88 protein-coding genes, 1 tRNA gene and 3 pseudogenes are annotated in these 92,791 nt (G+C 59.7%); 50 read left to right on the top strand and 42 right to left on the bottom strand.

The window, feature by feature from the left end; genetic code table 11:
- The coding region (locus tag ACTG36_RS11415; protein WP_439142393.1) for a gamma-glutamyl kinase at positions 1-546 on the bottom strand (546 nt) is incomplete at its 3' end.
- A gap of 182 nt (positions 547-728) precedes the next feature.
- On the opposite strand from ACTG36_RS11415, the gene recA reads away from it, so the two are divergent.
- The 3 genes from recA to ACTG36_RS11400 all read left to right on the top strand — a co-directional run bounded on the left by recA (position 729) and on the right by ACTG36_RS11400 (position 5,167).
- On the top strand, positions 729-1,808 hold the full coding sequence (gene recA, locus ACTG36_RS11410; RefSeq protein WP_375282221.1) for a recombinase RecA: 1,080 nt from the start codon (positions 729-731) through the stop codon (positions 1,806-1,808).
- 240 nt (positions 1,809-2,048) lie between these two features.
- Positions 2,049-4,700, top strand: coding sequence for an alanine--tRNA ligase (gene alaS / locus ACTG36_RS11405; protein ID WP_439142391.1), 2,652 nt, complete (start codon positions 2,049-2,051; stop codon positions 4,698-4,700).
- 14 nt (positions 4,701-4,714) lie between these two features.
- The gene (locus tag ACTG36_RS11400; protein ID WP_375282226.1) at positions 4,715-5,167 is read left to right on the top strand and encodes an MOSC domain-containing protein; all 453 of its coding nucleotides are present in this window, start codon (positions 4,715-4,717) and stop codon (positions 5,165-5,167) included.
- A gap of 259 nt (positions 5,168-5,426) precedes the next feature.
- Here the strand turns inward: ACTG36_RS11400 and typA are convergent, their stop codons facing one another.
- From typA to ACTG36_RS11375, 5 genes are all read right to left on the bottom strand, one after another.
- Entirely contained in the window at positions 5,427-7,241 is a 1,815-nt protein-coding gene (typA, locus tag ACTG36_RS11395) for a translational GTPase TypA (protein WP_439142389.1), read from the bottom strand.
- 229 nt (positions 7,242-7,470) lie between these two features.
- Positions 7,471-7,806, bottom strand: a complete 336-nt coding sequence (locus ACTG36_RS11390) for a DMT family transporter (RefSeq protein WP_375282281.1) — start codon at positions 7,804-7,806, stop codon at positions 7,471-7,473.
- Positions 7,807-7,814: 8 nt separating this feature from the next.
- The gene (locus ACTG36_RS11385; RefSeq protein ID WP_375282282.1) at positions 7,815-8,444 is read right to left on the bottom strand and encodes a YitT family protein; all 630 of its coding nucleotides are present in this window, start codon (positions 8,442-8,444) and stop codon (positions 7,815-7,817) included.
- A gap of 47 nt (positions 8,445-8,491) precedes the next feature.
- Complete coding sequence (locus ACTG36_RS11380) at positions 8,492-9,703, bottom strand: NADP-dependent isocitrate dehydrogenase (protein WP_375282283.1); 1,212 nt, start codon at positions 9,701-9,703, stop codon at positions 8,492-8,494.
- A 105-nt stretch (positions 9,704-9,808) separates the two neighbouring features.
- Positions 9,809-10,888, bottom strand: a complete 1,080-nt coding sequence (locus ACTG36_RS11375; RefSeq protein WP_439142386.1) for a sodium-dependent bicarbonate transport family permease — start codon at positions 10,886-10,888, stop codon at positions 9,809-9,811.
- Positions 10,889-10,984: 96 nt separating this feature from the next.
- Between ACTG36_RS11375 and ACTG36_RS11370 the strand changes: the two genes are divergently transcribed.
- The gene (locus ACTG36_RS11370; RefSeq protein ID WP_439142384.1) at positions 10,985-11,851 is read left to right on the top strand and encodes a LysR family transcriptional regulator; all 867 of its coding nucleotides are present in this window, start codon (positions 10,985-10,987) and stop codon (positions 11,849-11,851) included.
- Here the strand turns inward: ACTG36_RS11370 and ACTG36_RS11365 are convergent.
- The 4 genes from ACTG36_RS11365 to ACTG36_RS11350 all read right to left on the bottom strand — a co-directional run bounded on the left by ACTG36_RS11365 (position 11,848) and on the right by ACTG36_RS11350 (position 14,404).
- The gene (locus ACTG36_RS11365; RefSeq protein WP_375282286.1) at positions 11,848-13,014 is read right to left on the bottom strand and encodes an HD domain-containing protein; all 1,167 of its coding nucleotides are present in this window, start codon (positions 13,012-13,014) and stop codon (positions 11,848-11,850) included. The genes ACTG36_RS11370 and ACTG36_RS11365 overlap by 4 nt on opposite strands.
- A gap of 86 nt (positions 13,015-13,100) precedes the next feature.
- Positions 13,101-13,505, bottom strand: a complete 405-nt coding sequence (locus ACTG36_RS11360; RefSeq protein ID WP_375281611.1) for a hypothetical protein — start codon at positions 13,503-13,505, stop codon at positions 13,101-13,103.
- Positions 13,506-13,751 carry a hypothetical protein gene (locus ACTG36_RS11355; RefSeq protein WP_375281612.1) on the bottom strand — a complete coding sequence of 82 codons (246 nt, stop codon included), beginning with the start codon at positions 13,749-13,751 and terminating at the stop codon, positions 13,506-13,508.
- Positions 13,751-14,404 carry an alpha/beta hydrolase gene (locus ACTG36_RS11350; RefSeq protein WP_439142381.1) on the bottom strand — a complete coding sequence of 218 codons (654 nt, stop codon included), beginning with the start codon at positions 14,402-14,404 and terminating at the stop codon, positions 13,751-13,753. The genes ACTG36_RS11355 and ACTG36_RS11350 overlap by 1 nt, the downstream gene beginning before the upstream one ends.
- Positions 14,405-14,569: 165 nt before the next feature.
- Here ACTG36_RS11350 and ACTG36_RS11345 point away from each other — a divergent pair, with 165 nt between their 5' ends.
- The 14 genes from ACTG36_RS11345 to ACTG36_RS11280 all read left to right on the top strand — a co-directional run bounded on the left by ACTG36_RS11345 (position 14,570) and on the right by ACTG36_RS11280 (position 26,421).
- The gene (locus ACTG36_RS11345) at positions 14,570-15,028 is read left to right on the top strand and encodes an Rrf2 family transcriptional regulator (RefSeq protein WP_375281613.1); all 459 of its coding nucleotides are present in this window, start codon (positions 14,570-14,572) and stop codon (positions 15,026-15,028) included.
- 151 nt (positions 15,029-15,179) lie between these two features.
- Positions 15,180-16,187, top strand: a complete 1,008-nt coding sequence (locus ACTG36_RS11340) for a cysteine desulfurase family protein (protein ID WP_375281614.1) — start codon at positions 15,180-15,182, stop codon at positions 16,185-16,187.
- A gap of 30 nt (positions 16,188-16,217) precedes the next feature.
- A complete protein-coding gene (sufB, locus tag ACTG36_RS11335) occupies positions 16,218-17,741 on the top strand; it encodes a Fe-S cluster assembly protein SufB (protein WP_375281615.1) in 1,524 nt (507 codons plus the stop codon).
- A 25-nt stretch (positions 17,742-17,766) separates the two neighbouring features.
- Complete coding sequence (locus ACTG36_RS11330) at positions 17,767-18,675, top strand: FkbM family methyltransferase (protein WP_375281616.1); 909 nt, start codon at positions 17,767-17,769, stop codon at positions 18,673-18,675.
- Positions 18,672-19,553, top strand: coding sequence for an FkbM family methyltransferase (locus ACTG36_RS11325; protein ID WP_439142378.1), 882 nt, complete (start codon positions 18,672-18,674; stop codon positions 19,551-19,553). The genes ACTG36_RS11330 and ACTG36_RS11325 overlap by 4 nt, the downstream gene beginning before the upstream one ends.
- The gene (locus tag ACTG36_RS11320) at positions 19,550-20,392 is read left to right on the top strand and encodes a polysaccharide pyruvyl transferase family protein (protein ID WP_375281618.1); all 843 of its coding nucleotides are present in this window, start codon (positions 19,550-19,552) and stop codon (positions 20,390-20,392) included. The genes ACTG36_RS11325 and ACTG36_RS11320 overlap by 4 nt, the downstream gene beginning before the upstream one ends.
- Positions 20,393-20,533: 141 nt before the next feature.
- The gene (locus ACTG36_RS11315; protein ID WP_375281619.1) at positions 20,534-21,058 is read left to right on the top strand and encodes a hypothetical protein; all 525 of its coding nucleotides are present in this window, start codon (positions 20,534-20,536) and stop codon (positions 21,056-21,058) included.
- Between the two features lie 78 nt (positions 21,059-21,136).
- Positions 21,137-21,892, top strand: a complete 756-nt coding sequence (gene sufC / locus ACTG36_RS11310) for a Fe-S cluster assembly ATPase SufC (RefSeq protein ID WP_375281620.1) — start codon at positions 21,137-21,139, stop codon at positions 21,890-21,892.
- Entirely contained in the window at positions 21,892-23,181 is a 1,290-nt protein-coding gene (gene sufD / locus ACTG36_RS11305) for a Fe-S cluster assembly protein SufD (protein ID WP_375281621.1), read from the top strand. Before sufC ends, sufD begins: the two co-directional genes overlap by 1 nt.
- A complete protein-coding gene (locus ACTG36_RS11300) occupies positions 23,181-23,666 on the top strand; it encodes a hypothetical protein (protein WP_375281622.1) in 486 nt (161 codons plus the stop codon). Before sufD ends, ACTG36_RS11300 begins: the two co-directional genes overlap by 1 nt.
- Before the next feature lie 29 nt (positions 23,667-23,695).
- Complete coding sequence (locus tag ACTG36_RS11295) at positions 23,696-24,304, top strand: YIP1 family protein (protein WP_375281623.1); 609 nt, start codon at positions 23,696-23,698, stop codon at positions 24,302-24,304.
- On the top strand, positions 24,294-25,517 hold the full coding sequence (locus ACTG36_RS11290; protein ID WP_375281624.1) for a cysteine desulfurase: 1,224 nt from the start codon (positions 24,294-24,296) through the stop codon (positions 25,515-25,517). The genes ACTG36_RS11295 and ACTG36_RS11290 overlap by 11 nt, the downstream gene beginning before the upstream one ends.
- A 97-nt stretch (positions 25,518-25,614) precedes the next feature.
- A complete protein-coding gene (locus ACTG36_RS11285) occupies positions 25,615-26,292 on the top strand; it encodes a DUF4760 domain-containing protein (RefSeq protein ID WP_375281625.1) in 678 nt (225 codons plus the stop codon).
- A gap of 52 nt (positions 26,293-26,344) precedes the next feature.
- Positions 26,345-26,421: transfer RNA gene (locus ACTG36_RS11280), tRNA-Arg, on the top strand.
- 65 nt (positions 26,422-26,486) lie between these two features.
- Here the strand turns inward: ACTG36_RS11280 and otnC are convergent.
- The 7 genes from otnC to ACTG36_RS11245 form a co-directional block, all read right to left on the bottom strand.
- Positions 26,487-27,125, bottom strand: a complete 639-nt coding sequence (otnC, locus tag ACTG36_RS11275) for a 3-oxo-tetronate 4-phosphate decarboxylase (protein WP_375281626.1) — start codon at positions 27,123-27,125, stop codon at positions 26,487-26,489.
- Positions 27,122-28,351, bottom strand: a complete 1,230-nt coding sequence (otnK, locus tag ACTG36_RS11270; protein WP_375281627.1) for a 3-oxo-tetronate kinase — start codon at positions 28,349-28,351, stop codon at positions 27,122-27,124. Before otnK ends, otnC begins: the two co-directional genes overlap by 4 nt.
- The gene (locus ACTG36_RS11265; RefSeq protein ID WP_375281628.1) at positions 28,348-29,145 is read right to left on the bottom strand and encodes an N-acyl homoserine lactonase family protein; all 798 of its coding nucleotides are present in this window, start codon (positions 29,143-29,145) and stop codon (positions 28,348-28,350) included. Before ACTG36_RS11265 ends, otnK begins: the two co-directional genes overlap by 4 nt.
- Positions 29,142-29,438, bottom strand: coding sequence for a putative quinol monooxygenase (locus tag ACTG36_RS11260; protein WP_375281629.1), 297 nt, complete (start codon positions 29,436-29,438; stop codon positions 29,142-29,144). The genes ACTG36_RS11265 and ACTG36_RS11260 overlap by 4 nt, the downstream gene beginning before the upstream one ends.
- Positions 29,435-30,946: a tripartite tricarboxylate transporter permease gene (locus ACTG36_RS11255; RefSeq protein WP_375281630.1), complete on the bottom strand. Its 1,512-nt coding sequence runs from the start codon at positions 30,944-30,946 to the stop codon at positions 29,435-29,437. Before ACTG36_RS11255 ends, ACTG36_RS11260 begins: the two co-directional genes overlap by 4 nt.
- Positions 30,946-31,695, bottom strand: coding sequence for a hypothetical protein (locus ACTG36_RS11250; RefSeq protein WP_375281631.1), 750 nt, complete (start codon positions 31,693-31,695; stop codon positions 30,946-30,948). The genes ACTG36_RS11255 and ACTG36_RS11250 overlap by 1 nt, the downstream gene beginning before the upstream one ends.
- Positions 31,696-31,770: 75 nt before the next feature.
- On the bottom strand, positions 31,771-32,778 hold the full coding sequence (locus ACTG36_RS11245; protein ID WP_375281632.1) for a Bug family tripartite tricarboxylate transporter substrate binding protein: 1,008 nt from the start codon (positions 32,776-32,778) through the stop codon (positions 31,771-31,773).
- Between the two features lie 137 nt (positions 32,779-32,915).
- Here ACTG36_RS11245 and ACTG36_RS11240 point away from each other — a divergent pair, with 137 nt between their 5' ends.
- The 4 genes from ACTG36_RS11240 to ACTG36_RS11225 all read left to right on the top strand — a co-directional run bounded on the left by ACTG36_RS11240 (position 32,916) and on the right by ACTG36_RS11225 (position 38,286).
- Positions 32,916-34,001, top strand: a complete 1,086-nt coding sequence (locus tag ACTG36_RS11240; RefSeq protein ID WP_439142371.1) for an isocitrate/isopropylmalate dehydrogenase family protein — start codon at positions 32,916-32,918, stop codon at positions 33,999-34,001.
- Entirely contained in the window at positions 33,998-35,008 is a 1,011-nt protein-coding gene (locus tag ACTG36_RS11235; protein WP_375281635.1) for a Gfo/Idh/MocA family protein, read from the top strand. Before ACTG36_RS11240 ends, ACTG36_RS11235 begins: the two co-directional genes overlap by 4 nt.
- 3 nt (positions 35,009-35,011) lie before the next feature.
- Positions 35,012-35,692, top strand: coding sequence for a GntR family transcriptional regulator (locus tag ACTG36_RS11230; protein ID WP_439142368.1), 681 nt, complete (start codon positions 35,012-35,014; stop codon positions 35,690-35,692).
- Positions 35,693-35,838: 146 nt separating this feature from the next.
- Positions 35,839-38,286, top strand: a complete 2,448-nt coding sequence (locus ACTG36_RS11225; protein WP_375281636.1) for a putative bifunctional diguanylate cyclase/phosphodiesterase — start codon at positions 35,839-35,841, stop codon at positions 38,284-38,286.
- Here the strand turns inward: ACTG36_RS11225 and ACTG36_RS11220 are convergent.
- Positions 38,283-38,624, bottom strand: coding sequence for a hypothetical protein (locus ACTG36_RS11220; RefSeq protein WP_375281647.1), 342 nt, complete (start codon positions 38,622-38,624; stop codon positions 38,283-38,285). The genes ACTG36_RS11225 and ACTG36_RS11220 overlap by 4 nt on opposite strands.
- A gap of 77 nt (positions 38,625-38,701) precedes the next feature.
- Positions 38,702-38,848: pseudogene (locus ACTG36_RS11215) on the bottom strand (helix-turn-helix domain-containing protein); the annotation flags it as partial.
- Positions 38,849-38,911: 63 nt separating this feature from the next.
- Between ACTG36_RS11215 and ACTG36_RS11210 the strand changes: the two are divergent.
- The 3 genes and pseudogenes from ACTG36_RS11210 (at position 38,912) to ACTG36_RS11200 (ending at position 40,732) form a co-directional block, all read left to right on the top strand.
- Positions 38,912-39,356, top strand: a pseudogene (locus ACTG36_RS11210) ((2Fe-2S)-binding protein).
- Between the two features lie 2 nt (positions 39,357-39,358).
- Positions 39,359-39,955 (top strand): hypothetical protein, encoded by a 597-nt coding sequence (locus ACTG36_RS11205; protein WP_375281637.1) that lies wholly within the window; start codon positions 39,359-39,361, stop codon positions 39,953-39,955.
- Between the two features lie 36 nt (positions 39,956-39,991).
- A complete protein-coding gene (locus ACTG36_RS11200) occupies positions 39,992-40,732 on the top strand; it encodes a molybdopterin cofactor-binding domain-containing protein (RefSeq protein WP_375281638.1) in 741 nt (246 codons plus the stop codon).
- Positions 40,733-40,734: 2 nt separating this feature from the next.
- On the opposite strand, the gene ACTG36_RS11195 is transcribed toward ACTG36_RS11200, so the two are convergent.
- Positions 40,735-43,446 (bottom strand): peroxidase family protein, encoded by a 2,712-nt coding sequence (locus ACTG36_RS11195; protein WP_375281639.1) that lies wholly within the window; start codon positions 43,444-43,446, stop codon positions 40,735-40,737.
- 146 nt (positions 43,447-43,592) lie between these two features.
- Positions 43,593-44,162 (bottom strand): YcbK family protein, encoded by a 570-nt coding sequence (locus tag ACTG36_RS11190; RefSeq protein WP_439142365.1) that lies wholly within the window; start codon positions 44,160-44,162, stop codon positions 43,593-43,595.
- Positions 44,163-44,614: 452 nt separating this feature from the next.
- Here ACTG36_RS11190 and ACTG36_RS11185 point away from each other — a divergent pair, with 452 nt between their 5' ends.
- The 4 genes from ACTG36_RS11185 (at position 44,615) to ACTG36_RS11170 (ending at position 48,541) form a co-directional block, all read left to right on the top strand.
- Positions 44,615-45,931, top strand: coding sequence for a L,D-transpeptidase family protein (locus tag ACTG36_RS11185; RefSeq protein ID WP_375281641.1), 1,317 nt, complete (start codon positions 44,615-44,617; stop codon positions 45,929-45,931).
- A gap of 25 nt (positions 45,932-45,956) precedes the next feature.
- Positions 45,957-47,003, top strand: a complete 1,047-nt coding sequence (locus tag ACTG36_RS11180; RefSeq protein WP_375281642.1) for a UDP-3-O-(3-hydroxymyristoyl)glucosamine N-acyltransferase — start codon at positions 45,957-45,959, stop codon at positions 47,001-47,003.
- Between the two features lie 75 nt (positions 47,004-47,078).
- The gene (locus ACTG36_RS11175; RefSeq protein ID WP_375281643.1) at positions 47,079-47,336 is read left to right on the top strand and encodes an acyl carrier protein; all 258 of its coding nucleotides are present in this window, start codon (positions 47,079-47,081) and stop codon (positions 47,334-47,336) included.
- The gene (locus ACTG36_RS11170; RefSeq protein ID WP_375281644.1) at positions 47,333-48,541 is read left to right on the top strand and encodes a beta-ketoacyl-[acyl-carrier-protein] synthase family protein; all 1,209 of its coding nucleotides are present in this window, start codon (positions 47,333-47,335) and stop codon (positions 48,539-48,541) included. The genes ACTG36_RS11175 and ACTG36_RS11170 overlap by 4 nt, the downstream gene beginning before the upstream one ends.
- Positions 48,542-48,629: 88 nt before the next feature.
- Here the strand turns inward: ACTG36_RS11170 and ACTG36_RS11165 are convergent, their stop codons facing one another.
- Positions 48,630-49,268 (bottom strand): invasion associated locus B family protein, encoded by a 639-nt coding sequence (locus tag ACTG36_RS11165; protein ID WP_375281645.1) that lies wholly within the window; start codon positions 49,266-49,268, stop codon positions 48,630-48,632.
- 471 nt (positions 49,269-49,739) lie between these two features.
- Here ACTG36_RS11165 and ACTG36_RS11160 point away from each other — a divergent pair, with 471 nt between their 5' ends.
- Positions 49,740-51,281, top strand: a complete 1,542-nt coding sequence (locus tag ACTG36_RS11160; protein ID WP_375282246.1) for a helicase HerA-like domain-containing protein — start codon at positions 49,740-49,742, stop codon at positions 51,279-51,281.
- A 54-nt stretch (positions 51,282-51,335) separates the two neighbouring features.
- Here ACTG36_RS11160 and ACTG36_RS11155 read toward each other — a convergent pair whose 3' ends face one another.
- The 5 genes from ACTG36_RS11155 to ACTG36_RS11135 form a co-directional block, all read right to left on the bottom strand.
- The gene (locus tag ACTG36_RS11155) at positions 51,336-51,473 is read right to left on the bottom strand and encodes a hypothetical protein (RefSeq protein WP_439142361.1); all 138 of its coding nucleotides are present in this window, start codon (positions 51,471-51,473) and stop codon (positions 51,336-51,338) included.
- A 104-nt stretch (positions 51,474-51,577) separates the two neighbouring features.
- Positions 51,578-52,873 (bottom strand): HlyC/CorC family transporter, encoded by a 1,296-nt coding sequence (locus tag ACTG36_RS11150; RefSeq protein WP_375282243.1) that lies wholly within the window; start codon positions 52,871-52,873, stop codon positions 51,578-51,580.
- A 53-nt stretch (positions 52,874-52,926) separates the two neighbouring features.
- Positions 52,927-53,868: a tyrosine recombinase gene (locus ACTG36_RS11145; protein ID WP_375282242.1), complete on the bottom strand. Its 942-nt coding sequence runs from the start codon at positions 53,866-53,868 to the stop codon at positions 52,927-52,929.
- Entirely contained in the window at positions 53,865-55,445 is a 1,581-nt protein-coding gene (locus ACTG36_RS11140; RefSeq protein ID WP_375282241.1) for a hypothetical protein, read from the bottom strand. The genes ACTG36_RS11145 and ACTG36_RS11140 overlap by 4 nt, the downstream gene beginning before the upstream one ends.
- Positions 55,442-55,597, bottom strand: a complete 156-nt coding sequence (locus tag ACTG36_RS11135; RefSeq protein WP_375282240.1) for a hypothetical protein — start codon at positions 55,595-55,597, stop codon at positions 55,442-55,444. Before ACTG36_RS11135 ends, ACTG36_RS11140 begins: the two co-directional genes overlap by 4 nt.
- 177 nt (positions 55,598-55,774) lie before the next feature.
- On the opposite strand from ACTG36_RS11135, the gene ACTG36_RS11130 reads away from it, so the two are divergent.
- On the top strand, positions 55,775-56,356 hold the full coding sequence (locus ACTG36_RS11130) for a shikimate kinase (protein ID WP_439142358.1): 582 nt from the start codon (positions 55,775-55,777) through the stop codon (positions 56,354-56,356).
- Positions 56,353-57,471 carry a 3-dehydroquinate synthase gene (gene aroB, locus ACTG36_RS11125; protein WP_439142356.1) on the top strand — a complete coding sequence of 373 codons (1,119 nt, stop codon included), beginning with the start codon at positions 56,353-56,355 and terminating at the stop codon, positions 57,469-57,471. The genes ACTG36_RS11130 and aroB overlap by 4 nt, the downstream gene beginning before the upstream one ends.
- A gap of 77 nt (positions 57,472-57,548) precedes the next feature.
- Here the strand turns inward: aroB and ssb are convergent, their stop codons facing one another.
- Positions 57,549-58,073, bottom strand: a complete 525-nt coding sequence (gene ssb / locus ACTG36_RS11120; RefSeq protein WP_296419277.1) for a single-stranded DNA-binding protein — start codon at positions 58,071-58,073, stop codon at positions 57,549-57,551.
- 167 nt (positions 58,074-58,240) lie between these two features.
- Between ssb and ACTG36_RS11115 the strand changes: the two genes are divergently transcribed.
- On the top strand, positions 58,241-58,819 hold the full coding sequence (locus ACTG36_RS11115) for a lytic transglycosylase domain-containing protein (RefSeq protein ID WP_375282384.1): 579 nt from the start codon (positions 58,241-58,243) through the stop codon (positions 58,817-58,819).
- A gap of 75 nt (positions 58,820-58,894) precedes the next feature.
- On the opposite strand, the gene ACTG36_RS11110 is transcribed toward ACTG36_RS11115, so the two are convergent.
- From ACTG36_RS11110 to miaA, 6 genes are all read right to left on the bottom strand, one after another.
- A complete protein-coding gene (locus ACTG36_RS11110; protein WP_439142354.1) occupies positions 58,895-60,991 on the bottom strand; it encodes a dipeptide ABC transporter ATP-binding protein in 2,097 nt (698 codons plus the stop codon).
- Positions 60,992-61,066: 75 nt separating this feature from the next.
- Positions 61,067-62,521, bottom strand: coding sequence for an ABC transporter permease (locus ACTG36_RS11105; protein WP_439142352.1), 1,455 nt, complete (start codon positions 62,519-62,521; stop codon positions 61,067-61,069).
- A gap of 13 nt (positions 62,522-62,534) precedes the next feature.
- The gene (locus tag ACTG36_RS11100; protein WP_439142350.1) at positions 62,535-63,581 is read right to left on the bottom strand and encodes an ABC transporter permease; all 1,047 of its coding nucleotides are present in this window, start codon (positions 63,579-63,581) and stop codon (positions 62,535-62,537) included.
- 105 nt (positions 63,582-63,686) lie between these two features.
- Complete coding sequence (locus tag ACTG36_RS11095; protein WP_375281768.1) at positions 63,687-65,354, bottom strand: ABC transporter substrate-binding protein; 1,668 nt, start codon at positions 65,352-65,354, stop codon at positions 63,687-63,689.
- 235 nt (positions 65,355-65,589) lie between these two features.
- Complete coding sequence (locus ACTG36_RS11090) at positions 65,590-66,408, bottom strand: helix-turn-helix transcriptional regulator (protein ID WP_375281767.1); 819 nt, start codon at positions 66,406-66,408, stop codon at positions 65,590-65,592.
- A 71-nt stretch (positions 66,409-66,479) separates the two neighbouring features.
- Entirely contained in the window at positions 66,480-67,382 is a 903-nt protein-coding gene (gene miaA / locus ACTG36_RS11085; protein ID WP_375281766.1) for a tRNA (adenosine(37)-N6)-dimethylallyltransferase MiaA, read from the bottom strand.
- Positions 67,383-67,455: 73 nt separating this feature from the next.
- Between miaA and pyrH the strand changes: the two genes are divergently transcribed.
- The 14 genes from pyrH to ACTG36_RS11015 all read left to right on the top strand — a co-directional run bounded on the left by pyrH (position 67,456) and on the right by ACTG36_RS11015 (position 81,178).
- Positions 67,456-68,205, top strand: a complete 750-nt coding sequence (gene pyrH, locus ACTG36_RS11080) for a UMP kinase (RefSeq protein ID WP_375281765.1) — start codon at positions 67,456-67,458, stop codon at positions 68,203-68,205.
- A complete protein-coding gene (locus ACTG36_RS11075) occupies positions 68,205-69,041 on the top strand; it encodes a hypothetical protein (RefSeq protein WP_375281764.1) in 837 nt (278 codons plus the stop codon). Before pyrH ends, ACTG36_RS11075 begins: the two co-directional genes overlap by 1 nt.
- Before the next feature lie 110 nt (positions 69,042-69,151).
- Entirely contained in the window at positions 69,152-69,715 is a 564-nt protein-coding gene (frr, locus tag ACTG36_RS11070) for a ribosome recycling factor (RefSeq protein ID WP_375281763.1), read from the top strand.
- 68 nt (positions 69,716-69,783) lie between these two features.
- Entirely contained in the window at positions 69,784-70,500 is a 717-nt protein-coding gene (gene uppS / locus ACTG36_RS11065) for a polyprenyl diphosphate synthase (protein WP_439142346.1), read from the top strand.
- Between the two features lies 1 nt (position 70,501).
- The gene (locus ACTG36_RS11060; RefSeq protein WP_375281761.1) at positions 70,502-71,293 is read left to right on the top strand and encodes a phosphatidate cytidylyltransferase; all 792 of its coding nucleotides are present in this window, start codon (positions 70,502-70,504) and stop codon (positions 71,291-71,293) included.
- A complete protein-coding gene (dxr, locus tag ACTG36_RS11055; protein WP_375281760.1) occupies positions 71,290-72,462 on the top strand; it encodes a 1-deoxy-D-xylulose-5-phosphate reductoisomerase in 1,173 nt (390 codons plus the stop codon). Before ACTG36_RS11060 ends, dxr begins: the two co-directional genes overlap by 4 nt.
- Positions 72,463-72,465: 3 nt before the next feature.
- Positions 72,466-73,806, top strand: a complete 1,341-nt coding sequence (rseP, locus tag ACTG36_RS11050; protein ID WP_375281759.1) for an RIP metalloprotease RseP — start codon at positions 72,466-72,468, stop codon at positions 73,804-73,806.
- A gap of 341 nt (positions 73,807-74,147) precedes the next feature.
- Positions 74,148-76,463 (top strand): outer membrane protein assembly factor BamA, encoded by a 2,316-nt coding sequence (gene bamA, locus ACTG36_RS11045; protein WP_375281758.1) that lies wholly within the window; start codon positions 74,148-74,150, stop codon positions 76,461-76,463.
- Complete coding sequence (locus ACTG36_RS11040) at positions 76,463-77,035, top strand: OmpH family outer membrane protein (protein WP_375281757.1); 573 nt, start codon at positions 76,463-76,465, stop codon at positions 77,033-77,035. The genes bamA and ACTG36_RS11040 overlap by 1 nt, the downstream gene beginning before the upstream one ends.
- An 89-nt stretch (positions 77,036-77,124) precedes the next feature.
- Positions 77,125-77,586 (top strand): 3-hydroxyacyl-ACP dehydratase FabZ, encoded by a 462-nt coding sequence (gene fabZ / locus ACTG36_RS11035; RefSeq protein WP_375281756.1) that lies wholly within the window; start codon positions 77,125-77,127, stop codon positions 77,584-77,586.
- A complete protein-coding gene (gene lpxA, locus ACTG36_RS11030) occupies positions 77,587-78,369 on the top strand; it encodes an acyl-ACP--UDP-N-acetylglucosamine O-acyltransferase (RefSeq protein WP_439142395.1) in 783 nt (260 codons plus the stop codon).
- The gene (locus tag ACTG36_RS11025; RefSeq protein ID WP_375281755.1) at positions 78,366-79,283 is read left to right on the top strand and encodes an LpxI family protein; all 918 of its coding nucleotides are present in this window, start codon (positions 78,366-78,368) and stop codon (positions 79,281-79,283) included. Before lpxA ends, ACTG36_RS11025 begins: the two co-directional genes overlap by 4 nt.
- The gene (lpxB, locus tag ACTG36_RS11020) at positions 79,280-80,401 is read left to right on the top strand and encodes a lipid-A-disaccharide synthase (protein ID WP_375281754.1); all 1,122 of its coding nucleotides are present in this window, start codon (positions 79,280-79,282) and stop codon (positions 80,399-80,401) included. The genes ACTG36_RS11025 and lpxB overlap by 4 nt, the downstream gene beginning before the upstream one ends.
- Before the next feature lie 12 nt (positions 80,402-80,413).
- Positions 80,414-81,178, top strand: coding sequence for an HpcH/HpaI aldolase family protein (locus ACTG36_RS11015; RefSeq protein ID WP_375281753.1), 765 nt, complete (start codon positions 80,414-80,416; stop codon positions 81,176-81,178).
- Between the two features lie 62 nt (positions 81,179-81,240).
- On the opposite strand, the gene ACTG36_RS11010 is transcribed toward ACTG36_RS11015, so the two are convergent.
- Positions 81,241-82,353: a Ppx/GppA phosphatase family protein gene (locus tag ACTG36_RS11010; protein ID WP_375281752.1), complete on the bottom strand. Its 1,113-nt coding sequence runs from the start codon at positions 82,351-82,353 to the stop codon at positions 81,241-81,243.
- A gap of 216 nt (positions 82,354-82,569) precedes the next feature.
- Between ACTG36_RS11010 and ACTG36_RS11005 the strand changes: the two genes are divergently transcribed.
- On the top strand, positions 82,570-82,866 hold the full coding sequence (locus ACTG36_RS11005) for a virulence factor (protein ID WP_375281751.1): 297 nt from the start codon (positions 82,570-82,572) through the stop codon (positions 82,864-82,866).
- 32 nt (positions 82,867-82,898) lie between these two features.
- Complete coding sequence (locus ACTG36_RS11000) at positions 82,899-83,825, top strand: methylenetetrahydrofolate reductase (protein WP_439142341.1); 927 nt, start codon at positions 82,899-82,901, stop codon at positions 83,823-83,825.
- A 113-nt stretch (positions 83,826-83,938) separates the two neighbouring features.
- Here ACTG36_RS11000 and ACTG36_RS10995 read toward each other — a convergent pair whose 3' ends face one another.
- Positions 83,939-85,324, bottom strand: coding sequence for an IS1182 family transposase (locus ACTG36_RS10995; RefSeq protein ID WP_375281749.1), 1,386 nt, complete (start codon positions 85,322-85,324; stop codon positions 83,939-83,941).
- 258 nt (positions 85,325-85,582) lie between these two features.
- On the opposite strand from ACTG36_RS10995, the pseudogene ACTG36_RS10990 reads away from it, so the two are divergent.
- Positions 85,583-85,666, top strand: a pseudogene (locus ACTG36_RS10990) (integrase); the annotation flags it as partial.
- Between the two features lie 75 nt (positions 85,667-85,741).
- On the opposite strand, the gene ACTG36_RS10985 reads toward ACTG36_RS10990, so the two are convergent.
- From ACTG36_RS10985 to ACTG36_RS10960, 6 genes are all read right to left on the bottom strand, one after another.
- The gene (locus tag ACTG36_RS10985; protein WP_375281748.1) at positions 85,742-87,019 is read right to left on the bottom strand and encodes an aspartate aminotransferase family protein; all 1,278 of its coding nucleotides are present in this window, start codon (positions 87,017-87,019) and stop codon (positions 85,742-85,744) included.
- A complete protein-coding gene (locus tag ACTG36_RS10980) occupies positions 87,019-88,122 on the bottom strand; it encodes a mandelate racemase/muconate lactonizing enzyme family protein (protein ID WP_375281747.1) in 1,104 nt (367 codons plus the stop codon). The genes ACTG36_RS10985 and ACTG36_RS10980 overlap by 1 nt, the downstream gene beginning before the upstream one ends.
- On the bottom strand, positions 88,119-89,225 hold the full coding sequence (locus tag ACTG36_RS10975) for a mandelate racemase/muconate lactonizing enzyme family protein (protein WP_439142338.1): 1,107 nt from the start codon (positions 89,223-89,225) through the stop codon (positions 88,119-88,121). Before ACTG36_RS10975 ends, ACTG36_RS10980 begins: the two co-directional genes overlap by 4 nt.
- A complete protein-coding gene (locus tag ACTG36_RS10970) occupies positions 89,222-90,043 on the bottom strand; it encodes an enolase C-terminal domain-like protein (protein WP_439142336.1) in 822 nt (273 codons plus the stop codon). Before ACTG36_RS10970 ends, ACTG36_RS10975 begins: the two co-directional genes overlap by 4 nt.
- The gene (locus tag ACTG36_RS10965; RefSeq protein WP_375281744.1) at positions 90,040-91,146 is read right to left on the bottom strand and encodes an alcohol dehydrogenase family protein; all 1,107 of its coding nucleotides are present in this window, start codon (positions 91,144-91,146) and stop codon (positions 90,040-90,042) included. The genes ACTG36_RS10970 and ACTG36_RS10965 overlap by 4 nt, the downstream gene beginning before the upstream one ends.
- Positions 91,143-92,791 (bottom strand): glycine cleavage T C-terminal barrel domain-containing protein (locus ACTG36_RS10960; RefSeq protein ID WP_439142334.1); only part of this gene is annotated, 1,649 nt, incomplete at its 5' end. The genes ACTG36_RS10965 and ACTG36_RS10960, both read right to left, overlap by 4 nt.

Below are 92,791 nucleotides of genomic sequence, written 5' to 3'. Positions count from 1 at the left end.
GAGTTTGGCGACCGTCTTTTCCGACAGGGTCAGATCACCGGGGGGGGAGACATTGCGTTGCCCCAACGCAAGTGACACACCGAGCCGGTCCTCAAAGAACGTCACCGCCTTGTCGATCTGTTCGTATTGAAACAGGTGATCGATGATCATGTCTCCGCTGCGGCGGCGGATGAATTTCGGCGGGTAGCCAAGGTCCGCGAAGGGGGCTGGTGTTCCCTTGCAATATTCATCCACGAAGTGATCAAAAGCGATGCCCTTGGTGCTGTTGCGCGCGCCATCTTTGTCGGCGCGTCCGCGGTATCTATACCAGCTGCCCAGCCAGCTGACCGGTTCGCGCAGGATGCACACCAGTTCAAGATTTTTCAGGCCGGAGCCTTCGAAATAGGGCCGCAGTTGATGATGATACCGGTAGGCCGGCGTGTGTTTAAGATTCGGTGGATTACGCAGAACGACATCCGCATGGGGGGCCAACGCGGCCTCAAGGGCTGTGGTGCCGGTCTTGGGGACGGCCAGAAAGACCAGCTTTTCTTTCGCAAAAACAAGCATTTGGGCACGTCCCTCTTGGCCTCTCTCTTTGTAAACTACTCCTTAACCAATCATCGCGAAAGGTAAGATATGAACGATTTTAGTTGCAATGTTCTCTTTTTGATCTCATACGAGTGAGAACAAGAGGTGAACGAAGCAATCAATTGCAGCCCCCTCAGGGGCATGGGATAAGGACCGAAATCATGGCAACGGCAGAGCTTTTTAAGATGGCAGACAAGAAGTCTTCGGACAAACAAAAGGCGCTGGATTCCGCGCTGGCCCAGATCGAACGTCAGTTCGGTAAGGGATCAATCATGACCCTGGGCGGAAATGCCGTCCAAGAGATTGAAAGCACATCCACGGGCTCTCTCGGGCTTGATATCGCCCTTGGCATTGGTGGCATCCCGAAAGGCCGGATCGTTGAGATTTACGGCCCTGAATCCTCCGGTAAGACAACGCTGACGCTGCATTGCGTTGCCGAAGAGCAGAAAAAAGGCGGCGTCTGTGCCTTTGTGGACGCGGAACACGCGCTGGATCCGACCTACGCCAAAAAGCTGGGCGTGAACCTTGATGAGCTTCTGATCTCCCAGCCGGACACAGGTGAACAGGCGTTGGAGATTGTGGACACCCTGGTGCGGTCTGGGGCGGTGTCGATGATTGTGGTCGACAGCGTGGCCGCATTGACACCCAAGTCCGAACTTGAGGGCGACATGGGCGACAGCTCTGTGGGTGTGCATGCGCGCCTGATGTCCCAAGCGATGCGTAAGCTGACCGGATCGATCAACCGAACCAATTGCACGGTGATTTTCATCAACCAGATCCGCATGAAAATCGGTGTGATGTTCGGTTCACCCGAGACGACGACCGGTGGCAACGCGCTGAAATTTTACTCCTCCGTCCGGTTGGACATCCGCCGTATCGGCGCGCTGAAGGACCGTGATGAGGTCGTGGGCAACGCGACACGCGTCAAGGTCGTCAAGAACAAGGTGGCCCCGCCGTTCAAGCAGGTGGAATTCGACATCATGTATGGCGAAGGCATCTCAAAGATGGGGGAACTGCTGGACCTTGGTGTGAAGGCCGGTGTGGTTGAAAAATCCGGGTCGTGGTTCTCATACGGGGATGAACGGATCGGGCAGGGACGTGAAAACGCCAAGACCTACCTCAAGGAAAACACCAACACCGCGTTGGAGATTGAGGACAAGATTCGTGCCGCCCATGGTTTGGATTTCGATTTCCAGCCCGGTGCGGAAGAAAAAGATGACGGCGCGCTTTTGGAAGATTGATCCGCGCTGACATGTGATCCGAAGGTCGGCCCCCTTGGGGCCGGCTTTTTTGTTTAGGGGGCGCTGCCACTGTTTCGATTTGGGGGCGCTGCCCTGTTAGGTTTTGGGGGGCGCTGCCCCCGCGCGTTCCGCGCTCCCCCGGGATATTTATGAGACAAAGACAAGGGGCGCGCTGCGGCTGTGGACAGTGCGTGGCCGCAGGGCTATTTGAGGCGGGACAGTTTGTAAGGACCAACCCCCATGACCAGCCTCAGCGATATTCGTTCGACGTTTCTTGATTATTTCAAACGGCAAGGCCATGAGGTCGTGGCCTCAAGCCCGCTGGTGCCGCGCAACGATCCGACGTTGATGTTTACCAATTCGGGCATGGTGCAGTTTAAGAACCGTTTTACTGGGGTGGAAAGCGGTGCCTATCAACGCGCGACAACAAGCCAGAAATGTGTGCGGGCCGGTGGCAAACACAATGACCTTGATAACGTGGGCTATACCGCACGACATCATACGTTCTTCGAGATGCTGGGGAATTTCTCCTTTGGGGATTACTTCAAGACCGAGGCTATTCCCTTTGCGTGGGAATTGCTGACCAAGGATTTCGGGATCGACAAATCCAAGCTTCTGACCACGGTCTATCACACCGACGACGAAGCGTTTGATATGTGGCGCAAGATTGGCGTGCCGGAAGACCGGATCATCCGCATCGCCACGGACGATAATTTCTGGCGCATGGGGCCAACGGGGCCCTGTGGTCCGTGTACGGAAATTTTCTACGATCACGGTGACCACATTTGGGGCGGACCGCCCGGATCGGCCGATGAAGACGGCGACCGGTTTATTGAAATCTGGAACGTCGTGTTCATGCAGAATGAACAGTTCGAAGATGGCACAATGACGCCGTTGGAGATGCAGTCGATCGACACCGGCATGGGGCTGGAACGGATCGGCGCGCTGTTGCAGGGCGGACATGACAATTATGAAACGGACCTGTTCAAGGCCCTGATCGAGGCGTCGGCCCATGCGACCTCCACCGATCCATTCGGGGATCAGAACGTGCATCACCGCGTGATCGCGGACCACCTCCGTTCCACATCGTTTCTGATTGCAGAAGGCGTGCTGCCATCGAACGAAGGGCGCGGTTACGTGCTGCGTCGCATCATGCGCCGCGCCATGCGCCATGCGCATTTGCTAGGCGCGCAGGACCCGGTGATGCACCGTCTGGTGCCCGCATTGGTGCGCGAAATGGGGGCGGCCTACCCTGAACTGGGCCAGGGCCAGACCCTGATCGAAGATACGCTTTTGAACGAAGAAATTCGCTTCAAGACCACGCTGGATCGCGGCCTCAAACTGCTGGATGAGGCGCTGGAGGGGGTGGCCGAGGGCGCGGATTTGCCCGGAGAGACGGCGTTCAAGCTTTATGACACCTATGGCTTCCCCCTCGATCTGACCCAGGATGCGCTGCGCGAAAAGGGCCGTGGTGTGGACACCGACGGTTTTGACGCGGCGATGGAGGCGCAAAAAGCCAAGGCGCGTGCGGCCTGGTCCGGTACCGGTGCGGCAGCGGATGCGGCGATCTGGTTCGATCTGGCTGATCAGCACGGGGTCACGGAATTCCTCGGCTACGAAACCGAAACGGCTGAGGGGCAGCTTTTGGCTCTCGTCAAAGGCGCGGAGGCAGTTGAAGCCGCATCGGTCGGGGATGAGGTCGCCCTGGTGTTCAACCAGTCCCCGTTCTATGCGGAATCCGGTGGTCAGGTGGGCGATACAGGCACCGTCAAGACCGACAGCGGTGTGGCTGAGGTCACGGACACAAAGAAAGTCGCAGGCGTGTTCCTGCACATGGCCGAAGTGACTGAAGGCACGCTGACACGCGGTCAGGGCACGGAACTGGTGGTGGACCACGGACGCCGGTCGGATATCCGTGCGAACCATTCGGCCACGCACTTGTTGCACGAAGCCCTGCGTGAGGTTTTGGGCGACCACGTGGCGCAGCGCGGGTCGCTGAACGCACCGGACCGTTTGCGGTTTGATTTTAGTCACAATGCGGCTGTCAGCCTTGAGGATCTGCGCAAGATCGAAGCGAAGGTCAACGGGATGATCCGTCAGAACACGGCTGTGGAAACGCGCATCATGACACCGGACGACGCACGCGCACTTGGCGCGCAGGCGCTTTTTGGTGAGAAGTACGGCGATGAGGTTCGCGTTGTGTCCATGGGCCGCGCGCCCACAGGCAAAGGTGTCAACGGGGACAATTGGTCGTTGGAGCTGTGTGGCGGCACCCATGTGCGCCAAACCGGCGACATCGGTGCTTTTGTGACTTTGGGCGACAGTGCGTCCTCGGCGGGTGTACGTCGGATTGAGGCGCTGACCGGGCAGGCGGCACTGGATTACCTGCAAGGGCAGGATCAGACCTTGGCGCAGACGGCGCTTGCACTGAAAACGCAGGCGGCTGAGGTGCCCGAGCGCGTGAAATCCCTGCTGGATGAACGCAAGGCGCTGACCAACGAAGTGGCGCAACTGCGTCGTGAACTGGCCATGGGCGGCAGCAAGGCCGAGGCTGATGCGGCCAAGACCATCAACGGCGTGGCTTTCAAAGCGCAGGTCATGCAGGGCGTCACCGGCAAAGACCTGCCCGGTATGATTGACGAGATGAAATCTGCCATGGGCAGCGGCGCTGTGCTGCTGATCGCTGATGCAGACGGCAAGGTCGCTGTCGCGGCGGGTGTGACCTCTGATCTGACGGACAAGGTCAGTGCGGTTGATCTGGTCAAAGCCGCCGTGGCCGAACTGGGTGGCAAGGGCGGCGGTGGCCGTCCGGATATGGCGCAAGGCGGGGCCAAAGATGCGGCCAACGCCGATGCGGCGATCGCCGCGGCTGAGGCTGTCTTGCAGGGGTGAGCGCCTTTGCAGAGATGCTCGCCACCCATGCCGGCGCGGGCCGTGTGGACTGGATCGGCCTGCGACCCGCACGGCTTGAGCCCCTGACGTCAGTTGAGGCCGCCGAGCTGTTCGACGATGGGCTGGTCGGGGATCACGCGCGGCCCGGCAAACGGGCGCTGACGCTGATACAGGCAGAGCATCTGCCGGTGATTGCGAAGCTCGCGCGGTTGAACAGCGTTGCGCCGGACCGGCTGCGTCGAAACCTGGTGATCAGCGGCATTACCCTCACGGCATTGCGCAATCATCCGGTGCAGATCGGCGGGGCGGTGGTTGAATTTACCACCGTCTGCGCGCCCTGTTCACGGATGGAAAAGGCTTTGGGGGCAGGGGGGTACAACGCGATGCGCGGCCACGGCGGCTGGTGTGCCACGGTTCTGGAACCGGGCCCTATTCGGGTCGGCGATCGTGTAATGCAGGCCGGTTAGAACCTAGTTTTGCCGCCCGTTCTCGGCCTAAACCCTCCGATGGCGGCTTTTCGGGACAGCCTTGGGCTCCGCCTGTTCTCGCCTGAAAACCTTCACTGGAGGTTGTCCAAGACGGCTCGGGTCTCCGACCATTCTGCGCCTGAGCCGCCCCACTGGGGCCTCACCACTACGGCTTGAATTCTCTGGTTCTTAAAATACCTCGGGGTCTGGGGCAGAGCCCCAGCGGATCGGATGAGCGAAGCTCCTCCGATCCACCAAGTCACTCAGACCGCGCCAACCGCTTGCGCTCATGGGGGTCCAGATACCGCTTGCGCAGACGCACGGCGTTTGGCGTGACCTCAACCAATTCGTCGTTGTCGATATAGGCAATCGCCTCTTCCAGCGACATCTTCACAGGCGTGGTCAGACGCACCGCGTCATCGGTGCCCGACGCCCGCACGTTTGTCAGTTTTTTGCCCTTGAGCGGGTTCACCTCAAGGTCATTCTCACGGCTGTGTTCACCGATGATCATGCCCTGATAAACCGCTTCCTGCGCGCCGATAAAGAACTTGCCACGGTCCTCAAGGTTCCAGATCGCGTAGGCCACGGATGTGCCGTTTTCCATGGAAATCAGAACGCCCGCGCGGCGGCCCGGGATCGCGCCTTTGTGGGGCGCCCATTCGTGGAACACGCGGTTCATGACCCCCGTGCCGCGCGTGTCGGTCAGGAATTCGCCGTGATAGCCGATCAACCCGCGGGAGGGGACATGGGCGATGATGCGGGTCTTGCCGCCGTTCTGTTTCATCTCGACCAAGTCACCCTTGCGGGCACCGGTCAGCTTTTCGATCACGGCACCGGAGTATTCGTCATCCACGTCGATCGTGACTTCCTCAACCGGTTCATGTTTCACGCCGTCGATGTCCTGGAACAGCACCTGCGGGCGGGAAATCGACAGCTCGAACCCCTCGCGGCGCATGTTTTCGATCAGCACACCCATCTGCAATTCGCCGCGGCCGGCAACCTCGAACGCCTCACCGCCGGGGGTGTCGGTGATCTTGATGGCGACGTTGCTTTCGGCCTCTTTCATCAGACGTTCGCGGATGACGCGGGACTGCACCTTTTTGCCGTCACGACCGCCCAATGGGCTGTCGTTGATGCCAAAGGTCACGGTGATGGTGGGCGGGTCAATCGGCTGCGCGGGCAGCGGATCATTGACGGAAGTGGCGACGATACTGTCGGCCACGGTGGCTTTGGTCATGCCAGCCAGCGTGACGATGTCACCTGCCTCGGCCATGTCGATGGGCTGCTGGCCCAGACCGCGGAAGGCCAAAATTTTGGTGCAACGGAAGTTTTCAATGAGATCGCCTTCGCGGCTCAGCGCTTTGACGGACTCGCCCGCTTTCAACGTGCCGCTTTCGACGCGGCCCGTGAGGATACGGCCAATGAACGGATCGGATCCCAGCGTCGTGGCCAGCATGCGGAAGGGTTCATCGCGGGCCTCGACCTGTTTGGGGGCGGGCACGTGTTCCAGCACCAAATCAAACAGCGCATCAAGGTTTTCGCGGGGTCCGTCCAACTCTGCGTCACACCAGCCGGAGCGACCGGAGGCATATAGGTGCGGGAAATCAAGCTGTTCTTCAGTCGCATCCAGCGAGGCAAAGAGATCGAAGCATTCATCCAGCGCGCGGTCAGGTTCCGCGTCGGGTTTGTCGACCTTGTTGAGGACCACAATAGGGCGCAGGCCCAAAGCCAGCGCCTTGGAGGTCACGAATTTCGTCTGCGGCATGGGGCCTTCGGCGGCGTCCACCAGCAAAACCACGCCGTCAACCATGGACAAGATGCGTTCAACCTCGCCGCCGAAATCTGCGTGGCCGGGGGTGTCGACGATGTTGATGCGGTGGTCTTTCCACTCCACCGAGGTCGCTTTGGCCAAGATCGTGATGCCGCGCTCGCGTTCCAGATCATTGCTGTCCATGGCGCGTTCGGTGGTCGCCTGATTGTCGCGGTAGGTGCCGGATTGTTTGAGCAATTCATCCACGAGCGTGGTTTTGCCGTGGTCAACGTGTGCGATGATCGCGATATTGCGGAGTTCCATAGGTGACGTCCTGATATAAGAGTTGGGCGGGCCATATCGCGCCTTGCTGCAAAAGCAAAGGGGGTGTGATCTGAATGTCCGCTGTGCTGGGCTTTAGTGTTTTGGATTTAGGGGCGCTGCCCCTCGGCCTGCGGCCTCACCCCGAGGTATTTGGGAACCAGAGAGTTCGAGCCGGTGAGGCGAGAACGGGCGGTGCCCCAAGCCGTCGCGAAGAGGCCCCAGCGCGGTGTCAGTGCGTAGCGGTTTTGCTGAACAGCTGGATGATGACGATGCCCGCAAGGATCAACGTCATGCCAAGGATCGCGGGCAGATCGAGGGTTTGGCGAAAGACCACCCAGCCAATCAGCGCAATCAGCACGATGCCGGAGCCAGACCAGATGGCATACATGATGCCCACGGGCATGTGTTTGAGGGTCAGCGCCAGCAGATAGAAGGCGGCGGCGTAGCTGACGACCACGACGAGCGACGGCAGCGGTTTGGTGAATTGCTGGCTCGCCTGAAGGGCCGTTGTGCCGATGGTTTCAAAGATCACGGCGATGATCAGTGTGATGAAATGGGTGGGCATGGCGGACCTCAGGTGGCGACGTACCAGTCGCGGCGGTGGTTAACAGTGATGACGAGATTGACAATGAGCGCGCCCAGCATGGACAGCAAGACCGCTTTGACAGGCAGAACCCAAAAGGCCGCGAGGAAGACGCAGGCGTCAAAGCCCAGTTGCACCAATCCTGCGCGAAAACCGGTTTTGTCTTGGATGTAGAGGGCCAGAATACCGACCCCGCCCAAGGAGGCCCCGTGTCGAAAGATCGCCAAAAGACCCGCGCCCGTCAAAAGGCCAAAAAGGGCTACACCAAAGATCGGATCCAAGGTTTGGAAGGTCATCAGGGGCGGGAACAGGATGGAAAATCCTGACACGAGGATCACCGCGATGAAGGTTTTGATCACAAATCGCAGGCCGATCCGTTGCAACCCGAGCCAGTAAAACGGCAGGTTCACCGCGAAAAATACCACAGCAAAACTGGTGTCTGTGGCGTAGCTGATCAAAAGGGCGAGGCCCGCGGTCTGGCCGGTGATCAGGCCCAGATGCGTCAATAGGACAAGCCCTGTAGCGGCCATGGTCGTGCCCGTGAGAAGCCCTTGCGTATCCTCCAGAAGGGTGTGGCGCCGTGGCCTGTTTTTGGGTGGTGTTCGGGTGTCGTCGGACATGCCCCCACAGCTAGGCGTTGCGGTGGGGGCTGTCCAGTGCGCTGGGGTCAGGCGAGTGCCTTTTGCAGGTTCTGGTCGATTTTTTCCAAGAACCCTTCGGTGGTCAGCCAGCTTTGATCGGGGCCGACCAGCAGCGCCAGATCCTTGGTCATATGGCCGGATTCCACCGTGTCGACGATCACTTTTTCCAAAGTTTCCGCAAAATGCGTCAGCTTTTCGTTCTCGTCGAGTTTGGCGCGGTGTTTGAGGGCACCTGTCCACGCATAGATCGACGCGATCGAGTTGGTGGAGGTCGCTTCGCCCGCCTGATGTTGGCGGTAGTGGCGGGTGACGGTGCCGTGTGCGGCCTCAGCCTCTACGATTTTGCCGTCGGGGGTCATGAGTTGGGAGGTCATCAGCCCAAGGGAGCCGAAGCCCTGCGCCACGGTGTCCGATTGCACGTCGCCGTCGTAGTTTTTGCAGGCCCAGACGAATTTGCCGGACCATTTCATGGCCGATGCCACCATGTCGTCGATCAGGCGGTGTTCGTACCAGATGCCGGCCTCTTCGAACTGGTCTTTGAATTCTTCATCAAAGATCCGCTGGAAGATCAGCATGAACTGGCCGTCGTATTGTTTCAGGATGGTGTTCTTGGTGCTCAGATACACGGGCCAGCCGAGGTTGAGGCCGTAGTTGAAGGACGCGCGGGCGAAATCCTCGATCGATTTGTCGAGGTTATACATGCCCATGTAGACGCCCGATGACGGCGCGTCGTAGACCTCATGTTCGATGACTTCGCCGTCTTCGCCCACGAATTTCATCGTCAGCTTGCCGGGCCCGGGGAATTTCATGTCGGTGGCTTTGTACTGGTCGCCAAAGGCGTGACGTCCAATGACGATGGGGTTGGTCCAGCCGGGCACAAGGCGCGGCACGTTTTTGCAGATGATCGGCGCGCGGAAGACCACACCGCCCAAGATGTTGCGGATGGTGCCGTTGGGGGATTTCCACATTTTCTTGAGGCCGAATTCTTTAACACGGCCCTCGTCGGGGGTGATGGTGGCGCATTTGACGGCGCAGCCGACCTCAAGCGTCTTTTCGGCGGCGTCCACAGTGACCTGATCATCGGTCGCATCGCGGTTTTCCATACCGAGGTCATAGTACAGCAGGTCCAGATCCAGATACGGCAGGATCAGTTTGTCTTTGATGAAGGCCCACATGATGCGGGTCATTTCATCGCCGTCCATTTCGACGATTTGTCCGGTGACTTTGATCTTATCCATAATGTGCGTTCCCTTTTGGCAGGTTTGTTTGAACCGTCAGATACCGGAGGGGACACGTCAAGGAAAGAGGTCGTATGCAATTGTATACGGTTTGCGCCTGCGGGGTCATGTGACATGCCCCGCTAGTGCGATCCACAGCGGGATGCTGAGGATGGCCACCGGGGTGCCCAGACCGGTGGAGGCGCCCACATAGGCTGATGAATTCGCCTCCGGCAGGGCGGCACGCATCGTCGGCGGGCCCGAGATGTCGGAACTTGATGCCGCCATGACCGCCAGCAGGATGATCCCGCCTTCGGAAAAGCCCGTCAGATGATGGGCGATCAGACCCACGCCGAACCCCATAAGCCCGTGGATCAGCGGGGCGGTGATCGCGTAGAGGATATAGGCGTGGGCGACCTTGCGCAGTTCCGCAAACTGCGACCACGCCTCCATCCCCTTGATCAGCATCAGGATTGACAGCAGCCCCCGAAACAGCGGTTCATAAAAGCTGTCAAAAACGCTGTCGGGCTTGGCAAGAATGCCCAAGACAAGCCCTGCCACCAAGGCCGAAATCGCGGGGCTGCGGAAGGTATCAACCATGATGCCCCGCACGAGGGTGTCCGCGTCCTCACCCTCAGGGGTTTTGGCCATGGCGGTGCGCATCGCGGGGCCGCCAAGGGTGGCTGTTCCACCGGCATTGACTGTGACAGACCGCGCGGTTTTGCGTGCCAGTGACAGTTTGGCCAGAACGATGGCCGTGATCAAGGCTGCGATATCCATGAACGGATAAAGCGCGCCGATATAACCCTCATAGGTGATGCCGCTGTCGTCCAGCACCGCCATGCCCGCCGCAAGGGTCGAGGCAGAGACAGCGCCGAACATGCCAACCGTGGCCAAGGCATCGACCTCGGCCACGCCGCGCAACCGCGCGAGGGTGAATTTCCCCAAGATGACAATGCTGATGCCCAAAGCTGTGGCCCCCAATGCGGGCACAAGCAATGAGACAACGTCCGCATCGCGGATCGCAATGCCAGCCCCTATCCCGACCTTCAGCAAAAGCAGGATAACGATGAATTTGTAGACCGGTTCGGGGATTTCGAATTTGCTGCCCAAAGCCGCAAGCATCATGCCTGCGATCAGAAAGGCCAAAGTGGGTTTTTGTAGCTGTTCCACGAGGGTGGAGGCGATGGTGGTGAAGATTTCCATGAGGCAGGCTCCGGCTGTGTGTCTGGACAGGGAGGTAGCCCTCGGCCGGTATGAATAAAAATATATCTTTCTGTTATTTTTGTTCTATAAAAACGAATGATCGGAAAACTGAACTATCATCACCTGCGGTATTTTCATGCCGTCGCGCGGGACGGCAACCTGAGCCGTGCGGCAGACAGGCTGAACGTGGCGCAATCGGCGCTTTCGGTGCAGATCAAACAGTTGGAGGACCGTTTGGGCTTTGCCTTGTTCGAACGGGTCTCACGGTCGCTGGTGCTGACCGAGGCGGGGCGCATTGCGCTGGATCATGCGGACCGGATTTTCGCGGCGGGGGATGAATTGGTCGCGACCTTGGCGCAAACCGCGCAGGCGGCGCCGCCGCTGCGGATCGGCGCGCAATCGACCCTGTCGCGCAATTTCCAAATGCAGTTCTTGCGCCCTTTGGTTGGGGCAGGTGATTTCGTTTTGAAATCCGGCAATACCGATGGATTGCTGGCCGATCTGACGGCACTCAAACTTGATGTGGTGCTGACGACCAATGTGCCTGCGGCGGACGGCGATGTGCAATTCGCGGCCCAATTGATCGCGGAACAGGCAGTGTCGTTGCATGGGGTGCCCATGCGGATGGGCCACGCCACCTTGGCGGATGTTTTGACCCATGAGCCGCTGATCCTGCCGACGGAGCCTGTGATCCGCGCTGGGATCGAACATTTGATGACCACACTGGGTGTCACCCCGCGGATTGTCGCGGATGTGGATGATATGGCCATGGTGCGCCTTCTGGCGCGCGATGGTGTGGGCGTGGCGGTCGCCCCGCCGGTGGTTGTCGCGGATGAGGTCGCGCGCGGGGTGCTGGTCACCGCGCCCTTTGATCTGGGCATCAAAGAGCCGTTCTTTGCCGTGACTGTACCCCGTAAATTCCCCCATCCGGCGCTGGCGGATGCTCTGGCGCGAAACGTTTAGGTATTGGCCGCGAACCAAGCGTCGATATCGGGGCGCAGGGCGTCCCAAAGGGCGGGTGCGCCGCGTTTGACTTTGACGGCCACGCGGGCCTCAATTTGGGCGCGGGTGACATCATAGTCGCGCCATGACCCGCCGCCCGTTTGCAGATTGCAGACCAGCGGCTGCGCACGATCAAGGGATTTGGCGAAGGTTGCATCGGGGGTCTCGGCGGCCTCAAACTCGTCCCAGATGGCGCGCAGGGGGGCGGATTGTGCGGGGGGAAGCAGCCCGAAGATGCGGTCGGCTGCGGCCTGTTCTTGTGCTGCGACGGCTGCGGCGTCGAAATCCCCGTGGATCGGGTTATCGCCTGCGTCGATTTCCACCAAATCGTGAAGGAGGAGCATGTGCAGCACGCGGTCAATGCGCACAGGCCGGGCGCAATGTTCCTGCAAGGTCATGGCCCAGAGCATGATGTGCCAGCTGTGCTCAGCCGAATTTTCACGGCGCGACCCGTCACACAGCGTGGTGCCGCGCAGGACAGATTTCAGGCGGTCGGCCTCCATCACAAAGCGCATCCGCGCGGCGAGGGATTCGGACACCACAGGCTGGCGGCGGTTGAGGGTGTCATGGGCCAGCGCATAGACCTCAGGCCAATCATCCTTGAGGTGCCCGAAGCGCCCCGTGGTCTGAATCTGGTGCAGCACGTCGCGGTCAGTGGGCGTCATGGCAGGGTTCGAGAGCGCCAGAAACATAGGGGCCGCCTTGTCGAGCATCCGGGCATAGGCCGCATCGGTGCTGGTCCCGTCTTCGAATTCATCCCACAGGGTCCGGTAGGCCACGGCCTGATCGGCGGGCAGCAGATTGAACAAACGCGTGGCGGCGGCGGCTTCGGCTGTGGCGATGGCATTTTCGTCGCGGTGCAAATGGATCGGGTGATCGCCTGCGTCGATTTCCACCAGATCGTGCAGCAAAAGCATTTGCCACACGCGGGGCAGGTTCGCGCCTTTGGACTGGTCTTCGAAGACCAGCGCCCAAAGGCACAGGTGCCAGCTGTGTTCGGCGGTGTTTTCCAGACGGGAGCCATCGGCCAGCGGATTGGCGCGGGTGACGGATTTGAGTTTGTCGGCCTCGATCAGGAAGGCCAGTTGGTGGGGGATGCGTTGGGCGGGCGTGGGGATGGGCATGGGGGCTTTCATACGCGGGATCGCGCGGGGCTGATGTGCGCCTCCGGCGGGAGTTTTTCGGGCCAGATGAAGGGGGGCCACATGTCCTAAGGCATCTGGGAGGTGAGGCGGATGGTGTCCGGGCGGGGGCCGGTGAGGAAGGCATCAAAGTACGCAGGGTCAGGAAAGCCGTCCCATGGGTAAAGACCATGGAGCGCATTGGCCAGCGCCTCGGCGATGGCGGGGTCCTGCGGGTTGGTCTGCGCGTCGGTGAGCGGGGCAGTCAGACGCGGGATCGTGTCGTAGCCCGCGATGGGCCAAGGGACGTCCGCTGTGGTGACCGTGATGACAGCGGAGACATCCTCTGCCGTCAGCCGCTTGGGCGTTTCGCCGAGGGTCGTGCGGATCAGGGTGAGGAACAGGCGTGCGGTGGTGCCTGCAACTTCATCCACCTGAACGACCGTCTGGGTGCTGTCGAGCAGGGGGATGAGAGGCAGGTCAGCAGGTTGCATTTAGCCAGCGGTGCCGCCTTGTTGTGCGGCCTTGGCCTCAGCGATCTTTTGATTGAGAAAGCGGCGGCCGGTGCGTTCGGCAAGGCGGATGCGGACCTCAGTCAAAAACGCCTCTTCGAGGGTTTGGGAGGCAGAGCCGATGACCTCGGCCAGTTCCATGAACAAACGGTCTTCACCGGTGATGTCCTGCACCTCGAGCACGTCATCGGCCATTTTGGAGGCCAGTCTGGTCAGGCTGTCGGACATCAGCGTGTGGTCTCCGTCAGGCGGCGTTTGACGTAGGACTGCACGGATCCGATCATCGGGTCCATATGCGGGTCTTCGAAGAAGTGACCTGCGCCTTCGACCTCTTCGTGGGTGATGGTGATGCCTTTTTGTTCATGCAGCTTATTTACGAGGTTCACTGTGTCAGCCGGTGGGGCCACGCGGTCGGCGGCCCCGTTGATGATCAGGCCGGAGGACGGGCAGGGGGCCAGGAAGCTGAAGTCGTACATATTGGCCGGTGGGCTGACGGAGATGAACCCAGTGATTTCAGGGCGACGCATCAGCAGTTGCATCCCGATCCATGCACCAAAGCTGAAGCCCGCGACCCAGCAGTGTTTGGAATTGGTGTTCATGGATTGCAGGTAATCCAGCGCTGATGCTGCATCGGACAGTTCACCCACGCCTTGATCGTATTCACCCTGGCTGCGGCCCACGCCGCGGAAGTTGAACCGCAGGACCGTGAAGCCCATATTGTAGAACGCATAATGCAGGTTGTAGACGACCTTGTTGTTCATCGTTCCGCCGAATTGGGGATGCGGGTGCAGCACGATTGCGATCGGTGCATCACGTTCCTTTTGCGGGTGGTAGCGGCCTTCGAGGCGGCCTGCGGGGCCGGGAAAGATGACTTCGGGCATTTTGGTCCGTTCGTTGGTTTGGCTTGATTGTTGACGGAAACGCTCAGGCACTTTAGAAAGATTCTAATTCGCGCGGGCGGTGGTCTGCCCGTGCGGGTTGATTTCAAGTAAAGGCGGGAGGGGGCGGCGTCAACGCCTCTGGTCGCCGGACCTGGGGGTTTGGCTATGAAATTAAGCACCAAGGGGCGCTATGCGATGGTGGCTTTGGCCGATATTGCGCTGCAGCCTGCGGATCGGCTGGTGAGCCTTGGGGAGCTGAGCCGCCGGCAAGGCGTGTCGCTGCCGTATCTGGAGCAGTTGTTTGTGAAGCTGCGCCGTGCCGGTCTGGTGGAAAGCGTGCGGGGGCCCGGCGGGGGGTACAAGCTGGCGCGCACGGCGTCGGACATTCGTGTGGTTGAGATTTTGTCCGCCGTGGATGAAACGGTGTCGGCCATGCACACCGGTGCGGGCGCATCGGGGGCTGTGTCCGGCAGTCGCGCACAGAGCATGACGAACCGGCTGTGGGAGGGATTAAGCGCCCATGTGTATGTCTTTTTGCATCAGACGCGGTTGTCGGATGTAGTGGGCAATGATCTGGCGCCTTGTCCTGCGGTGCCGAACCTGTTTGAGGTTGTGGACGAATGAGGGCTCGCGGACCGATACGGGGCCTAAGTGATCTTGCGATCAGCGCCTGCGGCGGGCGGGGGACAGGGGGGCCAGCCCCCCTCGGCCTGCGGCCTCACCCCCCGGAGTTTTCGGATCAGAAGAATGAAGGGTCTGCGGGGATGGGTGTGTCGTGAGCCGCGTTTATCTGGATTATAACGCCACCGCCCCTTTGCGGGTGCAGGCGAAGGGCGCGATGGTCGCGGCCATGGAGGTTGTGGGCAACCCATCGTCTGTTCATGGCGAGGGGCGTGCAGCCAAGGCTGTCGTTGAACGTGCCCGTGCGCAGGTGGCGCAGGCTGTGGGGTGCAATGCAGCGGAGGTGGTGTTCACCTCCGGTGCGACCGAAGCGGCATCGTTTTTGCGGCATATCGCAGGGGGCGTTGAGGTTGATCCGGCGGCCCATGATGCGCTTTGGGCCCATCGGCGCGCGGGAGATGCGCCGCTGCAAGCGGTGGGTGTTGCGTCCGGTGAGACGGGGATCATGGCGGATGTGGCGGGGGCCGATCTGCTGGATGCCACGCAGGTTGTGGGCCGCGTGCCGTTTGCCTTTTCATGGAGCGGCGCTGATTTTGCCATTCTGTCGGCCCATAAGTTTGGCGGCCCAAAGGGCGTTGGCGCATTGATTGTCCGCGACGGCGTGGATATTGCAGCCCTTCAGCGAGGGGGCGGACAGGAGATGGGGCGCCGGTCGGGGACGGAGAACGTGATCGGGATTGCCGGAATGGGGGCTGCGATTGAAGCCGCCATGGGCGATCTGGACGCGGGTGTTTGGGCCGGTGTGGAAGAACTTAGAAATATTCTAGAAAGTGGGGTTGAGGCTGCCTCAAAGGAGACTATTTTAGTCGGGAAAGAAGTGGCCCGTTTGCCCAACACATCTTGCCTGCTGACACCCGGTTGGAAGGGTGAAACGCAGGTGATGGCCATGGATTTGGCGGGTTTTGCGATTTCGGCCGGTTCGGCCTGTTCCAGCGGCAAGGTAAAGGCCAGCCGCGTGTTGATGGGGATGGGCTTTGACGAGGCGGATGCGGCCAGTGCCATTCGGGTCTCTTTGGGCCCTGAAACGACGAGAGACGACGTCATACGGTTTGTGGATGTCTGGACAGATAAATTGCAGCGCCACCGACTTCGGTCGGCGTGAGCGCCCAAGCGGGTAGAGCAGGAGAGAACGATGAACGTCGTGGATCAGGTTGAAGTCAAAGAAGGCGTTGAGCAGGAGACCGTGGATGCGGTCAAAAAGCTGGGCGGCGATTACAAATACGGTTGGAACACCGATATTGAGATGGAGTACGCGCCCAAGGGTCTGACCGAAGACATCGTGCGCCTGATCTCCGCCAAGAACGAAGAGCCGGAATGGATGTTGGACTGGCGTCTGGCCGCCTATGCCCGTTGGTTGGAGATGAAAGAGCCAGAGTGGGCGATGGTCGACTACCCCGAGATCGATTTTCAGGACCAGTATTACTACGCCCGTCCCAAATCGATGGAAGTGAAGCCCAAGTCGCTGGATGAGGTCGACCCCAAACTTCTCGCGACCTACGAAAAGCTGGGCATCCCGTTGAAAGAGCAGGCCATTCTGGCTGGCGTCGAAGGGGCCGAAACCATGGGCGATGCGCCGCGCAAGGTGGCGGTGGATGCGGTGTTTGATTCCGTCTCCGTGGGCACGACCTTTCAGGATGAGTTGAAGAAAGCGGGCGTGATCTTTTGTTCGATTTCAGAAGCGATCAAAGAGCATCCTGAGTTGGTGAAAAAATACCTCGGCTCTGTCGTGCCGGTGCAGGATAATTTCTATGCGACACTCAATTCGGCGGTCTTCTCGGACGGGTCGTTCGTCTACATCCCCAAGGGCACGAAATGCCCGATGGAGCTGTCCACATACTTTCGCATCAATGCCGAAAACACAGGCCAGTTTGAACGCACGTTGATCATCGCCGAAGAAGGGTCCTACGTATCCTATCTTGAGGGCTGCACGGCCCCCCAGCGCGATATCGCACAGTTGCACGCGGCGGTGGTTGAAATTGTCATTCTGGATGATGCAGAGGTGAAATATTCCACCGTTCAAAACTGGTATCCAGGTGATGAGAACGGCAAGGGTGGCATCTATAACTTCGTGACCAAACGCGCCGATTGTCGGGGCGACCGGTCCAAGGTGATGTGGACGCAGGTGGAAACCGGGTCTGCCGTGACATGGAAATATCCAAGCTGCATTCTGCGCGGCGACGACAGTCAGGGTGAGTTCTATTCCATCGCCATTGCCAACAACATGCAGCAGGCCGATACGGGCACCAAGATGGTGCACTTGGGTAAGAACACCAAGTCGCGCATCGTGTCCAAGGGCATCAGCGCGGGCAAGGCGCAAAACACCTACCGTGGTCTGGTGTCCATGCACCCCAAAGCCAAGGACAGCCGCAATTATACCCAGTGTGACAGCCTGCTCATTGGCGACAAATGCGGGGCACATACGGTGCCCTACATCGAAGTGAAGAACAATTCGTCTCGGGTCGAGCATGAGGCCACGACATCCAAGGTGGATGACGATCAGCTGTTCTATTGCCGCAGCCGTGGCATGGATGAAGAGGAGGCCGTGGCCTTGGTCGTCAACGGGTTCTGCAAGGATGTTCTTCAGGCGCTGCCGATGGAATTTGCTATGGAAGCGCAGGCGCTTGTGGCGATCTCTCTTGAAGGGTCGGTTGGCTGATCCGGCCTGACAGAGGGGCGTCGCGATGAACAAGAAACGGCTGGCCAGACTGCGGGCGAGGTGGCTGCTGGCGCAACTCGCGCCGGCGCGGCCGCTCCAGATCGCAGACATCGGCGCGCGGCAGATGAAACGTCCGCCCGCCTACCAGCCATTGTTGGATATGGAAGCGGCAGAGCTGACGGGATTTGAGCCTGATCCCGACGCCTTTGAGGTCTTGCAAAAAGATGCGCCCGCCCATGCCCGGTACATCAACAAGGCGGTGGGCAAGCCAGGTCCGGCCACGTTTTACGCCCACCACGTGGGGTCATTGTCGTCGATCTACCGGTTGTCGGCCAAAGCGGCGGCCTATTTGGGCAAGGGGTTTTGGGTCAAACGTCCCATTGAAGAAATGGATATGACGTTGGTGTCGCTGGACAAGGTCGACGGCATGCCCAAGCTTGATCTGTTGAAAATGGACATTCAGGGGGCGGAATTCGATGTGCTGAAAGGCGGCAAGAAGACATTGGCGAATGCTGTTATGATCATTCCGGAAATCCGCTTTTATCAGATGTACGAGGAAGAGCCGATGTGGGCGGATATTGACATTCTGCTGCGCAAAATAGGCTTCGTGCTGCATTGTTTTGCCCATCAAAAGAAAGTGCGCCTGCCCAGTGGTGTGGCCAAGCGGCTGAATGCGTCGATGCGCAGTCAGTTGTTGGACGGGGACGCCGTCTACATCCGCAATCTTGAGACGGCGGAAGATGTGACCGATGATCAGGTCAAAATACTGGCCTTGCTGGCCGATTGTGTGACCAAGTCCTATGATTTGACTTTGCACTGTCTTGATATTCTGGTGCAGCGCGATGTGTTGCCCGACACCGTGCTTGAGGGGTATCTGGCCCGGTTGCCGTCTGATCTGATGGTTGACCCAAGTGATGGAGTACAGCCGGCATGACGGACAAAGCAGTTAAACGTCTGGATTATCTACGCGATGTGCTCGCGCCTGAGGATATGAAAATCCTCGATGTGGGGGCCAACCCGATCAATGTGCCTGCCTACCAGCCCTTGATCGACCGCCAGATGTGCCATGTCTGGGGGTTTGAACCCAACCCCAAGGCCTTTGCGGATCTTGAAACGTCCCAAAACGACCGCGCGACCTATTTTCCCAAAGCTGTGGGGCCCGCGGGCAAGGGCACGTTTTACGCCCATGAATTCGCGGTTCTGTCGTCGCTGTTCCCGATCTATCGCCCCACGGCGGATTTTCTGGGCCGAGAGCGGTGGTATCAAAAGCAAGTGACCGAGATGGAGATGGACCTTGTGACCATCGACAGTCTGGATGAATTGCCGCGGGTCGATGTGCTGAAGATGGATCTTCAGGGCGGTGAACTTTCGGTCATGGAAGGCGGGCGGGACAAGCTGTCCGAGGCCATGGTCGTGATCCCCGAGGTGCGGTTTATCCGCATGTATGAGGGGGAGCCGCTTTGGGCGGAGCTTGATCTGGAACTGCGTGCGCAAGGGTTCCAGTTGCACAAATTTCAGACCCAAAAGGCGCTGCCGGTCAAACATTCCCAGTGGCGCAAGCTGGACCGCAAGGCAGTTGGGTCGCAGCTGCTGGATGGGGATGCGGTCTATATCCGCAATATTGAAGACATCTCAACCGTGACGTCCCATCAGCTTAAACAGTTGGCGATTGCTGCGACAGTGATGTTCGACAGCTATGATCTGACATTGCATTGTCTGGATGAACTGACGCGGCGTGGGGATGCGCCTTCGGATGCCGCAAAAGCGTTTGTGCCGCTGTTGCCGGACAGTGTGATGAAGGGGGGGGCATGACCACGATGCCCGCCGTCAAAAAATTGCGCTACAATTCCCCGTTGCGGCTTTTCTGGTATCGCAAAGAGGCCAATTTTGGGGACGCGATTTCCGCCACCATCGTGTCCCATGTGTCGGGACGTGAGGTGAAATGGGCCGGTCATCCCAGCTGTGAAATGTATGCGTTGGGCAGCTTGATGAAGTCCGTGGCGACCCATCAGGTGGCCGACCGTGACACGGGCCGCAAGCCGTTCATTTGGGGCACAGGCACGATGACGGGGCTAAAGGATCTGGCCTTTTTGGGCTACGTCCGTGTGGCGTTGTTGCGGGGGCCGATCACCGCTGCCCTGATGCAGCGTGACGACCGCGTGTTTGGTGACACAGGCTTGCTGATCGCGGATGCAGCGGGTGAGGCCCCGCGCCGTGATGATATCGTCGGGCTGGTTCCGCATATGCATTTCGCAGATGACCCACGGCTGCGCAAAATTGCCGCCGACAATCCGCGCATCAAATTGATCGACGTGCGCGACGAAGTCCCCATGCGCGTGGTGCGTGAAATTGCGTCGTGTTCCCATATCATCAGCCAGTCCTTGCATGGGTTGGTGACGGCCGATGCCTTTGGCATTCCCAACACTTGGCTGGACCCCATGGGCATCCATGGTGCGGCGACATTGAAGTTTTACGACTACGCAGCAGGCATCGGGCGCGCTATGGCCCCCCCGATCGTCCCATCCCAGATTGACGCTGTGGCCAAAACCGCCCCCACAGGCGACTTGCCGTATGGTGAGGGGATCGCCCAGGCCAAAGAGGCGCTTTATGCCAGTTTCCCAAGGGGTTTGATGCAGGAGGAGGTGCAATGACCCCCCTTCACATTGTGCCCCAATTGCGTCCTGCCTTTCGGAAAATTCTCAGAACGCGCCGCCCTGACGCCGCGAGTGCGCCTTATTTCGGCCCCACGCCCTTTCTAATCGTTAACGCGACAAACAAAGGGAATTTCGACAATGGCCGTCAGCACGACAACTTTTGCCGAACGCATGCAGCGCATCCAAAGCGGGAAGACCACGTCCTGGACCGTTCCGGGCGAGGGCTTGGCCACACACAAGGACGAACGCAGCTTTCTGTCCAAAGCTGGCGTAAAAATGCGCACCAAATCCACACAGAAGAAAGTGGGTATTCTGTTCTATCTTCTGGCGCTGGTGTCCGGTGCGATCAGCGTGATTGTGGCCCGCTGGCTGGACTTCAAGTTTTTGGACGACGCGATGGCTTTTGCCGCGGGCAAAGGCATCGATCTGGCGTCTATGTTGACCGGTGTGCCGACGGCACTTGGGCTGGCGATCATGCTCAGCCTGCTGGCCATGATGGTGCTGGGCCAGCGCAAATCTGCGATCCACGTACAGACCGCCGGATTTATGGGCGCGTTCCTGTTCGAGGCCGATCTGGTCGCCTTGGCGCCGGATGTCTACGCGATGTTTTATCCGCCCACATGGGTGGCCGATATGATGGCCAGCGCGACGCTGGTCACCTAACCAACCTGACACATGAAAACCTGATGCAGAGGGCCGCGGCAGCGCGTGCCCTCCATTCGCTATTTGAAAGGGCATAAAATGCTGGAAATCAAAGACTTGCGCGTTGAACTTGAAGAAGAGGACAAGAAGATCCTCAAAGGTGTGAACCTGACGGTCGAGCCGGGCAAGGTCCACGCGATCATGGGCCCCAACGGGTCCGGCAAATCGACGTTGTCTTATGTGCTGTCCGGCAAGGACGGCTATGAGGTCACAGGTGGCTCGGCGTCTTTGGACGGCGTTGACCTGCTGGACATGGAAGCCGAAGAACGCGCCGCCGCTGGCCTGTTCTTGGCGTTTCAGTACCCTGTCGAAATCCCTGGTGTGGGCAACATGACCTTCCTGCGCACGGCTGTGAACGCACAGCGCAAGGCACGCGGTGAGGAGGAGATGTCAGCCGGTGAATTCCTCAAGGTTGTGCGCGCCAAAGCGAAGACGTTGAAGATCGACGCCGATATGCTCAAACGGCCCGTGAACGTGGGCTTTTCAGGGGGTGAGAAAAAACGCAACGAAATCCTGCAGATGGCCATGCTGGAACCCAAGATGTGCATCCTGGATGAAACGGATTCCGGTCTGGACGTAGATGCGATGAAACTGGTGTCCGAAGGGGTGAACGCCCTGCGCGATGAGGGTCGCGGGTTTCTGGTGATCACGCACTACCAGCGTCTGCTGGACCACATCAAACCGGACGTGGTGCACATCATGGCCGATGGCCGCATCGTGAAAACTGGCGGGCCTGAGCTGGCTTTGGAAGTTGAAAACAACGGATACGCCGACATTCTGGCGGAGGTGGCGTAATGGCCCAACCTGCGATCAAAATGGACGCCACCGAAGACCGGTTGGCGGCCCTGACCCAGCCAGACAGCGCCCCTTGGGCGGCTGAGGCGCGCAGCGCGGCCCTGTCACGCGTGCGCACGATGGGTCTGCCCCATGCCCGTGACGAATATTGGAAATACACCAAACCTGCGTCTTTGGTGCAGGCCGAGGCCCCGACAGCTGCTCTGTTTCACAACGACGAGGGCCCGCTTTGGAATGATCTGGACCGTGTAAAAGTCGTCTTCGTGGATGGTGAATTTGACGCCGCGGCGTCGGATGATCTGGCCGTTGAAGGATTGGAGATTGAACGTCTGTCAGATGCGGCGTCCAAGGACATTCATTGGGCCAAGGACCTGTACGGCGCGCTTGAGGGCGCCAGCCACACCCACACCGACCGCCCCCTTGCGGCGCTGAACACAGCCTTCGCCACGGACGGTCTGGTGATCCGCGTGACGGGCAAAGTCAGCAAGCCGGTGAACCTGATTTACCTCCATAACTCCGAAGACTCCGACGCGATCCTGCACCATGTGGTGAAGATCGAAGAGGGAGCAGAGATGACGTTGCTGGAAACCGGCCCCGGTGCGGCACGGTTCAATACAGTGCTTGAGGTCGACGTGGCCGACAGTGCCGTGTTCCACCACGTGCGCGTCCAAGGTCGTGATCACGAACGCCGCGCTGTGACTGGCGTCTTCACCCGTCTGGGTACGACATCGGCCTTCAAATCCTTCACCTTGACCATGAACGGTGTGCTGACCCGCAACGAATGTGTGATTGAGTTGACGGGCAATGACGCGCAGGCCCATGTGGCCGGTGCCTGTGTGGGCGATGGCAAGGATTTCCACCACGACGACACTGTGTTCATCACCCATGACGCGGTGAATTGCGAAAGCCGTCAGGTGTTCAAAAAGGTGCTGCGCAATGGCGCGACTGGGGTGTTTCAGGGCAAAATTCTTGTAAAGGAAGATGCCCAGAAAACCGATGGCTACCAGATCAGCCAATCGCTGTTGCTGGACGAAGACAGCCAGTTCCTCGCCAAGCCGGAACTTGAAATTTACGCCGATGATGTCGCCTGTTCGCACGGGTCCACGTCCGGTGCGATTGATGATGAGGCGCTGTATTACCTGCGGTCACGCGGGGTGCCTTTGGCGCAGGCCACGGACCTTTTGGTTCTGGCGTTTCTGGCTGAAGCCTTGGAAGAAATCGCGGATGAAACCCTGGCCGAGGCGATTTACGAACGTCTTGAAGGCTGGCTGGGTCGGCGGGCCAGCTGATGCCGGTCAGTCGCGATATCGCACGGACCTATCGGGGTCCGCGCAGGGTGGTCCGCGAATTGCTGTCCATGGGGCCGCGCGAAGACCGCGCGATTGCGTGGCTGATGATTGGCTGTTTTCTGGTGTTCCTGTCGCGGCTGCCCGCGTTGCAGCGTGCCGCGATTGAAACGGGCAGCGATTTTCAGCGTGACGTAATTTACGCGTTCTTTGCGATGATGATGATCGCGCCGCTGATGTTTTATGTCATCGCCTTTGTGTTCTTTCTGATCATCAAACTGGCGCGGTCGGCGGCGACACCTTACGGCGCGCGGCTGGCGATCTTTTGGGGGTGGCTGTCTGCCGCACCTCTCGCGTTGTTCTACGGGCTACTTGTTGGGTTCAACGGGTTGGATCATCCAGGCACCACCTTGGTGGGGGCGCTGTGGTTCATCGTGCTGATCTGGTTCTGGCTTGCTGGGCTGTTTGAAATGTCGAAAGAGGACTGATGGATTTTTCTTGGGCTCAAATTTGGGACATGACCAAGCTGTTTGTGCGCGATCCGGCTGAGGCGTCTCGTCGCGTGCTGGGCATGGGATGGCCGGTCAATGTGTCGGTGATCATGATCGTGCTGGCGGGGATCATCTCCGGGGTGATGTGGGCCGTGGATCAGGCGTTGTTCGGGGCCGCCCCGCAGCCGATGTTGCTGCCCGATGGGCGCGAAGTCCTCGTGGCGCCCGCCACGCCACTGACGGTCGGCGTGTTTTCGGCCATCATCGGGGTGGTCTTTTCCTATTTGATCTATTGGGTCGGCGTGCGGTCCGGCGGGCGCGGCAGCCTGCCCGGTGTGATGGCCGTCATGGCAGCCTTGCAGATTGCGCTGACGGTGTTGGGCGTGATTTCAGGGTTCCTCGGGATCGCGCTGCCGTTGCTGGGCTTCGGTTTGGCGCTGGCGCTGATTTACGTGTCCATGCGCGGCTATGCCCATGCGGTGCAGCAGGCTCACGGGTTTGACACCATGGGCCGGTCGGTGATGGTCATGATTGCTGCCTTGTTCTTGGCGGTGTTCGTGCTGCTGGTTTTGTCCATGTTCCTTTTGCCGGTCCTGATGCCGGAGATGCTGGTTGAGGTTGAAAATGCCCTTTGATGTGAACGCCGTCCGCGCCGATTTTCCGATTCTGTCGCGTGAGGTGAACGGCAAGCCGCTGGTCTACCTCGACAATGGGGCGTCCGCGCAAAAGCCGCAGGTGGTGATTGATGCCATCACCAAGGCCTATGCGGAGGAATACGCCAATGTGCATCGGGGCCTCCATTACCTGAGCAATCTGGCAACAGAGAAGTATGAAGGCGTGCGCGGGATCATCGCGCGGTTTCTGGGGGCAGGGGATGAAAATTCCATCGTCCTGACCTCTGGCACCACCGAAGGCATCAATCTGGTGGCCTACGGCTGGGCGATGGAGAACCTGACGGCGGGGGATGAAATTGTCCTCAGCGTGATGGAACACCACGCCAATATCGTGCCGTGGCATTTTCTGCGTGAACGGATGGGCGTGAAGCTGGTGTGGGTCGATGTGGATGTGAACGGCGATCTGGACCCGGGTGCGGTGATGGACGCCTGCACGGACCGCACCGAACTGATTGCGGTCACCCATATGTCCAACGTTTTGGGCACGGTGGTGGATGTGAAATCCATCTGTGCGGCGGCACGCGCCAAGGGGATCGCGACAATGATCGACGGGTCACAGGCGTCTGTGCATATGCCGGTGAACGTCGAAGACATCGGTTGTGATTTCTATCCGGTCACGGGGCATAAGCTTTACGGCCCCTCGGGGTCCGGTGCGATCTATATTCACCCCGACCGGATGGCCGAAATGCGCCCCTTCATCGGTGGCGGTGATATGATCCGTGAGGTCCACAAGGACACCGTCATCTACAACGATCCGCCCATGAAGTTTGAGGCCGGAACCCCCGGCATCGTTCAGACCATCGGTCTGGGCGTCGCGTTGGAATATATGATGGACCTTGGCATGGACAACATCGCCGCCCATGAACGCGGCCTGCGCGATTATGCCCGTGACCAGTTGGACGGGCTGAACTGGCTCAACGTGCAGGGGCAATCTGCCAGCAAGGGGGCGATCTTTTCGTTCACGCTGGATGGGGCCGCCCATGCCCATGACATATCTACCGTTCTGGACAAGAAAGGCGTGGCCGTGCGTGCAGGGCAGCATTGCTGCAACCCGCTGATGGATCACATGGGGATCACGGCGTCCTGCCGCGCGTCATTCGGGATGTATAACACCACGGATGAGGTCGATGCCTTGGTCGACGCGCTTGAGCTGTGTCATAAGCTCTTTGCGTGATATTCGTTGATAATTAAGACTTTCGGCGCTATATAAAGGGCATGACAATGAACAGATCCATTAAAGAAACCGTTGGCCTCTAAGGTAACCCCTTAGGATGAAATGGTTTTTGCTGTCGTCAATGCCGCCTTTGTGGCGCTATTGGCCTGTCTATATCCTTGTATTTATGATCGGCGGCGGTCTGTTCTACACGTGGTTCGCCTTTGTGGGGCCAAGCCTCAGCGCACAAAATGCGGCCCCCACGCCCGCCACATCCAGCGCGCCGGTGCTGTTTGCAGGTGTCGCCGTGGCGGCCTTGGCGATCATCGCGAACACGTGGTCGCAATGGCAGACCTCCCGTATCTCACACGCGTTGCAGGGCCTTCAGACGCTGCGAACGGACCGTGAATATCTCATCAACATCTCAAAGGCGCGTGACGCGATTGCCAAATGCCCCCAGACCGAGGTGGGGGGCGTATTGGGGCCGGATTTGCTGGCCGAACTGTTGGACAAGGACAATGTGTCGGCGGTCGTGGATAAGCCCACGTTTCGCGACGCATCGCTCTTTGTCCTCAACCAATATGAATTTCTAGCTGCCGCCACACGGTCCGGCGCGATTGATCTGGTGTTGATTCAGCGCACGTTACAGGGGCCGATCGCTGTGCTGCTGACCACCTACGCCGAGGCGATCGTGAAGATGCGCGAAGACAACAGCCGCGCTTACGTCAATCTGATCTGGTTGCACCGCGTGATGTCGGGGTCAAAGAAGCCCTATCTTGGGCCGATCAGCGGTTGATGCAAATTCGCGATTGCGCAGCCCCGTGGGCGACTTTATAGCCATACCCAGTGGACCCTTAGCTCAGCTGGATAGAGCGCTGCCCTCCGAAGGCAGAGGCCAGAGGTTCGAATCCTCTAGGGTCCGCCATTTTTCAAAGTACTGATTGTGATGACGTGCAGCGCCTGCAGGGTGCAGCTGTTCGGTCAATTAGCTCAGGTCGGGAATTGCAGCCGCAGCCGTGCGACGTCCTCATCCGTCAGACCGATGCGGTCTATGCCGCGGGTCATCATCGCCAACTTCGCGCCTTCCTCAAGCTCCTCCATGGCGTAGACCGTCGCCTCAAGTTCACGTCCGGCGACGACGGGGCCGTGGTTGGCCAACAATACCGCCGACCGTTTGCCTGCAAGCCCGCGCACGGCTGTGCCCATCTCAGGGTCACCGGGTAAAAAGAACGGAAGCAGTTTTACCTGACCCAACCGCATAATCGGGTAGGGGGTGAGGGCGGGGATGACATCGTCGGGGTCAATATCGGGCATCATCGACAGAGCCACGGAATGGCACGAATGAAGATGCACAACCGCGCCTGTTTCAGGCCGCGTGTCGTAAAACGCGGTGTGCAGCGGGATTTCCTTGGTGGGGGCGTCACCGGACAACAATGTCATGTCGGGGGCCAGATGGCTGATGCGGGCGGGGTCCAGAAACCCCATGGAACTGCCCGTGGGGGTCATCAGAACCGTGCCGTCCGACAACCGGGCCGAGATATTGCCCGTAGACCCAGACGTCAGCCCACGGTCATAGATCGACTTGGCAAAGGCCGCGATCTGGTCGCGCAGTTTGGTGGCTTCGCTCATTGGGTGGTGTCCATCAGGGAAAGGCTTTCGGCAAAGAAATCCGGCCCGCCAAAGTTGCCCGATTTCAGGGCAATGGCAATGTCGCGGCCTTCGACCCGCATGGCGGGAACACCAGCGGCCAGTTTCGGCCCGATCCGCAGGGCGGTTGCGTTCAGGCCAGCCACAGCCGCGCCCGAGGTTTCGCCCCCCGCCACAACCAGCCGCTTGACACCCAAATCCGCCAGCCGCGCCGTCAGATCGGTGAACAACGCTTCAATCCGGTGGGCGACGGTTTCGCGTCCATAGGTGTCTTGGGCGGCACGCACGACGTCGGGGTCCGCACTGGAATAGATCAAGGGCGCGCCTGGCGTGGACATGGCCCATGCGGCCAAGGTGTCCGCATCGATACGTCCTTCCATGACAGAGGCCGCGTCGATCTCTCGTTTTGGGCCGGTGTAGGCCTGCACTTGGGCACGGGTCGCGCGGCTGCACGACCCCGACAGAATCACACCCTTGCCCGATTGCCCCGTCCATGCAGGTGCAGTGGCGCTGTGGCCAAAGTTGGCTGGCAGGCCGATGGCAATCCCCGATCCGCCCACAAGGACCTTTCGGGTCTTGGCGGCCTTGGCGATAGCAATGAGGTCCGCGTCGCGAATGGCGTCCACGATGATCATGGCCATCTGGGATGGCAACGCCGCGGCAATGGCAGCTGGGCCCTGTTCCACGGTCCTGATGTCGATGTGTCCCACGGGACGCTCCGTCTGGGCGGCGAGAACACGGCGCAAATCCGCATCCACCATGGGCGTCAGGGGGTGATCCTGCATCCCGCTTTCGTTCAGCAACACATCGTCCACAAACAGATGCCCTTGATAGACGCTGCGCCCGTTTTCGGGAAAGGCGGGGCAGACGAGGACGGCGGTTTCCCCCATACGCTGTGCCAAGGCATGGGCCACGGGGCCGATGTTGCCTTCTGCGGTGCTGTCAAAGGTTGAGCAGACCTTAAAGATGATCTGCTGGGCGCCTTGGGACACCAACCAGTCGCAAGCGGCGAGCGATTGGTTGACCGCGTCGCGTGCCGGAATTGTCCGCGATTTCAGCGCCACAACCCCTGCGTCCACGTCACCCGCTGTGCCCGCCTGACCAGAGGGCACACCTACGTATTGCACGGTGGACATGCCGCCCAGTGCAAGTGTCAGGGCAATGTCCGACGCACCGGTAAAGTCGTCCGCGATGACCCCGATCTTCATGTCGGCACCTGACCTTGGGGGCCGGGATCGAGCCGGGTGATATGGGGGGCTACGCCTGAGGGAAACAGGCGGCGCACCAGCGGATCGTGGCCTGGAATAATCAGTTCTGGCGCGGTGGCGAGGCGTTTGAGGGTCGCAAAGCCTGCCATCATGTCCTCAAGATCAACGACGATGGGGAAGGGTTTTTGTTTCATAAAATTCTCGTAGTAATGGGCCGCATCGGAGGCCAGAACCATCCAGCCGGATTGGGTCTGCACGCGCACGCATTGCAACCCGCGCGAATGGCCGCCGATGCAATGCACGGTCACGCCGTCGGCCACTTGGGCGTCACCGTCGTGAAAGATCACCTTGCCGGAATACAGCCGTTTGACCGCTTCGCAGATGTGATCGGCGCTAAAGGGCATGCGCAGGGCGTCGTGGCACATGCACGGCCCCGTGGCGAAGGCCATCTCGGCGGCTTGCATGTGCAGGGTGGCGTTGGGAAACAGATGCAGCCCGCCTGCGTGATCGTAGTGCAGGTGGGTGACGATGACGGTCGTGACGTCGTGCGGTGCGATGCCCAAGGGGGCCAATGCCTCCGCCGGTTCAAGGCAGATCGGACGACCGCGCGCTGTGGCCTCGGCGGTGTCATAACCGGTGTCGACGACGATGACCTCATCCCCGCGGCGCAGGACCCAGATGTAGTAGTCCATGGCGTGGGGCGCATCGTGGTTGTCATCAAACAAAAAGCTGTCCGCACGGGTCCGCGCGTTGCGGTCCGCGTATTTGACGGCGTGAATTTCCCAAGGCGTCATTGCACCACCTTCTCAAAGGTCCGCACGGTTTTGCCAGCGATCATATGGTCCACGGCGGCATCAAATGCTTTGAAATGGTCAGATGCCAGATGGGCCTCAAAAGCTGCGCGGTCTTCGTAGATTTCATAAAGGAACACTTCGTTCGGATAGTTGGGGTCGGTGGCCACATCGAATTGGTGGCAGCCGTCTTCTTCCAGATGGCTCACTTCAGCATTGGTGAGCATCAGTGGCATGAAGTCATCGAACCGGTCGGGTTTGATCTGAAAGGTGACCGTAACGGCGTAGGGCATCATGTGGCCTTTCTGCGCAGGCGCGCGAAGATGCGGCGGATCATCGGCAATTGCGATGCGATCAGCGCGATGTTCAATGTCAGCAGAATGGCAGCACCGGGACGGCTGATAAAGACGGAAAGGTCCCCTTCGGCAATCAGCAAGGACCGGCGGAAGGTTTCATCAAAAAGCCCGCCCAGAATGACGCCAATCACCAAGGGCGCGATGGGAAACCGCAACATCCCCATAAAATAGGCGACAAAGCCCACGCCCAACATCAGGTACAGGTCGTTGATGCCACCCCCGACACTGAACGATCCGATTGTGGTCAGCACCATCACGATGGGCAGAAAGACAGTCTGGGGGATGCGCAGGATTTTGATGAAGATGCGCGCGGTGAACAGACCCATGATGAACATGGTGAAGGACGCCAGCACCATGATCGCCACCACCCGCAGGATGATGTCGGGGTCGATCGTGGGGCCGGGGATGATGTTGTTGATCTTGAATGCCCCCATCAGGGCGGCTGCGGGGGGGGATCCGGGGATGCCCAGCACCAACAACGGGATCAAGGCGCCGCCGATGCAGGCGTTGTTCGCGGTCTCTGAGGACAAAAGCCCCTCGACCGATCCTTTGCCAAAGCTCTTGCCATCGGGGCTGACGGATTTGCCAACCCCGTAGCTGACCCAACCGGCAACGTCTTCGCCCACACCGGGCAGGGCGCCGACGCCGGTGCCGATGACGCCGGACCGTGTGATCGTGGGCATGTGTTTGCGGACTGTGCGCAGGTTCGGCAGGATACGGCCCTTCAGCTGCACCATCCGCCCCAGTTGCATTGTGCGCAGGCCTTCGATGATCTGTGGTACGGCAAAGGCCCCCATCAACACCGGCACCACCTGAAAGCCCGACATCAGGTAGGACCAGCCAAAGGTGTAGCGCGGTTCTGACAGCAACGGGTCAAGGCCCACCATGGCCATGGCCAAGCCGATCAACCCAGCGATCCAGCCCTTGATGACCAGATCCTCGGACATGAGGGTGCCGGACAGCAATATCCCGAAAAGCGCCAGCAGCGCCTTTTCAGGGCTTGCGATGTTTTGTGAGACCAGCAGCAGGACCCACACAAAGATCAACAGCGCCACGGTGCCGATCAGCGTGCCGATGAAGCTGGCCGTGGTGGTCAGGCCCAGCGCCTCCCCGCCGCGTCCGGATTTCGCCAGTGGGTAGCCATCCATCGCAGTGGCGGCAGAGGCCGCAGTGCCGGGGATGTTCAACAGGAGCGTGGGGTAGGACCCGCCATAGATCGCGCCAACATAGGCGCCCAGCAGCGCAATCATCGAATAATCCAGCGGGATTTTGTTGCCAAAGAACCCCGTCAGGATCGTCACGGCCAATGTGGCCGTAAGCCCCGGTAATGCGCCAAAGACGATGCCCAGAAAGACCGATGAAACAAGGTAGATGTAGGTGACAGGGTCCAGCACAAGGGCCGCAAATGCGCCGCCAAAGCCCGACAACTGGGTTGCGATGAAGTCCATCAGTTTCTCCAGATCGGGCGGATGTTAACGTAGTAGTGGTATTCGATCTGGCTGAAGATCAGCCCGCCGCGATTGGGCACGTTTTGTCGAAATCCGAAGGCCATGGCGCAGACAAGGATCACAGGGGCCGCGAGGGCGATGATCGGGATCGCACGGGCCACCGCGTCACGGGGGCCGCGCCATGCGATGATGCTTAGCCCGATCCAGACGGCCAGCGTCAGCCAGTCATCGTCGTGGGGGGCGGACCATTGCGACTGGGGGAAATGGGCGACAAAGGCATAGGCTGCGGGGATCAACACGGCGATGGCCGCGATGCACATGCGGCGCGGCGCGCCGGTGTGGTAGCCATAGATCAATGCGGTGATCAAAAGCCCGCTGGACAATATGAAATCCACGCGGGGCACAAGGCCTGCGATATAAGCCGTGATGATCACGGCGATGGTCGAAAACCGCAGCGCCTCGGCGCTGTTCCAACCGATGCCAACCGACGTAAGCGCCGTTTTGGCGCCACCTGCGCGGGTGGCGATGACCAGCAAGATCACGGCCAGAACAAACAGCGCGCCAAAGATGCCCAAAGGCACCACAGCTGCGGAATTATACCAGCTTGCGCCGCTGACACCGGCGCGGTTGCCGCCGAACAGGGGGATCAGGCTTGTGCGCCATAAAAAGAAGGCCGAAACGGCCATCAGCACCAGCGCCGCCCAAAAGTCGCGTGCGCGCAGCACGGCGATGTCATCGTCTTGTTCCACGTCCCACTCCCCTTGACGCTTGCTGTGCAAACGGGGCGCAGCGGATCGCCCCGTTCTGTGTCGTTTGCCCGTGCTTTAGTTGCAGGCAATCCCCAAGGTGGACGGATCGACCGTCGCGGCTCCAAGGTCCTGAAGGGTGCAGGCGAAGGTCTCTTCTAGGGTGGTGAACAGGGCCGTGGCCTCGGCACCGGACTGACCGCCGATGTCGTAGTTGTTGGCCGCAGCCCAGTCCGCGACAGTCTCACTCGCCATGGCTTGATCGAAGGCCGCGACAAGGGCGGTCTTGACGTCGTCAGAGGCGGAGTTGTGGACAGCAAAGCCGATCGCCTGCTTCAGCGGCAGGTATTCATCCAGACCGTCATAGATGTCGAAGGCGGACGTCACGGTGATGTCGCCAATGGTGGCGTCTTCGGGTGTCAGCATCGCCAAGGGGCGCAGCAGACCGCCTTCGATCAGGGCGGCTTGTTCGGCCAATGATGTCACCACAAGCGCCACTTCACCTGCCAGAGCGGCCTCTTGCCCCGGTGCGGACCCGCCGTAGGGGATGAAGTTGAATTCAACGCCTGTGCCGTTTTCGATCGCCAGCAGGTTAAGGTGGTGGATGGACCCCGCACCGGACGCCGCCGCAGGGATCGAACCTGGTGCGGCTTCGGCTGCGGCCACAAGATCCTGGATCGTCATGTAGGGGCTGTCTGCCGGAACGGAGATCAGATCAGGCGATCCGCCCACGATAAACGGGAACCAATAGTCAAAGCGCTGGTCCCAGCCGCCCTGAACCGCCGCTGTCACGTTGGATTCGGACAGGCCCACCAAGGTATAGCCGTCGTCCGCCTGGTTCTGGACATAGACCATGCCGTTTGATCCCGCGACGCCACCGGTTTGGTTGATGACGTTGATGCTGACGGGCAGGTGCTTTTCCATCTCTGCCATGATCATGCGGTTGATGCTGTCGGTGCCGCCACCGGCGCCCCAGACCACAGCCGTGGTGATGTCGCGGAACGGATAGTCCTGCGCCATTGCTGCAGTCCCCATTCCGGTCACAAGTGCCGCAACCGCTGCGATCTTTCCGAATGTTGTTTTCATAGTGCTTCCTCCCTGAAGACTTTTCTTATGTGCATTTTATATTGCGTTTTTTAATGTATGCATTAATTATTGGCTTGTCAACAAACACTAGAAATCGACCATATGGGGCCCAGCGGGCAGACAGGGATGAGGGATCAATGAAGACGAAATTTGATATTGCGGTATTTGACGGGGACGGGATTGGCCCTGAAATCATGCGCCCGACGGTCGATATTCTGGGCGCGCTTGCGGATGCGCGATCCTATGACTTCGTGTTCACCGATTGCCCTGCGGGGGCGGCACATTTCGCGCAAACGGGCGAATCTCTCCCGCAGGCCTCCATGGATGCCGCCCGCAGGTCGGACGGCATTTTGCTGTCGGCCATGGGGCTGCCCTCCGTACGCTATGACGACGGGACTGAGATTTCGCCCCAGATCGAATTGCGCAAAGCCTTGACCCTGTTTGCAGGTGTGCGGCCTGTGCGGGTCTTTCCGGGCCAACGTACGCCCTTGAACATGCGGCAGGGGCGAGAGGTCGATTTCATCTTGATCCGCGAAAGCACCGAAGGGCTGTTTTACAGCCAAGGCAACGGTGAGGTCACACAAGACGAAGCCCGTGAAACATTGCTGATCACGCGCGATATTTCGGAAAAACTGTTCAAGTTTGCCTTCAAACTTGCCGCAGATCGAAAGGCCAAGGGGCGGGGTCGCGGTCGTGTGACCTGCGTGGACAAGGCCAATGTCTTCCGCGCCTTCGCCTTTTTCCGTGAGATTTTCGATGGCATCGCACAGGACTTCCCCGATCTGGCGGCTGATCACGCCTATGTGGACGCGACCGCCTTGTGGATGGTTCAAAAGCCGTGGGATTTTGATGTTCTGGTGACCGAAAACATGTTCGGGGACATTCTGTCTGATCTGGGGGCGGGCCTTATGGGCGGGCTGGGTGTCGCACCGTCGGCGGATATCGGGCTGAACAATGCAGTGTTTCAGCCGTGCCACGGATCGGCACCGGATATTGCCGGACAGGGCAGCGCGAACCCGATGGCGATGATCCTGTCGGCGGCGATGATGCTCGATTGGTTGGGCACCAAGCATGACAACGTTGAGATGATGGAAGACGGCGCACGGTTGCAGCGCGCGGTCGAAGACGTCATCTCCCAAGGCGAAGGCCTGACCCCCGATCTGGGCGGGACAGGCACGACCCAATCCATTGGCGCGGCGATCAAGGCCAAGTTGCTGTCATGACCGTGCGGGTCGCATGTGTGGGGGCGGGCTATTTCAGCCAGTTCCACTATGGCAGTTGGGCGCGTATGGACCGGGTGACGCTGGTGGGGTCGTGCAACCGCGATATCGAAAAGGCGCAGGCCACAGGTCTGCCCGCCTTTGATGATCTGGCGACGATGCTGACCCAGACCAAGCCCGATCTGTTGGACATCATTCTGCCCCCCGTGGCCCATGCCGATACGATCCGCACCGCGCTGGCTGCAGGGATCAAGACGATGATCTGTCAAAAGCCGTTTTGCAACGATCTGGCCGAGGCGACGGAGATCACCACGCTGGCCCAAAAGGCCGGCGCGCGGATCATCATCCACGAAAATTTCCGCTTTCAGCCTTGGTTCCGCGCCATCAAACGCGCCATGGACGATGGGCTGGTGGGCACGGTGCAACAGGTGACATTCCGGCTGCGTCCCGGGGATGGGCAGGGGCCACGGGCCTATCTGGACCGCCAGCCCTATTTCCAACAGATGGAAAAGCTGCTGATCCATGAGACGGGCGTGCATTATGTCGATACCTTCCGGTATCTGATGGGGGATGCATCTGCCGTCTATGCGGACCTGCGCAAGATAAATCCGGTCATCGCGGGGGAGGATGCGGGCTATGTTGTGTTCGACCACAGCGGCAATGCGCGCGCGGTTCTGGATGGCAACCGCCACCTCGATCACAACGCCACCAACCTGCGCCGCACCATGGGGGAAGGGTTGATCGAAGGGACCGCTGGCACCCTGACCCTGACAGGGGACGGCGCGGTGCAGCTGCGCAAACATGCCACCACCGCGTTTCGCGAAATTCTGGCCCCTGATACATGGGACGGGTTTGGGGGCGATTGCGTCCACCACTTGCAATCACACGTGATTTCGGGCCTTCTGGATGGGTCCGCTTTTGAAAATGAGGCGGCCGATTATCTACAGGTGATCCGCATCGAGGACGCCATCTATGCCTCTGCCAAGACCGGCCAAAAGTTGGAGATTTGATCAATGATGGACGGCAGTGCGTCAAAAACACGGCCCAACAGTCACCGCGCTATAGATGAGTTGCGGGACCTGATTTTCAGCGGTGAACTGGCCGCCGGATCAGACCATCTTGAAACCGAACTGGCGGAACGGTTGCACATGTCCCGCACCCCCATACGTGAGGCTCTTCTGGCACTTGAGGGGCAGGGCCTTGTCGAGATGCGGCCCAGAAAAGGCGCACGGATTTTGGCGTTGTCACCCCAAGATATGGGCGAAATCTACGAAATCCTGACAGCCCTTGAAAGTGTGGCGGCCCGCAATGCGGCCATGGCCAGCTATGGGGATGACGATCTGACCGGACTGGCGCGTGCGATCGACAATATGGACACAGCGCTTGAAGCCAATGATTTGCGCGCATGGGCGCAGGCCGATGACGATTTTCATACCGAATTGGTGCGCTTGGGCGGCAACAGCCGCATCATGAGTGTCGTGTCCATGATGGCCGATCAAGTCCGCCGCGCCCGCGCGATGACCCTGTTTATGCGTGAAAAACCCCATCAGTCCAATCACGACCACCGCCAAGTGATGGAGGCCATCCGCAAAGGTCAGCCCGAGGTGGCCTATAAAATCCACCATGCCCACCGCACGCAGGCCCGAAGGACCCTTTTGGGGTTGCTCGACAAACACCAGTTGCGCAGCATTTGAGGCCATTTCAGGAAAAGTGCGTGCCCGAAGAGACGTGTCACGCTGGCCGCCAAAAATTATTTAGTTAGAAATATAGTCGTTAACCTTTTCAGCGGAGCAGGCTGATAAGGTGGTCAAAATCAATGGTTATAGGATCTTGTTGTCGGATGGATGCCCCACTGCCTCCGTGTTCGTTTTCACAACACCTTGTTAAGGTGCTGACCCAACCGGCTGCAGTTATTGATCTTAATGGTGTTATCCGCGCCTGTAACCCTGATTTTGCCAGTTCTTTTCCGGGGCTGCACGGGGCCGCTAAAGGCGATGACCTTGGCGCTTTGATCGATCCCCACCTGTCACGGGATTTGGCGCTCTTGGTGCACGATGCCAGTCGCGCCGAAGCGGGGGTCCAACAGATCGCGGTGCAACTGCCGTCGGGGCCGTTTTTCTTTTCGGTTGATTGGCTCGATCATCCTAATGGCGTGCCGCGATATTTGTGCCAGCTGACGCCGGATTTGGCTGTCGACAGCTCTCGCTTGCGGTTCTTGCTTGAGCATCTTGATCAAGGCGTGTGGAACTTTGATTTCAAAACGGGCCTGTTCAATGTGTCGGACGCATGGCGTCGCATCCGGCAGTATCCTGCGGATTTTTCATTCGACGGGGCGCAAAGACCATCGTGGTGGAATGACAAGTTGCACCCCGAGGATACCAAGGCCGTTTGGGCTGCCTTTGACGGGTTGTTTTCCGGTCAGACCGATACGGTCGATGTCCAATACCGCGCCAAAAGGACCGATGAGGCCTGGGTCTGGATCCTGTGCCGCGCCAAAGTCATGACCCGCGATGAGGAGGGGAAACCCTTGCAGATCGTCGGGGTCGACACCGACATCACCCACTTTAAGGAAAAAGAAACGGCCCAGTTGGAACTGGCCAATAAGTTGCAACTGGCCATTGGCGTGGCGGGCATTGGGCTTTGGGAATTTGATTCGGGGACCAAAGAGGTGGTTTGGGACGACCGGATGTTGGAAATCTACGGTTTGGATGACAACCTTAATAAACGTCCTGACAACCTTTGGGAAACCTATCTGCATCCCGAAGACCGTGAACGCAGCGTGGCAGAGGCCGATCTGGCCGTCGCCGAAGGGCGCGATTATCTGGGCGAATACCGTATTGTGCGTCAGGATGGGGAGATCCGCCACCTGCGCAGCACGGCACATTTCATCAAGAATGTTGGCAGTTCCGGCAAACTGCTGGGTCTGAACCTTGATATCACCGAAGACAAAGTGCGCGCGCAGGAACTTGAAGCGGCGCGCGCGTTGTTGGAACACGATTCGCGCCATGATGCGCTGACAGGGTTGGCCAACCGTCGGTTGCTGGACGAACGCACGCAGGCGGTGATGGATCGGTTGGGGCCCGATGATGCCTTCGCCGCCCTTCACATTGACCTCGACCATTTCAAAAAGGTTAACGACACATTGGGCCATGCTGCGGGCGATCAGGTTCTGGTCCATGTGGCGGAAACCTTGCGCAGGCTGGTGGGGGATGACGGGCTGGTGTGCCGGAACGGGGGCGATGAATTCGTCGTTCTTTTGGAAAACGCGGTCAGCGAGGATGAGGTATCGGACCTGTGTCAGGCCATCGTGGATCAAGCGTCAGAACCGATGATCCTGAAGGGCCATGTCCACCAATTCGGGTTGAGCATCGGCGCCGCGATTGGCCGTGGCAATGCGGTGGATCTGGCAGAGGTGTTTATCAACGCCGATGTCGCGCTTTATGCGGCCAAATCGGCGGGCCGGTCTTGCTATAAAATGTTCTCTGCGGGGCTGCGTGCGGTGTCACAATTGGACATGGCGACCTATTTCAACCTCGCGCGCGCGCTCGATGATTGCGAAGTGACCTGTCACTATCAGCCCCAGTTCGACAGTACCTCGCTTGAGGTTGTGGGGGCCGAAGCACTGGTGCGGTGGGAATGCCCGAACAACGGTCTGTTGTTGCCCAATGATTTTATCCCCGCAGCGCAAGCCACGGGGTTGGCGCCGCGTTTGGACGAATATGTGCTGGACCGTGTGTTGGCCGATCAAACAAAATGGGCGCTGAACGGTTTGGATGTGCCTACGGTCGCGTTGAACGTCTCTCTGGATCGTTTGTTGCAGCCCGAGTTGATGTCGCAGTTGAAAAGCAAGCTACAACCCCATCACGCGATTTCATTCGAACTCCTTGAAACTGCGTTTCTGGATGACGCGGGCCATGAGATCATGACTGTCCTCAATCAGGTGAGGGAGGCCGGCATCCGGCTTGATCTGGATGATTTCGGGTCCGGTCATTCTTCGGTCGTGGCGTTGCAGGCCCTTAAACCGGATCGGGTCAAGATTGACCGGATGCTCATCGCTCCGCTTGAAGACAACCCCGCGCAAATTCATATCCTTGAGGCTTTGGTGCGGGTGTCCACGCTGCAGGGCTGCGGCGTTGTGATGGAAGGGATTGAAACCAAAGACCAATTGGATGCTGTGATGAAGCTGGACTGTGAGGTTTTACAGGGGTTCTATCTGGGGCGTCCGGTGGATGCGGCTGCTTTTGCAGAAAAGCTCAACTCATGTCAAACAAGGGTGGGGCGCGGTTAGGTATTGGCCGTCAGCGATAGGATCGCGGCCTTGAAGGACGCAAACTGGCGGTGCAAGGCGTCGATATCCTCAGCTGACATCAACATGCCATGCAGGGCTGTTTCGGCGAAGGCCCCCAGATCGGCTGGCGTTTGTCCGTGACGGTCCAGCGCAGGGGCATAGGGGGCCAAAAGGCCCGAGATCATGGCGATTTTGCGCGTGCGTATCTGCTGCATAGCCTCACGTCCCGACGGGGTTTCGGCGGCTTCGACAATGTCGGCAGCTTCGGGGGAAGTGCGCAGCATCTCATAGGTCGGGCGCAGGCTAAGGTCATACAAACACTCAAGTTTGTCGGCCATGGTATCGGCCTGTTCCCATGCGGAGGTGACTTTGCGACGGTCCGGTCCGTATAGAGCAAAAGGCCAGCGGCGTAGACCTCATCCTTGTTGGCAAAACGCGCATACAGGCTTTGACGGGACAGACCCGCCATTTTGGCGATGTCGCCCATCGTCGTGCGCTTGAACCCATAGCGCGAAAACACATGCAGTGCGGCGTCGAGAATGGCCGTCGTATCTTCGTTCATAATTGGCCCCTCGACAAAATGTGACGGAATGTCAAATCCAAAGGACAGCGAATGGAAGTCATGATGCGGCTCACTGTAGATGGACAGACCCATGAGGCCGATGTGGAAGAGGACATGCCCCTGCTGTGGGAACATCAAGGGCGTAAAATACGGCTGCGGCATTGCCCAATGTGGCGCCTGCACGGTTCATCTGGATGGCGTCGTGGTGCGGTCCTGTCAGACTTGGGCGGTCGATGCGGTCGGGGCGGAGGTCAGGACGATCAACGGTCTTGGCACGCCTGCGGCCATGCATGCGGTGCAGGAGGCCTGGGCCGAACATCAGGTCGCGCAATGCGGCTATTGTCAGTCCGGTCAGATCATGCAGGCGGCGTCCATGCTGGCGCAAATCCCCGATCCGACGGACGAAGATATCGATGCTGAAATGTCGGGCAATCTGTGCCGCTGTGGCACCTATCCCCAAATCCGCGCAGCGATTGTGACCGCTGCGGCGAAACTGCGGGAGGCGTGATCATGGGACGTGTCAAAACAATCGCGCGGCGGACGTTTCTGATCGGGTTGGCGGCCATCATCGGCGGCGTGGCCTTCGGGGCCTATTTGTACCGCCGCCCCGTGGACAATCCGCTGTTGGCGGATTTGAAAGACGGCGAAGCGTCGATGACGGACTATGTTCGCATCACGCCCGAGGGGGTGACATTGATCACCCCGCGCGCGGACGAGGGGCAGGGGGCCTACCACGCGCAGGCCGCATTGATCGCGGAGGAGCTGGATATCGACCTCGATCAGGTCACCGTCGATCCCGGTCCGCCGTCCAAAGCCTATTACAATTCCGCCCTGTCCAGTGAAGCACTGGGGGTGATGCCCTATGACGACAGTTTCAGCGCCAATGCGCTGCGCACGGTCATGGTTGCGGCGATCAAGATCATGGGCGTGCAGATCACCGGCGGGTCCACCACGGTGGCCGATGGTTGGGAAAAGCTACGCGTGGCCGGTGCCGTGGCGCGTGAGACGTTGAAAGAGGCCGCTTTGCTGGAAACTGGCACCCCCGTGGCGGATTTGACCACCAATCGCGGGGCTGTCGTGCTGCCCGACGGCACCCGCATGGACTAAACCGCTCTTGCCAAGACAGCCGCCACGTTAGATCTCGTGTCTGAGGTCACGCTGCGCGATCCGTCACAATGGCGCTACGTCGGCAAAGATATGCAGCGGCTTGATATCGTGGCGAAATCCACCGGCACGCAAAGCTACGGTATTGATTTCGAGGTGGACGGAATGGTTCATGCCACGGTCGTCACCAACCCCCGCAAGGGCGGTGACATGTTGTCCTATGACGCGACAGAGGCCGACCCGATGGCCGGACGGATCAGGCTGGCGTCCGAACCGAATTCCCGCGCCGTGCTTGAGGCTTCGGCCGATTTCTCGGGCTGGGACGGCCCCGATCTGGGGCCGAACCGCGCCCGTGGGGTTGGTTTTGCGCTGTCCTTCGGCGTGCCCTGTGCGCAGGTGTGCGAGGTCACGAACACCGATCGCGGCATCCAGATTGACCGCGTCTACGCGGTGGCCAATGTGGGCCGGATCGTCGATCCGATCAATTTCGAACACCATATCAGTGGTGGGGTGATTTGGGCCTTGGGCCATGCCATTTCTGCGGAAATCACCCACACGGACGGGATGACCGACCAGCTGAACTACGACGGGTTTTTGGCCATGCGGCAGTATCAAGCGCCCGAAGTCATCGTCAAAGGGCTGGAACTTGGCGATCATGTGCGCGGGATTGGGGAGCCACCGGTGCCGCCTGCGTCCGCCGCGTTGGCCAACGCTATTTTTGCGGCCACCGGTCAGCGTATCCGCGACATGCCGCTGCGCAACCACATTGATTTCGTCTGACGTCAGCCGTGGCCAAAGGGGCAGCCCTGCAGGGGGCGCGCCTCTCGCGCGGTGACGGTCGGACGGGCGGTTTGCGGCCGCAAATGCGGGCACTCCCATTCGGGAAACAGGGCCAGGATTTCGGCCCGAGCTGACGCGTCCAAGGCGTTCATCGCTTCGGCGCCAGGGAAGAAGCTTTCTGACGGGATGCCCTCCGCCATGACGATCTGGTGGTCGGCAAAAGCGATGTGCACGTAAGTGACTGTGCCGCCTTCGTGGGGGCGGATGGTATGATCGTTGATCAGGGCCTTGGCGGGGGCCAGAACCTCATCCGTGCCGCAGTGCATTTCAACCCGCCAGCCGTCCAGCATCATCCGGTGTTGCGGCGACACGAGCAGGTCACGGTCATTGCCCATCGCACCTTTGGCGATGTGAATGGGGGCCAGATCGCCCGTGGCCGGCACGGTCGCGCGCCCGATCCATGAAATTGGCTGCAGGCCTGCGTCCATTGTCCAGACCCGGTCACCGACTGCCAATGTTTCAATGGGCAGCTTCCCGCGTTCGGTGATGATCAGGGTGCCGATGGTGAAACAGGTAATGTTTTCAATAGAGTGGAAGTCGAAGCTTTCACCTGTGTCATTGCCATTTTCGTCAAGGTAAAAGACGGTGCCCTCGGTCGGATCATGGCCGATTTCAACGCGGGTGTCGCCGGACAGACGTAGTGTATCAAACCCGACACCGCCATTTACCACATCAATCTGGGCCCCTGCGGCCACCGTGATGATGTCATCGCCGCGGCCTAGATTGATTTCACCGTCCACGGTGGCGCGGTCGCCGATGGTGACCGTGTCATCGTCGCGGCCCGTGCGCAGGGCACCGTTCACTGTTGCGCGCCCGTCAAGTGTGACGGTGTCTTCGCCGCGTCCGGTTTCCAGATCACCGGTGATCTGCGCCATGTCTGACATGTTGACGCTGTCGTTGCCGCGCCATGTGGTCAGATTGCCGTCAATGGTGGCCGTGCCGAACAAATCGGCGCTGTCGTCCCCGCGCCCCAGCCGCAGATCGCCGTTGATTACCCCGCTTGAGGCGACAAAGCTGTCGTCGTCGCGTCCCAACACCACGTTACCATTTATGGTCGTGCCGCCGGTCAAAATGACAGTGTCGTTGCCGTCATGGGTATAAAGATCGAAGTTCAGCACCTTGGCGGCAAGATCGAGGAGGTCATCGTTCCACCCTGCTTCAACCGCCGCCAGTTCGGTCAGGCTGCGATCGACGGCCAAGAAAACGTCGTCCTGCACCATGTCCACATCGGAATTGCGTTCGATAATGTCGGCGAAAATGGTGTCTTGGACCTCTGCGATGATGTCGGCCCCCAAGGCCGGATCAAGGACGCCGAAGGTTTCGTCGGCCACAAGGGTGCGGGTGAATTGTTCGGCGATGATATGCGTGAACAGGGCGCCCATCTGGGTGTCGCCCACGGCGTCCTCCGCCAGCCCACCGACCCACAGATCAACCTGAAAGACGTCCTCATAAGCCTCAGCGAGGCGCGCTTGGGTGTCCAAGTCGCTGGTAATGATGGAAAAATCCAACGGGTCAAGTGCGTCTGGGTCAATATCACCCAACAGGGCTGCGCGCACTTCGACATAGCTGTCGAGGCCGTGATCCAGACCGCGCGCAAGGTTCAAGGCCGCCAGCGAAAAGCCGGAGACGCCATCGGGCGTTTCCAAAAAGAAGTTCAGATCGTCCACGATCTGCGCATCAAGTTCCTGCGCAGTGGATGACAGCTGCCCGCGCAGCAGGGCGTCAATTCCACTTTCATCCACCACCTGGTGGTTAAAGAAGGCCTCCATCAATCCCAGTGACCCCGCGTCGAGGCCGAATTCGTCCAATAGATCAATGTCGGAGGACACCAGCGTGTGCCCAAACCGGAAGGCTGCGGTGGAAAATTCAACCGAGACTTCACCATCGACGTCGGGGTCATGGTCGGCGTCGGTGTCCACGACGTCACCCACCAAATGGGGCAGCCATTCGTTGTAGGTGATTTGTTGCAGTTCGACTTCGACGATGGAGCGGGCGGCCTCATACAATTGGTCGTCGTCCCAATCGGGATGTTCTTCGGCCAGCCGTTCCGCCCAGTAATTGTGTTCGCGCACGAACAAAGTTTGCAAAGACAATAGGTTGGGGTTCTCATTGGCGCGGATATCACCGGCCAGATGCACCGGATCATCGCTGTCGATGTCACCCGCCATAAAGCTGTCGCCGTCCGCATCGGGCAGCAGATCCGACGCGGATGTCTGATCCTCTTGTACCCGCAGGCGCCCGCCTTCGAAGCTGCGCAAATCGTCCGCGCGCGCCTCTGTTGACCCGTAGATCTGGCTGCCGTCGATTTGCCATGTCACGACATTGGTGGGCGCAATGGTTGCGCCGTCTTCAATTTCATCGGCCACGGCGGAGCGCGCGATGTCATGGGGCATACCGATCAGATCAAGGGTTCCGGCGTCATGATCTTCGGGGGTGAGGACCATGTCATGATCCAAAAACTGCGCAAATGTGGTGAACAGGGTGCTTAGACCACCGGAGTTGGGCATGTCGCCGTCTTGGTCAAACACGACCATGGACACGGTGACAGGATCGGCGCCGCCGCTGAACGTCTCAGAGACGTCATCATCATAGCGCGCCTCAGTAAGGCGTTCTTGCGCTTTGAGATTTTCTAGAAAGGGACAGCTTTTCGTCATACATCACCAACACAAGTCCCCCAAGGGTCAAGTAACGGGTCCGATGGTTTTGGGCAATCAATTCAGTAAAATAATCGTTAATTATGCAAAAAACCCGAACAGTGATGCCCGGGTTTCTAAATTGTTTCGAAGGATTGATCGGGCGTTTAGCTGCCCCATGTGCGGACAGGGCCGCTATCCATATGGACGAAGTTTGAACCGGAATAGCGCCCAACACCACCAGCGCGACAGGCAGCTGCGGCGCGGGCCATTTGGCCAACGGACCGGCCCTGCATCCGTAGGTCAGCGGCCTGACCCCGTAGGTGCAAGGATGAGCGCGCAACACCGGATGAGTTGGACCGCAGCATCGCATTCGTCTGCGGGGACCGGTAGCCGGAGATCAGGGTGTAGGGCTGATCGCTGTCCAGCAGGTTTTGGGTCGCGGCAATGATGTCGACGGTGCGGCTGTCGATTTCATGGGTCTGGCCGTTGCGCCAGTCACGGAAGAATCTGTTGACCTCGTTCATCGCATCACCAATGTACGGGCCCTCGATCCAGTAGATCGTGTCGATGTTTTCACCGGTACGGCCGTTGTACATTTTGACGCGACGAATATCGCCACCACCGCGCAAAAAACCTGCTGCATTTGTGTAAGATGGGGCGGCCATGACGGCCGTCGCCGCAAAGGCACCCAGCAATCCACGCCGAGAAATACTCGAGGCTGTCAAACTTGTCATATAAACGCTGTCCCGTCGTCTACCTGTGAGTCCGTGTTTATGCGGACATTTTTGCTATCTATCCCCAGATGCCTGCACTTTATGGCACAAAACGATTCTTCGAAAAACCCCCAAGTGGAATTGGTTCCATCATCAAGGGGGAAATAGGCGAAATTTTGCGCAAGTTGTGCGCAGTTGGTGATTTGTTGCAATTGTGCCGCGAAGAGGGTGCCGCAAGGGCAGGGGAAATGAAACTGAAACGCCCTTTGGCGCCTTTGTGACTAGACCGCAGGCAGCCACGCTCTGCTTAAATCAACTGTAAGGTCGGGTGCCTGCCGCGCCCATGGTACTGGGGAAAGACTATGTTCGCTCACTTTGCTGCCCGCGCTGCGGTGCTTGTGACGTTTGTTGTGTCGTTGTCGGTGGCTGTGCCATAGGCTGCCATAGCACAGACCACGGCCTTCCGCCACACGGTGGCAGAGGGCGCTGCCCGTGATGAGGTTCTGGCGGAATTCTGCCGTGCGCGGTCGTTTGAGGGCATCTGGACAGGCACATCACGTGCCGATCGCAACCGCCGCAACGCATTGCTCGCCGCTTTTGCCAATGCCGGCGACCACGGTCTGCCCACCGCCGATTACAACCCCGACGCTTTGATGTCGCGCCTTCAGTCGGCGCAAACGCCCGCTGAAAAGGGCGCGATGGAAGTGGAAATGTCGCGGCTGTTCTTGTCCTACGCGCGCGACATTCAGACCGGCATCCTAATGCCATCGCGCGTTGTCGCTGACATCAAACGCGAAATTCCGCTGCGGTCACGGCTGGGCTATCTGCAATCCTTCACAGCCTCCAGCCCGCAGGCGTTCTTGGCGTCTTTGCCGCCAAGCGCCCCCGAATATGCGCGGCTGCTGCGCGAAAAGCTTAAGATGGGGCGTCTGATCGCCAGTGGCGGTTGGGGCGCCATGGTACCGGGCGGTATGTTGGAACCGGGCAATTCGGGCGCACGCGTTGTGGCGCTGCGCGACCGATTGATTGCCATGGGCTTTATGGATCGCTCCGCGACCCAGACCTATGACGCCACGATGCAGGCTGCTGTGCAGCGGTTCCAGACAGCCCACGGTCTGACTGCCGATGGCATCGCAGGTGAGGGGACGTTGCGCGAAATGAACATTCCCGCCTCACGCCGCATGCAACAGGTCATCGTCGCGATGGAACGGGAACGCTGGACAAACCGGCCCCGTGGCGAACGCCCCGTTTGGGTGAACCTCACGGATTTCACCGCCGCCATCATGGACAACGACAGCGTGACGTTTTCCACGCGCTCGGTCATCGGTGCCACCGACAGCGACCGTCAAAGCCCCGAATTTTCAAATGTGATGGAATTTATGGGCATCAATCCCGGCTGGTATGTGCCGCGGTCGATCATCGTGGGTGAATATCTGCCGGCGCTGCAACGCAACCGCAACGCGGTCAGCCATATCGAAATCACCAACCGCAATGGCCGTGTCGTTAACCGTGGCGCTGTGAATTTCAGCCAGTACAACATCTACCTGCACGACACGCTGGCCAAGTCGCTGTTCGATCGTGAGGTTCGGGCGTTTTCCCACGGCTGCGTCCGTCTGAATGACCCGTTTGATTTCGCCTATGCGCTGTTGGCGGTGCACATCGTTTACCGCACGGCCTTTACCCACGCGACCGGTCCGTTGAACTTCCGCCGCGACATCTACAACCGCGACAGCCGCATCTGGAATGCGCTGGCAGGCGAAGGGGTGGCTGTTCGCGCCATTGGCGGATAAGTCTTTCCTCAGACGGAGGAACGACATGCCATATCGTTTAAAAGACCTGGCCGCATCGCTTGGGGCCGAAACCCTTGGCGATGCGTCCCTTGTGGTGGACCGTTTGGCCGAACCGGCCGAAGCGCGCGCTGGTGATCTGGCCTTGGCCGTGGCCCCGAAATTTGCAGACCAACTCAAGGCATCACAGGCGCGTGCGGCTGTTGTCTGGGCGGGGGCCGACCTGACGGACCTTAATCTGGACGGGGCGATTATCGCCCCGCGCGGTCGTCTGGCCATGGCCGGTTTGACGCAAGCCATGGACGATGACCCGACATTTGCGGGCCCGGAAGGCATCCACCCAACCGCTGTCATTGACCCAACGGCTGATGTTGGCGCAGGCGTACAAATCGGCCCGTTTGTGGTGATTGGCGCAGGCGCGCGGATCGGGCCGCAGGCGCGGATCGCCGCCCATGCCTCCATCGGGCCGGACACGCAGATCGGGGCGCGGGCGATGCTTTATGCCGGTGTCAAAATCGGCGCGCGGGTCCGGATCGGCGCGGATTTCATCGCCCAAGCCGGGGCTGCGATCGGGGGCGACGGGTTTTCTTTTACCACAGCAGGCCCGTCCAACGTGGAACGCGCCGTGCGCCAACGGCCCGGTGTGCCGTTGGACCCGATGGAGGGCACTTGGCACCGAATCCATTCATTGGGTGGGGTCGAAATTGGGGATTGTGTTGAAATTGGCGCCAATTCCACTGTCGACGCGGGCACCATCCGCGCCACGCGGATCGGCAATGGCGTCAAGATCGATAACCTTGTTCAGGTGGGCCACAACGTGGTGCTGGGCGACGATTGCCTGCTGTGCGCGCAGGCGGCTGTGGCCGGGTCCTCCGTCCTTGGGCCGCGCGTGATCTTGGGGGGCAAATCCGGCGTGGCCGACAACCTGACCCTTGGCCGCGATGTAGTGGCGGGCGGCGGCGCTGTGATCTTGTCGGCCGTGCCCGACGGGACCTTTGTCAGCGGCCATCCCGCACAGCCCACGCACCTGCACCGCGCAGGTCTCAAGGCGCTGCGACGTTTGATCAAGGGCTAGACGTGGCGAAAGTGGTTCCAAACTGCGCCTGCACAGCCTAAATGATCTTCATCGAAGACCACGACGGACAAAATCATGAAGGTTGAGCCTCAAGTCATCCAGATCATTGCGGAACAAGCGCTGCTTGAACCCAAAGATGTGTCGCGCGACCAGACCCTCGAAGATCTCGGCATCGACAGCCTTGGACTGGTCGAAAGCATCTTCGCCATCGAAGAGGCGTTTGACATCAACGTCCCCTTCAACGCCAATGACCCCAGCGAAAGCGATTTTGACATCTCAACCGTGGGGTCGATCATCGCGGCGGTCGAACAGCTGGTGAAGGACCAAGCGTGAAGCGCGTCGTCATCACTGGTGCGGGCACGATCAACGCGCTGGGGCATGACGTGCCCACCACGCTTGAGGCCATGCGCGAAGGGCGCTGCGGCATCGGCCCCCTTGATATCCGTGACGTTGACAGGCTCGCCGTTAAGATCGGCGGGCAAGTTACGGGTTACGACGAACATGCCCATTTCAACCGCCAACAAATCAGCCTGTACGACCGGTTCACGCAATTCACGCTGCTGGCCGCCGAACAGGCGCTGGGGCAGGCGGGTTTGACGTTTTCGGGGGCTTTGGCGGACCGGTCCGGCGTCGTGCTGGGCACCTCTGGCGGTGGTCTGAACACGCAAGATGAAAATTACCGCGCCGTCTATGAAGAGGGCAAAAACCGCGTGCATCCTTTCATCGTGCCCAAACTGATGAACAATGCTGCGGCCTCTCACGTGTCCATGCAGCACAATTTGCGCGGCCCGTCGTTTACCGTCGCCACGGCCTGCGCATCGTCCAACCACGCCATGGGGCAGGCCTTTGCCATGATCCGCATCGGCATGGCGGATGTGATGGTCACCGGCGGGTCGGAATCCATGCTGTGCTTTGGCGGGGTGAAGGCGTGGGAAGGTCTGCGTGTGATGTCCAAAGACGGGTGCCGTCCGTTTTCGGCCACCCGCAACGGCATGGTACAGGGGGAGGGCGCGGGGGTCTTCGTGTTCGAAGACTACGACCACGCCCGCGCGCGCGGCGCGGACATTTTGGCGGAGGTCGCAGGCTATGCCATGTCCTCGGATGCCTCCGACATCGTGACACCCAGCAAACAGGGTGCAGGCCGCGCCATCGCAGGCGCTTTGCGCGATGCGGGGCTGAACACCACAGATGTGGGCTATATCAACGCCCACGGCACAGGCACGGCGGCCAACGATAAAACCGAATGCGCGGCCGTTGCCGATGTGTTCGGCGCCCATGCGGATGATCTGATGATGTCCTCCACCAAATCCATGCACGGGCATCTCATTGGCGGGACCGGCGCGGTTGAACTGTTGGCCTGCATCATGGCCCTGCGCGACGGGGTCATCGCGCCCACCATTGGATTTGAAGAAGCCGATCCCGAATGCGCCCTGGATGTGGTGCCCAACACCGCGCGTGAGGCCAAAGTCTCAGCCGTGTTGTCCAATGCCTTCGCCTTTGGCGGCCTCAACGCAGTTATCGCACTGAAATCCATATAAAAACGCCGCCCCTCGTGGTGAAGGGCGGCGCGTCGTCTTCTCTGGTTCAAAAATACCTAAAACGGCGACCTCGCCGCAGTCGGCACCGTTATTGGGCGGATACCGCGTCGAAGGCCGCCGTAAAGCCGGACAGGGACATGGTGACCGTCACCCGCTGGTCGGGGGCTGCTGCGGGCACCATTGACAGGGTCGCCTCTGCGCCGCGTTTGAACAAAGCCACATCCTGCGCCGTCAGGCCCAGACGGGTCACGCAGCCGCCAAGGTTACAAAAGTTGAACGGAAAGCGGCGCGCTTGGCCACCATCAACCCGCAGGGTGATCTGTTCGGTCAACAAGGTCTCAAGCGGGACAACAATCGTCGCACCGGCCACGGCCTGACCTGCTTCGGGCAACGCCACGACGGCGATTTCGGCCACATCGTTGCCGTCCTGATCGCTCATCAATTGGTACATCTGGCAGGGATCTTCGCCTTCTTCGACTTTCAGACACCGCAGCGCCCAATCGTTGAAGACCTCTTGCAGATATTGCTGGCCGGGCTGTGGTTCTTGCGGCTGCTGGCCTTCGCCGGCCACCGGATTGCCGTTTTCGTCCACAGGCTCGCCAAGATTGAAGACACTTTCAGGCGGGTTTTCGGGCTGCGCTTCCTGCGCAAAAACGGGTCCGGCCAAAATGGCCAATGCGGCCAGAACAGCCGTGGTTTTCGCGAAAGGTCGGTCAATAAAAGTCATGTGTTCGTCCCGTTGGTCGGTGTTGTTTGCGAAGGCTTAGCACGGGTTTTGGGGTATGTCAGGGCAAAAGCACCGGTGGGCAATCCTTGGCCGATGGGCCCTTGCCCCGGCATTTGGCCAAAAGAAAAAGGGCCCCAAAAGGCCCTTCTTCCGTAGTCTCCCTGTCGGACTTGGCCGACTTATTGCCGACACGCTACGAAACAGTTCAGCAGTCGTCAACAGGGTTTTCTTCGCTCTTTTGAAGAAACCTGTTTCGTTATATTTAACAAAGTATTGCGCGGCGGACTTGGCACATTTTTTCCGCCCGACTGGGCAAAAAAAGACCGCGCCCTGAGGCGCGGCAAGTCAGACAGGGAGGAAGTCATCACCGCTGCGAAAGGACAGATGCAGCGGGGATACGAATATACTGGCCCATAAAGGTTAAGAATGTATTTTAATGGAAGATAATTTGTACCAAAGAAGGAACGGGGCATGAGCGACGGAATTTTCATCGGCGGCGGTGGCGAAGGCTACGCGGATGCCCAAACCCTGTTGTTGGAATATGCCAACCGCCACGGTTTGATCGCGGGGGCCACGGGCACGGGCAAGACCGTGACCTTGCAGATTTTGGCCGAAGGGTTTTCTGCGGCGGGTGTGCCGGTGTTTCTGTCGGACGTAAAGGGCGATTTGTCGGGGCTGGCGAAGTCCGGCACGGCGGATTTCAAACTTCATGAACCCTTCATGAAACGGGCCGAAACCATCGGTCTTGATCTGCAATATGATGCGTTCCCCGTCACGTTCTGGGACCTTTTGGGCGAACAGGGTCATCCGGTGCGCACCACGGTCGCCGAAATGGGCCCGTTGTTGCTGTCGACCCTGATGGGGCTGACCGAGGCGCAGGAGGGCGTGTTGAATTTGGCCTTCCGCGTGGCCGATGAAGAAGGTCTGCCGCTTTTGGATCTTGAAGACCTGCAGGCGCTGCTGGTCTGGGTCGGCCAGAATGCAAAAGACCTGTCGTTACGCTATGGCAATGTGTCGACGGCTTCGGTGGGCGCGATCCAGCGCGATTTGCTGGTGCTGGAAAATCAAGGCGGCGCGCAGCTGTTCGGGGAACCGGCCCTTGATCTGATGGACATGATGCACACGGAGGCCGATGGCCGGGGGCGGATCAACCTGTTGGCCTCAGACAAACTGATGGCCTCGCCCAAGCTGTATGCGACGTTCCTGTTGTGGCTGTTGTCGGAGCTCTTTGAAGAACTGCCCGAGGTCGGCAACCCTGACAAACCGAAACTGGTGTTTTTCTTTGATGAGGCCCATCTGCTTTTTGATGATGCACCCAAGGCCTTGGTGGACAAGGTCGAACAGGTGGCGCGCTTGATCCGATCCAAAGGGGTGGGCGTTTATTTCATCACGCAAAACCCCGGCGATGTGCCCGAAGATGTGTTGGGCCAGTTGGGCAACCGCGTGCAACACGCCTTGCGGGCTTTTACCGCCAAGGACCAGAAAGAGTTGAAACAGGCGGCAGACACCTATCGTCCGAACCCCGCCTTCGACACGGTTGACGCGATCCGCGATGTGGGCACCGGTGAGGCCGTGACGTCGATGTTGGTGGAAAAAGGTGTGCCTGGCATTGTCGAGCGCACATTGATCCGCCCGCCGTCTTCACAGCTGGGCCCGATCACAAAGGCCGAACGGGCCGCGATCATGGACGTGTCCCCCATGGCCGGAAAATACGATGCGCGTCTTGATCGTGACAGCGCAGCCGAGATGTTGGCCAAACGCGCCGAAGATGCAGCCGAAGCCGCTGAGGCGGCCGAGGCCGAGGAAGAAAAGCTTGAGGAAGAAGCACGCGAGCACAGCAAAGGCCGCCGTTACACAGGCCGCGATGTGGAAAGATCGACCAGCCGCGGGCGTCGCAAGTCAGGCGGCGGCTTTGGTGAGGCGATTGCGACGGTTGTTGCCAAAGAACTTAAAGGAACCACAGGACGCCGTATTGTTCGCGGCATCCTCGGTGGTCTGTTCAAAGGGCGCTAGGCCGGCTGATAAAGGCACTGACCGCAGGGCCAATACGGGTCTGCGGTCATGTCTTTATTGCCAGTAAACCGTGCCGGGTCCGATGTGGGTGATCAGGATCACCCCTTCATCGGAATCGCCATCAAGGGCGTTCATGGAACAGGCGGACAGGGCTGTGATGGACACAAGGGCGAGCAAACGGAGGGTCGTCATAGGATGATCCTTTCACTGAGAATGTGACAGGACACTGGCCCGCCCAAGGTTAATCTGGCGCTAACCGGTGGGGCCTAAATGCCTAAAGTTGTATCCAACCAACCTTAAGACAGTGATGTAATCTTCAGCTCAGACAGCCTGTTTTCATCCTTGGCCATGACTTCGAACCGGAAGCCGTGAAAGCTGAAAATCTGGCCCACGGTCGGGATCATCTGGGCCTCATGGATAACCAGACCTGCGACGGTGTTCGCCTCATCATCGGGCAAATCCCAATCGGTGGCGCGGTTCAGGTCGCGGATGGTCATGGACCCGTCGACCGTAAACGCGCCGTCCTCATCCGCGATCAGGTCATTTTTCTCTTCGTCCTGATCAAATTCATCGGTGATTTCACCTACAATTTCTTCAAGGATATCCTCAAGCGTCAGCAGGCCCTGCAGCGTGCCGTATTCATCCACGACCAGCGCAAAATGGGTGTGACGGGCCAGAAACTGGCGCATCTGGTCGTCAAGCGTTGTGGTTTCGGGCACAAAATAGGGGGTCATTGCCACAGTCAGAATGTCGAATTCATCCATCTCATGGGGTTCGATCCGCCCGTCGGCAAGCATCCGGTGCATGGCGCGCAGCAGGTCCTTGGCGTGCAGAACGCCCACGATGTTTTCACGTTCCTCACGGTAGAGCGGCAGACGCGTGTGGTTGCTGTCCAGACAGAGCTTGAGGATCTCGGCCACTGGCAGGGCGGCATCAATCATTTCAATTTCGGTGCGGTGCAACATGACCTCTTCGACCATCCGGTCCGCCAGATCGAGCGCGCCCAAAATCCGGTCGCGGTCTTCCTTTTCAACGACGCCCTCGGCCTGTCCCATCTGCAGCGCGCCGGTGATTTCTTCGCGCACGGCAAGGATGTTGTTGTCGGGGTCGGTTTGGACGCCAAAGACACGCAGCACGCCACGTACGAGGATGCGCACGGCGGACACGATCGGCGCAAAAAGCGTCACGATGATCGAAATCGGGCGCGCGGCGAAGCTTGCGGCGCGTTCGGGGTTCGTGATGGCATAGGTCTTGGGCAGGACTTCCGCGAAGATCAAGATCAGGATGGTCATGATCGCCGTGGCCACGGCCACGCCGCTTTCGCCCAAGGCACGTGTGAACATGGCCGTGGTCAACGCGGTGGCCAGAATGTTAACCAGATTGTTGCCCAGCAGGACCGACCCGATCAGCCGTTCACGGTCTTCGGTGATGTTGAACGCGATGTCCGCGCCACGGTTGCCCTTATCCGCGTTCGACCGCAATTTGCTGCGGGACGCGGCCGTCAGCGCGGTTTCCGACCCAGAAAAGAAGCCCGAAAGCACCAAAAGAAACAGGACAGCACCGGCGGTGGTCCAGAAAACAGCATCAAGCATGAGAATTTCCGCAGATCATGATTGGGATGTTATGGGGGCGCATTGGGCGACGTTCAAGTGTCGTCGGTGTCTTTGGCCAGCGGGTGATGGTCCAACACCAGTTCTTTGAGGCGTTCATCAAGGACATGGGTGTAGATTTCCGTCGTCGCCACATCCGCATGCCCCAGCAGGGTCTGGATGGACCGCAGGTCCGCGCCGCCGGCCAAAAGATGGGTGGCAAAGGCGTGGCGCAAGGTGTGTGGGGTGACTTTGGTCGGTTCCACCCCGCCGTTGACGGCCAGATCCTTGATCAGGTTGAAAAAGCTCTGCCGCGTGATGTGGCCGAGTTTTCCCCGTGACGGGAACAGAAACCGCGACCGGGGTGTGCCGTCTTTATGGGCTGCGTCTTCGGCGGCATCGCGGGTTCTCAGCCAGACCGTCAAAGCCTCACGCGCAGGCGGCGACAGCGGCACCAGGCGTTCCTTGTCGCCTTTGCCGCGCACCAGCAACATGCGCGGGTCGCCACGGGCGGCGGACACGGGCAGGGACACCAATTCGGTGACACGCATCCCCGTGGCATAGAGCAGTTCCATCATGCAGGTGGTGCGGTCGCGGTCGCGGGGGGCGGCGCGGGCGGCGTCCAGCAGGCTGTCCACCTCCGCATGGGTGAGGGTTTTGGGCAGACGTTTGTCACGGCCCGGGCCTGCGATTTGCAGGGCAGGATTGTCGTCGCGCCAGCCTTCTTCAAAGGCAAACCGGTACAGCTGTTTGATCGCGGACAAACGCCGTGCGCGGGTGGCTTTGGACAACCCTTGGGCATCGCAATAGATCAGATAGCGTTCCACGTGGGATTTTTCGGCGTTGGCGAAGTGGGCTTTGTGGGTCAGCCAGTCGGAAAAATCATTCAGGTCGCGGGCATAGGCCAGCTGGGTGTTTTGGGCCGCGTCCAGCTCTGCGGCTTGGGCCTCAAGAAAGGCCTGTATCCAATGGGCGTTGGGGCGGTCAGCAGCGCTCATGGCAGGATGGCGTATTGCAGGGCGGTCCGGCGGGCCACGTCTTCTAACCCCAGCGCACGCAGGGTCCCGAGGCCGGTTCGCAAGGCAATCCGGTCGCCATCAAGGCCTTGTTGGACCGTGGCGATGGTGCGCAGGATCGCCTCCCCCAACTGCCCGTTTGTGGCCATATCGGTGAGGATCGGATCAGCCTCTGCGCGGAACGCCTCTTGCAGGACGGGATAGGCCGGGCGCAGGGCCAGTGCATCTGCGGGATCACCGGTTGCCAGGGCCGCAAGGAAGGGGTCCGTGTCGGCCAAGTCGGCATCGAGGGCAGCTGTTTCATACAGATCGGACAGCAGCAGCAGTTTGAACAGGGTGTCTTGGGCTGCGGGATCGACGTCAGCCTCAATCAGGCGCGGGGCGAAATGCTGGGCAAGGGGGGTGATAATGCCGATGGGGGCCGCTTGATCCCACAGGGTCTTGACCGCATCGGCTGTGGCGGCGGGGTCGGCCTGTGACAAGGCCGCATCAAGCGCGATCACGGCCTTGGCGCGTTCAAACGCCCCGCCGGAGGCGGAAGGTACACGGTCGGAATACAGACCCACAAGGGCGTTTTGCGAAATCGCACCGCTGCGCGCCAGTCGTTCGGCGGCCTCAAGCTGGGCTTTCCAGCCGACGTTGGACCGCAGGTCTGCGTGGCTGAAGGCGCGGGGCAGGTTGCGGGTGGTCAGAGGCTCCCCGATGGCTTCGAACATGCGGAAGGTCAGGGGGGTGACAGGATCGGGGCGCGTCAGATCAGGCTCCCCCTCGAACAGCTCTGTGTCCAGAAAACGGGACAAAAGTGCTGCAGTGTCGTCCTGTATATCGCCCAAGGCCTGACCGGTGTTCAGCGTCAGCGCCGCAGCCGACCAATCGCCCGACCGTGCGAGACAAAAGATGCGTGCGGAGGGTGTGGGGGCCACATCGGGCGTGGATTTCAATGTGCGGCAGGCGGAATTTTCGGTGCCTGTCAGCAACGACACATCAAAAAGACGGCGAAAGACCTGCGGGTCTTGGGTGTTGGCGGCCTCTAACATGGCTTGGGCGGGTTCCAATGCGCCAAAGGCCAACAGCTTATCCACCCGTGCGAGCAAAAACGCAGTGTTGCTGGGGTCCCCTAGGGCGGGGTCCGCCTGTGCGATCGCCAGTGTGATAATCAGGTCCTGCAACGCGGGCAGGGTGTCGATCTGTTCGGCCATGAGCAAGGTGGACAAGGTGCCCACATCGCTGCCCGACCACAGGTTGGCTGGCAGGCCAGTGGTCTCTGGCGGCAAAAGCCCCAGCGTTTTGGGGGCCGGGCCGCCCAAGGTTTGAACGGTCACGTTGGGGGTTGTGGCGCTGTCGGTGATGGGCGTTTCATCGGCGGGGGGCGTGCGGGTGGCCGCCGTCCCTTGCGTGCCGCGCGCGGCTTGGTTGGCGGTGGGGGCGGCGGCGATCACATCGGGCTGTTCCACACTTTCGGACAGCCAATCAATGGCGGACAGCGGTGCCTCTGGCGCGGACAACGGTGCCGCCGTGGCCAAAAGGCCCGCCAAAAGGACCGCGCTGCGTATCGTCATCCATCAACGCCCAATGTGACAGGTTCCACCACCTGCTGGACCGGTGGCGCAAAATCATCGGGCATAAAGATCGGACCCAAATAGGCGTAGCCAACAAAGGCGATGGCTGCCAAAACGCACAAGACGAATAAAAACTTGATCAGCCGCCACATGGTTGTCGCCCCATCTTTTCTGCCCCAGATTGCGCAGCCTCAGTTGCTGCTTTGACAATGGTTATATATGTCCTTGCAGGCAAGATCACGCCACCCTTTGGGGATTTTTTCGTGATTGGCGGCACACAGCCGATGGGGACACGCAAGCCCCATAAAAACAAGGGGGAGGGACGCCAGATGGACACCGCAAGCGACGAGTTGACGCCAGCCCCTGCATATCAATTGCACAGAACGGTTGTGCTGGTGGGCATGATGGGGTCGGGCAAAACGGCCATTGGGCGTGCTTTGGCGACCCGTCTTGGAGTGGATTACCTTGATTCCGATGAGGAAATCGAGAAAGCCGCCAATGCCACCATCTCTGAGGTGTTCGAACGCTCGGGTGAGCCGTTCTTTCGCGACCGTGAGGCGGAAGTGATCGCGCGTTTGCTGCAATCTGCGCCTTGCGTGTTGTCCACGGGCGGCGGGGCCTATCTGGCTGATCGCAACCGTGCAGAAATTTCCGCCCATGGCGTGGCAGTGTTACTCGATGCGGATGTGGATTTGTTGTGGGAACGGGTCCGCCACAAAGACACGCGGCCCTTGCTGCGCACGCCTGACCCACGCGCCACTTTGGTCGAATTGTTTGAAGCCCGTGCGCCGATCTATGCCATGGCCGATCTGCGCGCCAAGGCCGACCCCGATTTCTCCATTGAGGAGATGACCGATGAAGTTGTGTCGGTCCTTCTGACCCGTCCCGATGTGCTGGAGCCTGCGCAATGATTGAAACCGTCCATGTGAACCTGCCCGGACGGGCCTATGATGTGGTCATCGGTCCGGGCCTTTTGGCCGAGGCCGGCCCGCGCATGACCCCCTTTTTGCGCCGGCCCAAAGTGTCCATCGTCACTGAGGAAAATGTCGCAAAGCTGCATTTGGCTGATCTGCAAGAGGGGCTGGAGGACACGGGCATCGCGTCCGAGGCGCTGGTGCTGCCTGCGGGCGAAGGCACCAAAAGCTGGCCTTTCCTTGAACAAACGGTGGAATGGCTGCTGGCCCAGAAGGTGGAACGCGGTGATATCGTTGTGGCCTTTGGCGGCGGGGTCATCGGCGATCTGGTGGGCTTTGCTGCCGCGACCGTGCGGCGCGGGGTGCGGTTTGTGCAAATTCCCACGTCGCTTCTGGCGCAGGTGGACAGTTCCGTCGGGGGCAAGACGGGGATCAATTCACCCTCCGGCAAGAACCTGATCGGTGCGTTTCATCAGCCGACGTTGGTGCTGGCGGATACGGCGCTTTTGGGGACCCTGACGGAACGGGATTTCCTGTCGGGCTATGGTGAGGTCGTCAAATACGGGCTGCTCGGGGATGAGGATTTCTTTGACTGGCTTGAAGAGGCGGGGCCGGGCCTGAAAGGGGACGACGCTGACATGGCGGCGCGGGTCTGGGCCGTCACACGGTCGGTGCAGATGAAGGCCGATATCGTGGAACGTGATGAGACGGAACAAGGCGACCGCGCGCTGTTGAACCTTGGCCATACCTTTTGTCACGCGCTTGAGGCCGCCACGGGATATTCTGATCGGCTGTTGCACGGGGAAGGTGTGGCCATTGGCTGCGCCTTGGCGTTCGAGGTTTCAGCCCGTCTGGGGCTCTGCGCGCAAGAGGCCCCAAGCCGCGTGCGCGCGCATCTGAAGGCCATGGGCATGAAGACCGATCTGGCCGATATTCCTGGCGATTTGCCCGATGCAAAGGCGCTTCTGGCTTTGATGGGGCAGGACAAAAAGGTCGTGGATGGACAACTGCGGTTCATTCTGGCCCGTGGCATCGGGGAGGCCTTTGTGACCGCCGATGTCCCTGCCGATCTGGTCTTGGATGTTCTGAACGACGCTTTGGCGATGCGCTAAAATTCCGGAATTTTAGCAATGCCAAGAAACAAAAAGGCCCGCAGGATCTGCGGGCCTTGTGTTGTTTGAGGGTGCCTTTAGAACGGGATTTCGTCGTCCATATCGCCGCCGCCACCACCTGAGCCGCCGCCATAGCCGCCGCCCTGATCATAGCCCCCGCCTTGGTTGCCGCCGCCGTAGCCGCCGCCCGATTGGTCGGAGACATAGCCGCCACCGCCACCGCCGCCCATGCCGCCACCGCCGCCGCCATCACGACCATCAAGCATGGTCATCACGCCGTCATAGCCTTGCAGCACGACTTCGGTGGAATAACGGTCCTGACCAGATTGATCCTGCCATTTGCGGGTCTGCAGTTTGCCTTCGATATAAACCTTGGACCCTTTGCGCAGATATTGCTCCGCCACGCGCACCAGACCTTCTTGGAAGATCGCGACCGAATGCCATTCGGTTTTCTCACGGCGTTCACCGGTGTTCTTGTCTTTCCACGTCTCTGACGTGGCAATCCGCAGGTTGCAGACTTTGCCACCGTTCTGAAAGCTGCGCACCTCAGGATCACGGCCAAGGTTGCCGATAATCATGACTTTGTTGAGTGATCCGGCCATTGCGGCGCCCCCTTCGAATCTGTTTTCGTTGCACACCGTTACACCATCAGAAACGGGTTAATGGAACCCTAGCGGGGGGACATGCGTTGGAGTTTTGTCAAATTGTATGGAAACATCCCGCGCCTCGGACTATGTTCAGCGCAAGTGAGGGGTGTATCATGCGCGTAATGTGGTTTTTGGCAGCGACTGCAACGGTTGCAACATCTGTGCCGGTGGTGGCCGATACCTTTTCGACGCGCAACCGGACGTCCCTATTTCAATCGCAAACCTCGGTTCTGGATGGGCGGGCGGCCTCGCAATACGCCAATTCCGTGCGACTTCAGCCGCCGCGTGTCGACATCCCGTCGGCGACCAATACCGGCCCTGCCTACACCGGCAATTATCGCGGACAGTTCCTTGAGATGGCGAAATCCGCCGCCCGTCGCAACAACGTACCCGAAGATCTGTTTCTGCGTTTGGTGCAGCAGGAAAGCGCTTGGAACCCCAATGCGGTGTCCCACGCAGGGGCGCTTGGTCTGGCACAGCTGATGCCGACGACAGCCCAATATCTGCGGGTCAATCCGCACGATCCTTATCAAAACCTCGACGGTGGCGCGCGCTATCTGCGTGAACAATACGACACCTTCGGGTCATGGCGTCTCGCCTTGGCGGCCTACAACGCAGGCCCCGGTGCGGTGCAACAGCACGGCGGCGTGCCGCCTTACCGTGAGACCCGGAATTATGTGCGGGTGATCTGGGGATCGTAACCCCCGACATATGGGCAAAAATGGAAAAGGCGTCACATGAACTGTGACGCCTTTGTCGTTGATAAAGTTGGTGAATTACTCTGCCGCGGTGGCGGGCATTTCGATCACAGGTTCCATATTTGCAAGGTCCGCATCGCTCAGATGGCATTTGACCTGATGGCCGCCCTCGAGGATGCGCATGGGCGGCACTTGCGTTTCGCACAGCGATTTTCCGGCGCGGTCTTTCCAGTGGCAACGGGTCTGGAACGGGCAGCCCGACGGCGGGTTCATGGCCGATGGAATGTCGCCGTCCAGCACGATGTGCTTTTTCTTGACCGAGGTGTCTGCGATGGGAACAGCGGACAAAAGCGCCTCGGTGTAGGGGTGGTAGGGCGGTGAGAAGACCTGTTCGGTCGTGCCCAGTTCCACCACATGGCCAAGGTACATAACCATAACGCGATCAGACAGATAGCGCACGATGCTCAAGTCATGAGAGATGAACAACAATGTCGTCTTCTCATTGCGCTGAATTTCCATCAACAGGTCCGTCACAGCGGCCTGAACCGATACATCCAAGGCGGACACAGGTTCATCGGCCACCACGATCCGCGCACCGCCGGCGAAGGCGCGGGCGATGCCCACACGTTGCTTTTGGCCGCCTGACAGCTGACGCGGCATCCGGTCGGCAAAGGCGCGCGGCAGTTTGACCAGATCAAGCAGTTCCAACATCCGGTTGCGACGATCGTCGTCATTGTTGCCGATCTTGAAAATCTCCAAGGCGCGGATGATCTGGCGGCCCACGGTCATCGACGGGTTGAGGGTGTCAAACGGGTTCTGGAACACCATCTGCACGTCTGCCACGGTCTTGGTGTCGCGGTCCTCAATCGGGGTGCTTTCGATGTTCTGGTTATCCAGAAGGATTTGCCCGTCCGTGGCTGTCTCCAACCCCATCAGGACCTTGGCGAAGGTCGATTTCCCGCAACCGGATTCGCCCACAATGGCGAGGGTTTCAGCCTCACGCGCCTCAAAACTCAAGGTTTCGTTGGCTTTGACGACCTTCTTGTTCTTGCCCCCGAACAGGGCCGAGGCCGCGACCTCATAATACTTTTTGAGGTTGTCCATCTTCAGAACCACGCGGCCCGGTTCGGGCTTGGCGGTTTGGGGGCCCACGTCGATGGGGGCGTTCCAGTCGATTTCCAGAAATTTCAGGCACCGGGTTTCGTGACGGTCGTTGCCGCCCACGGGATGCATGGGAATCGGCTTTTCTTCGTTGCACAGACCCTCTTCGAAATAGTCGCATCGCGGGCCGAAATTACAGCCAGGGGGGCGTTCGTGGGGCAGGGGGAAGTTGCCGGGGATCGCCACCAAGGGCCGCGCGTTTTTATCAGCACCGGGCAGCGGGATTGAGCGGAACAGGGCCTGCGTGTAGGGGTGCCGCATTTCATCGAAGACATCTTCGATGGAACCGCGTTCCACGGCCTCACCGGAATACATCACGCAAATCCGGTCGCAGGTTTCCAGCACAAGGCCAAGGTTGTGGGAGATGAACAGCATCGACGTGCCGTATTTCTTGCCCAAATCCTTGACCAAATCGACGACGGCCGCCTCAACCGTCACATCCAGCGCGGTTGTGGGTTCATCCAGGATCAAAAGCGACGGTTTGGACATCAGCGCCATCGCAATCACGATGCGCTGTTGCTGGCCACCTGAGAGTTGGTGCGGAAAGCTGTTGAGCATCCGTGCAGGGTCGGGGAGTTTGACGTCTGTGACGACTTCCAACGCGCGGTCGTAAGCCTCCTTTTCGGAGACCCCTTCGTGGATCATCGGCACTTCCATCAGCTGTTTGCCGATGCGCATGGCGGGGTTCAGCGACGCCATGGGTTCTTGGTAGATCATGGCGATTTGGGAGCCACGGATGTCGCGCAGCTCTTCGGTCGTCATGGTGTTGAGGTCACGGCCCTTGAACTTGATCGACCCGCCCACGATGCGCCCGTTGACACCCAAATCCTGCATGACGCCCAGCGCCACAGTGGATTTGCCGCAGCCGGATTCACCCACGATGCCCAGCGCCTCACCAGGCATAATCTTGGCGGAAAAGTCCATGACAGCGGGGATTTCGCGCAGCCGTGTGAAAAAGCTGATGGAGAGTTTGTCGATCTCAAGGATCGGGCCGTCATATGTGTCGTCGTTCATACCGTTTCCTTTGTTGGGGGCCAAATCCTCAAGGAGGATTTGAGGACAGAGTTTCTGCGAAACTCTGCTGCCGCCTTAATCCTTGAGACTTTCTTCACGCAGGCCATCGGCCAACAGGTTCAGACCCAGCACCAGCGACAACAAAGCGATGGCCGGTGGCAGGGCGGGGTGGACGTAGATCAACAACAGCTTGCGGCCTTCGTTGATCGTGCTGCCCCAGTCGGGGCTTTCAGGGGGCAGGCCCAGACCGAAGAAGCCCAAAGTGCCCAGCAGGATCGTGGTGTATCCGATGCGCAGACAGAAATCGACGATCAGCGGACCACGGGCATTGGGCAAGATTTCCCACAGCATGATATACCACGGGCCTTCGCCACGGGTTTGGGCTGCGGCCACGTAGTCGCGGGTTTTGATGTCCAGTGCCAGCCCGCGCACGATGCGGAACACGGTGGGTGAGTTCACGAAGACCACCGACACGAACACCACCAGAATACCGCCCGGAATGGTGATTACATCCAGCGCGTTTGGCCAGATGTTCAGCGGCGAATTCGCCTCGGAAACGACGCTGAGGTAGAGGACCGCAAGCGGGATCAGTACCACTGCCAGATAGAGCGTGTTTTTGCTGCCTTGGGTCTTGTAGCGGCTGTTGATCAGCACGCCAAAGAACACCAACGGGAAGACGAACAGGAACGCCGCGAGGAAGTTCGGCAGGCCCGTTGCCACGATTTCAGGTGTGACCAGAAGATAGAACAGCAAGATCACGGGGAAGGCGAGGATCAGGTTGGCAAGGAACGACAGGATCGTGTCCAGCTTCCCGCCGTAGTAGCCCGCAGGCAGGCCCAGCGTGATGCCCACCATAAAGGCAAAGATCGTGGCCAGCGGGGCGATGATCATCACGATGACGGACCCATGAACCATGCGCGTAAAGATATCGCGCGCAAGGTTGTCCCCGCCCAGCAGGTAGTGGGGGTAAAAGCCTTCGTCCTGACCCTCGGGGACGGCGACACCGGGCAATTTATTCTTCAACCCAGAGATTTGCTGCAACGGATCATGGGTGCCGATCATGTCGAACATGCCCACAAAGATCGACGTGAAGACCCAGAACATCACCAGCCCAAAGCCGATCATGCCGATGGTTGAATCAAACAGCTTTCCGTAAAGCCCCAGTTTGCGTTTGAAGGTGATCGACACGATGAATGTCACGATCAACGCGATCCATGTGGGCAGGAACCGTTTTGAGATTTCGCCAAGGATCCCGCCCTGACCATAAGGCATGAACCACGCGATCACGATGAAGGCGGCGATCAGGCCCACCAGCAACATGAACAGCCAGCCGGTGTAGGTTTCCAGACGACCCAGCAGGCCGCCACGGCCTTGGATGGTGCCGTCGGGGTTGGCTTGCAGTTTCACCTCCGGCGCGAAGGCGCCCATGATCAGCTGCAAGATCACACCGGCCAGAAAGACGGATGCGGTGATGGTGATGGCGGGGACAAGAAGGCTTCCGAGGGAGCCGGTCCAGGTGAGTGCGTCCATGGGGCTGGCTCCTTTAAGAGATGCGAATGCGTGGGGTGAGGAAGACGTAGCCGATGTCTGAGATCAGCTGGGTCACTAGGACCACGAAGACCGACACCACGGAGACGCCCAACAAAAGTTCGATGTCGTTGTTGGAGGCGGCCTGTACCAGCGTCCAGCCGAAGCCTTTGTAGTTGAACAAGGTCTCAACGATCACAACACCGTTCAGCAGCCACGGGAACTGCAACATGATTACAGTGAAGGGCGCGATCAGCGCGTTGCGCAGCGCGTGTTTGAGGACGATGTTGGGAAACGACACCCCCTTAAGGCGGGCGGTGCGGATATATTGCGCGGTCATCACCTCGGTCATCGACGCCCGGGTCATGCGGGCGATATAGCCCATCCCGTAAAGCGCGATCGTGCTCACCGGCAAAAAGAAGTTGTTGAAATTGGCGTCATCCATGGCCGATGTGGCCGTGCCCTTGAAATATTGCAACCCAAAAAGCGGCGTGGCGAAGACGGCGATCAGGATAACACCGGAGACATATTCAGGTGTCGCGGTGGACACAATGGACACGGTCGACAGGCTACGGTCGGTGCGTGATCCTTCGCGCATACCGGCCAGAACGCCGATGATCAGCGCGCCGGGCACCATGACCATCATGACCCAGAACATCAGCTTGCCGGTGAGGCCCAGACGGGTGCTCACAATCGTGCCGACCTCCTCCTTGAAGACAGTGGATTGACCCCATTCGCCCTGCAGGATGCCGCAGAAGGTGGGGGTGTCTTCGGTGGGGGCGCGGCCTGCTTCGCAACGCGCGCGGGTTTCGCCGTCAGTGCCTTCGATAACATAGCCGGGCAGCACGCCGAGCCATTGGCCGTATTTGACGGGCAGGGCCTGCGTATAGCCACGGTTGCCCAGATAGGTTTCAACCTGTTCGTCCGACATCCGGAAGTTGCCTTGGGTTTTGGCAAGCTTTTCAAGGTTCGGATAAAGGTTCGTCAGCCAGAACACGATAAAGGTCAGGCAAAGCGCCGTGAGGATCATCACCCCAAGGCGGCGTAGAATAAACAGTCCCATAAAGACCCCTGTCGGTTGGCTAGATCGCGCGGTTAAGTCCGCACCGGTTGTTTGTCGTTAAAAAGGCCGCCCGGTTCCCCGGACGGCCCTTTGAGTGCTGTCAGCTTACGCTGCGATGCCGATCTTGTAGATCTGTGGCAGGTACGCGATGTGCATATCCCAGCCCACAAAGCCCGGCTTGGCGTGACGGTATACAGTGCGCCAGTAAGGCTGGATCGTCACAGCGTCGTCCGTGAGGACCTGCTGGATCTGTGCCATAACCTCGGAGCGCGCATCGGCGTCCGCGATGGAGTTGGCTTCGTCCAGAAGGGCGTCGAACTCTGGGTTGTTGTACGCAAACTCGTTCCAAGCTTCGCCGGAGCGATAGGCCAGACCCAGAACCTGTGTGCCCAGTGGGCGGTGGTTCCAGTTGGTGGACGAGAAGGAGTAGTCAGTCCAGTCGTTCCAGAACGTGGAGCCTGGGATGATCGTGCGCTTCACGTTCATGCCTGCATCACGCATCTGGGCTGCCACGGCATCCGTGGTGTTCTTGCGCCAGTCATCGTCGATGGAGAAGATTTCGAATTCGAAATCAGCCATGCCGGCCTCTTCAAGCAGTGCCATCGCACCTTCGGGATCGTAATCCACTTTGGCGACGTCAGCCCATTCTGGGTGCATTGGGCCCACGTGCTGGTTGCGCGCAGGAATACCCTGATTTGCATAACCCAGCTCAAGGCAGACAGCGTTGTCGACGGCCATCTGGATGGCGCGGCGGACGCGGACGTCTGCGTAGGGCTTCATGCCGTCAACTTCGGCTTCCTGGTTTGGACGGATCACGATCGTCGCAGCAGATGCCACTTCGGAGCGTTCAAAGCCGATGCCTTCGAAGACTTCGACGAAATCGCCAACAGTCTCATAGGTCATGTCGACTTCGTCAGCGGCCGCAGCAGCCACCCAAGCGGAGGGGTCTGTGCCGTAGTCGATGTATTCGATGCGATCGAGGTAGGCGCCTTTGCCAGCCTCATAGCCCCACCAGTCGTGGCCTTCGTTGCGAACCAGAACGGCCTTCACGCCGACTTCGTTGCTTTCGATCGTGTAAGGACCGGTGCCGACAGGTGTGCGGGCAGGGTCTTCGCGGTCGATGGACGCGTGGTAGATGGCAGCAGGGTAATCGGCCATGCCCGCGATCAGTGTGATGTCGGACTTGGGCAGGTTCAGTGTCACCTGATGGGGCCCTGTGACCTCAATGCTGCCTTCGATGGCCACACCGCTGTCTGCGTCGACAAGGGCGGACATACGACCGGCCATGGAGTTGCCTTCAGCGGCGCTGTCACACCAATCGGTGATCACGCGGGCCACGTCTTCGGCTGTGAAGTCGTCGCCGTTGTTCCACTTGACGCCCTGACGCACGTTCAGTGTGTAGACTGTGGCGTCGTCGTTCACTTCCCAGCTTTCAAGCAGCATAGGCTCAAACGAACCGTCGGAGTTGTACTCAACGAGGTATTCGAGCCAACCGGCTGTCACGAAGGCCATCTGCGTCCAGTCAAAGGCGCGTGGGTCTTTGAGCGCGCGGACTTCCATCTGCATGCGCATGGTGCCGCCCTGCTGGGCGTGGCCTGCGGCGCGGGCAGGCTGGGTCATGCCCATCAAACCGTAAGCGCCGGCAGCGGTCACACCCAGTGCAGTTGTGCGTGTGATAAATTCGCGGCGGCTGAGTTTACCGGCCTCGACGTCTTTCACATAGACGTCAACTGCTGGATGCAGCGGCGCGCCTGTCAGTGTCTTGGTTGTCATGCGTGTTCTCCCTGATACACGTTTTTGTTTTTGTGGTCCCAAGGCCATCCAACCTGCGTCGCCGCATCCGGTGGCCTTTGGTCCGACCCGCATTGGGCAGAGTTTTGATCCCTGCGTCAACGGCTGCAATCGGCAAATTAGGTCACGTTTGCGACGTTCGCATAGTCTGTCCGCGACATGCAACCCGAAAGGTGGCTTTGCTGCGGTGCAGCATCAAGTGCAGGAGAAATGACCCTCAAAGCGCTGTGAGAGGGCCTTTTTTGCGGAATTGCGAGGGCGTGAGGCCGGTTTTTGCCTGAAAGCTGCGGGTGAAATAGGCCGCCGATCCGTAACCCAGTTGGTCGGCCACATGGGCCACCGGCAGGGCGCTGTCGCGCAACATCAGGCGGGCCTCAAACATGATGCGGTCGTTGAGAAGGGTCAGCGCCGGTGCGTTGCTGGTTTCCTTGCAGCAGCGCGTCAGGTGGGTCGGCGTCACACCCAGCATGGCCGCATAATCGGCCACGGTCTTGGCCTCATTGTAGTGACGTTCGATCAGATCGGTATAGGCCGCTACCAGCCGCGCAGAGGCCGTTTCTGTGCGCGCATCAAACGTGTCGTCGTCGCGTTGGTTCATCTGCCGTTCAAAATAGATGGACAAAAGGCCGAGTTGATAGTGGGCCGCGCGGTCAGATCCGGGCAGGGTGGATTTCAGTTCCCGTTCCAGCGCATCAAGGTGGGCTGCCAGTTCCTTTTGGGCCACCACATCACGCAGACGCAAATGCAGCGGTTCTTCGGGCCATTCCGGCGCCATCGCCATGGGGATGGTCAACATCTGGCCGTAAACCGTCGGACCACATTCAAAGCCGTACATGGTTTTGTGCGGCAAAAAGATCAGATTGTTGGCACCAAACCCGCGGGTCAGGCCAGCCACGGTGATCCGCCCCTGACCTTTGGCGACAAAAATAAGACGAGGTGTTTCGTGGGACCGCATGGCCTCGGTGCGCCATTTGCCGTGGGCTGCGTTTTGGGCGATGGCCGTCAGGGCGAGTCGGTTTTGCGGGACTGGAAACATGGGGGCAGCACTTTCACCAAAGGTTCGATTAGTGAAATTTTTGCTGTCCAAACCGAACAAATCAACGCTCTTTACGTGGACAATCTGTTGGTCGCCACATCTGGTAGGGCGATATGCTGCCACCGCTTCATGCGGGACCTTAACCAAGTGCGCTGACGTTTGGCATATTGCCGCGTGGCGATGATCACCGCCTGTTTGAGCGAATCGCCGTCCAAGTCTCCGGCCACATGGGCGATCATGTCAGCCGCACCAATGGCCTTGGACGACGGCGCGGCGGGGTCCCACTGGGGGCGCATCGCGCGTGCCTCATCCAGCGCGCCCATTTCGATCATCAGATCAAACCGCTGCGCGATCCGCGTGTTGAGCCAATCCGGGTCCGGTGACAGGGCCAGCGGCGTGCAGGCCTCAAGCGGCAACAGGGGCGGTGGTGTGGCGTCCTGCCAGTCGCGGATGCTGCGGCCTGTGGTGGTCTGAACTTCCCACGCGCGCTGAACGCGGGCGCGGTTCTGCAGATCAAGACCGGTGGCCGTGTCGCCATCAAGGCCTGCGATAAGATCGGGCAGGGGGATTTTGTCAGCCCTCGCGCGCACATCTGGGGGTGTCGGTGGGATATCGGCCAGCCCTTCGGTGAGGGCGGTAAAGTACAGACCGGTCCCGCCCACGATGATCGGACGCGGCCCGCCTTTTGCATGGGCGTCCAGAAACGGCGTCACATCGCGCAACCAATCGCCCACCGAATAGGGGGCATCATAGGCCAGATGCCCATAAAGGTGGTGGGGCGCCGCTGCGCGGTCGGGCGCGGGGGGCTGTGCGGTCAGAATGGGCCAGCCTTGGTAGCATTGCAGGGCGTCCGCATTGATAACCTCCCCCCCCGTGGTCTGCGCGATCTGCAGCGCCAGCCCCGATTTTCCCGATGCGGTAGGCCCGTAGATCAGGACCGGCCGGTCCGGGTCGATATTGGTGAGGTCAATCATGCTGGTTCCCATTGCGCGTCCCGCCCTTTTCCGACATTTTAACGCGAACGGAAAGCAGCAGCAGGGGGCGCGCATGTCTGCCATCAATTCTGGCACCAATTCTGGCACCGAAAAGGTCGCTTACAACAGGGTGATGCTGAAAATTTCCGGCGAGGCGCTGATGGGGGATCAGGGCTTTGGCCTGCATCCACCGACCGTCGAACGGATCGCCCGCGAGGTGCAGACCGTCCATGACATGGGCGTCGAGATTTGCATGGTCATCGGCGGCGGCAACATCTTTCGCGGGTTGTCCGGCAGTGCCCAAGGGATGGAACGCACCACAGCCGATTATATGGGGATGCTTGCCACAGTCATGAACGCGCTGGCCATGCAGTCCGCACTTGAGGGGCTTGGCATCCACACCCGCGTGATTTCCGCGATCACCATGAACGAAGTGGCCGAACCCTACATTCGTCGCCGCGCCGTGCGTCACCTCGAAAAGAAACGTATTTGCATTTTCGCGGCTGGCACGGGCAACCCCTATTTCACCACGGATACGGCGGCAACGTTGCGGGCCTCTGAAATGGCATGTGAGGCGATTTTCAAGGGCACCAAGGTCGACGGTGTCTATGACAAAGACCCCGCCAAACACGACGACGCCACCCGGTATGAAACGATCACCTATGATGAGGTGCTGGCCCAGCACTTGGGCGTCATGGATGCCTCTGCCATCGCCTTGGCGCGCGAAAACGCCTTGCCGATTGTGGTCTTCAGCCTTGATGACGAAGGCGGGTTCCGCGGTATTCTGGATGGGTCCGGCACATCGACAACCGTCCGCGCGTGATGCGGTGGGCGGTCTTGGCGGGCCTTGTAGCGGCGCAGCCTGCGTGGGCCGATGAGGGGCTGACGGATTTTCTGGGCGGGCAGGGCTGCACCATTGGTGCCGAAAGTTCTGCCGCCGCGCGTGACGCGGGATTCACTTCGGCGCAGATATTGGCACTGGCGGAGGCCGCTTTGGCGTCAGGTAACGCCGCGCGCCACGGCAATTACGTGGTGCTGGACGCAGACATCTGCACCATCGGGCTGCCCCAGATCCCATCGCGCTACACAGTCGACACGCCCGACATTCGCGCGGCTTCCCCCTATATCCGTGAGGTCTATGACCTTGGCGGGACCGAAACCGTGGATGAGGGGTGCTTTCTGGGCGGTGGGTCGGATTTGTTCCGCAGCCTCGAAGGGGGCGATCCGAAAGCAGGGTTTGAAGCCTATATGGCCTTTATCGGGTCGGGCCTGATCGCGGGCGACCTGCGGTTCTACGAAATTTCCCCCCTGAAAACCCCCGCGGGGTTCCAGATCATGACCGGTGAGGCCTGTGCGGCAGTTGCCAACGCCGATGACATCGCGCGCAGTCACGCCTTTATCGACAGTGGCTTCGCCGATTACGTCCGTTTCGTGGGGGCCAATACGCCGTGTGGCGAGAACGTGACGTTTCAGGCGACGCAATATATCGCCCAGATGCAGGGATTTGATTTTGATCGCGATCTGCTGGATCAGCCGCGCATCAACGCGTGGCTTGCCCTTGAGTTCGATTTCATCACCCGCGCGGCCGGTTGGTATGAGGGCATGACAGACACCGACCGCGGCGCGCCGCGCCCGCCGCTGTGTCATGTGCCAAGCTAGGCCGCGCTGCGCGATTGACTGCGCTCGTGCACAACTTCTGCGCGCCACCGCTATACAAACCCATGGTGTTAGCGGTATATGACCTCAAACACGTCAAAAGAGCAGAGAATATGTCAGACGATTTTATCCTAGATACCGATGATTTGCAGCGCCGCATGGATGGCGCGATTGCCAACCTGCGCACGGAATTTGCGTCTTTGCGGACGGGCCGTGCCTCCGCGTCGATGCTGGAACCTGTGATGGTGGATGCCTATGGGTCCATGACGCCGATCAACCAAGTGGGCACCGTCAACGTGCCAGAGCCGCGCATGGTCACCGTCAACGTGTGGGACAAGGGCCTTGTGGGCAAGGTCGAAAAAGCCATCCGCGAAAGCGGGCTGGGCATCAACCCGCAGCTCAATGGGACGATCATCATGTTGCCGATCCCCGAGTTGAACGAAGAACGTCGCCGTGAATTGGGCAAAGTCGCCGGGTCTTACGCCGAAAACGCCCGTGTCAGCATCCGCAACGTGCGCCGCGACGGGATGGACCAGATCAAAAAGGCCAAGAACGACGGCATGTCCGAAGACGACCAAAAGCTGTGGGAGGCCGAGGTGCAGGACATGACAAACGACTACATCAAACGCGTCGACACCCAGCTTGAAACCAAGCAAGAAGAAATCATGCAAGTTTGATCCGCAGCCGCAGGATCAAAAGTCGCGCCCAGTCGTTGGCGCAGGGTAAGAAAAGTGGGGGCCGTATTATGGCCGAGGGAACACCAGGACCAAAACACGTGGCCATCATTATGGATGGCAACGGACGTTGGGCACAAATGCGCGGAAGACCCCGTTTGCTGGGCCATCACGCCGGTGCCAAACGGGTCCGCGAAATCGTTGAGGCCTGCCCGGATCAGGGTGTTAAGTACCTGACAATATTCGCCTTTTCCACCGAGAATTGGAAGCGCACCCAATCCGAAGTCGCAGGCCTGATGAATCTGTTTCGCCGCTATATCCAGCGCGAAGCCCGCGATCTGTTGGCCAACGGCGTGCGGGTGCGGTTTATCGGGGACCGCGTGCGGCTGGATGACAAGCTGGTGTCGTTGATGGACGAATTGGAACTGCTGACCTCGCAAAACGACTCCGTGCATCTGACCGTTGCCATCAACTACGGCGGCCGTGATGAGGTCGCCCGCGCGACCAAACGGCTGGCCCATGATGTGGCCGCCGGAAAGCTTGCGCCCAAGGATGTGGGCGACGAAACCCTGCCGAAATACCTAGATACCCATTTCCTCCCCGATCCTGATCTGGTCATTCGAACCAGCGGTGAGGCGCGGATTTCGAATTTTCTGCTGTGGCAGTCGGCCTATGCGGAATATGAATTCATCGAAACGCTCTGGCCAGATTTCACCCGTGATGTCTTTGCCGATGTGCTGGCAGGGTTTCAGACCCGTGACCGCCGGTTTGGCGCGGTGAAAGTCTAGCATGGCGGGCAATTGGGAAGACCTGAAGGTTCGCCTTGCGTCCGGTGCAGTGATGGCGGCCATTGGTGTGGCCGCGATCGTGGCAGGTGGCGTCTGGTTTCAGATGCTGGCGGTGTTTGTCACAGCCGTGATGGTCTGGGAATGCTGGATCATGATCCGTGGCGCGTCCCCCACATCGGGGATGCTGCTGGCCGCGGCGGTGGCGTCGATCTTGTCTGCGCAGGTCTTTGGCGGCACGCAGAATTACGAATTCCTCGGCCTGTTTCTGGTGGTCCCGATCGTGGGTGCGCTGGTGTTGGACCGCGAACGCATCACGTTTTTCGTCTTCTCATTGGCCATTCAGATCGCGGGCTACGGGCTTGTCCATTTCCGGATTGATTTCGGCTTCACATGGTTGATCTGGCTTGTCAGCATCGTCGTTGTGACGGACATCGCAGGCTATTTTACCGGCAAATCGCTGGGCGGGCCAAAATTCTGGCCAGCTATCAGCCCCAAAAAGACATGGAGCGGCACCATCGGCGGTTGGATCGGTGCGGCGATTGTGGGCTATATCTTTACGTTGTTCACCCGTGCGGGTCTGTCGATCATCCTGTTGTCGGTCGTCATCAGCTTTGCGGGGCAGATGGGCGACATCGCAGAATCGGCGTTGAAACGGCGGCAGGGGGTCAAGGACAGCTCTGCCCTGATCCCCGGTCACGGCGGGTTGTTTGACCGCTTTGATGCGCTGTTGGGAGCGGCATTGTTCATGCTGGCCGTGGCCACATTGTTCAACGTGCCCGGGGTGGCCTTTTGAGGCGGATCAGCGTTTTCGGGGCGACGGGCAGCATCGGGCAGAACACGCTTGATCTGATCCGCCGCGCACCGGATGACTTTGACGTGGTGGCGCTGACAGGGGCGCACAATATCAAACTCTTGGCGCAGGATGCGATGGCGCTTGGGGCGGATATCGCCGTCACGTCTGACCCCGCACGATTGGCTGAACTGCGCGACGCGCTTGCCGGATCGGGGGTTGAAGCCGCCGCTGGGGACAATGCGCTGATCGAGGCCGCCGCACGCCCCGCCGATTGGATCATGTCCGCCATCGTGGGGGCCGCTGGCCTTGCGCCGGGGATGGAGGCGCTAAAGCACGGCACGACGCTGGCGCTGGCCAACAAGGAATCGCTGGTTACTGCCGGTCCGCTCTTGTTGGGGGAGGCCGCGCGCCATGGCGCCACCGTCCTGCCCGTGGACAGCGAACATTCCGCTGTATTCCAAGCCTTGATCGGGGAGGAGATGGAGGCCGTCGAACGTGTCATCATCACCGCCAGCGGCGGTGCCTTCCGCGATCATCCGCTGGACGCGTTGGAGGCCGTCACCGTGGCCGAGGCGTCAAGCCATCCCAACTGGGACATGGGCCAGCGGATCACCATCGACAGCGCATCCATGTTTAACAAAGCGATGGAGCTGATTGAAACGAAAGAATTTTTCGGCGTCAGCCCTGACAAGATCGAGGCGATTATCCACCCCGAAAGCCTGATCCACGCCATGGTTGGCTTTAACGACGGGGCGATCATGGCGCATGTGGGCCCCCACGATATGCGCCATGCCATCGGATTTGCCCTGAACTGGCCCAAACGGCGCTCCCTGCCGGTGGAGAGGCTGGATCTGGCCAAGATCGGCCAGCTCAATTTCCGCGCTCCGGATTCTGCTCGCTATCCCGCCCTCAAAATCGCCCAGACGGTGATGGAAGAAGGGGGCCTGACGGGCGCTGTGTTCAACGCGGCCAAAGAACAGGCGCTGGATGATTTCATCGCCGGACGGTGTGGATTTACTGACATGGCGCGCAAGGTTGACGCCTGCGTTGACGCGATGTTGTCCCGCGAGGGGCTGCAAAATGCCACGATCACCTTAGATAGCGTGCAAGAGGCGGACGCTGCGGCGCGTGCCTTGACTGCTGACATCACCGGAACCGCAAAGGGTTAAGCCTTGGATTTTCTGACAAACCTGATCCCGTCGTTTGGCAATTTCGCCTTTACGCTGGTTTTTTTCGTCATCGCCTTATCGGTGATCGTGGCGATTCATGAATATGGCCACTACATCGTGGGTCGCTGGTCGGGCATCCATGCGGATGTGTTCTCCATCGGCTTTGGTAAGGTGCTGTACAGCCGGACGGACAAACGCGGCACGGTGTGGCAGGTCGCAGCATTGCCCTTTGGGGGCTACGTGAAGTTTAAGGGTGACGCCAACGCGGCCTCTATGCCCGTCGCCGAAGACGGGCAGGTGGCCTATGCGCGCGACACGATGCTGGGCGCACCGCTTTGGGCACGCTCTGCCACTGTGGCGGCGGGGCCTATTTTCAATTTCATCCTGTCGTTCTTCGTATTTGCGGGGGTTTTGTTGTTTCAAGGCCAGCCGCTGACGCCGCTGACCGTGTCCGAAATCCCCGGCTTTCCGGATGAAATCACCCAGGAATTGCAGCCTGGCGACCGTGTTTTGCGGGTCGAAGGTGTGGCGATCAACTATCCTGACGGGTTTGGGGCCGCTGTGGCCGATCTGCCGTCCCAGCCGTCGGTCAGCTATGACATTGAACGGGACGGGGACCGTTTGACGGTGCAAGGACCGCAGCCGCAACCGGCCTTGGTGCAATCCATCACGCCACGTTCTGCCGCCGATGATGCGGGGCTGCGGATCAATGATGTGATCGTTCGGATGAACGACACGCCGATTTACCAGTTCGGCGACATGGTCGATGTGGTTGAAGCCGTGGGTGGGAACCCGATTGAGATTGAGGTTTGGCGCAACGGGGAGACGTTTGTCGACACCCTGACCCCACGTTTGGTCGCACTGCCACAAGAAGACGGGTCCATGCGCGATGAACCAAAGCTGGGCATCGGCAATGGCGGGCTGTTCTTTGAACCGGCCACCACCGATGTGGGCGTTTTTGAAGCCGCGCGTCTGGCGATCCAGCAGGTGTGGTTCATTATTGTACAGTCGCTGAACGGCCTGAAACAGATGATCATCGGCAACATCAACACCTGTAACCTGAGCGGTCCGGTGGGCATTGCCGAAACCTCAGGCTCTATGGCCGCGCAGGGCACGATCAGCTTCATCAGCTTTATCGCGGTGCTGTCTACGGCTGTGGGGCTGTTGAACCTGTTCCCGATCCCGATTTTGGATGGCGGGCACCTTGTTTTTCATGCCTATGAGGCCGTGACCGGCAAGATGCCCAGCGACAACGCCTTGCGCATCTTTATGGCGATGGGGTTGGCGATTATCGGGACCTTGATGCTGTTTGCCATTGGCAATGACCTGCTGTTTTGCCCTTAAGGTTTCATGAGCCTGCCCAGAAGCTGCCACATTTGGCTGTCATTTTGTCCTCAACAACTTAACCCGAGGACGGAACGATGCAGACAATTGCCGCAGGATATCAAGGTGTAAGCCTTCTGGTGAACCTCAACTGGGATCGTCTGCTGTATCTGGCCACGATTGGCGTTGCCCTGGGGCCTGGGTGCCTATATCGGGTCGGTCCAAATCAACTGATCAAATTCCCCCATAGGCGATAATCGGCGCGTCCCTCAGTTAGATCTGGCGGGCGCGTTGTTGCTTTTGACAACCCCTCACGGCACCGTTAGACCAGTGGTACTTGGGATGTCGAAACGAGCATAAAAATGAATAGAATTGCGCAGGCTGCGATCTGGGGTGCAACACGAGTACGGGTTGGGACCTTGGTCGCCTTCATGGGTGCGGCGTCAGTGATGACGGGGGCTTCGCCAGCGGCGGCGCAGAATTTCAGCTTTTCGAATGTGGTGGTTGAAGGCAACCAGCGGATCGAAACTGCGACCATCCTGACCTATCTGGGCTTTGGCCGCGGTGAGGCCGTCAGCGCAGGGCAGGTCAACGATGCGGCCCAAGCGATCCGCGCCACGGGTCTGTTCGAAAGCGTGGATGTCCGTCCGCAGGGGGGGACACTGGTGATTGAGGTCGTGGAATTCCCGACGATCAATCGCATCAGTTTTGAAGGCAATGCGCGGGTGCGCGATGCCGAACTGGCCGCCGTCGTGCGCAGCGAACCGCGCCGTGTTTACAGCCCCACCCAAGCTGAGGCGGACACCGCCGCCATTACGCAAGTCTACGCCGATCAGGGGCGCGTCAATGCGACAGTAGCGCCACGGATCATCCAGCGGTCCGACAACCGCGTCGATCTGATTTTTGAGGTTTTTGAGGGTGGCCTGACCGAAGTCGAACGCATCAGCTTTGTGGGCAACCGTGCCTACGGCGAAGGCCGGTTGCGTCGTGTTCTGGAAACCAAGCAGGCGGGCCTTTTGCGCGCGATCATCGGTCGCGACACCTTTATCGCCGACCGTGTGGCGTTCGATCAGCAGGTGCTGACCGACTTCTACCAATCCCGTGGCTATGTGGATTTTCAGGTTCAGAACGTCGATGTGGCGCTGACCCGTGAACGGGATGCTTACTTGATCACCTTCAACGTCCAAGAAGGTCAGCAGTTCGACTTTGGCAACCTGTCTGTCACGTCCGAGGTCGTAGGCGCTGATCCAGCGATTTTTGAGGATGCGCTGCGTTTGCGCACCGGTGTCACCTATTCGCCGGCCTTGATCGAACAGGACATTGCGCGCCTTGAACGCCTGGCTTTGCGCCAAGGGCTTAACTTTGTGCGTGTCGACCCGCGCGTGACCCGCAATGACCGGACGCTGACGCTGGACGTGGAATTCGCGCTGGTGAACGGGCCTCGCATTTTCGTGGAACGGATCGACATCGAAGGCAACAACACGACCTTGGACCGCGTGATCCGGTCGCGCTTTGACGTGGTTGAGGGCGACCCCTTTAATCCCCGTCAAATCCGTGAAAGCGCCGAACGCATCCGCGCCTTGGGTTATTTTGCCAACGCCAATGTGGATGCACGCGAAGGGTCCAGCCCCGATCAGGTTGTGATTGATGTGGATGTGGCCGAAGGGCCCACGGGATCGTTGTCTTTTGGCGGTAACTTTTCAACAGATAACGGCTTTACCCTGCTGGCGCGCTTTAATCAGCGTAACTTCTTGGGTCGTGGACAATCGCTCAGCTTCAACATTCAGGCCGGTGCCGAAAGCCGCGATATTGGCTTTGCCTTCACCGAACCGCGCCTGTTGGGCCGCGATCTGAGCTTTGGCCTTGATGCGAGCTATAAGACAACTGACAACCAGAACGCCCAGTTTGATACGGAAACCGGCCAGTTCCGCCCGCGGATCGGCTTCCCCGTGTCCGAAAACGGCCGTCTGACGTTGTTTTATTCCTACGATTACACCGATATTAAGGACGTCGATCCGGACCCGACTGTCGTATCGCCCTTTATTCAGGCGGACGAAGGTGCCGTTGGCACCAACGCCTTGGGCTATTCCTACAGCTTTGACACACGCCGCACGGGGCTGAATCCCAACGCAGGTGTCCTGTTCCGCTTTGGTCAGGAATTCGGGATCGGGGACGCGACCTACATCGAAACCACGGCTGAGCTGACAGCGCAAACACGCGTCCTCAACGAGGAGGTCGTTTTGCGTGCCACTCTCGAAGGCGGGTATCTGTCCTATCAAGATGGCAACAGCCGCATCACGGATCGGTATTTCCTTGGCTCCAGCACCATGCGCGGGTTTGAACCTTCGGGCATCGGTCCACGGGACATCAACACCGGCGACGCCTTGGGCGGCAACGCCTTTGCGGTCGCACGGCTTGAGGCTGAATTCCCGCTGGGTCTGCCAGAGGAATACGGGATTTCGGGGGGGGTGTTCCTCGATTATGGATCCGTTTGGGAAACCGGCATCGACAGCACGGACATCGAATACAACGACTTCACCCCGCGCGCGATTGCTGGTGTGTCGATCTTCTGGGATACGCCCATCGGGCCTTTGCGTTTCAACTGGACAGAACCGTTGGACGTGCAGCCGAATGACAACACCAAGCAGTTTGACGTGACGATCTCGACAGACTTCTGATGCGTCTTTTGCGGGCATTGGCACTGGGGATCGGCCTGATGGCCGATCCCGCCGTCGCGCAAGAGGTCACCCCGCCTGCGGGCGTATCTGTCGACATGCAATCTGCGATCCTTGTTGTGGATTTTGACCGGCTCTTTAACGGATCCCTGTTTGGCCAACGGGTGGTGCAGGATTACCGGACCGCGAGCGAGGATCTGGCTGCCGAACAGCGCCGCCTTGCCGAAGCCCTGCGTGCAGAAGAACTCGAACTTGCGGCACAGCGGCCCACCATGGACATCGATGTCTTTCGCCAAGAGGCCGAGGCCTTTGACGAAAAGGCGCGCGGCATCCGGCGCGCCCAAGACGCCAAGGTCGAAGCGCTTGAAGGGGAACTGGCTCAGGGCCGCACACAGTTTCTTGAGGCCAGCCGCCCTGTTCTCGAAGCCCTTTTGATTGAAAACGGCGCAACCGTGCTGATGGAACGGCGCTCTGCGTTGTTGTGGCTGCCCGATACGGACATCACCGATGCCGCGATTGCACGGATCAACGCCACCTTGGGCGACGGGACGGCGGGGGACACACGTGATCCCTAAGGCTTGCCCCACCATCGCGGGCTTGCTAGGCCCTCACAGCAACATCACAGGGACGCCCCTTCGGGCGGTCCACCCGAACGGAGCCTTCTATGTCTGACGTCATCACCACCGCCGATATCCAATTGATCCAGCGGATCATTCCCCACCGCTATCCGTTCCTGCTGGTGGACAAAGTGATCGACATTGACGGCACGTCGTCGGCCACGGGCATCAAGAACGTCACCATGAATGAGCCGCATTTTCAGGGCCATTTCCCCGGCACGCCGATCATGCCCGGTGTGACCATCATCGAGGCCATGGCCCAGACCGCTGCCGTCATGGTTGGGGCCACCATGGGGCTGATGGACAAGAACATGCTCATTTATTTCATGGGGCTGGACGGCTGCAAATTCCGTCGCAAGGTCGTGCCCGGTGACGTTCTGGAAATGAAGGTCGAAACCGTGCGCGGCAAGCCCGGCGGCAAGGTCTGGAAGTTCAAAGGCGTCGCCACCGTCGAAGGCGACATGGCCGCGGAGGGTGAATTCACCGCCATGATGGATTTGCAGGGCTAGATTATGGGCATTCACCCCTCCGCCATCATCGAGGACGGCGCCACGTTGGGGGCAGATGTCACCGTGGGCCCGTTTTGTGTCGTCGGATCGCAGGTGACCTTGGGCGACAGGGTGGAGCTGAAATCCCATGTGGTGGTGACCGGGAACACCAGCTTGGGCGAAGAGACTGTCGTCTATCCGTTTTGTGTCTTGGGCGAAGTGCCCCAAGACGTGAAATTCAAGGGGGAGGCCGCACGGCTTGAAATCGGTGCGCGCAACCGCATCCGCGAACACGTGACCATGAACACCGGCACCGAAGGCGGCGGCGGCGTGACCCGTGTGGGCGACGATGGCTTCTTTCTGGCCGGCTGCCACGTGGCCCATGACGCGCAGGTCGGCAACGGGGTGATCATCGTCAATCAATCCGCCGTCGCAGGCCACTGCATCATCGAAGACGACGTAATCATCGGCGGGTTGTGCGGCATCCACCAATTTGTCCGCATCGGGCGCGGGGCCATCATCGGTGCGCTCAGCATGGTGACAAATGATGTCGTGCCCTATGGCTTGGTGCAGGGACCACGGGGCGAATTGGACGGCCTGAACCTTGTGGGTCTAAAGCGGCGCGGCGTGGCGCGGGCCGATATCACGGCGCTGCGCGTGGCGTTCCAGACGCTCAAGGACGGGGAGGGGTCGTTCATGGAACGCGCCCGACGTTTGGGCGAAGAAACCGACAGCGCGTACGTCAGCCAAATGGTCGATTTCATCCTTGGCGACAGCGACCGACAGTTCCTGACACCGCGATGACGATCGCCTTGATCGCAGGCACCGGTGGGGTGCCGCCTGTTGTTACCCGCGCCTTGATGGACCAAGGCCGCGTCCCCGTGATCTGCGAAATGATGGGCTTCCCGAGCGAGGTTGAGGGCGATTTTCTGCGCGTGCCCTTCCGGCTCGAAACCCTCGGGACGTTGCTGGACCGCTTGACGGCCCTCAATGTGGCTGAGGTCTGCATGGTCGGCGCGGTCAGCCGTCCGGTCGTTGATCCAACGGCTATTGATGCGGCCACGGCCCCCCTTGTGCCGCACCTGATGGAGGCCATGGCCAAGGGCGATGACGGCACCTTGCGTGCCATCATTGATCTGTTCGAAAGCCGCGGATTTCGCGTGCTCGGCGCCCATCAGATCGCACCCGCCCTGGTGCCCCCTGCGGGGGTTCTGACCACGGCCACACCGCCGGATTTGACAATCGACATGGCTATTGCCACCACGGCCCTCGCTGAAATGGGCCGTGCTGATTTGGGGCAGGCGATGATTGTTAACAACGGTCAAGTCATCGCCCGCGAAGACGCACGTGGCACGGATGCGATGCTGGCCGATTTTTGCCCGAAACCGGCGCAGGCATCGGCTGCGGCCTCTGACCCGTTGTCTTTTCTGATCGGTGGCGCGTCTGACTTGATAGGTGGGGCGGCGGACTGGCTGTCGAACCATCAAGGGGACGACACAGACACGCCCGCCACGGGTGGATTTGTCTTCAAAGGCCCCAAACCCGGCCAGTCCCTTGTCGCGGATATGCCGACGATCGGCCCCGCCACCGCCGAGCGCGCAGCGCAGGCCGGATTGGCGGGCATTGTCGTCAAAGAGGGAGGCGTCATGATCCTCGACCAGCCGCGCGTGATTGAGGTTTTGAACCGGAACGGCATGTTCCTATGGGTCGCCCCATGAAGGTCTTTGTCATCGCGGGGGAGCCTTCGGGCGACAAGCTCGGCGCGGCCTTGATGGAGGGTCTGCGCTATGAGGTTCCGTCGGTCACCTTTGACGGGATCGGCGGGGCGTTGATGCAAGGGCAGGGGTTGGACAGCCTTTTCGCGATGGAAGAACTGTCGCTTATGGGGATCGCGGAAATCCTGCCCAAATACCGCCGCCTCAAACGTCGCATCCGCCAAACCGCTGAGGCCGTGATCACCGCACAGCCCGATGTGCTGATCACCATCGACAGCCCCGATTTCTGTCTGCGTGTGGCGCGGTTGGTCAAGGCAGGGTCCGACATCCGCACGGTTCATTATGTGGCGCCGACCGTCTGGGCATGGCGTGCGGGACGGGCTGCGAAAATGGCAGAGGTCATCGACCATGTCTTGGCGCTGTTCCCGTTTGAACCGCCCCTGATGCAAGCCGCAGGCATGGCCTGCGATTTTGTGGGCCATCCAGTCGCCACCGAACCGCCTGTGACGCCAGAAGAGGCCCGCGCCTTAGGGCTCGACGGGCCCGTCATGGTCGTCTTGCCCGGGTCGCGCCGGTCCGAGGTCGAGCGCCTGTCTGACAGTTTCGTCAAAGCCATCCAAACCGCCAATCTGCCACATCAGATTGTCATCCCGACACTGCCCCATCTGGCCCCTCGCGTGCGCGAGGTGTTCGCACCTTTGCACCCTGTGTTGATCGGGCTGGAAGAGGACGCCAAAGCCGCCGCCCGGCAACGCCTTGTGGCCATGGCGCGGGCTGATCTGGCGCTGGCGGCGTCAGGGACCGTATCGCTGGAACTGGCCGCCGCACGCACGCCCATGGTCATCGCCTACGACATGAACTGGATCAGCCGACAGATCATCAGCCGGATGTTGTTGACGGACACCGTGACGCTGGTCAATCTGGTCAGCGAAACGCGGATCGTGCCGGAATTCATTGGCAAAGACTGCCAGCCGTCCCTGATTGCCGAGGCCCTTCGCGATGTCGCTGCTGCCCCGCAGGCACAGCTGTCCGCGCTTGATCTGACAATGACGCGCCTTGGGCAGGGCGGTGATGCGCCCGGCCTGCGCGCCGCCCGTGCCGTTTTAGCGCGACTGCCCTGAAAGGAAACGCCCATGCCCGCCCCGATCAATGTTCTCAAAGACAGGCTCCTGCGGGGGGACATGCAGTCCGGCCTGTGGCTGACGCTGGCCTCGGCAACGGTGGCCGAAATTGCCGGTCGGTCGGGAATGGACTGGTGTTTGATTGATGGCGAACACGGGCCCAACACGCTGCAGACCATCGCGGCCCAACTTCAGGCCTTGGCCGGAACCCCCGCCCAGCCCGTGGTGCGCGTGCCCATGGGTGAGGATTGGATGCTCAAACAGGTGCTTGATCTGGGCGTGCAGACGGTGGTTGTGCCCATGGTGAACACTGCCGAACAAGCCGCCCAAGTGGCCGCCGCCGTGCGCTATCCGGGGCAGGGCACGCGCGGGATGGGGGCGGCCTTGGCACGCGCGTCGCGCTATGGCGAAATCGTGGACTACGTCAGCAGCGCCAATGACCAGATCTGTCTGTTTGTGCAGGTCGAAAGCGCTGAGGCCGTGGCCAATATCGATGCCATCGCCGCCACCTCAGGTGTCGATGGGATTTTCGTGGGTCCCGCCGATCTCAGCGCGGATATGGGCTTTGTGGGCCAACCGGATGCGCCCGAGGTCCGCGCCGCCATTGTTCACGTTTATGCGCGCGCACAGGCGGCAGGCAAAATTATCGGGACAATCACCTTTGATGACAGCGATTTTGCGGCGCAGGCCGAAAAGGGCGTTCGGTTTCTGGGGCTGGGCGGGGATGCGATGATCCTGTCTGGCGCGCTCCGGACCCTTGCGGCCAAAGCGCCCTAGGTTCTCTGGTTCCCAAATACCTCCGCCGGAGGCGCCAAAATTCGGTGAATTTTGGCCGCGCCCTAATAGGGCGCGTCTTCCAACACGCCGTCCGCTGACATCTGCTGATACAGCAATCCCTCCCGCAGGCCACGGTCGGCGACGGACAGACGATCCGTCGGCCACAACCGCATCAACGTCTGCAGGATCGCGGCCCCCGACATGATCAACGCCTGCCGGTCCTTGCCGATCCGCGGATCGGCACGGCGGCCGGCCTCACCCAGTTTCAGATAGCCCTGAATGACGGTGTCAATCTGATCGGACGTCATTCGCAGGCCGTCCACCTTGGTCCGGTCATAGCGGCGCAGGCCCAAATGGCTGGCGGCCACGGTTGTGACCGTGCCTGAGGTGCCGACAATCTGAAATCCTTCGCGTTCCTGTTCGGACGCGCTTGGGGCGAATTTCTCAAGGTTTTCTTCAAAAAACCACGACATCAATGCAAAACGCGCGCTGTCGTCTTCCACATCTGCGAACTGATCGCGCAGGGTGGCCACGCCCAAGGGGACCGAAATCCAATCCACCACTTTGGCCGCCGCAAAAGGCCCCGGATCCTGCCGGAACCCCGAATGCAGCCGCATGATCGCACGGGGGCGTTCGCGGGGTGGCACGTTGGTCAGATCGATCCAGACCAGCTCGGTTGATCCGCCACCAATGTCTACGACCAGCAACTGGTCGGACTTGGTGCTGACCAAGGGCGCGCAGGAAATGACTGCCAGACGGGCCTCTTCCTCGGGCTGGATAATCTCAAGCGTGAGGCCGGTTTCGCGTTTGACCGATGCGATGAAATGCTGGGCGTTGCGTGCACGGCGGCAGGCCTCGGTGGCGACCAGACGCATCCGGTCCACTTTATGACGATGCAGTTTCTGACGACACACCCGCATAGCATTGATCGTCCGCGCCATAGAGGCGCGGCTGAGCTTGCCAGTCTGTTCCAGTCCCTGCCCAAGCTGGACGGATTTGGAAAAGCTGTCGACCACGTGAAACTGGCTGCCCTTGGGTTGGGCAATCAGCATGCGGCAACTGTTCGTGCCCAGATCAAGTGCCGCATAAAGCGCATCTGACGTGGGCGGTTTCGGCACGGGGTGCTCTACCGGCTTTGGGAACGCGCCCGCACCATTGGGACGCTTGGGCGCCATTGGTCACGCCCTCCATTTCGAGTTACCTTTAAGGTAAGCATGGGCGGGCGTTCACGCAAGCGTTGTGATGGGCTTCATGATGGTGTTGAAGGTTTTGAGGGCGCGCACCTTGCGATCATGGGTCGCCAAAAGGCGTCCCGATGTCGAAAATAGCCTCTGTATTTCATCCCGCCATGATTAGGTGGGTCAACACGCGCAAGAGGGGCGGAGAATCAAATGGCTGAGGTCACGATTGTTTATTGGCGGGATATTCCCGCACAGGTCATTGTCGGCAAAGGCCGCCGTGGCGTTAAAAAACAGCTCAGCGAGCGGTTCGAGCAAGCCATTGACCGCGCCGCGATGAAATCGGGCGCCGCAGAAACGGACGATTATCTGGCCGAATGGCGCAAAGCGCCGCCCTATACGGTCGAGGGGTCGGACGCAGACGCTGTCGACGCCGTGGCCGCGCAGCTTGAGGCCGAGTATGACAAAGACCGGCTGATGACGCTTATCAACAATTCTGGCCACGCGTGAGAGGGCCAATCTTCAACGTTAGGGAGGCTGTTATGGGTCTGTTGAATTTCCGTAAGAAAGACGCACCTGAGGCTGCGGGCACCAACCCCGAACTTGAGGCCTTCTTGGATGGCTATTCCATCGAAGTCATGCCGCGCACAGCCGAAAAGGTTGAGGATTTCACGGCGCTCCTGCCCAAAGGCACCCGCGTCTACATCGCCCATATCGAAGGCACCCCGATCGAGGACATGGTCCGCACAGCCAAACGGCTGGCAGACGACGGCTATCCCGTCATGCCGCACTTTCCCGCGCGCATCATCAAGGATGAGGCGACACTGAAAAACTGGATCGCCATGTACCGTGGTGAAGCGGGCGTTGATCAGGCATTGCTTTTGGCCGGTGGCGTGGATCAACCCCACGGCGATTACCAGTCCTCCCTGCAGCTGCTGGAAAGCGGCGCGTTCGGGGATTTCAAACGGCTTCACGTGGCGGGCCATCCTGAAGGCAACAAGGACATCGACCCTTCGGGCGGGACCGCCAATGTGGATGACGCCTTGCAGTGGAAGCAGCGGTTTTCCGAGACAACGGACGCGCAGATGGCGCTGGCCACACAATTCGCGTTTGAAGCGGGTCCAATTATCGACTGGGCCGAGAGCCTGAAAGAGGCAGGGATCACGATCCCAATTCATATTGGCATCGCGGGTCCTGCCAAGCTGCAAACGATGATCAAATTCGCCATTGCCTGCGGCGTGGGCCCCTCCCTGCGCGTGCTGCAACGGCGCGCGAAGGACGTCACCAAACTGCTGCTGCCTTTTGAACCCACCGAGGTGCTGACCGACCTTGCCGCCCACAAGGCGGCCAACCCGGACAGCAACATCGAACGTGTGCATTTCTTCCCGCTGGGCGGGATCAAAACCAATGCGAACTGGGCGATTGAACACGGTGGTGCATCTGCGGTGCCGCTGAATCTGGACACATAGATAGGCATTTGCTGCTTTGCAGCGAATGGCGGCTATGAGCCGATTCTGTGGAAAAACAGCGCATTGCGAGTGCAGAAAGTGGTGCCTCAAACACAGCACGAACGCCTTTCTTGTCAGGCTTTGCGCATTTGCTGCGGTGCAGGAAAGATCTTGGCTAGTTTGCGGAGGTTTTGGGCGGTTGCGGCGAGTAGGAATTCGTCGTTTGCGCCGCATGGCCCGCGTAATCGCAACCGTCCCAACCCAAGGATGCGTTTGAGGTGGGCGAACAGCATTTCGACCTTTTTACGCAGCCGCATCGAGACGGCGTATTGTTTGGTCTTTGCGATATCGCGGGCAACCTGGCGGGCGTCTTCGTGTTCTTCACGGGTGATCTTGCGGGCATCGGCTTTCGGGCAGCATTTCATTTTGGACGCACAGGCTTGGCAGGTGTTTTTCAGCGCTTGGTACTTTGCTACACCTTGGCCGCTTGGGCCACGGTTCGGATCCGAGTAATTACGGCGGAATTGCTTGAGCGGTTCGCCCTCCGGGCAGATGTACTGGTTGTTCTTGGGGTCCCATTCAAAGTCGGTGCGAGACCATGTGCCGTCAGTTCGGCGCGCCTTATCAAGCACCCGAATGTGCGGGTTGATGTCGCGATCAACGAGCCATCCCAGCATCGGCCCTGATCCATAGGCGCTATCTGCAATCAACCGCTCTGGGTCAATATCATGCAGATCCTTGATCCGATCTAGCATGGTGCGCACTGAACCGACTTCAGCCTGCCGGATCGATCTTGTTCCTTCGACATCCACGATGACGCTGTGGTCGGTGTCGATCAAATAATTGGTCGAATAGCTGAAGAACGCAGGGCCTTTACGCGCTGCGGTCCACTGGCTTGCCGGATCGGAGTGGGATGTGAACTTGGGCTCAACCTCAGATGCTGCACCAAAAGCGGCGTCGTCCAAGACATTCAAATACTCCTTCACGGCGCGGGGCGCATCAGCTGGATCAATGGCGTTGCGATCCCAAACTTCCTTCGGTGTGGAGTTCTGCTTGTTGGCATCAGCCTCGATCAGGCTGGCATCAGCTGCAAGGCGTTGCCCGCTCACCAAGCCATCCGCGATGCAGCGTGTGACGGTCTTTTCAAACAAGTGGCGCAGCAAAGCGCTTTCACGGAAGCGCCCGTGTCGGTTCTTCGAGAAAGTCGAATGGTTCGGTATTGGATCAGACAGATCAAGACGACAAAACCAGCGATAGGCGAGGTTCAAATGCACTTCTTCGCACAACCGGCGCTCTGATCTGATACCGAAGCAATAGCCTACCAAAAGCATCCGGATCAGCAGCTCAGGGTCAATCGATGGGCGGCCTGTGTGGCTGTAAAACTCGGACAGATACTGGCGGATGTCGCTCAGATCGACGAACCGATCAATCGACCGCAGCAAATGATCTCGTGGGACGTGCTTTTCCAAAGAGAATTCGTAAAACAGCGCCGTCTGCGCTTCCTGCTTTGGTCCCATCATCGCAAAATCCCCTAATTAATAAAGGAAATGAATCAGCGATTATGCGCACGATCAAGGAAGAGTTTTTCAACAGAATTAGCCTAGCTTTTAAATTCGATACTCTCGCGGTACGCGCACACAGCAACAAAAATGCCGCATATGCGCCATGTGGAGCAACGTTGAACTGCAAAGGAAACGGCCGTTCAAGATATGCTATGTTCTTGCCGTCAGCACTGTGCTGAGGACAGGGTAGGGGGGGAGTATTGGAGGCTATAAATAATGCCAACGGTCCAACTCCCCGCTGTCACGCCAAAACACAGAGCCTGGAACAAGGGGCGCATCATCGGTCAAAAGCGGCCGCTGTGACCGAAGCAAGTCTGGGCCATTCGGACACGCTAAAGATCGCAGGTGTTCGAGTTTCGGGAAATGAGGTGTCTCTCAGGTCGGTGAAATGGATTTCACAGCCTGTTCAATTGCGAATTTCGTCTTCTCCAGATCCTCTGCGGTGATCGCGAGTGACGGATAAAGCTTACCCGGTGACTTGAATATCCCGTGCTGACGCAGCGCCTTATTGTAGGTTGCATTCCGTCCGGGATCGTCGTGCTTGGCTGTGCGGTAGTCACGGCACGCGCTTGTTGTGAAGAAAATGTCAAAGAGGGTCTCGTCCCCGCAGATTTGGTGCGGGATCCCTGCTGCGTCGAGAGCGCGGCTTTGCATGTCCTGCAACCTGCGGCCGATGTCGCGGAGGGTGTCGTAGCTGCCGTCGCGCTTCAGGATTTCCATCGTCTTGAGACCCGCCGCCGCCGCAATCGGATTGCCCGAAAGGGTGCCAAGTTGCATCAGCCACTTGTCACCACCGACGATAGATTTGTCGAAGTGCTGCATGATCTCGGCGCTGGCCCCGAGGGCCGCAAGGGGAAACCCTCCACCAATAATCTTGCCCAGCGTGCAAATATCCGGGGTCACGCCATAGCGTTCCTGTGCCCCGCCATGGGCCAGCCTGAACCCTGTGACGATCTCATCAAAGATCAGCAACACGGCGTGCTTGTCGCACAGATCGCGCAGGCCCTGCAGAAAACCGGGTGCGGCAGGAATGATCCGTTGCAGCGGTTCGGCGATGATGGCGGCAATGTCGGTGTGTTCGCTTAGCAGCGCCTCAACGGCGGCGAGATCGTTGAAGGGCGCGATCAGCATCTGATCGGCTACGCTTTGCGGGATGCCCGCGCTGTCCGGCACGGCTTGAGGAAAGTTGACGCGGCGTTCGGGCGCAAGGCTCATCTGTGCTTCCGCACTCATGCCATGATAGCCGCCTTCAAACTTCAGGATCTTGGTGCGCCCCGTATAGGCGCGTGCGAGGCGGATGGCATACATATCTGCCTCTCCACCGGACGCGACGAACCTGACTTGCTCACAACAGGGGACGGCGTCGACGATTGCCTCGGCCAGTTCGATCCCTTTGGCGTTGTTGGCAAAGAAGGTCATGCCCTGCGGGAGTTGCTCCAACACAGCCTCCATCACCTCGGGGTGACCGTGACCAAGGAGCATGGGGCCAGAGCCGATCAGGTAGTCGACATAGTCGTTGCCATCTTCGTCCCAAACGCGGCTGCCCTCGCCCCGTGCGATGATGATGCCGGGGTCGAAATTGCCAAACCCGCCCGCAGGAAGGACGGATTGCGCACGGGCGATCCATTCGGATTGGGTGGTCAGTTTTTGCATCAGGCGATCTCCAAGATCGGTTGTCCGAGGATGTCCATATCGGGGGTCACCCCAAGGCCTGGCCCTTCAGGCGGTGCGATACGACCATCCCTGCGCGTTGGGCAATCAGGCGCGATGCGTGGGCCAACATAGGATGACAGATCGCAGGTGTTCAGGAGCGCGCCGTTAGGTGTAGAGGCGGCAAAATGCAGCGACGCGGCGGTCACGATGTCGGACCCCCAAGTGCATTCTGCGCAGATTTCCGCGCCCAGATGCACGGTCAGGTCGCGGGCGCGGCGCATCGCCGAGAGGCCGCCGAACTTCGAGAGTTTCAAGGCGACCGCGTCCAGCACGCCCAACTCCGCCGCGCGCATCAGCGAGGCAAGATCATAAGCGCCTTCGTCGATTTTCATGGCCAGACCGGTGGCATTTCGCACAGCTGCGCAGTCTTCGAGCGTCTTGCAGGGCTGTTCGAGCATCACGTCGAGATGCGCGACGGCGCGGCCTGTGCGTGTCGCGTGCAGCTTGGTCGCGCCGCAGTTCCAATCGCCGTAGACCAGTGGCCCCGCGCCAACAGCCTCGCGTACTTTGATCAGGCGTTCTGCATCTGCTTGCCAATCCGCGTCGGCACCCAGCTTGACCTGAAACTGGCGGATGCCCGTCGCGTAAGCCTCTGTCGCGATCCGCGCCATGTCATCGGGGGCAATGCAGGTGATCGAGTGATAAAGCGGCATATCGGCCCGCGTGCGCCCGCCCAGCAGGGCATAAAGCGGCTGTCCCGTCGCTTTACCGAACAAATCCCAGAGCGCCATATCGACAATGGATTTGGCATGCAGGTGCCCTTGCAGAAAACCATCAAGCTTGCGCATGGGCGCGTCGATGCCGAAGGGGCTGACCCTTAAGATTTCCGGCGCCATTTCGGTGATTGCACTGGGCACGCCATCCGCAAATGCGGGCAGGTAATGCGGGATTGGGCAGACTTCGCCCCAGCCCTGCAGGCCCGTGTCCGTTTCAAGGCACAGCACGTGTGTTTTGACCGTGTCGCAGGTTTTGCCCTCGGCCATGTAGTAGGTTTCATGGCTGGTCAGGTCGACGGACCACAGGGTGATGCGCGTGACCTTCATGCGTAGACCGCCATAGGATCGCCCAAATTCTCTTCATCGGGGTGCACGCCAAGGCCAGGTTCTTGTGGCAGATGCAGATGGCCATCTATGTTTCGCGGCCCACGGCCTCCCGCGATGTCGATGGTGATCATATCCTGACAGGCCCAGACTGCGTGACAGTTGGCATCCGGTATTGTCGCGGCCAGATGCAAGGCTTCAGTATCGGCAAGGACGGTGCCGCCGGTTGCCATGACAAACATGTCGATCCCATGGGAGAGCGCGATGTCGCGCATGCGGGCCGCTTTGGTCAGCCCACCGACACGGTTGAGTTTGATGCCGAAGACCTCAGCCAGCCCATCGCGTGCGATGCGGGTGGCGTCTTGTAGCGTGACAAGGCTTTCATCGACCGACACGGGTGCCGCATGTTTCCCGCTGATGGCCGCAATGTCGTCCAGCGTTTCGCACGGCTGTTCAAACATCACGTTCAGGTCTTCGGTCGCGGACATAACACGCAAGGCCTGTTGCCGCGTCCAGCCGCGGTTCACATCATACAGAACGTTTTCGCCGCTCTGCCGCATGTCTTCGACGTCGCGGATGCGGACGATGTCGCGCGCCACGTCGCCGCCGATCTTGACGGAATGAGCGACGTAGCCGCGTTGGCGATAGCGCGCAATGACGGTGCGGGTTTCTTCCACCGTTTTCGCCCCCACGGAGGAGGCGATGGGACGCGGCGAGCGAGATCCGCCGCCCATCAGGTCGGCAATCGGGAGCCCCGCCGCTTGCCCCGCAATGTCCCAGCACGCCATGTCAATGGGGCTTTTGGCATAAAGGTGGCCAGGCAAGGCGAGGTCCATCGCGCGTTCGACATCAAGCACTTTGCGCGGGTCGAGGCCGAGTATAAAGGGCGCCATCGTTTCAATCCCAGCCCGAATGCCGGGGCCATGGGCGGGCACGTAGGTATGGCCCCAAGGCGTGCCTTCGCCCCAGCCCGTGATGCCTGAATCGGTTTCGATCTTGACGAAAGTGGCATCCAGCACTTCAAACTTGAGCCGACCCCCAGAGAGCCAATAGGGATGCTCCAGCGGCAGATCGACCTGAAACACGGAAAGGCGCGTGATCTTCATGCCGCATACTCCGCCACGGGTGCGCCAAGGCTGTCGAAATCAGCTGTCACGCCAAGCCCCGGCGCGTCGGGCGCATAAAGCTGACCTGCCTTCGCGCAAGCGCCGCCCACCCTAGTCGAACGCGTGTTGTGATTCATCAGATCGGTCGTGTTCTGCAGGAAATCGGGCGGCGTTGACGCCGCAAAATGCGCCACCGCAGTGCTTGCGATTTCACCGCCCCATGTGTCTTCGGCGACCACCGGAATGCGGGCCTCTACCAAAAGGTCGCGGACGCGGCGGGCTTTCGACAAGCCCCCAAGGTTTGAGTTTTTCAAACAGCAGATTTCTGCACCATGGTCTGCGACGATCCGCTGCGCGACCGAAATGACCGTCACGCAGTCATCCAGCTTCATGGGCTGCGGGGCCACCCGGTACATCGGGGCGCCATCGGTGAGCTTGCCGCCCAGCAGCATCCAAACAGGCTGGCCGCACGCTTGGCCCAGAATATCCCAACAGGCGGCATCGAACGGGGCTTTGGCATAGCCGCGCCCTTGCACCGTTTGGTCCAGGATCTGTTCGATCCACGCGACTTGGCGAGGGTCCTCGCCCAGCAGGTTTGATGCGGCGAGGCGGGCAAAGGCCTCCACCCCTTCGGAATGGGCGATCATGTAGGTTTCTCCGCATGGGGTGAATTCACCACAGCCCTGCAAACCTGGGTCTGTATCAATGACGACCACGCTTGCCTTTGCGATCTTAATGACATTGCCCGCACCCCAGACATAGGCCCCACCAACGTAAGGCAGATCAGTCTTGTAAATACGGATACGGGTGATTTTCACGGGGCCGTATCCTCGCGCGCCTTCGGCACGACAACAATGTTGCCGGTGTGCTCTTTGGCGATGAAGGCGGCCTGTGCCTCGCGGAGTTGGTCGAGCGGATAGATGGCGGCCAGCGCGGGTTTGATCTCTCCACGTTCGATGTAGCGGATCAGGTTTGGCATCACCTCAAGGGGGATCACAGTGGATCCCACAAAGGTTAGGTCACGCAGATAAAACGTGCGCAGATCAAGCTGGACCATGGGCCCCGCGATGGCACCCGAACAGGTATAGCGACCGCCGCGTTCAAGGATATCAATCAGGGTCGGCCAATAGGGGCCGCCCACGACATCTGCAACGACCGTGATCTTTTCATTCCCAAGGGCTGTGCGCAGATTATCGGGCGCACGTGGCAAAATCGCGTCCGCGCCAAGTTTGGCGACGTCGCCATGCTTTGCCTCAGACGCCATCGCGATCACCCGCGCGCCGCGCCGTTTGGCCAATTGAACCAGCGCGCCGCCAACGCCACCTGATGCGCCCGGGACCAGCACAGTGTCAGCATTTGTGACGTTCGCACGGGTCAACATCCCCTCTGCGGTGGAATAGGAACACGAGAACGTCGCGAGTTCTGCGTCCGTGAGGTCTGAATTGACGGCAAGGGCATTGCGCGCCGGTGTCGTTGTGTATTCGGCAAAACCACCGTCACGCTCGGACCCGAAGTAGGCGGTCTTATCGAGGTTATCGAGGTCACCTGCGTCCCGCAGCCAACCGTCCGTGATCACCCGTTCGCCAATGCGGGACGGATCAATATCGGCACCCACCGCAACGATTTCACCGCAGACATCCGCGCCTTGGATGCGCGGAAAAGCGACGGGGGCACCGCCCCATGTCGGGTCGTCCTTGCCGACCTTCTCAAACGCGCCGCCGGTTGTGGCCTCAGTCACCGCTTTGGAATACCATCCCGACCGCGTGTTCACGTCCGTGTTGTTCAACCCGCAGGCGCCCACCTTGATCAGAACTTCATCCGGAGCCGGATCGGGGCGCGGCCAATCCTCGTGCCAAACCATCTGATCCAGATCGCCGTGGCCCATGGTGACCATGGCCCCCATTGTTGTTGGAAAGGTCATTCGGCGGCCTCCTTTGTTGTATCTGTGCGCGGCAGCAGGCTTTGCGGGTCATAGGCTGGCTCACCCAGCACCTTGGCGGCGCGGGGTGCGCCGTGAATGACAACTTCAAGCGCGGTACCGGGTGCTGCGGCCTCTGGCTTGATATAGGCAAAGGCAAGGATCTTGCCGACGGTTGGGCCATAGGCGACGGAGGCGGTAGAGCCGACGACCTTGCCGTCTCGCATCACGGCTTCACCACCGTGGCCGTCCGCAACGCCGTCGGGCTCAATTTCCATGTAGGCGCAAATCCAGGGTAGATCGGTGTTCAGGGTCTGGTCGCGCCCCAGATAGTCTTTGTCTGTACGTGCAAAGCGCAGCACATCGGCTTCGGCCAGCGTGACCTCATTGGTGAGTTCGCCCGCCCCTTTGAAGCCTTTCTCCATCCGCATGACGTTCATTGCAAAAGACCCGTAGTCGGCGATGCCGCAGGCCTCACCCGCCGTCCACAGCGCGTTGTAGACGTCCAGACAGGCGGTCTGGGGCATATGGAATTCCCAGCCCAACTCGCCCGCATAAGACATGCGGAACGCCCAGATTTTGTGGCCAGCTACGGTGATTTTCTGGGCAGACAACCAGCGGAACCCCGCGTTTGAAAGGTCCGCATCGGTGCAGGCCGCCAGTACGTCACGCGCCTTCGGGCCGTTGAGTGACAGCGCGCTCCAATCAGAAGACAGCGCCGTTATCGTCACATCCTCATCCACGCGGTGCTGCGCCAGATGATCGAGCAAGCGCTGTTCGAAGAAAGCCGCGCAGACCAGATAGAACTGGTCCTCCGCCATCCGCACGATTGTCGTCTCAAGCTCAATCCGGCCCGCGCGGTTCAGCATGTGGGTCAGCGTGATCGAACCCACCTTTTGGGGCATCCGGTTCGCGGTGAGGCGATCCAACAGCGCATAGGCGTCGGGGCCTTCGACCAGCACTTTGGTGAAGGCCGTGACATCCATAAGGCCTACGTTTTCACGCACGGCTTTGACTTCTGCGGCGACCATGTCGTCGACAGGCGTGCGGTTGAAGGAATAGTGGTCTTCTTGTGCAATACCTTTGGCAAAGAAGCGCGGACGTTCAAAACCGTAGACTTCCTCGTGCACAGCACCCTTGGCTTTCAGCAGATCATGAAGCGGGGAGGGTTTGATGGGCCGCCCTGCCAGTCTGTTGAAATGCGGGAAGGGAATTTCGTGGCGCAGACAGTAGTCTTCCTCTGCCTTGACCACCTGCCAATCCTTCGTGGCATAGCTGCCAAAGCGGCGCGGATCATAGTCGCGCATGGAAATATCCGCTGCGCCATGCACCATCCAGCGGGCCAATTCGCGCGTCAGGCCCGGCCCCCAGCCGATCCCGATTTGTGTGCCGCAGCAACACCAGTAGTTGCGCACGCCGGGGGCGGGGCCGATCAACGGGTTGCCGTCAGGGGGATGGGAGATCGCGCCGTGCACCTCGCGCTGGATGCCAAGCTCTGCAAAGATCGGCATGCGGTTCAGGCTTTCCTCCAAGTACGGCATCACGCGGTCATAGTCCGCATCAAACAGCCAGTTTTCATAGTCCCACGGGCAATGATCGTGCCAGACGGAGTTGGGGTTTTCTTTTTCATAAATCCCGATCAGCCCAC

Source organism: Pseudooctadecabacter sp. (genome assembly GCF_965657175.1).
Classification (GTDB): domain Bacteria; phylum Pseudomonadota; class Alphaproteobacteria; order Rhodobacterales; family Rhodobacteraceae; genus Octadecabacter.
The sequence above is the reverse complement of the archived record's forward strand: the minus strand, read 5'-3'. Positions and strand labels throughout refer to the sequence as shown.

What these genes read in the sequence shown, in the direction of transcription:
- ACTG36_RS11115 (WP_375282384.1), top strand. Translation starts at nt 58,241, where the DNA reads ATGTGGTTTTTGGCAGCGACTGCAACGGTTGCAACATCTGTGCCGGTG.
- ACTG36_RS11285 (WP_375281625.1), top strand. Translation starts at nt 25,615, where the DNA reads ATGAAATGGTTTTTGCTGTCGTCAATGCCGCCTTTGTGGCGCTATTGG.
- ACTG36_RS10965 (WP_375281744.1), bottom strand. Translation starts at nt 91,146, where the DNA reads ATGACCTTTCCAACAACAATGGGGGCCATGGTCACCATGGGCCACGGC.
- ACTG36_RS11375 (WP_439142386.1), bottom strand. Translation starts at nt 10,888, where the DNA reads ATGGAAATCTTCACCACCATCGCCTCCACCCTCGTGGAACAGCTACAA.
- lpxB (WP_375281754.1), top strand. Translation starts at nt 79,280, where the DNA reads ATGAAGGTCTTTGTCATCGCGGGGGAGCCTTCGGGCGACAAGCTCGGC.
- ACTG36_RS11265 (WP_375281628.1), bottom strand. Translation starts at nt 29,145, where the DNA reads ATGACGCCTTGGGAAATTCACGCCGTCAAATACGCGGACCGCAACGCG.
- bamA (WP_375281758.1), top strand. Translation starts at nt 74,148, where the DNA reads ATGAATAGAATTGCGCAGGCTGCGATCTGGGGTGCAACACGAGTACGG.
- ACTG36_RS11110 (WP_439142354.1), bottom strand. Translation starts at nt 60,991, where the DNA reads ATGAACGACGACACATATGACGGCCCGATCCTTGAGATCGACAAACTC.
- ACTG36_RS10995 (WP_375281749.1), bottom strand. Translation starts at nt 85,324, where the DNA reads ATGATGGGACCAAAGCAGGAAGCGCAGACGGCGCTGTTTTACGAATTC.
- ACTG36_RS11300 (WP_375281622.1), top strand. Translation starts at nt 23,181, where the DNA reads ATGCCGGTCAGTCGCGATATCGCACGGACCTATCGGGGTCCGCGCAGG.
- ACTG36_RS11325 (WP_439142378.1), top strand. Translation starts at nt 18,672, where the DNA reads ATGACGGACAAAGCAGTTAAACGTCTGGATTATCTACGCGATGTGCTC.
- ACTG36_RS11350 (WP_439142381.1), bottom strand. Translation starts at nt 14,404, where the DNA reads ATGCCCGAAGTCATCTTTCCCGGCCCCGCAGGCCGCCTCGAAGGCCGC.
- ACTG36_RS11355 (WP_375281612.1), bottom strand. Translation starts at nt 13,751, where the DNA reads ATGTCCGACAGCCTGACCAGACTGGCCTCCAAAATGGCCGATGACGTG.
- ACTG36_RS11370 (WP_439142384.1), top strand. Translation starts at nt 10,985, where the DNA reads ATGATCGGAAAACTGAACTATCATCACCTGCGGTATTTTCATGCCGTC.
- ACTG36_RS11345 (WP_375281613.1), top strand. Translation starts at nt 14,570, where the DNA reads ATGAAATTAAGCACCAAGGGGCGCTATGCGATGGTGGCTTTGGCCGAT.
- ACTG36_RS11330 (WP_375281616.1), top strand. Translation starts at nt 17,767, where the DNA reads ATGAACAAGAAACGGCTGGCCAGACTGCGGGCGAGGTGGCTGCTGGCG.
- ACTG36_RS11385 (WP_375282282.1), bottom strand. Translation starts at nt 8,444, where the DNA reads ATGTCCGACGACACCCGAACACCACCCAAAAACAGGCCACGGCGCCAC.
- ACTG36_RS11390 (WP_375282281.1), bottom strand. Translation starts at nt 7,806, where the DNA reads ATGCCCACCCATTTCATCACACTGATCATCGCCGTGATCTTTGAAACC.
- ACTG36_RS11165 (WP_375281645.1), bottom strand. Translation starts at nt 49,268, where the DNA reads ATGACTTTTATTGACCGACCTTTCGCGAAAACCACGGCTGTTCTGGCC.
- ACTG36_RS11320 (WP_375281618.1), top strand. Translation starts at nt 19,550, where the DNA reads ATGACCACGATGCCCGCCGTCAAAAAATTGCGCTACAATTCCCCGTTG.
- uppS (WP_439142346.1), top strand. Translation starts at nt 69,784, where the DNA reads ATGGCCGAGGGAACACCAGGACCAAAACACGTGGCCATCATTATGGAT.
- ACTG36_RS11060 (WP_375281761.1), top strand. Translation starts at nt 70,502, where the DNA reads ATGGCGGGCAATTGGGAAGACCTGAAGGTTCGCCTTGCGTCCGGTGCA.
- pyrH (WP_375281765.1), top strand. Translation starts at nt 67,456, where the DNA reads ATGTCTGCCATCAATTCTGGCACCAATTCTGGCACCGAAAAGGTCGCT.
- ACTG36_RS11290 (WP_375281624.1), top strand. Translation starts at nt 24,294, where the DNA reads ATGCCCTTTGATGTGAACGCCGTCCGCGCCGATTTTCCGATTCTGTCG.
- ACTG36_RS11150 (WP_375282243.1), bottom strand. Translation starts at nt 52,873, where the DNA reads ATGCTTGATGCTGTTTTCTGGACCACCGCCGGTGCTGTCCTGTTTCTT.
- ACTG36_RS11100 (WP_439142350.1), bottom strand. Translation starts at nt 63,581, where the DNA reads ATGGGACTGTTTATTCTACGCCGCCTTGGGGTGATGATCCTCACGGCG.
- ACTG36_RS11140 (WP_375282241.1), bottom strand. Translation starts at nt 55,445, where the DNA reads ATGACGATACGCAGCGCGGTCCTTTTGGCGGGCCTTTTGGCCACGGCG.
- ACTG36_RS11220 (WP_375281647.1), bottom strand. Translation starts at nt 38,624, where the DNA reads ATGGCCGACAAACTTGAGTGTTTGTATGACCTTAGCCTGCGCCCGACC.
- ACTG36_RS11075 (WP_375281764.1), top strand. Translation starts at nt 68,205, where the DNA reads ATGCGGTGGGCGGTCTTGGCGGGCCTTGTAGCGGCGCAGCCTGCGTGG.
- ACTG36_RS11130 (WP_439142358.1), top strand. Translation starts at nt 55,775, where the DNA reads ATGGACACCGCAAGCGACGAGTTGACGCCAGCCCCTGCATATCAATTG.
- ACTG36_RS10985 (WP_375281748.1), bottom strand. Translation starts at nt 87,019, where the DNA reads ATGCAAAAACTGACCACCCAATCCGAATGGATCGCCCGTGCGCAATCC.
- ACTG36_RS11380 (WP_375282283.1), bottom strand. Translation starts at nt 9,703, where the DNA reads ATGGATAAGATCAAAGTCACCGGACAAATCGTCGAAATGGACGGCGAT.
- ssb (WP_296419277.1), bottom strand. Translation starts at nt 58,073, where the DNA reads ATGGCCGGATCACTCAACAAAGTCATGATTATCGGCAACCTTGGCCGT.
- otnC (WP_375281626.1), bottom strand. Translation starts at nt 27,125, where the DNA reads ATGAGCGAAGCCACCAAACTGCGCGACCAGATCGCGGCCTTTGCCAAG.
- ACTG36_RS11245 (WP_375281632.1), bottom strand. Translation starts at nt 32,778, where the DNA reads ATGAAAACAACATTCGGAAAGATCGCAGCGGTTGCGGCACTTGTGACC.
- ACTG36_RS11230 (WP_439142368.1), top strand. Translation starts at nt 35,012, where the DNA reads ATGATGGACGGCAGTGCGTCAAAAACACGGCCCAACAGTCACCGCGCT.
- aroB (WP_439142356.1), top strand. Translation starts at nt 56,353, where the DNA reads ATGATTGAAACCGTCCATGTGAACCTGCCCGGACGGGCCTATGATGTG.
- ACTG36_RS11010 (WP_375281752.1), bottom strand. Translation starts at nt 82,353, where the DNA reads ATGGCGCCCAAGCGTCCCAATGGTGCGGGCGCGTTCCCAAAGCCGGTA.
- ACTG36_RS11015 (WP_375281753.1), top strand. Translation starts at nt 80,414, where the DNA reads ATGCCCGCCCCGATCAATGTTCTCAAAGACAGGCTCCTGCGGGGGGAC.
- ACTG36_RS11400 (WP_375282226.1), top strand. Translation starts at nt 4,715, where the DNA reads ATGCTCGCCACCCATGCCGGCGCGGGCCGTGTGGACTGGATCGGCCTG.
- ACTG36_RS11160 (WP_375282246.1), top strand. Translation starts at nt 49,740, where the DNA reads ATGAGCGACGGAATTTTCATCGGCGGCGGTGGCGAAGGCTACGCGGAT.
- sufC (WP_375281620.1), top strand. Translation starts at nt 21,137, where the DNA reads ATGCTGGAAATCAAAGACTTGCGCGTTGAACTTGAAGAAGAGGACAAG.
- ACTG36_RS11175 (WP_375281643.1), top strand. Translation starts at nt 47,079, where the DNA reads ATGAAGGTTGAGCCTCAAGTCATCCAGATCATTGCGGAACAAGCGCTG.
- ACTG36_RS11135 (WP_375282240.1), bottom strand. Translation starts at nt 55,597, where the DNA reads ATGTGGCGGCTGATCAAGTTTTTATTCGTCTTGTGCGTTTTGGCAGCC.
- ACTG36_RS11090 (WP_375281767.1), bottom strand. Translation starts at nt 66,408, where the DNA reads ATGTTTCCAGTCCCGCAAAACCGACTCGCCCTGACGGCCATCGCCCAA.
- ACTG36_RS11225 (WP_375281636.1), top strand. Translation starts at nt 35,839, where the DNA reads ATGGATGCCCCACTGCCTCCGTGTTCGTTTTCACAACACCTTGTTAAG.
- frr (WP_375281763.1), top strand. Translation starts at nt 69,152, where the DNA reads ATGTCAGACGATTTTATCCTAGATACCGATGATTTGCAGCGCCGCATG.
- otnK (WP_375281627.1), bottom strand. Translation starts at nt 28,351, where the DNA reads ATGAAGATCGGGGTCATCGCGGACGACTTTACCGGTGCGTCGGACATT.
- ACTG36_RS11040 (WP_375281757.1), top strand. Translation starts at nt 76,463, where the DNA reads ATGCGTCTTTTGCGGGCATTGGCACTGGGGATCGGCCTGATGGCCGAT.
- ACTG36_RS11000 (WP_439142341.1), top strand. Translation starts at nt 82,899, where the DNA reads ATGGGTCTGTTGAATTTCCGTAAGAAAGACGCACCTGAGGCTGCGGGC.
- ACTG36_RS11145 (WP_375282242.1), bottom strand. Translation starts at nt 53,868, where the DNA reads ATGAGCGCTGCTGACCGCCCCAACGCCCATTGGATACAGGCCTTTCTT.
- ACTG36_RS11105 (WP_439142352.1), bottom strand. Translation starts at nt 62,521, where the DNA reads ATGGACGCACTCACCTGGACCGGCTCCCTCGGAAGCCTTCTTGTCCCC.
- alaS (WP_439142391.1), top strand. Translation starts at nt 2,049, where the DNA reads ATGACCAGCCTCAGCGATATTCGTTCGACGTTTCTTGATTATTTCAAA.
- ACTG36_RS11025 (WP_375281755.1), top strand. Translation starts at nt 78,366, where the DNA reads ATGACGATCGCCTTGATCGCAGGCACCGGTGGGGTGCCGCCTGTTGTT.
- ACTG36_RS11315 (WP_375281619.1), top strand. Translation starts at nt 20,534, where the DNA reads ATGGCCGTCAGCACGACAACTTTTGCCGAACGCATGCAGCGCATCCAA.
- ACTG36_RS11365 (WP_375282286.1), bottom strand. Translation starts at nt 13,014, where the DNA reads ATGCCCATCCCCACGCCCGCCCAACGCATCCCCCACCAACTGGCCTTC.
- ACTG36_RS11360 (WP_375281611.1), bottom strand. Translation starts at nt 13,505, where the DNA reads ATGCAACCTGCTGACCTGCCTCTCATCCCCCTGCTCGACAGCACCCAG.
- ACTG36_RS10975 (WP_439142338.1), bottom strand. Translation starts at nt 89,225, where the DNA reads ATGAAGATCACGCGCCTTTCCGTGTTTCAGGTCGATCTGCCGCTGGAG.
- ACTG36_RS11205 (WP_375281637.1), top strand. Translation starts at nt 39,359, where the DNA reads ATGGGACGTGTCAAAACAATCGCGCGGCGGACGTTTCTGATCGGGTTG.
- ACTG36_RS10980 (WP_375281747.1), bottom strand. Translation starts at nt 88,122, where the DNA reads ATGAAGGTCACGCGCATCACCCTGTGGTCCGTCGACCTGACCAGCCAT.
- miaA (WP_375281766.1), bottom strand. Translation starts at nt 67,382, where the DNA reads ATGATTGACCTCACCAATATCGACCCGGACCGGCCGGTCCTGATCTAC.
- ACTG36_RS11155 (WP_439142361.1), bottom strand. Translation starts at nt 51,473, where the DNA reads ATGACGACCCTCCGTTTGCTCGCCCTTGTGTCCATCACAGCCCTGTCC.
- ACTG36_RS11005 (WP_375281751.1), top strand. Translation starts at nt 82,570, where the DNA reads ATGGCTGAGGTCACGATTGTTTATTGGCGGGATATTCCCGCACAGGTC.
- typA (WP_439142389.1), bottom strand. Translation starts at nt 7,241, where the DNA reads ATGGAACTCCGCAATATCGCGATCATCGCACACGTTGACCACGGCAAA.
- sufD (WP_375281621.1), top strand. Translation starts at nt 21,892, where the DNA reads ATGGCCCAACCTGCGATCAAAATGGACGCCACCGAAGACCGGTTGGCG.
- ACTG36_RS11095 (WP_375281768.1), bottom strand. Translation starts at nt 65,354, where the DNA reads ATGACAACCAAGACACTGACAGGCGCGCCGCTGCATCCAGCAGTTGAC.
- ACTG36_RS11180 (WP_375281642.1), top strand. Translation starts at nt 45,957, where the DNA reads ATGCCATATCGTTTAAAAGACCTGGCCGCATCGCTTGGGGCCGAAACC.
- ACTG36_RS11240 (WP_439142371.1), top strand. Translation starts at nt 32,916, where the DNA reads ATGAAGACGAAATTTGATATTGCGGTATTTGACGGGGACGGGATTGGC.
- ACTG36_RS11260 (WP_375281629.1), bottom strand. Translation starts at nt 29,438, where the DNA reads ATGATGCCCTACGCCGTTACGGTCACCTTTCAGATCAAACCCGACCGG.
- ACTG36_RS11195 (WP_375281639.1), bottom strand. Translation starts at nt 43,446, where the DNA reads ATGACGAAAAGCTGTCCCTTTCTAGAAAATCTCAAAGCGCAAGAACGC.
- ACTG36_RS11295 (WP_375281623.1), top strand. Translation starts at nt 23,696, where the DNA reads ATGACCAAGCTGTTTGTGCGCGATCCGGCTGAGGCGTCTCGTCGCGTG.
- sufB (WP_375281615.1), top strand. Translation starts at nt 16,218, where the DNA reads ATGAACGTCGTGGATCAGGTTGAAGTCAAAGAAGGCGTTGAGCAGGAG.
- ACTG36_RS11190 (WP_439142365.1), bottom strand. Translation starts at nt 44,162, where the DNA reads ATGACAAGTTTGACAGCCTCGAGTATTTCTCGGCGTGGATTGCTGGGT.
- fabZ (WP_375281756.1), top strand. Translation starts at nt 77,125, where the DNA reads ATGTCTGACGTCATCACCACCGCCGATATCCAATTGATCCAGCGGATC.
- ACTG36_RS11255 (WP_375281630.1), bottom strand. Translation starts at nt 30,946, where the DNA reads ATGGACTTCATCGCAACCCAGTTGTCGGGCTTTGGCGGCGCATTTGCG.
- recA (WP_375282221.1), top strand. Translation starts at nt 729, where the DNA reads ATGGCAACGGCAGAGCTTTTTAAGATGGCAGACAAGAAGTCTTCGGAC.
- ACTG36_RS11235 (WP_375281635.1), top strand. Translation starts at nt 33,998, where the DNA reads ATGACCGTGCGGGTCGCATGTGTGGGGGCGGGCTATTTCAGCCAGTTC.